This is a genomic window from Streptomyces sp. SAS_272 (assembly GCF_052543235.1).
The window spans coordinates 1-97,632 of the sequence record NZ_JBMNDR010000020.1 but is presented as its reverse complement, the minus strand read 5'-3'; the positions used below and the strand labels follow the sequence as shown (position 1 = coordinate 97,632).

The window sequence follows — 97,632 nt, the reverse complement described above, 5'->3', positions numbered from 1 at the left end:
GCCGCCCCCGCGACATCGGCGGCGGCGTCGCCCACCGGTGCGGAGCCGCCCGCAGGCGGGATGCCGGACGCGGAACCCGAGCCGGCCTCGGAGCGCGGACCGGCCTCGGAGCGCGGACCGGCCTCGGCGCGCGGTCCGGCCGTCGGACCGGGGGCGGCCTCGGGGCGGGCGCCGGGCGCGCGCCCCGGTCCGGCCACCGACTCGGCGGACGGACGGGTACCGGTCACCGGACCGGTCGCGGTCACCGGACCGGTGCCGGTCGCGGAACCCGAGGCGTCGACGGGGTCGGCGGCGGCCTCGGAACCCGGGTCGGCCGTGGTGGGAGCGGGCTGCGGGGTCCGGCGCAGGGCGGCACGGGCGGCGTCGGCCGGCCGGGGCGCGGCAGGGGCCGCGGGACGGTCGGGCCGGTCCGTGCGTGGCTCGGCGGGCTGCTCCGGCGCGGGCTGCCGCGCGGTCTGCTCCTGTTGCCGCTCCCGGGCCGCCCGCAGCGCTCGGCGCGCCTCGTCGGCCGGCCCGGTGCTCTTGCGCGGTTCGCTCATCACGCCTGTCTCCGCAGCCTGACCAGGTCGGTGAGTTCACGGTCCGTGAGTTCGGTCAGGGCCGACTCTCCGGAGCCGAGGATCGCGTCGGCCAGAGCACGCTTGACCTGGAGCATCTCGGCGATGCGGTCCTCGACCGTGCCCTCGGTGATGAGACGGTGCACCTGGACCGGCTGGGTCTGGCCGATGCGGTAGGCGCGGTCGGTGGCCTGTTCCTCCACCGCCGGGTTCCACCAGCGGTCGAAGTGCACGACGTGCCCCGCGCGCGTCAGGTTGAGGCCGGTGCCGGCGGCCTTCAGGGACAGCACGAGGACCGGGGTCGCGCCGCTCTGGAAGCGGTCCACCATCCGTTCCCGCTCCGGCACCGGAGTCCCGCCGTGCAGCAGGTCGACGGGTACGGCGCGGGCGGTGAGGTGGGCGGTGATCAGACGGGCCATGCCGACGTACTGGGTGAAGACGAGGGCCGAGCCGTCCTCCGCGAGGAGGGTGTCCAACAGCTCGTCCAGCAGGGCGAGTTTGCCGGAGCGGGCGGCCAGGGCGTCCCCGACGGAGGCGCCGTCCTCCTTGAGGTAGAGGGCGGGGTGGTCGCAGATCTGCTTCAGCGCGCCGAGGAGTTTCAGCACCAGACCGCGGCGGGCGATGCCGTCCGCCGTCTCGATGGCCAGCAGGGACTCGCGGACCACCGCCTCGTAGAGGGCGGCCTGTTCGCGGGTGAGCGGGACCGGGTGGTCGGTCTCCGTCTTGGGCGGCAGCTCGGGCACGATGCCGGGGTCGGACTTCTTGCGGCGCAGGAGGAACGGGCGGACCAGCCGGGCGAGGCGCTCCACCGCCTGGTCGTCCTCGCCGTTCTCCACTGCGCGCGCGTGCCGGGCGCGGAAGGACTTCAGGGGGCCGAGGAGCCCGGGTGTCGTCCAGTCGAGCAGCGCCCAGAGCTCGGACAGGTTGTTCTCCACGGGGGTGCCGGTCAGGGCCACGCGCGCGGACGTCGGGATCGTGCGCAGCGCCCTCGCCGTCGCCGAGTAGGGGTTCTTCACGTGCTGCGCCTCGTCCGCGACGACCATGCCCCAGGGCTGCCCGGCAAGCGCCGGGGCCGCCGACCGCATCGTGCCGTACGTGGTGAGGACGAAGCCGCCGGACAGCCCGTCCAGGCTGCGGTCGGGGCCGTGGAAGCGGCGGACGGGCACGCCGGGCGCGAAGCGGTTGATCTCGCGCTGCCAGTTGCCCAGCAGGGAGGCCGGGCACACCACCAGCGTGGGCTCGGTGCGGGCCCGCTTCAGATGCAGGGCGATGACGGTGATCGTCTTGCCGAGGCCCATGTCGTCGGCGAGACAGCCGCCGAGGCCGAGGGAGGTCATGAGGTCCAGCCAGGCCAGGCCGCGCAGCTGGTAGTCACGCAGGACGGCGTGCAGACCGGCGGGCGGCTCGGCGGGCCGCACCCCGGCGGTGAGACGGTCGCGCAGGGCTGCCAGGGCGCCGACCGGGACCGCCTCGACGGTCTCGCCGTCGACCTCGGCCACTCCGGAGAGGGCGACGGACAGGGCGTCGACCGGGTCCAGCAGGCCCAGTTCGCGTTTGCGGGCCTTGCGCACGAGCGCCGGATCGACCAGCACCCACTGGTCGCGCAGCCGCACCACCGGGCGGTGGGCCTCCGCCAGGGCGTCCATCTCCGCCTCGCTGAGCGGGTCGCCGCCGAGCGCCAGCTGCCAGCGGAACTGCAGCAGTTCCTCGCCCTCGAAGAAGCCCCCGCCGTCGGTCGCGGAGCCGGGCGCCGGGCGCACCACGGCGGCCGCGCTGAGGTCCTGTGCGAGGTCCCGGGGCCAGTGAACGGCGACCCCGGCCGCGGCGAGCCTGGTGGCGGCCACGCCGAGCAGGTCGCCCAGCTCGTCCTCGGAGAGGGCCAGGACGTCCGGCGCGTCCTGCTCGGCGAGCCGGGCGAGGGGAGGCCACACGCGGGCCGCGCGCCGCACGGCGAGGGCCGCGTCCACGCGTGCGCGTGCCCCGAAGGCCGCGTCGGCCTCGCCCGCCCACAGCGCGGCCGCGTCCGTCACCAGGGTCGGGTCCGCGAGGCTGTGCACCTGGACGATCGCCGCGCCGGCGCTGCGCACCCGCGCCCCGCCGTGGCCGTCGCCGCCGGGCGCGTCGAACATGGCGTACGCCGACAGGTCGAGGCGCAGCGAGATCCGCACGCCCGCGTCCATGCCGGCGGCGACTTCCGCGGCCCAGTCGTGGGCGCCGGGCAGCCGCTGGGGCCGGCGGTCCGCGAAGGGCCTGCCGCAGGCATGCGGCGCGGCCGGGGTGCGGGGCAGGGTGTCCGCCACCGCGTCGAGGAAGGAGCGCATCAGAGGCTCGGGCCGGGGCAGCAGGAGCGGGCCGGAGCCGGGAAGCGGCACGGCGTGACCCTCGTGCGGGAGGGCGGCGGCGACCGCGCGCAGGTGCGCGATGTCCTGCGGGTCCAGCGGACCCGCGCGCCAGGCGTCGTGCCCGGCGGGCGTCAGGCCGGGCAGGAGGCGGCCGCGGGCGGCGAGCCGCAGCGCGTGCAGCGCGGCCGCGCCCCAGCAGGCGGTCGCCGGGTGGGCGGCGGGGTCGTGTCGGGCGCGCACGAGCAGCGGGAGCGCAGCGTCGATCGGCAGGGACAGGGCGGGGGTCTGCCTGCGGCGGATCGTGGCGCCATGACGCCGGACGACGGTGAGCTCCGTGTGTTCCGCGTCCGCCGCGGCGGGCAGCGCGTCGCCTGCCGGGTCCCAGAAGGCGACGCGGCCCTCGCGCGGGAGGGGCGCGGGCAGGAAGACGGCGGCGAGCCGCACGGAGACGGAGACGGAACCGGGCTCGGCAGCCGCCGTCCCGTCGGCCATGACGCTCATGCCGGGTGTCCACCTCCCGCCCGCCTGTCGGATCAGTCGTCTTCGACTCTACGGGCGGGGTCTGACAATCGGCCCCGGGCGGCCGGCCGGTCACCCCGTCGGGTCCGGCCGGGGCGCCGGGCGGGCTCCGGGAGCCGGGTCAGGGGACCGTGCGGGAGACGACGTACACGAACGGGAAGACCGCGTTTCCGGTGTTCACGACGATGTCCAGCGTCGGCTGCGGGTTCTTCCGCTCGAGGACGATGCCGAAGTCGTCCCCCGGACGCGAGCCGGGGCCGCTGAACTTCCAGCCGGTGATCTGCTGGTCGCGGGCGCTGATGGCGATGTCGCCCTTCTTCAGGTCGTCCCGGCCGACGCCGATCTCCGCGAGGAACTGGTCGAGGCCGGCTTGCGTGGTCTGGAACTGCACATAGAGCCGGCTGGTCTTCCAGTTGTTCGTCTCGTAGTAGGCGACCTTGTTGGCGGGGTGCGGGACCGGCACCTGGTAGAGGCGGCGCTGCACCTTCGAGGGCCAGCCCTCGGTCAGGCCGGTCGCCGAGTACTTCGCCTCCTTGTCCTTGCCGCTGCTGCGGCTCTGATCGGCGGAGATCACCAGGTAGCCGGCCGGGACGCCGATGAGCAGCACGATGATCAGCAGGGTGAGCGCCCGGCGGCGGATCATGTGCCGGCGGTCCTCCGGCGGGCGGGGCGGCTCGCCCGAGGAAGCGGCCTGGCGGGGCAGCGGCGCTGTCATGCGGTGTCCGAGGTCGTGCGGGGCGGCGGCGGTACCGGGGTCATGCGATGTCCTGGGCGGAGGGTGACACAGCCGTCGGGCCGTGCCCCGGGCGGAAGGCGACACAGCCGTCAGGCCGTGCCCCGGGCGGAAGGCGACACAGCCGTCAGGCCGTGTCCTGGGTGCGGCGGGCCGCCTCAGTGAACCGTTCGAAGCGCTCGTAGCGCTCCACGCGGCGGCGCTTGGCGCGCCGGAAGCGGCGGGCCACCAGACGGGCCAGGTCCGCGGCGCCGACCATGCCGGCCTCGGGGCCGAGCTGGGCGCGCACGATGCGGGCCTCGGGGCGGTAGCCGCGGCCGGTGAGCTGGCGCTTGAACGCGTCCCGCGCGGGGCTGATCAGCAGGTCGTCGGCGGCCGAGACGCCGCCGCCGATCACGAAGCAGGACGGGTCCAGGGCGGCGGCGAGGTTGGCGATGCCGACGCCCAGCCACTGGCCGATGTCCTGGAGCAGCTCGATGCACATGGCGTCGCCCTCGCGGGCCAGCTCGGTGATCATGGGGCCGCTGATGTCCCCGATCTGCCCCTTGACGTGCTCGATGATCCCGTAGGCCACCGGCGAGTCGGCGGCGGCCAGCTCCTTGGCCTCCCTGACCAGGGCGTTGCCCGAGCTGTACTGCTCCCAGCAACCGCGGTTGCCGCACGGGCAGCGGTGGCCGCCGGGCACCACCTGCATATGGCCGAACTCGCCGGCCACGCCGTACTTGCCGCGCTTGACCTGGCCGTCCTCGAGGATCGCGCCGCCGATGCCGGTGCCGAGGGTGATCATGACGAGGTGGTCCTCGCCGCGGCCCGCGCCGAAGCGCCACTCCGCCCAGGCGGCGGTGTTGGCGTCGTTGTCGACGAGGACGGGCACCGCGAGGCGACCGGAGAGGCGGTCCCTGAGGGGTTCGTTGCGCCAGGACAGATGGGGCGCGAACAGCACACGGTTGCGGTCGGCGTCGACCCAGCCCGCCGCGCCCACGCCGACGGCGTGCACGTCGTGGCGGTCGGACAGGTCCAGGACCAGTTCGACGATCGTGTCCTCCACAACCTTCGGGCTCTTCGACTTGTCCGGCGTCTCGGTGCGGACCTTCTCCAGGATGTTGCCGTCGGCGTCGACGACGCCCGCCATCACCTTGGTGCCGCCGATGTCGATGCCCACGGTGGGCACCCGTGGCGCGGTGAGGTGCGAGCGGCGCTCCCTGGTGCCCACCGTGCGGAGTGCGGGGGCGCGGCGGGAGCCGATGGGGGCGCTGAAGTTGCCGTAGGTGCTCATCGTCGCCGATTCTGCCTCACCCTCACCTCGGCTGCCGAGCCGGGCGACGACGGCGTGTGGCCTTCGCCGACGGCGGCCGCCCGGCGGACGCGGGGGCGCGGCGACGGGCTCGCGCGCGACGCCCCAGCTCGTGGCGGGGGTCGTCGGGGCGGTCCTCGCCGTCGGCGAGCCGGGGTGACGGGGTTCACAGCGTCACGGACGTCAGACGTCGCGCGCTTCACCCGTGTCACCGCCGTCACGTCACGGCTGCACCGGCGGTCACGGCCGCGGTCCGTGTCCGGGGCGCGCGGGGCGCGCAGGGTCACTCAGGGGCGCACGAGCAGCTGGAACTCGAAGGAGTAGCGGGTCGGACGGTAGATGTGGTCGCCGAACTCCACCGCGCGCCCGGTGTCGTCGAAGGTGGTGCGCTGCATGGTCAGCAGCGGGGCGCCGCGGTCCTCGGCGAGCCGCTCGGCCTCGTCCGCGGTGGCGGCGCGGGCGCCGATGGACTGGCGGGCGCTGTGCAGGGTGATCCCGGCGGCCCGCATCAGGCGGTAGAGGCCGGTGGCCTGGAGCTGTGCGGTGTCGAGGTCGAGCAGGCCCGAGGGCAGGTGGTTGCACAGGTACGCCATCGGCTCGCCGTGCGCCAGCCGCAGCCGTTCCACGCGGTGGACGTCGCTGCCCTCGGCCACCCCGAGCGCTGCCGCCACCTCCGCGGACGCCGGCAGCACGGTGTTGGCCAGGACCGTCGTCGCCGGGCGCTGCCCTGCCGCCTCCAGGTCGTCGTAGAGGCTGCTGAGCTCCAGCGGGCGCTTGACCTGGCTGTGCACGACCTGCGTGCCGACGCCTCGGCGGCGCACCAGCAGCCCCTTGTCGACGAGCGACTGGATCGCCTGGCGGACGGTCGGCCGGGACAGGCCGAGCCGTGCGGCGAGCTCGATCTCGTTGCCCAGCAGGCTGCCGGGGGTGAGCGAGCCGTGCTCGATCGCGGCCTCCAGCTGCTGGGCGAGCTGGAAGTACAACGGCACCGGGGAACTGCGGTCCACACGTAGTTCCAGCTGCACGGTCGGGTCCACTCCTGGTTTCGGCACGGCCCGAGCGTAGCTCCGCGACCGGTTGACGGGAAGTTGTGCAGTTCGATTGTCCGGACATGCGCATTGACAGGGTGCTGCCTGCGACGTCACTTTGGTTCCATGCGCATCGGGGTCATCGGGACGGGCCGCATAGGCACCATTCATGCGAACACACTCAGCCGTCACCGCGAGGTCGGATCCCTCATCCTGACGGACGCCGACCACGGGCGGGCCCAGGAGCTCGCGCTGCGGCTGGGAGAGACGGCCGCCCCCGGGGTGGACGAGATCTTCCGCTGGGGCGTGGACGCCGTGGTCATCACGACGGCCACCTCGGCCCACGCCGAACTGATCGGTCGGGCAGCACGCTCCGGGCTCCCGGTCTTCTGCGAGAAGCCGATCGCGCTGGATCTGGCGGGGACCTTACAGGCGATAGCCGAGGTCGAGAACGCCGGAACGATCCTCCAGATGGGCTTCCAGCGCCGCTTCGACGCGGGGTACACGGGGGCCCGCGAGGCGGTGCGCTCGGGACGGCTCGGACGGCTGCACACGGTGCGGGCGCTGACCTCCGACGAGTCGGCGCCGCCGGCCGCCTGGCTGCCGGTGTCCGGCGGGATCTACCGGGACGCCCTCATCCACGACTTCGACTGCCTGCGCTGGGTGACCGGGCGCGAGGTGGCGGACGTGTACGCGGCCGGGTCCGACGCCGGTCCCGCGATGTTCCGCGAGGCGGGGGACGTGGACACGGCGGCCGCGGTCCTCACCCTCGACGACGGCACCCTCGCCACCGCGACGGCGACACGGCTGAACGGAGCGGGTTACGACGTCCGCATGGAGCTGGCCGGGGAGCTGGACCAGATCGTCGTGGGCCTGGACGACCGCACGCCGATCGCGTCCACCGAACCCACCGGTCCGCCGGCCGCGGACAAGCCGTGGACGGGTTTCCTGGAACGCTTCGAACCCGCTTACACGGCGGAGCTGAACGCCTTCGTGGACGTCGTCCGAGGCGGCCGCGCCAACCCGTGCGACGGCCGCGAGGCCCTGCAGGCCCTGCGCATCGCCGAGGCCTGCGAGGTGTCCCGGCGAGAACGCCGGGCGGTACGGCTCGCGGAGATCCCGGCGGCCCTCGGGACCGCCTGAGCTGCGACCGACCCCCTCGCGGCGGGCACCGGACGGAGGCCGCCGCGGCGAGAGAGCGCGGTTGTGGACCGTCGCCCGAATCCGTGGTGCGCCACCGCCGCCCGCGGCCTTCGCCCCGATCGTCTTCGCCCGTCCGGCCGTGTCAGGTCCGAGGTCTCCCGTCCGGCAGGTCCGCCTCGTGGGCGCGCCGGGTGTCGGCGTCGGCGTCGGCCGCGTGGTCCGGCAACATGGTCCGCGAATCTACGCACGGAGAGACCCGAACGCCTTCCCGCCGACGGCGATCCCCTACCGAAGGACGACGGCCGTCGACCGACGTCGCGCGGGCGCCGCCCCGGGTCAGCCGGCGTCCGTCGAGAACAGTCCGCCCGTCGGCCCCTGCTTGTCGCCGCCCTGGGCCTTGCGGAGGGCGTTCGCGAGGCTCTCGATGGTGAGGGACTGCAGGATGACCCGGCCGCTGCCCTCCAGCGTGGCCAGGGAGAGGCCCTCGCCGCCGAACACCGCGTTCATCATCCCCTGGCGGTCGAGGCCGCCGACGCGCTGGACGCCGTAGCGGATGCCGTCCTCGAAGGCGACCACGCAACCGGTGTCCACCTCGATGCGGCCCCCGAAGTCGGCCGGATCGAGGTCGATGAAGTTGCCGGCGCCCGCGATGATCACCGTTCCGTGGCCGGTGAACTTCTCCAGGACGAAGCCCTCGCCGCCCTTCATGCCGGTGCGGCCGCCCTGGAAGGCGATGCCGAAGTCGACGCTGGACTCGGCGGCCACGAAGGCGTCCTTCTCGGCGAACCACGCGCGCGTGCCGTCCAGCTCCAGGGCGCGCATCTCACCGGGGAGCACGCCGGCGAAGCCGACGGTGCCCTCGCCGCCCCTCACGCCGAAGTACTGGAAGGCCGGCGACTCGCCCGCGAGCGCGCGCTGGCCGACCTGCACGGCGGTGCCCATCGCCTGGCGCAGCATCCCGCCCATGCGGCCACCGCCACCGCCCCCGCCCTGCGGCTGCCGGGCGCCGCCGGACGGGCCGCCCAGGCGGGTCTCCATGGTCACGTTCGTCGTCTTGAAGAGGAACTTCCCGGCCTCGCAGTACACGCTCTGGCCGGGCTGCAGGGTGACGACCGCCATCTGCATGGCGCTGCCGACGATCTCTTGCTGAAGGGTCACACCGGGAGAACGCGAAAGGCGGAGGAAGTGTTCCGGTTTGTCCGGGAAAATCCGCTCAGGACGGGACCCGGTCAGCCGCCCAGCTCCTGGTGGCGGGCCGTGAGGCGGCTCGCGCCCTCCTCCGTCAGGGAGCCGAACAGGCGCAGGCGGGAGATGCCGCCGTCCGGATAGATGTCCACGCGCGCGTGCGTCCCGACCACGGGTTCCGGCAGGACGAAGCGGTGGTTGGCGTCGGGCTGCAGGCGGGTGCGCGGCAGGATCTCGGTCCATCCGCCGTCGTCGCCGTCCTTGACCGACACCGAGGCCCAGCCGGCGCTGTTGCCCTTCAGGTACGCGGTGTCGATCTCCAGCGCGCGGATCCGCGCCTGGGCGGCAAGCCGGTAGCGGATCCAGTCGTTGCCCCGGTCGCGGCGGCGGCGGGTCTCCCAGCCGTCGTCCATCTTGCGGGAGCGGCCCGGCTGGATGGTGTGGGAGGCCGGCGAGTAGAAGAGGTCGGAGGCGTCCTCGACCCGGCCGCCGTTCTCCAGGGCGACCACGTCGAAGGCGCCGAGCACCGCCAGCCACCCGGGGTCGGGGACGACCTCGCCGTACACGCGCAGGCGGGCGATGCCGCCGTCGGGGTGCTGGTTGACCCGCAGATGCGTGAAGCGCTGCTCGGTCGCCACGGAGAAACCGTTCGCCGCATGGCCGCCCACCGGCGTGCGCGGGACCAGCGTGGTCCACTTCACGTCGTCCCCGAGGAGCTCCTGCGGCGACGGCGAGCCCGCCACCGACGCGCCCTCGACCGACACCGCCTGCGGGTGGTTGCCGCGGAAGTGGGCCGTGTCGACGACGATGCCCCGGATCACGCCGGGCGCGCCGAGACGGACGAGCGCCCAGTCGTGGTCGTCGGCGGTCGGCCACGGGGAGTCGGCACAGGCGCCGCGGCGGCGGCGGGTCTCCCAGCCGTCCATGATCTTGCCCTTGTGCCCGAAGTGCTCCGGGTCGAACTCGGCCGGCCCGGGCAGCAGCAGGTTCTCGCGCTGGGCGAAGAACTCGTCGTTGGCGGCGACGACCGCGCCGCCGAGCCGCCGGTCCGCGAGGTCGACGTACCGGGTGAAGGGGAAGTCGGCGGTGCGGTAGTCCGCGTACGGGTCGCCGCCTCCGTAGGGGTTCGCGTCGCCGGTGAAACTCGTCGTCGCCGTCACGGTGATCAGATCTGCCTTTCGGGAGTCGGCCGCGGCGGGGTCGCGGTGCGGGTGCGGAGGTCGCGGTGCGGGTGCGGGCGTCCGGCGGCGCGCCGGCGTCAGGCGCCGCGGGTGAGCAGCCGGCCCTTCGGCGGGGTGAACTCGCCGTCGGCGACGATGCGTTCACCCCGCAGCCAGGTGGACTTCACGACGCCGTGGAGGGTTCTTCCGGCGTACGCCGTGACGCGGTTGCGGTGCTGGAGTGCCGCCGGGTCGACGGTGAAGGTCTCGTCGGGGGCGAGGACGGCGAAGTCGGCGTCCCGGCCCGCCTCGATCGCGCCCTTGCGGTCGAGGCCCACGAGGGCGGCCGTCCGCGTGGACATCCACCGCACGACGTCCTCGAGGCCGTGCCCCCGTCTGCGCGCCTCGGTCCAGACCGCCGAGAGGCTGAGCTGGAGGCCGGAGATGCCGCCCCACGCGGTCGCGAAGTCGCCGGTCTTCAGGTCGGCGGTGGACGGCGAGTGGTCGGTGACCACGCAGTCGATCGTGCCGTCGGCGAGGGCCTGCCACAGCAGGTCCTGGTTGGCGGCCTCGCGGATGGGCGGGCAGCACTTGAACTCGCTGGCCCCGTCGGGCACTTCCTCTGCCGTCAGGGTCAGATAGTGCGGGCAGGTCTCCACGGTGATCCGGACGCCGTCGGCCTTGGCGGCGGCGATCAGCGGGAGCGCGTCGCTCGAGGAGAGGTGCAGGACGTGCACGCGTGCGTGGAGCCGCCGGGCCTGGGCGACGAGGTGCGCGACGGCGGTGTCCTCGGCGCCGCGCGGGCGGCTGGCGAGGAAGTCCGCGTACCGGGGGCCGCCCCGCTGCGGGGCCGCGTCCAGGTGATGCGGGTCCTCCGCGTGCACGATCAGCAGGCCGTCGAAGCCGGCGATCTCGGCCAGGGATCGCGCCAGGCCGTCCCTGTCGAGGTGCGGGAACTCGTCCACGCCGGACGGGGAGAGGAACGCCTTGAAGCCGAAGACCCCGCTGTCGTGCAGGGGCCGCAGGTCCTTGACGTTGTCGGGCAGGGCGCCGCCCCAGAAGCCGACGTCGATGTGCGCCTTGTCCGCGGCGACCTCCCTCTTGACGCGGAGGTGCTCGACCGTCGTGGTCGGCGGCAGGGAGTTCAGGGGCATGTCGACGAGGGTGGTGATGCCGCCGGCCGCCGCCGCGCGGGTGGCGGTCCAAAAGCCCTCCCAGTGGGTGCGGCCGGGGTCGTTGACATGCACGTGCGTGTCGACCAGGCCGGGCAGCAGGACGTCGTCGCCGAAGTCCTCCAGGCGGGCGCCCTCGGGAACGGGGGCGTCGTACGGCAGGACGGCCGTGATGACGCCGTCCGCCACCGCGACGGCCGCGGAGCGCGTCCCCTCGCCAGTGATGACGCGCGTCGAGCGCAGCAACAGTTCGGCCTCGGACACCCGGACCCCTCTCTCCCGTGCACTCCGGTCATCTGTCAGAAACGTTCGGAAACTCTCACGTCACAGAATTCAACGTTCTGTTGAAGGAGTCTTCACTCCCGCCCTCGCGCCGTCAAGGGCGCACTCCCCCACAGTGCACCCGTCGCCGCCACTGTGGATGTTTCCACAAAGTGGAATGACAATTCCGTGCAGCAGAACGTAGCTACGCACAAGCCGGGAGTCAACCGACCGGCGGGTAGGCTTCAGCCCCGCCCGCCCGTTGCGAAAGGACGCGCCGTGCCGACGTCGAGCGCCAGCACCCCCGACTCCACCAAGTCCGCCGGCGGAGGGGTCCAGTCACTCGAGCGCGCCTTCGATCTGCTCGAGCGGATGGCGGACGCGGGAGGCGAGGTCGGCCTGAGCGAGCTGTCCGCGAGCAGCGGGCTGCCGCTGCCCACCATCCACCGCCTCATGCGCACCCTGGTGGCCTGCGGCTACGTCCGCCAGCAGTCCAACCGCCGCTACGCGCTGGGCCCCCGGCTGATCCGGCTGGGCGAGTCGGCCTCCCGGCTGCTGGGCACCTGGGCCCGCCCCTACCTGGCCCGCCTCGTCGAGGAGACCGGCGAGACGGCGAACATGGCGCTGCTCGACGGCGACGAGATCGTGTACGTGGCGCAGGTGCCGTCCAAGCACTCGATGCGGATGTTCACCGAGGTCGGACGCCGGGTCCTGCCGCACTCCACCGGCGTCGGCAAGGCCCTGCTGGCCGGCTTCCCCGACGACGAGGTGCGCGCCCTGCTGGCCCGCACCGGCATGCCCGCCGCCACGGACAAGACGATCACCACGCCGGAGGGCTTCCTTGCGGCGCTGGCGGACGTCCGGCGTACCGGGTTCGCCGTCGACGACAACGAGCAGGAGATCGGCGTCCGCTGCCTCGCGGTGTCCGTGCCCGACTCCCCCACCGCCGCGGCCGTCTCCATCTCCGGCCCGGCGGGCCGCGTCACGGAGGAGGCCACGGAGAAGATCGTGCCGGTGCTCCAGCAGGTGGCGGCCGAGCTGTCGCACGCCCTGACCAATCCGGGCGCCGGAACCGGCTGACCCGCGCCGGGCAGTGCGGGCCGCGGGTCAGCGGCGCGGGGTCTGCCCGAAGAGCTCCACCGCGCTGCGCACGTCGGACAGGCTGCGGGCCAGCGCGCTCACCGAGCCGATGGCGCCGGCGACCAGCAGCAGCGAGCGGCGTAACCGCGGCGCCTCCGGGGTGCCGTGGGCCGCCATCGCGGCGAGCGCGGCGAGTTCGTCCTCGGCGATGACCCGGTCCGGGAACTCCGCAGGGTGCGCGGCGAGTTCGCGGCGCAGCCGGGACACCGCGGTCCGCAGTTCCGCCACCCTCGGATCCTCGTCGCTGCCGGTCACTGCCCTCTGCCCCAAGCTCCGCAACACAGCTCTCCCCCCTCGCACCCCGCCGGGCACGAGTACGCGCCGTCCCGCCCCGCCTCCCCATGGCGCCGGTCGTGCGCCGGGGGACGCGCGGGTCAGTAAACGCCACCCCCTGGCGGGTGCGCCACAGCGCGGACCGAAATTCAGCCTCCGGAGACCATGTGTCCGACGCCGCGTCAGGTATGCAGGACACATGACGCACACGGAAGACGCAGGCGCGACCGGCGCCGAGTGCCAGGTGGCGGGCCTGATCCTCGCGGCGGGCGGGGGGCGAAGGCTCGGCGGGCGGCCCAAGGCGCTGCTCGAACACCGGGGACGCCCGCTCGTGGAGCACGCGGTGCGCACGCTGCGCACGGCGGGCTGCACCCGCGTGCACGTGGTGCTGGGGGCCGCCGCGGACACCGTGCGGGAGCGGGCCCGGCTCGAGGGGTGCGTGCTGGTGGACAACCCCGACTGGGCGCAGGGGATGGGCACGTCACTGCGCGCCGGGCTCGCCTCGCTGCCCCGCCCCGTCTCGCCCGCCGACCCGCCGGGCCCCGGCGCGCACGCCAGGGAGGGCCCCGCGAGGGCGGCGCTGGTCCTCCTCGTCGACCAGCCCGGCATCGGCCCGCAGGCGGTGGCGCGGGTGCTCGCGGCGTACGAGGGCGAGTCCTCGCTCGTGTCCGCGGCCTACGACGGCGAGCGCGGCCATCCGGTCCTGTTCGGCTCCCGTCACTGGGCGGGCGTCGCCGCGACCGCGACCGGCGACCGGGGGGCGCGCGCCTATCTGAGCGCGCACCGGGAGGCGCTCACGCTCGTCGAGTGCGGTGACGTGGCACGGCCGTTCGACATCGACACACCGGAGGATCTCGCTCACCTCGAGTGAGCCCCCTGGCACCGAGCGCCGCCTTGCCTCGACCCGGAGACTCTCGACATCAACAAACCATTGAACTTCCACGATGAGGAAACTAGTATCCACTGTTCAGAAGGGCTTGGCCCGTCCGGAGCCTCGCTCGCCGTACCCGGTACGACTGGCACCCGGTGCCACCGCTGAAGGAAGTGACCGCTCATGTCCGCACCAGCGCCGTCCCCGCTGGCCATCGTCGACGCCGAGCCCCTGCCGCGGCAGGGGGAGGTCCTCACCGAGCCGGCGCTCGCCTTCGTGGCCGAACTGCACCGGCGGTTCACACCGCGCCGCGACGAACTCCTCGCCCGCCGCGCGAAGCGCCGCGCCGAGATCGCCCGCACCTGCACGCTCGACTTCCTCCCGGAGACCGCCGCGATCCGCGCCGACGACTCCTGGCGGGTGGCGCCCTCCCCCGCGGCCCTGGACGACCGCCGGGTCGAGATCACCGGCCCCACCGACCGCAAGATGACGATCAACGCTCTCAACTCCGGGGCCCGGGTCTGGCTCGCCGACTTCGAGGACGCCTCCGCGCCGACGTGGGAGAACGTCGTCCTCGGCCAGGTCAACCTGGCCGACGCCTACACCCGCTCCATCGACTTCACCGACCCGGCGTCCGGCAAGTCGTACGCGCTGAAGGAGAACAGCGAGCTCGCCACCGTCGTGATGCGGCCGCGCGGCTGGCACCTCGACGAGCGTCACCTCGTCGACGCCGACGGCCGCGCCGTGCCCGGCGCCCTCGTCGACTTCGGCCTCTACTTCTTCCACAACGCCCACCGTCTCCTCGACCTCGGCAAGGGCCCGTACTTCTACCTCCCGAAGACGGAGTCGCACCTGGAGGCCCGCCTCTGGAACGACGTGTTCGTCTTCGCGCAGGACCACGTCGGCATCCCGCAGGGCACCGTGCGCGCCACCGTCCTCATCGAGACGATCACGGCCGCGTACGAGATGGAGGAGATCCTCTACGAACTCCGCGACCACGCCTCGGGGTTGAACGCGGGCCGCTGGGACTACCTGTTCTCCATCGTCAAGAACTTCCGTGACGGCGGCGCCAGGTTCGTCCTGCCGGACCGCAACGCCGTGACGATGACCGCCCCGTTCATGCGCGCCTACACCGAACTGCTCGTGCGCACCTGCCACCGGCGCGGCGCGCACGCCATCGGCGGCATGGCCGCGTTCATCCCCTCCCGTCGCGACGCCGAGGTGAACAAGGTCGCGTTCGAGAAGGTCAAGGCCGACAAGGACCGCGAGGCGAACGACGGGTTCGACGGCTCGTGGGTGGCTCACCCGGACCTGGTGCCGATCGCCATGGCGTCCTTCGACAGGGTCCTCGGCGACCGGCCCAACCAGAAGGACCGGCTGCGCGAGGACGTCCACGTCGAGGCCGCCGACCTCATCGCCGTCGACTCGCTCGAGGCGAGGCCCACCTACCCGGGGCTGGTCAACGCCGTGCAGGTGGGCATCCGTTACATCGAGGCGTGGCTGCGCGGACTGGGCGCGGTCGCCATCTTCAACCTCATGGAGGACGCCGCGACCGCCGAGATCTCCCGCTCGCAGATCTGGCAGTGGATCAACGCCGGGGTGGAGTTCGAGAACGGCGAGAAGGCCACCCCCGAGCTGGCCCGCAGGGTCGCCGCCGGGGAACTCGCCGCGATCCGCGACGAGATCGGCGAGGAGGCGTTCGCGGCCGGCCACTGGCAGCAGGCACACGACCTGCTGCTGACGGTCGCGCTCGACGAGGACTACGCGGACTTCCTCACCCTGCCGGCCTACGAGCAGCTCAGGGGCTGACCTCCGGACGGTCCGAGTGGCCCAGGGTCCGCCCCGGGGCCACTCGGTCGCGCACCAGCCGCTTCACCGCCGTGGGCTCCGGGAAGCCCTGCGCACGGCGGTCCCAGACGACCTCGCCGTCGACCCGGACGACGAACACGCCGCCCGTGCCGGGCTTCAGCGACAGTTGCGCGATCTCCGTCTCGAAGGTCGTCAGCAACTCCTGCGCCAGCCACGCCGCGCGGGGCAGCCAGCGGCACTGGGTGCAGTACTCGATCTGTACGGCATGGCTCATCCGAGGTGCACCGACCAATCCTGTTCCGCCGCCGGCTCGCCGTGCAGGTCCGGGACCTGTTTGAGCCAGCTCGGACGGCCCTGACGGGTCTTCGCCGCCCGCCGGGCCTCCTCGGCGGCGAGTTCCTCCCGGCTGGGGAAGCCGGTCGGCAGCCAGGCCGCGGAGGCCCTCACGCGCGCGTGGAGGTAGCGCACGTACGCCTCCCGGACGGCGTCCGCCGTCGCGAAGCCGTCCTCGCCGGCCAGCCAGGCGTCCGGGACCTCCGCCACGATCGCGCGCAGCAGCTCCTCGGTGACCCGGGGGGCCAGCTCGGCGTCGGCGGCGCGGGTGTCGGGGGCGTAGCGGCCCAGGGCGTGGTGGCGGAAGTCGTAGGCCCGCTCCGGAGCGGAGGCGTCCCAGCGGTGGTGGAAGACGAGGGCGGCCCCGTGGTCGATCAGCCACAGCCGCGGCGGCACGGTCCCGAACGTGGGCCAGAGCATCAGGTTGGAGCTGTGGACCGTCCGGTCGACGTTGACGGTCAGGGCGTCGAGCCAGACGATCCGTCCCGCCTCCAAAGGGTCCACGGCGAACGACTCGGCGGCCTGCGGGGTGAAGTCCCGCGCTCCCGGCAGCAGGTCCATGCCGAGGTTGACGCCGTGGCTGGCGTCGAGGAGGTCGCGCACCTCCTGGTGCGGCTCGTGCGCCGCGAGCGCCGGGTCGAAGTGGACGAGGACCAGTTCGGGGAAGCGCAGTCCGAGCGCGCGCGCCAGCTCGCCGACGATCACCTCGGCGACCAGCGCCTTGCGGCCCTGCGCGGAGCCGGTGAACTTCACGACGTAGGTGCCGAGGTCGTCGGCCTCCACGACGCCGGGGACGGAACCGCCGGAGCGCAGGGGTTCGATGTAGCGAGTTGCGGTGACCACTCTCAGCATTTTCTCAGGCCACCCGCCTTTTCAGTCTTGCAATCCACGGTCGACCTTGGGGTCTCAAACAGCGGATATTTCCCGTCAGCAGCCCTGAGGAGAATCGGGGGAGTTTCGAAGAGCATGCAAATCTCCCTGCCTCCCCAGCAGTCCGTCGATGGTCGTCCGCCCCTTGCTTCCGGCCTCCGGCATGAAGTGAGCATAGTAACCGAGGGTGATCGCAGGCGAGGAATGCCCGAGCCACCACGCCAGGGCCACGACGGATTCTCCAGACTCCAGCATGATGGAGGCGTAGGTGTCCCGCAGCGCGTGGAAGCCGTCCTTCGGCGCAGCCTCCCATTGCCAGTCCTTTGTCCCCTTGGCGCGCGGCGGGATGATTCCCGCCTGGGCCAATGCGGGTTTCCAGGTGTATGTGTTCCACGTGTTCACGGCGATGGCCTCGCCGAATCGCGTGGTGAGCAGCAGCGAGAACTTCCTTCGCGGTCCTTCCGGCTTCTCCCACGGGAGTTCTCTCTCGACCGGCGGGAACGCTTCGACGTGGCGCTTGAGCTCCTCGGCAACCGTGGAGGGCATGTCGACGACACGGGTCTTCTTCCCTTTCGGCAGGGCGAAGTACAGCCGCCCCTTGATCTCCTGGACCTGGCGACGAACGTGAAGCACGCCTCTCGCGTAGTCGATGTCCTCCGGGCCAACCCGAACACCTCGCCCTGGCGAAGTCCGCACCCCAGGCCGAGGACGACAGTGATCCGGTTGTGCGGCTGCTGGAGACCATTCGCCAGTACGGGCGCGAGCGTTTGACCGACGACGCCCGCGAGGACCGGCGGGTGCGGCGATGGCACCGTGACTTCTATCTCGCCCTGGCCAAGGACCTCCACGAGAACTGGTGCGACCCGCAGCCGCGTCAGCCGGAGATCCTGGCCCGGCTACGGGCCGAGCACGGCAATCTGCTGACAGCCTTGGCGTACCGAAACGTGCCGTCGGCGCTGAACCCGGCGATGCCGCACGACGCGTCCTGTTGCGATGACCCGCAGGCCACGCTGGCATTGGCCGCCGCCCTCCTCTATTACTGGGTCGCGGGTGGATTCCGCAGCGAGGGACGGCGGCAGCTGGAGCGCGCTCTCACGGAGGCGCCCGACCCCACTCCGGCGCGGGCTCACGCATTGGTGGCGGCCGCGCACGTGGCGCTGTTGCAGTCCGACCTGTCGGCAGCGGACGGGTGGCTGACGGAGGCCGGTGCACTTGCCGAGCGGCTGGGCGAACCAGCCCTCTCCGCCCGTGTGCGCGGCTACCGGGGCGTGTCGGCACTGTTCCAGGGCCGGGTGGCGGAGGCGTTCTCCCATGTGGAGCAGGCAGTGGCTGACCACACCGCACTCGGCGACCGGTTCGGCACGGTGACCTGGCTGTGCACACTGGCCACTGTCGGCAACGCGGCCAAGAACCCGCGCGCGCCCCAGATCGCGCGGGAGGCCCTCGCGGCCGCTGAGACCCACGGTGAGCAATGGGCCCGTGCTCATCTGCTCATGGCCATGGGCCGTCGTGCCTGGACACTGGGCGAACTGTCGGAGGCCGACAACTTGGCGCGGTCCGCACTGGAGGCGTTGCGGGGCTTCGACGACACCTTCGGCATCGCCAAGATGGTGGAGCAACTGGCCTGGATCACCGCTTCAGCCGGTGACCATCGGCGGGCCGGCCGCCTCCTGGGCCTGGCGCGGTCGCTGCGCCACGCCATCGACGTCACCATCGCCATGGGCGAGCCGCAGGACACGGAGTTCCACGACCGCTGCTCGACCGAGGTGCGCCGGGCCTTGGGCCATGACGGGTACGAACAGGCACTGCGGGACAGCGCCGCACTCGACGGCGCTGCCGCAGCCATCGACTACGCCCTGGAGAGCCAGACCGAGACCGGGACCCGTCCGGACGCGGCTACGGCATCCGAGAGCCCGCTGACCCGCAGGGAGGAGCAGGTAGCCGCACTGGTGGCCCTGGGCATGACCAACCGGCGGATCGCCGCCGAGCTCGTGCTGTCGCCACGCACCATCGACAGTCACGTCGACCGAATCCTGACCAAACTCGGTTTCTCCTCCCGGGCCCAGATCGCCGTGTGGTGGGCGGCACAATCGGTAGCCGGTCCGTAGAACCGTCAAGACCCGGACTCCCCTTGAGCACTTTCGACGCTCGGCTGTCGCTCAGGTCCAGAGCTCGACGGTCTGTCCCGCCTGACCAGGCGCATGAGGAACGCAGGCTACGCGCCGGCAACCGTCTGACGCAGCCAGCCGAAAGTGGGTGTCGCATCAGGTGACACGCGGCTGCACTCTCCGTGCGGCTCCTCCTCGACCCCCTACAGCCGGACTCTCCTCAAAGCCTCGTTCAGCAGCGTGACCAACTCGTTGACGATGGGGAGGCGGGCGCCTGGTCTGCTCACGGCGAGAACCTCGCGGTGGAGTGGCACGACTCCGGACGGAAGGACAACCTGTTCGACTCCGGACCAGTCCTTGTCTCCGCTGATGAGAGTGGCTGGGATCAGCCCCACCGCCAAACCGGCTCTGATCATGGCCAGCATGCTGTGCAGATCCTCGGTTTCCAGCGTGACGTCGGGAGAGATCCCCAGTTCTCCGGCCCAGCGATGCAGCAGACGCCGATCGGGACTGTGCGCATGGCCCGAGGTCCATTCCATCTCAAGACATTCCGCCAGTTCCATCGGGCGACGTTCCGGCCGGGTACCCGTGACAAGCACCAGCGGCTCGTGCCCCACAGAAGTGATGGTCCACTCACCAGAGGCGGTCGGTGGGTCCTCGGGCATGTACCGGTAGGCGATGAGCAGGTCCAGATCACCCGATCTGAGCATGGGCAGCCCTTTGTCCGTCTCCACGATGACCAGGCGGATGCGGGGGCCGAAGCCACGAGGCTTGAGAACGGACAGGATCCCGGGGAGCAGGTGGCTCATCGCGCTTGGGTAGGCGCCGACGCGCAGTTCGGCGATTTCACGGTTCGAGATGCCGTTGGCAGTGTCCTGGAACCGGGCGGTCGCGTCGAAGAGCGTCTCGGTCGCCTTTGCGAGGGAGCGGCCGGCCGCGGTGAGGATCAGCCGGCTGCCAGGGCGGCGGATGACCAGCTCGATGCCCATGTCGCGTTCCAGCGCGGCGATGTGCTGGGACACCGCGGAGGGTACGTAGCCGAGAGTTGCCGCAGCTTCGGCCATGGAGCCGCGGTTCACCACGGCCATGAAGGTGGACAGGAGCTTCAGATCCGGCTGAGACTTCACGAATCGTGAACTCTCCCTTCTCGATCCATCGCTTTACGTGTTCGTTCACCGGTGCCAGAGTCTAGGCAACGGGCCGCAAGAGCGCGCCCCACCCGCACTGTCGTCCTCGCCGTCGCCGACCGCCCGCAGCCGCCAGTCGTTGGCAGGACCGGTCCCCACTCCTGCAGAAAGCCGAGGCCATGGCCGTCGACCTGACCGCGCTCCGGGCCCACTTCCCCTCCCTCGACCACGGCCTCGCCTTCTTCGACGGCCCGGGCGGGACCCAGACCCCCCGCCCCGTCGCCGACGCCATCACCGCGACGCTGACCGGCCCCCTCTCCAACCGGGGTGTTGTCAGCCCGTCCGAGCTGAACGCCGAGCGCGCCGTCGCGGAGTTCCGCGCCGCCTACGCCGACCTGCTCAACATGCCCGCCGACGGCATCGTCCACGGGCGCAGCGCCACCCAGCTCACGTACGACTTCTCCCGTCACCTGGCCAAGGGCTGGAAGGCGGGTGACGAGATCGTCCTCAGCCGCCTGGACCACGACTGCAATGTCCGCCCCTGGGTCCAGGCGGCCGAGCGCGCCGGAGTGACGGTCCGCTGGATCGAGATCGACGCCAGGACGACGGAACTGGACCTCGATTCTTTCGAGCGGGCGCTGTCGCCCCGGACCCGGCTGGTCGCGGTCACGGCGGCCTCGAACGTGCTGGGCACCAAACCGCCCGTACGCCGGATCGCCGACCGGGCGCACGAGGTCGGCGCCCTGGTGTACGTGGACGGGGTGCACTACGCCGCCCATCACCTGGTGGACGTGCCCGCGATGGGTGCGGACCTGTTCGTCTGCTCGCCGTACAAGCTCCTCGGACCGCACTGCGGCGTGCTCGCGGGAGCGCCCGAACTCCTCGAAACCGTCCAGCCGGACAAGCTCCTGCCGTCCCCCGACACCGTGCCGGAACGCTTCGAGTTCGGCACGCTGCCTTACGAGATCCTGGCGGGCGCCACGGCCTCCGTGGAGTTCATCGCCGCGATCGACCCGGGCGTAGCAACCACGCGCAGGGAGCGGCTCGCACATTCTCTGGGCTCTCTGCACGAACACGAGCAGGCGCTGCGTACGAGGATGCAGGACGGTCTGCACACTCTGGATGATCTCGTCACCGTGCACTCGAAGGCGGCCGACCGCACTCCGACCCTCCTGATGACACTCGAAGGCCGCGATGCCCGCGAGGCCCAGGCGCACCTGGCCGCACGCGGCGTCCTGGCCCCCGCCGGGTCGTTCTACGCGTACGAGCCCTTCGCCGCCCTGAAGCTGGAGGACCCCGCCCTACGGGTGGGCCTGGCGCCGTACAACACCGCCGAGGACGTGGACAGGCTCCTCGACGGTCTCTCCTCCTTTCTCTGAAGTCTGTCCCTCATGTGACCGACCGAGTGCCGAGCCGCCGGTCGACAGCCGGATGCCCTCTCCGCCAGTCCCTTCGAAGCGTGAAGACGTCGCCGTGCCACTTCGGCTCGCACCCGGGCGGCGACCGGCGCACCGGCGGCCGTCGCGAGCACCGCCGGTGCGAACAAGGACGGCTCTGCCCAGGTGTCTTGCGCGGAGGACGCGAGTCGCCGCGACAGGGAAGTCAACGGCCCATCACCGCTGACTTCACAGCAACCTCTGAGCACTGACCGCGTTTTCGGTTCGTGGTCGGCTCTTCCGTGTACCGGAAGTTGGCGAGTCGGGATGTGTCCGGACGACCGGAATCCACTGTTCGCCAGGGCGAGGGTGCGCCGGTCCGCCATCCGAGATGGCTCGACAGGCGGCTGTGACCAGCCCTTTCGTTCTCTCCCGAGCCTGCCGCGTCATGGTTGTAGTGCCCCGCACGGTTACATCGGTCTGTCCGTATGCCCGCTTCGATACTCGATGCTCCGGGGCGTCTGCCTCCGCGGCACAGAATGCCCTTGCCCTCCGGCCGTGCGCGGCTGTCGCTCTCCCGTGGGAGGGATGCGCGGTGACCGGTCTCCTGGGGACGCCTGCCGGATCGCCCATCCTCGAGACGGCCCGCCGCGCGGCCGAGCATCGCGCGCAGGGTGGCCGGCAACAAGACCAGCGCGGGCCGCCGCGGCGGTCTGTCGCGCGAGACGTTCTACCAACGCCTGCGCACCATCGAGCGCCTGCTCGGCTGCGACCTCGAATCCGGCGAACGGCGCACCGCATTGCATGTGGCCCTGATGGCGCTGGACGTCTTGCGCACCGGTTGATCCCATGCCTCGCCTGCGGATGTTCCGTCGAGGAACCGCCGCGCCGTTGCCCCGCAGATACGCGAACAGCTCGGCTGGGACCGGACAGTCACCGGCCCACAGGACGCGAACACACGACGTACGTCCCGTGCCCGCCGCACGGGCGTAGGCGCAGCACAGGGCGAGGAAACGGCCGTTGCGCACAGGGCGCGCATCCCGCCCCGGTCCCGGATGCGGTGCCGGCCGGGGATGTGCTGGGGCATCAGCCGCGCGTGCCGGCCAGCACCAGGACGAAGACCGCGGTTTCGGCGAGGCAGGCGGCGCGGAGGCGTTCTTGCGGGTTGTTCGCTTGGCACAGCCAGCGGCTTCAGAGCGCGCCAGCCCCTTGGCAGTCACTCAGTGTTCGAACGACGGATACGGACTTTCGTCTCGTCGCCGCTGGTCACGTCGGCTTCCCCTGGGGAGAATCTGGGGAGTGTCCGCACCGCTGGGGAGCGCGTGGGGAGGACCGGCTGCATAACGCCGCACGAAACTGAAACGCTCCGAAAGACGCATCCGCGCAGGTCAGGAACGGGTTCAGCCGCATCACCACAGGTCAGCGCCACCCCGTGGACAACTTCACGACGTAGGTGCCGAGGTCGTCGGCCTCGACGACGCCGGGCACGGAGCCGCCCGACCTCAGCGGGTTCACGTATCGGACAGCGGTCACTTCGCGCAGCACACCGGTCAGCGTAATTCAGATCATGTGCGGCGGGCGTCGGTCCCGTCGGCGAGCGGGTTGGGCAGCGGCAGATAGCGGGCGTCCGCGCCGTCCGCGCCCGTCCAGCGCAGCAGCAGGTTCGTCTTGCCCGGCAGGGTGGGCGCCGTGAGCAGGGCCGCCGTCTCGGGCAGGTCGTGGCGGGCCAGTGCGCGGCGGGCCGCGGGCCACGGGTCGAACCCGCGGTGGTGTGCGGCGAGGGCCGCGGCGACCTCCCACAGGTGGTTCACGACCAGGCAGTACACCAGCCGCTCCCAGCCCGCCGACCGCTCCACGTCGGGCAGGAGTTTCACGCCCTCGGCGTCCCGGAACAGGGCCTGCACCGGAAGGCCGTCGGCGTCGACGGCGACGAGCGTGTTCTGCAGATGCGCCTCGAGGACGACGCCGTGACCGGCGAACGCCTCCAGGGCCGGCGGGACGACGGCCGACAGGTACGCCTCCCACCACCTCGCGGGGTCCTTCGTCGCCGCCAGCGGGCTGCCGTCGAAGCCCTCCACGAGGCCCGCGGCGAGCAGCGGGGTCGCGCCGGGCAGCACCGGAGCGGCCAGTCCGTCGCGGACCAGGACGGCGAGCGCCTCGAAGGCGAAGGCGGCGGTGCGGTGGCCGCGGTCGCTCAGCCAGACCGCCGGACCGTCCCAGGCCGCGAAGGCGCGGGCCGCCGCGGCGTCCGTCCGGCGCAGCTTCAGCAGGTCGTGTCGCCACAGCCGGCGGATGTCGTTGGTGATGCGCACGTCGAGGCTGAACTTCAGGCACAGGTCCCGCTCGGGCGCGTACACCGTGCGCACGGCGGCCGTCGGCCACACGTCGAAGGCGGTCGTGCCCAGCCGCACCAGCCGGCCGTCGGCGAAGGCGGGCGCGAGCTCCCGGGCCGCGAGGTCGAGCTGCCAGGGGTGAGCCGGCAGCAGCCGGTACCCGGGCGGGGCCTCGCCGAGGGCGTCCAGCGCGCCGGTGTCGCCCTCCTCGACGACGGCGTCCTCGCGCAGCCCCAGCAGGACGAGCGGGAAGCGGGCGTGCGCCTCGGGGGCGTACGGCAGCCAGCCGGCCGCGGGACCGCCGCCGCGCGCTTTGGGGGCCGGATGGTGGGGGTGGCCGGTGATCAGGGACTGTTCGGAGCGCAGGTAGCGGTCGGCCGGCGGGGTGGCACGCGCGCGTGCGGTCAGCAGCGCCGCCACCACGTCCCTGCTGTCGATCATCTCGGCGGGCAGGTCGGGGTTGTCCGCTCCGGTGCGCAGACGCAGCTCCTCGGCGGTCAGGGCGACGAGCCCGCAGTGGTCCAGCGGACGCCAGGCGCCCGCCTCGTAGACCTCCGGGCCGGCCGGCCGGCGGTCGCCGCGCACGCGCAGCAGGCGGCCGCCGGGCAGCCGGTGGACCGGCCGTCCGTCGTCGCCCGGCGCGCGGGGCAGCGGCTCGGCGAGCTCCCGCAGCAGACAGTTCAGCAGCGGGGCGGCGGCATACGCGTCGGCACGCTCGGCGACGCCGTCGCCGCGAGCCGGAGCCCCGGGGGGCGGCGTCGGCTCGGGGGGCGGGGGGATGAGGTCCACGCGATCCACTGGTTCCCTGGTTCCCTACGGTTCTGCTGGGCGGAGACGATCAAGTATCGCTGTCGTCACGAGCCGTCCGCGACGCCGTACCCGTACCCCCAGGAGCTCCCCCGTGCACCGTCCCCCCAGCGTCGAGACCGACCTGGCCGAAGAACTGGCCGCCGTACGTCCCGCCCTCGGCCCGCGGTTCACGGCCGCGCTGCCCGGGGCCCGGGCGGCCGTGCTGACCCGGCTGTGGCGGGCGCTCGCCCACGAGCCGCTGCCATGGGTGGCGCACCGTGAGGGGTGCGGTCCGCGGGGCCGGGAGGGGCTGCTGCTGCGGCTGCGGGACGGACGCCGTCTGCTCGGCCCGCCCGCGGACCCGTACACGACCGCCGCCGGTGTGACCGAGGTGCGCCTGGACGCGACGGCGTACGACGACCCCGCCCGGCTGCTGGCGGAGCTGGCGGTCCCGCACGGTGCGGACTTCGCCGCCGAACTCGGCCACAGCGTCGCGTCGTTGGCGTTGTCCCGGGCCGGCCAGGACCCGGACGACAGCGGCCTGGCGCATGCCGAGAAGTGGCCGGCGCAGGACTGGGAGTGGGAGCAGCAGGTCGTCGACGGGCATCCCTTCCACCCCAACTGCCGGGCGCGGCCCGGGTTCTCGGTGGCCGAGCAGCTGGCGTACGGTCCCGAGCACCGGCCGTCGGTGCGGCTGGAGCTGCTGCCGGCGCCCGCCGCCGACTGCCTGGTGTCGGGCGAGTGGCCGGACCGACTGCGGGACGGCGCACGGCTGTTGATCCCGGTGCATCCGTGGCAGGCGGCACATGTGCTCGGCCGGACCGGCCGGGAGGGGATGGCGGCCCGTCCGCTGATGTCGCTGCGCACGCTCGCCCTGGCGGACGGCCTGCACGTCAAGACCGCGTTGAGCACCCGGCTGACCTCCTCGGTGCGGGACATCTCCGTCAGCTCGGTGGCCGCCTCCGCGGTCCTCTCGGCGTTCGCGCAGACCCTGACGCCGCACGCGCACGGCCTGCTGCACATGACCCGGACGCTGGGCGCCGCCACCGCCTGTTCGCCGGACCTGGCGGCCGTGCTGCGCGAGTCGCCGCGGGAATACGGTGGGCCCGGCGAGCACGTCGTCCCGGTGGCCGCCCTCGCAGGCACCGGACTGCCTAGCGACAGCGCCTGGTTGGGCCGGCTGGCGCGGCTCGGGCTCACCGTCGGACTGCGCATGCTGGAGCTGGGCGTGGCGCTGGAGGCGCACGGCCAGAACCTGCTGGTGGTGCTGTCGCCGACGGGCGAGCCGCTGCGGCTGGTCTACCGCGACCTGGCCGACATCCGGGTCAGTCCGGCGCGGCTGGCCCGGCACGGCGTCCCGCTGCCCGACGGCCTGCCCGCACGGATCGTCACGGACGACGTGACGGTGCTGCGCCGCAAGCTGTTCGGCTCGCTGGTGGCGGGAGCGCTGGCGGGGACGGCCGGCAGCGGCCGGGCGCTGGGGGCGGCCCTGGAGGCCGCCGTACGGGATCTGCCCCGCTCCCCGGACCTCGTGGCGCTGTGCGAGGAGCCGCTGCCCGCGAAGGCGCTGACGCTGATGCGGCTGTCGCCGAGGACGTCCGGCGACCAGTGGGCCGGGCTGCCCAACCCGTTGCGGTGGCAGGCGGACTGACCCCGTTTTGTGGCGGGCCGCCTCTGATCAATAGGATCCGCCGATGATCAGAACACAACGGCTGGCGGCGGGCGTCTGCGCCCTGCTCGCCGCGCTCGCGGCCGGGATCGCGTTCCCGGCCGGGGCGACAGCCGACGAGACCACCGCCGCCGCACCCAAGGTCGACCTGGTCCTCGACGTCAGCGGTTCGATGCGGACGAAGGACATGGACGGCGGGACGCGGATGGCCGCGGCCAAGCAGGCGTTCAACGAGGTGCTGGACGCGACCCCGGAGAACGTCCTGCTCGGCATCCGCACCCTCGGCGCCAATTATCCGGGCGACGACCGCAAGACGGGCTGCAAGGACACCGCGCAGCTCTACCCGGTCGGCCCGCTGGACCGGACCGAGGCGAAGACGGCGGTGGCGACGCTGTCGCCGACCGGCTGGACGCCGATCGGTCCCGCCCTGCTGAAGGCGGCCGGCGACCTCGACGGCGGCACCGGCTCCAAGCGCATCGTGCTGATCAGCGACGGCGAGGACACCTGTCCTCCGCTCGACCCGTGCGAGGTCGCCCGCGAGATCGCGGCCAAGGGCATCGGCCTGACCATCGACACCCTCGGCCTGGTGCCCAACGTCAAGATGCGCCGGCAGCTCAGCTGCATCGCGGAGGCGACCGGCGGCACCTACACCTCGGTGGAGCACACCGACGAACTCACCGACCGGGTGAACCAGTTGGTCGACCGGGCCGCGGATCCCGTGGTCACTCCGGTGGCCGCCGAGGGCGCGGCCTCCTGCGCCAAGGCGCCCACGCTGAAGTCGGGTCTGTACACCGACCGCGAGGAGTTCGGCCAGGAGCGCTGGTACCGGGTCGACGTCGAGCCGGGCCAGGAACTGCGCGCCTCGGTGAGCGTGTCGGCGGACCGGGCCGTGAACCCCGACTACGGGGTGCTGCTGCGGGCGCTCACCGTGCACGGCCGGGAGATCGTGCGCGGCGAGGCCGCGGGCATCGGCCGGACCGACGTCATCTCGACGGGTCTGCGCTACCCGAAGGCGGAGAGCGACGACGACGACACGCCGGCCGAGACGGTGTGCGTCCAGGTCACCAACTCCTACTCGGCGGCGGCCGGCGTGAAGACCACGCCGGGCATGCCGCTGGAGCTGACGGTGGACGTCGTGGACGGCCCGTCGCAGGCGAGCGACGTGGCCGCCTTCGGCCTCGGCCGGGGCTGGTGGCTGCTGGGCGTCCTGGTGCTGGTCGGCTTCCTCGCGGGTGTGCTGTGGGGCTGGGCGTCTCGCTGGCGGGTAGCGGTCTGGAGGACCAACTGATGCGGATCACACGTGTGCTGAGCAGCGTCCTGCTGGTGCTCGGGCCGGTGGCGGGGCTGGCGCTCGGCCCCGCGGCCGCACCGGCCGCGGCCGACTCGACGCCGTCGGCGAGTCCGTCCGGCGACGGTTCCGCGCCGACCGAGGCGGGCACCTCGTTCCGTACGGCGACGGAGATCGAACAGGGGCAGAAGGCGACGGCGAACGGCTCCGCGGGCGACTACCTGTACTGGTCGTTCCCGGCGGACACCGGTCAGCGCCCCACCGTCGAGGCGACGGTGAAGCTGCCCGGGACCCATGCGGCGCAGACCTGGCAGGTCGACGTGTACGACGGTCTGCGGCGCCGTCAGGCCTGCCAGTACGGCGCGCAGACGCGGACCGCCGCGGCGGGCGCGAGCTCCGTCGAACTGGCCTGCGTGCTGCGCACGGTGCGCGCCTGGTCGGAGCCGTGGGCCGACGACCCGCTGCCGGGCACGTACTACGTCCGGCTGACGGTCCTCGGGCTGGCTGCGGCCGACCTGGGCCTGCCGGTCGGGGCGGAACTGCGGGTCGACTCCAAGGACATCGGCGGATCCGCGGCCGTAGACGGTTCGCTGGCGAAGCCGCTCGTTCCCGGCATCGCGGCGAGGTCCGAGACCGAGAAGGACGACTCCTCGGCCTCGGCCGTGCTGTCGAGCATCGAGCCGGACGACGGCTGGGCGTCCGGCTGGTGGTCCGACCGGTGGGTGTGGACCGCGGTCGGCGCGGTGCTCGCCGCCCTCGCCGGGATCGGCGGATACACGCTGACCCGCGGCTCGGGACGGCCGCGGCACGTGCCCCCGGGCGCCTGACGCCTCCTCACAGGGCCCACCGCGCGCCGCGGTGGGCCCTGTCTCATGCCCCGTGCGGCACGTACGGCGGGCCTGCCTCATGCCACCCGCAGCACGTCGGCCGACGGGCCCCGCCGCACACCGCCCGCAGCACGTCGGGCAGCGGCCCTGTCTCATGCCACCCGCAGCACGTGCGGCGGGCCTGTCTCATGCCACCCGCGGCACGTCGGGCAGCGGGCCCCGTCTCATGCTGCCCGCAGCGCCTTCGCCGGCGGGCCCTCGCCGGCCACTTCGATCCGGCCGACGCGCACGGCGTCCAGGACGCCCAGCTCCCCCCGGGCGACGGCCGCGGCGGCATCGGCGTCCAGGGTGAGCAGCGCGTCGGGCTCCCGGGGGGCGCGGCCGTCGCCGTAGACCGGCCCCGGCGCGTCCCCGACATAGAGGTGGAACGCGCCTTCCTCCAGCCGTACTTCGACCAGCCCCTCGTCCACCCCGCCGTGCCGCAGGCCGCGCAGCAGGGGCAGCGCGAACCAGTGGGCGCGCAGGGCGTCGGTGGGCCGCCGCTCACCGAGCTCGCCCTCCCCCCACGCCCCCAGGGCCTGCAGCACCGGCAGCAACTCCTCGCCGCGGAGGGTGAGTTCGTAGACGTATGCCGCTCCCGGCGGGGGCAGCCTGCGCCGGGTGGTCAGCCCGTCCCGCTCCATGTCCTTCAGCCGTGAGGCGAGTACGTCCGTGCTGACACCCGGCAGGTCGGCGTGCAGGTCGGTGTAGCGGCGCGGGCCGGCGAGCAGCTCCCGGACGATCAGCAGGGTCCAGCGGTCGCCGACGACGTCGAGGGCGCGCGCGGCGGAACAGTACTGGTCGTAGCTTCGGCGAGGTGACATGGCACGCAGTCTAGACATGTCGTTGGACTTTCCAAGCGGGAACTTGGTAAAACCAAGCAACACACCAACCGGAGGGGCGAGCGCGCATGGAGTTCCGGCAGTCGAACAAGTTGAGCGAGGTCTGCTACGAGATCCGCGGCCCGGTGATCGAGCACGCCGACGCGCTGGAGGCGGCGGGCCACAGCGTCCTGCGCCTGAACACCGGCAACCCCGCGCTCTTCGGGTTCGAGGCGCCGGAGGAGATCCTCCAGGACATGATCCGGATGCTCCCCCGGGCGCACGGCTATACCGACTCGCGCGGTGTCCTGTCGGCCCGCCGCGCGGTGGCGGGGCGCTACCAGACGCTGGGCCTGGAGGTCGGCGTCGACGACGTCTTCCTCGGCAACGGCATCTCCGAGCTGATCTCCATGGCCGTGCAGGCGCTGGTGGAGGACGGCGACGAGATCCTCATCCCGGCCCCCGACTTCCCCCTCTGGACGGCCGTCACCACCCTCGCCGGCGGCAAGGCCGTCCACTACCTCTGCGACGAACAGGCCGACTGGTACCCGGACCTGGACGACATGGCATCGAAGATCACCGCCCGCACCAAGGCCGTCGTCATCATCAACCCCAACAACCCCACCGGCGCGGTCTACCCGAAGGAGATCATCGAGGGCATCCTCGACCTCGCCCGCCGGCACGGCCTGATGGTCTTCGCCGACGAGATCTACGACCAGATCCTGTACGACGACGCCGTGCACCACTCGGTCGCGGCGCTCGCCCCCGACCTGGTCGTGCTGACCTTCTGCGGGCTGTCGAAGACCTACCGGGTGGCCGGCTTCCGGTCGGGCTGGCTGGTGGTCACCGGTCCGAAACAGCACGCCAGGAACTATCTGGAGGGCCTGACCATGCTGGCGTCCATGCGGCTGTGCGCCAACGCGCCCGCCCAGTACGCCATCCAGGCCGCGCTCGGCGGCCGCCAGTCCATCCACGAGCTGACGGCGCCCGGCGGCCGCCTGCACGAGCAGCGCACCGTGGCCTGGGAGAAGCTCAACGAGATCCCGGGCGTGTCCTGCGTGAAGCCCAAGGGGTCCCTGTACGCGTTCCCCCGCCTGGACCCCAAGGTGCACAAGATCCACGACGACGAGAAGTTCGTCCTGGACCTGCTGCTGCGGGAGAAGATCCAGGTCGTCCAGGGCACCGGCTTCAACTGGCCGGCCCCGGACCACTTCCGCATCCTCACCCTCCCCCACGCGGACGACCTGGAGGCGGCCATCGGCCGGATCGGCCGCTTCCTGAGCGGCTACCGCCAGTAGCGGCGCCGGGCGGCCGGCGATCGCCGCCGGGAATGTCAGACCCGCGTCGTAGCCTCGGACGCAGCAGGTGAGACGCGACGAGACGCACGGGAGACCTACGGGGACCTGCGGGGGGCCCGTGGCCCGTCGCCGGGAGGGAGCAGGCCGTGACACGACCGCCGACCGCGGCGCAGCGGCGGGTGATCGACGCCGCCGAGCCCGTCACCGGGCGGCTGCGGGGCACCCAGGCGCAGTTGGCGGCCCTGGTGCGGCACGGGCTGGCGTTCCGGCACCCGCGGCCGCCGCACGACTGCTTCCTCACCCCGGCGGGCCACCGCGTCCGGGAGGCCGTGCCCGAACCGCCGGCCGCCGTCCCGCCGAAGGCGGAGAGCGGCGCGGAGGTGTTCGCCGCGCGCGTCGGCGGCGAGGAGACGGCCCGGACGGCGGGACCGGCCAGGGTCCGCGAGGTGCACAGCGCCTGGCAGGGACTGCTGGAGCTGCGCCGGATGACCAACACGGACGGCGGCACGGACCGTCCCTGCGGCTGGGAGCGCGCGCATCTGGTGCGTGCGGCCGCGCTGGCCCTGGAGGCGGCCGGGCACCGCCCCGCCGGACCCGCAGGAGGGGACGGCTACCGGGTACGGGCCACCCCGCAGCCGGAGGCGGTCGCCGTGCACGGACCCGACGACGCGACGCTGCGAGCCTGCGCGGCGACATTGGAAGGGGCGGGCTGGCAGGTCGGCGAGCACACCGATCCCCGGACGAGAGCGCGCTATCTGCTGGCTTCCCCCCGCCGGATGTGAGGGACATGCCAAGATCGGTTCCCGGTGCATCGGTGGTCGGTGCACCGAGGCACACGGCACCGATGAACAGGGCATCGCGTGCTCGTCGACGAGAAGGGGAAGCAGTGAGCGAGCCGTTTTCCGTCAGGGTCACCGTCCGCGGATACGAGACCGACGTGCAGGGACACCTCAACCAGAGCGTGTACATCAACTACGCGGAACACGCTCGCTGGTCGTTGCTGCAGGCGGCGGGCATAAGCCAGGCCGGTCTGATCGGCAGAGGCGTGGGCCCGGTCGCCCTGGAGACCGCCATCCGCTACCGGCGCGAACTGCTCGCCGGGGACGAGGTCGACGTGTCCTGCGTCTTCGAGTGGGGCGGCGGCAAGACGTTCCGCATCCAGCAGACCATCACCCGGGCGGACGGCACGGTCGCCGCCGAACTGAGCTCGGTCGGCGGCCTGCTGGACCTGAAGAAGCGCCGGATGGTCGCGAACCCGCAGGACTACTTCAAGGAACTGGCCACCGAACCGGCCCTGTTCGGACTCTAGGGCCCGCGGCCCCCGCGGCCCCCGCGACCCTCGCCCGGCCCCCGAAGGGGGCGCCCGAAGCCCCGCCCCGTCACCCCGCCCCGAACGCCTCCCGGTGATCCCTTGCCCACGCGCGGTACGTCCGCGCCGGCCGACCCAGCAGCAGGGGCACGTCCTCGGTGACGACCGCGTTGCCTCCCCGCCGGACGTACGCGGAACCCGTCGCGACGCCGTCGGCGACGGCCTCGTCCCGCCAGCGGTCCAGGACGAACGCGCGCACCTCGTCCTGCGCGAGGTCACGGGTCGTCACCGGCCGCCCCAGCAGCCCGGCGAGCACGGCGGCCTGGCCGGGCACGCTGATCGTCTCGGGCCCGGTCAGCGTGTACGTCCGGCCCGCCCGGCGCTCGTCGAGGAGGGCGACGGCGGCCGCCTCGGCGACGTCGCGCGGATCGACGACCCCCTGGAGTCCGTCGCCGCTCATGTTCGGCACCGGCTCCCCCGCCCGTAGGGCCTCCGCCCAGCTCAGCGTGTTCGAGGCGAAGGAGGAGGGCCGCAGGACGACCCACTCGGCGCCGCTCTCCCGGACCGCCAGCTCGCCCTCGACGTGCCACTGCCCGGTGGGCCCCAGCCCGGGATCGCCGGTGCCGATCGCGGACAGCTTGACCAGCCGGCCCACGCCGGCCGCGCGGGCCGCCCCCACCAGCGGCCCGTCGTGCTGCGCGGACGGCCCGGGCAGCCCCACCAGGAAGGCGGCCCGCGCCCCGGACATCGCGGCCTCCAGGGAGGCGGGGTCGAGGTAGTCGCCGCGCACCACCTCGACGCCCGCGGGCATCCGGGCCTTCGCGGGATCGCGGGTCAGGGCGCGCACCTTCTCGCCGCGCGCCGCCAGGTGTCGTACGAGTGCGCCGCCGATGGTGCCCGTAGCACCGGTCACAAGAATCATGACCACCACGGTGGCGGCCGCCGCCCTCCCGGCTCTAGGAGATTCCGGCACGCTTCGGCCGCCCGCACACCGCTGCCGCGCGTCTACGGTGGAGGCGTGACGAACGCCCTGGCCGAGCAGCCCCTGCCCGCTCCCTCAGCGCTGCGCACCTGGATCGACGGCATCGGCGACGTCGTCGTCGACCGCGCGCCCGAGGACGCCTACACGCACGTGCCGGACACGGCGACCAAGGTCGTGGTCCGCGTCGCGGGGAACGGCCGGCGCGACGCGCTGGTCGTCGGACCGCGCACGCGCGCCACGTATCACGCCGATCCGGACGAGCGCCTGGTGTCGTGCACGCAACTGCGCCTGGCGCCGGGGGCGGTGGGGCCGCTGCTCGGGGTGCCGGCGGGGGATCTCGTGGGCCGGGCGGTGCCGGCCGACGATCTGCCGGCCCCGGCCGCTCGCCGCCTGGTCCGCGAACTGACCGTCGGGGAACCGCAGGACATCACCGCCCGCCTCGCCGACCTGCTGCCGCCGCCGGTGGACGGTCCGCGCGAACGCCTGTTGCGGGCCGCCGTCGACGCGCTGTCCACCCGCCCGGACCGCGCCCCCGCCGCCGTACGCGACGTCGCGCGCGAACTCGCCGTGAGCGAACGCCAGTTGCGCAACCTCTTCGCCGTAGGCGTCGGGGTCTCCCCCAAGCACTACGCCCGCATCGACCGCGTCCGTCACCTCCTCACGCACGCGGCCTCCGCCCCGTGGGCACAACTCGCCGCCGACGCCGGTTACTACGACCAATCGCACATGACCGCCGACTTCCGCAGCCTGATGGGCGTCCCGCCGACGGCGTTCTTCACCGGCCGGCTGCCCCGGGCCACGCCGTGCCGGGCGCCGCGGCGGCCCTGAATTCGGATGCCGGACACCCGATGGGCCTGCGAGGATCCGGCTCCATGACCGCACGAAGACAAGTGAGACCCAGCCTCTACATCTCGGTGGACGTCGAGGCGGACGGACCGATCCCGGGGCCGTACTCGCTGCTGAGCCTGGGCGCCGCGGTCGCGGGCCGGCAGGACGCCGACGGATTCACCGCGGCCGACCCCGCCCGACAGACCTTCTACCGTGAACTGCGGCCGATCAGCGACCGGTTCGTTCCCGAGGCGCTCGCCGTGAGCGGGCTCGACCGTGGCCGCCTGCTCCGGGAAGGGCGGGACCCCGCGTCGGCGCTCGCCGAGTTCAGCCGGTGGGTGCGGGAGGTCGGCGAAGGCGCGCAGCCGGTGATGTGCGGCTACCCGGCCTCGTACGACTGGACGTTCCTGTACTGGTACCTGATCCGCTTCACCGGGGAGAGTCCGTTCGGTCATTCCGGCTGCCTCGACATGAAGACGCTGTACGCCGTCAAGGCGGGGGTGCCGCTGCGGGCGGTGGCCAAGCGGACGATGCCGGCCGAGCTGCTGCCCCGGCGCCCCCACACGCACCACGCGCTGGACGACGCGGTCGAGCAGGCGGAGCTTCTCGCGAACCTCATGGCCTGGCAGGGGCCCGGGTCACCCCGGTGATCCCCCGCGCCCGGGAGACGGTGCGGACGGCCGCCCGGCGGCGAGGACGGCCCGGGACCGTTCCGGGGCGCGCGCGTCCCGCGCACGCCCCGGTCACGGCCGCCGTGCACCACGCGGGTGTACGGCATCCGGCCGAGGGCCGTCCCCCTCGGCCGGAGTCTTCGGCGGGTCAGCCCTGCGCGGCGATCCCTGCCAGCCGCCGGGCCTCTTCGCGGGTCGAGCGGGCGACGGCGTCCTCGTCGACGGTCGACAGCCGTCCGTTCTCGACGATCTGACGGCCGTTCACGAAGGAGGCGGTGACCGGGGCCGCCGCGCCGAAGACCAGCGCGGTCACCGGATCGGCGATGGAGGAGTGCGCGAGGGTGTCCAGCTTCCACAGGACCAGGTCGGCGAGCTTGCCAGGCTCCAGGGAGCCGATCTGCGTCGCACGGCCCAGCACCTGGGCTCCGCCGAAGGTGCCGAGGCGCAGCGCCTGACGGGCGTTCAGCGCGGCCTCGCGGTGCGCTCCGAGCCGGTTGATGAGCAGGGCGTTGCGCAGTTCGGTGTGCAGTTCGCCGGACTCGTTGGACGCGGTGCCGTCGACGCCCAGGCCCACCGGCACGCCGGCCGCCAGCATGTCGGGGACGCGGGCGATGCCGGCCGCCAGCCGGGCGTTGGACGACGGGCAGTGGGCGACGCCGGTCCCCGTGCGGGCGAAGGCGTCGATGTCGGAGTCGTTCATGTGGACGCAGTGCGCCATCCACACGTCCTCGCCGAGCCAGCCGGTGGACTCGAAGTAGTCGGTCGGGCCCATCCCGAACAGCTCGTGGCAGAACTTCTCCTCCTCGACCGTCTCCGAGCCGTGGGTGTGCAGGCGCACGCCGAGCCGGCGGGCCAACTCGGCTCCTCGGCGCATCAGTTCGGTGGAGACGGAGAAGGGCGAGCACGGGGCGACGGCGATCTGGGTCATCGCGTCGAAGGAGGCGTCGTGGTGCTCGGCGACGGTCTCCTCGGTGGCGGCCAGGGCGCCGTCCAGCGTCTCCACCGCGAAGTCCGGGGGCAGGCCGCCGTCCTTCTCGCTGCGGTCCATGGAGCCGCGGGCGAGGGTGAACCGGACGCCCATGTCCCGTGCGGCCCCGATGATCGCGCCGGAGAGGTCGCCGGAGCCCCGCGGGAAGACGTAGTGGTGGTCCATGGCGGTGGTGACGCCGCCGCGGGCCATCATCGCCAGGGAGCCCTGGGCGGCCGCGCGGACCATCCGCTCGTCGATGCGCGCCCACGTGGGGTAGAGCGCGACGAGCCAGTCGAAGAGGTTGTGGTCGGTGGCCAGTCCCCGGGTGATCCACTGGTAGAAGTGGTGGTGGGTGTTGACCAGGCCGGGCGTGACCAGGTGTCCGGCCGCGTCGATGCGGCGTACGACGTTCTCCAGGCCTTCGGGGGCCCTGCCCGCGCCGACCGACTCGATGCGGTTGCCGGCGAGGACGACATGGCCGTCCGCGTGCTCGGTGTCCTGGGCGTCTACGGTCGCGATCGCGGCGTTCTCGATGACGATGCGCTCGACTGCTGCCATGGTGCGTCCTTTTCGCTGAACGGACTGTGGGGAGGGGGCACGGCAGGACCCGGGAGCTTTGAGTGCCGCGGCCGGGCGAGGGCGGGTTCCCCCGGCCGCGGGTGCCGAAAAAGGTGGGGGCGGTCAGAGGTTGGTGAGGTCCACCGGGATCCTCGCCGCACAGCCGTCCCGCAGGACCGTGGCTTCGATCAGGCCGTAGGGCCGGTCGGCCGCGTAGTACACCTCGTTGTCGTTCTTCAGCCCGAACGGCTGCAGATCGACGAGGAAGTGGTGCTTGTTCGGGAGCGAGAAGCGGACCTCGTCGATCTCGTCGCACCGGTCGATGATCCGCGAGCCCATCTCGTACAGGGTCTGCTGGAGCGACAGCGAGTACGTCTCGGCGAAGGCCTGCAGCATGTGCTTCCTCACCTGCTCGTAGGACGTCTCCCAGTCCGGCGCCGGCTGCGCGTCGTCCGACCAGCGAAAGCGCCAGCGGGCGGAGACCTGGGTGGCCAGGATGCGGTCGTGGGCCTCGGGAAGCGTCGTGTACTTGTCCTTGACGTAACCCCAGAACTCGGAGTCCGTCGAGTTCATCACGACCAGGTCCTTGAGGCCGGAGACGACCTCCCACGACGACCCGTCGTAGGTGATCTGGGTGAGCCGGGTCTCCTGGCCCTTGCGGACGAACGAGTGCCTGGGGTCGTCCGCGCCGGGGAGTCCGGAGGCCGTGCCGGAGGTGTCGATCCGCTCCCAGGCGAACTCCTCGACGCGGATCCGGGCCTTCCTGATGGGTTCCTGCGAGGTCACGAAGTGCCGGGCGAGATGGATGCCGAACTGCTCGGCGGACTCGATGCCGTGCTCCTTGGCGAACGCGTACACCGTGTTCTTGGTGGTGTCGGTCGGCAGGACGTTGGCGTTCGAGCCGGAGTAGTGGACCTCGTCCATGTCGCCGCTCAGCGCCACGGAGACGCTGAGGTCCTTGATGTGGTGGGTGGCGCCGTCCCGCGTGATCTTCACGACCCGGTTCTCGGCCTTGCCGTACTGGTTCTGTCCCAGAAGCACGGGGCGGCCCGGGCGGGGGTGGTCTGCCATGTCTGCTAGCTCCCTCGGTATACGGAGTAGCCGAACGGGTTGAGCAGCAGCGGCACGTGGTAGTGCTCGCCCGGCACGACGGCGAACGTGATCGCCACCTCCGGGAAGAACACCGCCGGGGCGCCGCTGTCCCGATGCGCGGGGGCGTCCTGCTGCGGATCGGCTCGCTTGTTCTCGAAGTACGGCTCCACGGCGAAGTCGAGCCGTACGTGGGCGGTCCCCTCCGGCAGCGCCGGCAGGTCCTTGCACCGTCCGTCCGCGTCGGTCGCGGAGCCGCCGAGCGCCTGCCAGTCGGCGTCCCGGCCCGGGCGGGCGAGGAGTCGGACGGCGACGCCCTCGGCGGGGCGGCCTGCGGAGGTGTCCAGGATGTGGGTGGACACCGAGGCGGTGGTGCTGGTGCTCATGGCGGGTCTCAGTCCTCTTCGACGAGTCGGGCGAGGCGGATACGGTTGATCCTGCCCAGTTCGGTGCGGACGATCTCGCGCTCCCGCTCCGGCGCGTTGCCGAGGCGCTCCCTGACCGCGTCGCGCATCTGCTCCCCGGTGCGACCGGTGGCGCAGATCAGGAAGACATGGCCGAACTTCTCCTGGTAGGCCAGGTTGAGTTCGAGCATCTCCGCCCTGAGCTCCTCGGGCGCCGAGTCCATGCCGCGCTGTTCGCGGGCCGAGGTGGCATCGCCCGGCAGGGGGCGGCCGATCGGCGGGTGTCCGGCCATCGCCTCCGCCAGGTCGGCGTCGGTCAGATCGGCCGTGGCGGCGTCGCTCACCGCGTAGAGGCGGTCTGCGGCGGTGTAGGGGCGGGCCGCGAGCAGTCGGTTCGCCCAGGCCGTCGAGGCGCACGCCTCATGGAGCGCGGCGAGGGCCGCGGACTCCTCGAGGGCGTTGAACCGGGCCAGGCCCGGGGACGGGGAAGTCGACGTCACGGAAGCCTCCATGGCCGCGGACGGCGGCCTCGTGCTTGAGCGGGCTGTCGCCAGCTAACGCCCCCCGACGACGCTACGTCAACACTTTGTTGAAAATTCTGGGTGACGAACCGCTCCGCGTCCGCCTTCGCCCCCGCGTCCGCCTACGGGCCGCTCAGGCGCCCTTGTCCCGGTTGAGGTAGTTGTAGACGGTGAAGCGGCTCACCCCGAGCGCGCTCGCCACCGTCTCCACGCCGTGCCGCACGGAGAAGGCGCCGCGCGCCTCGAGTATCCGCACGACCTCCTGCTTGGCCTTGCGGTCCAGGTCGGCGAGGGGTTTGCCCTTCCTGCGCTCCATGGCGGCCAGGATGTGGTCGAGGGAGTCGGCGAGCTGCGGCAGACGCACGGCTACGGCCTCGACGCCCTGCCAGGTCAGCACGACGTCCTCGACCCCGGCCTCGTCCGGCGGGAGCATCTCGCCGCCCATCGCGTCGACCAGCGGCTTCACGGCCGCGATGAAGGCGTCGTCGCCGTCGGCGGCGGTCACCGGCCCGCCCCGACGGCGTCGCCGGTCGCGTCCGGAGCGTCCCCGATGACGTTGACCTGCAGCGAGATCCGGGTGGCGCCGGCTCCGAGGGACGCGCGCAGCAGGTCGCCCACGGCAGCGAGCACGGCCTCGGCGGCGCCCTCCGCGGTGTTGCCGAAGGGGCCGACGTCCACCGCGTCCAGGGCAGCCGCCTCGATCACCGCGCGGGCGGCCAGCGCGTGCGCCGGCGCCTCCTCGAGATCGAAGGGCTCGGTGGTGAACTCCACTTTCAGTCGCATCGCGCCCCCACACCTCTCCGAACGGGACCGGGCCGACGACGCCCGGACCCCGACCCTAACGGACCCGGCCGACACTCACCCGGGAGTCCGGCAGGCGCACGGCGCCCGACCGCCGACGGGAACGCCGCCACCCGACGGCAGGTCGGGCCCCCGCACTCCCCACCCCCTTGACAATCCCCGCCACCCGACGGCAATCTTCCGGTAGACAGAAACTAACTTCCGCATTACGGAAATACTCGACACGGAAGGGAGCGCGGAACCCCATGGGCTTCGAAGAGCAGCGCTTCAACGTCAACCTGTCGATCCTCTTCACGGAACTCCCGCTCCTGGAGCGCCCCGCGGCCGCCGCCGCGGCCGGCTTCACCGCGGTCGAGCTGTGGTGGCCCTGGATCGACTCCCCCACCCCCGACCGGTCCGAGCTCGACGCGCTCGGGAAGGCGATCGAGGACGCGGGCGTCCGGCTCACGGGCCTCAACTTCTACGCCGGGCGGCTCCCGGGCCCGGACCGCGGCGCGCTGTCGGTCCCCGGCGCGGAATCGGACCGGTTCCGCGCCAACGTCGACGTGGCCGCCGACTTCGCCGGCTCGCTCGGCTGCACGGCGCTCAACGCGCTCTACGGCAACCGGGTCGACGGCGTGGACCCGGCCGAACAGGACGCGCTCGCGCTGGAGAACCTGGTGCTCGCGGCCCGGGCGGCCCACCGGATCGGCGCGATCCTGCTGATCGAGGCGCTGAACAGGCCCGAGTCGCCGCGCTATCCGCTGGTGAGCGCGTCGGCCGCGGTCGGCGTCGTCGACCGGGTCAACGAGGCGAGCGGGCTGGCCAACGCGAAGTTCCTGATGGACCTCTACCACCTGTCCATGAACGGCGAGGACCTGCCGGCGGTGATCGAACGGTACGCCTCGGCGACCGGACATGTGCAGATCGCCGACGCTCCGGGCCGCGGCGCGCCCGGCACGGGTGCGCTCCCGCTGGAGGAGCTCCTCGGCCGGCTGCGCAAGGCCGGTTACGACGGCTGGACCGGCCTCGAGTACAAGCCGGGCGACAGGCCGAGTTCCGAGGCCTTCGAGTGGCTCCCGCGCGCAGCGCGCTGAACGTCCCGCCATCGCATCGCAGTCAGAGAGGCACCCGCATGACCACCCTCCCCAAGATCGCCTGGATCGGCCTCGGCATCATGGGCTCCCCCATGTCCGAGAACCTGCTCAAGGCGGGTTACGACGTCACGGGCTTCACACTGGAACAGGACAAGCTGGACCGTCTGGCGGCCGCCGGCGGCACCGCGGCCGGGTCCCTCGCCGAGGCCGTACGGGACGCCGACGTGATCATCACGATGGTGCCCGCCTCGCCGCAGGTCGAGGCCATCGCCTACGGCCCGGACGGCATCCTCGAGAACGCACGGTCCGGCGCGCTCCTGATCGACATGTCCTCGATCACCCCGCAGACCTCCGTCGACCTGGCGAAGGCCGCCGCCGGCAAGGGCATCCGGGTGCTCGACGCCCCGGTGTCCGGCGGCGAGGCAGGCGCGATCGAGGCGGTGCTGTCCATCATGGTCGGCGGCGAGCAGGCCGACTTCGACGAGGCCGGGCCGGTCTTCGAGGCGCTCGGCAGGACCGTCGTGCTGTGCGGCCCGCACGGCTCGGGCCAGACCGTGAAGGCCGCCAACCAGCTGATCGTCGCCGTCAACATCCAGGCGTGCGCGGAGGCCGTGGTCTTCCTGGAGAAGTCGGGCGTGGACCTCGCGGCGGCCCTCGACGTCCTGGGCGGCGGCCTGGCCGGCTCGACCGTCCTGACGCGCAAGAAGGACAACTTCCTCCGCCGGGACTTCGAGCCGGGCTTCCGGATCGACCTGCACCACAAGGACATGGGCATCGTCACCGACGCCGCCCGCAACGTGGGCGCCGCCCTGCCCGTGGGCGCCGTGGTCGCCCAGCTGGTCGCGAGCCTGCGGGCACAGGGCGACGGCGGGCTGGACCACTCCGCCCTGCTGCGGACGGTGGAGCGCCTGTCCGGCGCACGGGTCTGATCCTCTCCGCCCCTCTCCGCCCCCTCTGCTTCCGGGCGGCGCCGCCGCCGACATCTGTCCTGTCGCGCCCAGGCGGCGGCGCCGCCCGGAAACCACCGAACCACTGTCGACACCGGCTCACCGGCGGCGGACATCGCCGCAGGCGAGCACTCGAGCGGCCCGCACCGGCCCGACCGGCCCCGACGAGGGGTGACCGGCCGGCATCGTGCGGGCAAGCCAGGACCGCGGCGGCGTGTGAGCCAGTGCGGTGGTCGAGGACCCGCTCCGCCCTTCCCGACCTGAGGGAAGGCCGACCGGATCCGTCACACCCGCCGCGGTCCCGGATCGTCGCCGAGCCCCGTCCGGCGGCGCGAACGTCTCGTCGCGCCCGGCCTCGCGCCGCCGGGCGGCCGAGCCCGGCCCAGGGCTCCCCGCCGGCCCCACGCTGGACGGGGAGCGCCGCACGTCGTGAGCCTGGCCGCCCCTTGCCGTGTCGTGCGCCGACATGCGGACGGGCCGCCGACGCAGGACGCTGGGAGCATGGGCGATCCGACGCGACATCCGCACATCGTGGTTCATCCGCCGGCGCTGGACGGGTCGCGCCGGGTCACCTCGGACGATGCCGCGCTCGGGGTCGCCTCGCACTTCGACGACGTCGTCGAACTCCTGCGCCTGGCCGACCTCGACCGGACCGCGGTGGAGCGCAGCGACCTCGTCGAATGGCAGGGCGGCGGCCCCGACGACTGGCCGGGACTGTCGCAGGAGCAGCACGAGGAGTAGTGCCGGGCGATGGTCCGAAGGGCGGTCGCAGAGGCGGTCGGGGCGGGGCCGTCGAGGGCCGGCCCGGCCCCGCAACCTCAAATCAACCTCTGAACGTTGGTCCGCAGGCTTCAACCTCCCCCCGGACAGGGCACATTGTGGGCACGCGGGATCCGCCGACACGGGGGCGGCGGACCCCGCGCGTCCGAGGGGGACGGACGCGGAAGGGGCGGGGCGTCCTCAGGACGGCCCGCCCCTTCCCACACCGTGCGTCCGGTCGCACCTTCAGACGTTCAGGCCCTACGGCCCCCAGACCCCCAGACCTTCAGGCCCCCAGGCCATCAGGCCTTCAGCGTCCTGATCGCGGTCGGCGCGTGCCCGGGCTCGGTGGCGAGTTCCTCGAACTCCACGACGGCGCCGATGTCGTTGGTGACGCTCATCGCGATGTCGGTGACGCGCTCCAGGATCGCCTCGACGACGACCGGCACCCGGAACTCGGCCGCGAGCTTCTTGGCCTGCTCGAAGGCGGCTCCCAGCTCGGCCGGGTCCGTCACCCGGATCGCCTTGCAGCCCAGCCCCTCGGCGACCTTCACATGGTCGACGCCGTAGACGCCCAGTTCCGGCGCGTTGACGTTCTCGAACTCCAGCTTGACCTGGAAGTCGATGTCGAACGCCCGCTGCGCCTGCCGGATCAGCCCCAGGTAGGCGTTGTTGACCAGCACATGGACGTACGGGATCCGGTGCTGGGCGCCGACCGCCAACTCCTCGATCATGAACTGGAAGTCGTAGTCCCCGGACAGGGCGACGACCTGCGCCTGCGGGTCGGCCCTGGCGACGCCGAGCGCCGCCGGGATCGTCCAGCCGAGGGGCCCCGCCTGGCCGCAGTTGATCCAGTGCCGCGGCCGGTGGACGTGCAGCATCTGGGCGCCCGCGATCTGTGACAGACCGATCGTGCTGACGTACCGCGTCTCGGGCCCGAAGGCCTTGTTCATCTCCTCGTAGACACGCTGCGGCTTGATCGGGATGTCGTCGAAGTGCGTACGCCGCTGGAGGGTCGCCCGCTTGTGCTGCGCGGCGGCCGCCCACGCGGAGCGGTCGGGCAGCGCGCCCGCCGCACTCGACTCCCGCGCCGCCTCGACGAAGAGCCCGAGCGCCGCCTTCGCGTCCGAGGCGATGCCGTAGTCCGGGGCGAAGATCCTGCCGATCTGGGTGGGCTCCACGTCGACGTGGACGAAGGTGCGGCCGGCCGTGTAGACGTCGATACGGCCGGTGTGGCGGTTGGCCCAGCGGTTGCCGATGCCGAGGACGAAGTCGGACTCCAGGAACGTCGCGTTGCCGAAACGGTGCGAGGTCTGCAGACCGACCATGCCGGCGTTCAGCTCGTGGTCGTCCGGGATCGCACCCCAGCCCATCAGGGTCGGGACGACCGGAATGCCCGTCAACTCGGCGAATTCCAGCAGGAGTTCGGTGGCGTCGGCCGTGATGACGCCACCGCCCGCGATGATCAGCGGCCGCTCGGACGCGTTCAGCATCCGCAGGGCCTTCTCGATCTGCGGGCGGGTCGCGGCCGGCTTGTACACGGGCAGCGGCGCGTACGTGTCCGGGTCGAACTCGATCTCCGTCCGCTGGACGTCGATGGGCAGATCGATCAGGACAGGGCCCGGCCGGCCGGAGCGCATGAGGTGGAACGCCTGCTGGAAGACGCCCGGAACCTGAGCGGCCTCCAGGACGGTGACCGCCATCTTGGTCACCGGGGCGGCGATGGCGGCGATGTCGACGGCCTGGAAGTCCTCCTTGTGGAGCACGGCGGTCGGCGCCTGGCCCGTGATGCACAGGATCGGGATCGAGTCGCCGATGGCGGAGTACAGCCCAGTGATCATGTCGGTGCCGGCCGGGCCCGACGTGCCGACGCAGACCCCGATGTTGCCCGGGTGGGTGCGGGTGTAGCCCTCGGCCATGTGCGAAGCGCCCTCGACATGACGGGCCAGCGTGTGCTCGACGCCCCCGGCGGCCCTGAGCGCCGCGTAGAAGGGATTGATCGCCGCGCCGGGGACGCCGAACGCGCTGGTGACGCCCTCGAGCTTGAGGATCTCGACTGCCGCACGGGCAGCGGTCATACGAGCCATGGAGTACTCCTGCTTCGACTGCTTCAGATGGTTCAGCTGTCGGATTCGCTCTCCCGTCGCGCCCCGCGGTGAGCCCTTCCCTGTGTTTCCGCTTGTTTTTGCCTGTTTCTGCCGCTTCCCGCAGACCCCCTCGTCATTTATTCCATGATGCGGAAACTCTTTTCTGCTATCTGGAAGAAATGTAAATGGAGGCGCGAAGGTCGTCAAGAGACGGACAGGCGGGGGCCGAAGGAGGACGATGGGGGCCATGTCCGAGAGCGTGCCGGTGCGCTGCCCGGCCTGTCGGCGGGAGCACCACTTCACCGCGCCGTCCTATCCGTGCGCGTGCGGCGCCCCCGTCACGCCGGTGCTCGACCGGGGGACGGCCCCGAGCGTCGTCGCGCACCGGTCGTGGGACGACGAGTGGATCGCCCTGCGATGCCCCGCGTGCGGGCGCCGGGACCAGTGGCCGCACCCCGAACTGGGGTGCGCATGCGGAACGGCGGTGCGCCTCCCCGTGACCGGCCCACCCGCGGACGCGCACGCCGACCCGTCCGCAGCCCCCTCCGGGGGCCACTCCGCGGGCCACTCCAGCGCGGACCCCGCCGTCGAACCGAGCCCGGATCCGGCGTCCTCGTCGGCATCCTCGTCGTCGACGCCCGCACCGCCCGGCCGCGAACCGACGCCGAGAACGCGTTCCGGGACCTCGCGGACGCCGACACCGCAAGCCCGGCCGCAGACCTCGCAGCCGCAGACGCCGGCCACGACGACGCCGGGCGCGCAGCGAAGCGCCTTCCGTCCCGTCGCCATCCGCACCGCGCGCGACGCGGTCACCGCGGCGGCGCTCTATCTGAACTGGCTCGGCCACGAGGACGTCCGGCGGGCCGACCAGCGCCCCACCTCCGGCATCGGCCTCGCCTCCCGCGGGTTCCTGGCCCAGGTGGACCCGAGCGTGCGGCCCGCCTCGCTGCGGGACGTGGAGTGCCTGTGGCTGACGGCCATGACGGAGTCCGCGGAGTGCGTCTACTTCTCGCTCGCCGGATACGCGGACGACGCCCGCGCCCGCGCCGACCAGCTGCGCGTTCCGCTGTTCGTGCTGGACCTCACCGGCACCCCGCAGCCGGTCAACGCGACGGCCGACGCCCTCGACGCCCGAGGCGGCTGACGCGGCGTGCGCGGCATCCGCGGCGTCCGCTGCCGTGCGCGGCATCCGCTGCGTGGGCGGCATCCGCTGCCGTGCGCGGCATCCGCTGCGTGGGCGGCGTGCGCGGCGGCGGCCCTAGAGGGCGTACTTCTCGCGCAGCTCTATCTTGCGCACCTTCCCCGACACGGTCATGGGAAAGGCGTCCAGGATCTGCAGCCTGCTCGGGATCTTGTAGTGCGCCAACCGGCCCTCGCAGTACGCGCGCAGCTCGTCGAGCGTCAGGGGGTCCGCCGGGTCCGCCGGGATCACACAGGCGAGGACCTCCTCGCCGTACCTCTCGTGCGGGACGCCGACGACCTGGACGTCCCTGATCCCGGGGTGGCCGTACAGGAACTCCTCGATCTCGCGCGGGTAGATGTTCTCCCCACCTCGAATGATCATGTCCTTGATGCGGCCGACGATCTCCACGTAACCGTCTTCCCGCATCACTGCCAGGTCCCCGGTGTGCATCCAGCGTCCCGCGTCGATCACCTCGGCGGTCTTCTCGGGCTCGTTCCAGTAACCGAGCATCACGCTGTATCCGCGGGTGCAGAGTTCGCCGGGGACGCCGCGCGGCCGGGTCACACCGTCCACCGGGTCGACGACCTTCACCTCGATGTGCGGCAGGGCACGGCCGACGGTGCCGGTGCGGTGTTCCAGATCGTCGTCCCGGTGGGTCTGGGTGGAGACGGGCGAGGTCTCGGTCATGCCGTAACAGATCGACACCTGCGCCATGTTCATCTCGGCGACCACCCTCTTCATCACCTCCGCCGGGCACGGCGAGCCCGCCATGATGCCGGTGCGCAGCGTCGACAGGTCGTACGCCGCGAAGTCGGGCAGGTTCAGCTCCGCGATGAACATGGTCGGCACCCCGTACAGGGAGGTGCACCGCTCCTGCTGGACCGCCTCCAGGGTGGCCTTCGGATCGAAGGCCGCCGCCGGGACGACGATGCACGCGCCGTGCGAGGTGGCCGCGAGGTTGCCCATCACCATGCCGAAGCAGTGGTAGAAGGGCACCGGAACGCAGATCCGGTCCTGCTCGCTGTAGGCGATCGCCTCCCCCACGGAGTAACCGTTGTTGAGAATGTTGTGGTGGGAGAGGGTGGCTCCCTTGGGGAAGCCCGTCGTGCCCGAGGTGTACTGGATGTTGACGGGGTCGTCGCAGGACAGCTCGCCCGCCCGGACCGCCAGTTCCCCGCGCCGCTCCTGGGCGCCGCGCCCGAGGAACGCCGCCCAGCTCGGATCACCGATGTACACCGTCTCCCGCAGCTGCGGGCATCGGCCGCGCACCTGCTCGACCATCGCCCGGTAGTCGCTCGTCCGGTGGCTGAGGGAGGCGAACAGCAGGGAGATCCCGGCCTGCTGCAGGACGTACTCGACCTCGTGCGTGCGATAGGCCGGGTTGACGTTCACCATGATCGCGCCGACCCGGGCCGTGGCGTACTGGACCAGCACCCACTCCGCGCAGTTGACCGCCCAGATGCCCACCCGGTCGCCCTTGGCGACCCCGCTCGCGAGCAGCGCGTACGCCAGCCGGTCGACGTCCGCGCCGAACCGTGCGTAGGTCCAGCGCCGGCCGGACGGCACGTCGACCAGTGCCTCGCGGTCCGGCCAGGCCGCCACGGCCCGGTCCAGGTTCTGCCCGATGGTGTCCCCGAGCAGCGCGGTCGTGCTCGTCCCGTGGGCGTACGAGGGGGCGGTCCCGGGGCCGGCCTGCGGCGTGGACGGCGAGGCGGGCGCGGAAGCGGTCCCGGACCCGCTCTGCGGCGTGGACGGCGGGCCGCTCATCCCGCTCACCCCGCTCACCGGAAGTCCTCCTCGCGGTACTCGTCCGCGGAGCCCGCAGCCGTCGCCTCGCGCAGCTCGATGCGGCGGATCTTGCCGCTGACGGTCTTGGGCAGCGGGGCGAACTCCAGACGGCGGATCCGCTTGTAGGCGGCGAGCACATCGCGGGAGTGCTCGAAGAGCACCTTCGCGGTGTCGGGGCCCGGCTCCCAGCCCTCGGCGAGGACGACGTACGCCTTGGGGACCGCGAGGCGCAGCTCGTCCGGGGCGGGGACCACGGCCGCCTCCGCCACCGCCGCGTGCTCCAGCAGGGCGCTCTCCAGCTCGAAGGGGCTGATCTTGTAGTCGGACGCCTTGAAGACGTCGTCGGAGCGTCCCACGTAGGTGAGGTAACCGTTCTCGTCACGGCTTCCGACGTCTCCGGTGCGGTAGTAGCCGCCGGCCATCGCCTCGGCGGTGCGGTCGGCGTCACCGTGGTAGCCGGTCATCAGGCCCACCGGCCGTTCGGACAGGTCGAGGGCGATCTCACCCTCCGTCGCGCCGGGCGCGCCCGACACCGGGTCGAGCAGCTCCACCCGGTATCCGGGGGCGGGCCTGCCCATCGAGCCGGTCTTCAGTTCCTGGCCGGGGCCGTTGGCGATCTGCACGGCGGTCTCGGTCTGGCCGAAGCCGTCCCGTACGGTCACTCCCCAGGCGCGGCGGACCTGCTCGACGACCTCGGGGTTGAGCGGCTCGCCCGCGGCCACCGCCTCGCGGGGCGGAGTGCGCAGCTGGGTGAGGTCGGCCTGGATGAGCATGCGCCAGACGGTGGGCGGGGCGCAGAACGTGGTCACCCCCGCCCGGTCCATCTCCGCCATCAGCCGGACCGGGTCGAAACGGGTGTAATTGTGGATGAAAACGGTTGCTTCCGCGTTCCACGGGGCGAAGAGGTTGGACCAGGCGTGCTTGGCCCAGCCGGGCGAGGAGATGTTGAGGTGGACGTCGCCGGGCCGCAGCCCGATCCAGTACATCGTCGACAGGTGGCCGACCGGGTACGAGGTGTGGGTGTGCTCCACCAGCTTGGGCCGGGCGGTCGTGCCGGAGGTGAAGTAGAGCATCAGGGGGTCGTCGGCGAGGGTCGGGCCGTCCGGCGTGAATCCGGCCGGGGCGTCGTACCCCTCCTCGTACCGCTGCCAGCCCTCGGGCGCGCCGCCGACCGCGATGCGGGTGCAGGCCCCGGGGATCTCGTCGAACTTGGCGGCGTCAGCGGACCGGGCGACGACGTGCCTGACCCGGCCGCGTTCCACGCGGTCGGCCAGGTCGGCGGGGCCGAGCAGCGGCGTCGCCGGGATGACGACGGCGCGCAGTTTCATCGCGGCCAGCGCCGTCTCCCAGAGTTCGGCCTGGTTGCCGAGCATGACGAGGATGCGGTCCTCGGCGACCACCCCGCGGCCGCGCAGCCAGTTCGCGATCCGGTCGGAGCGCTCCGACAGCTCGGCGAAGGTGCGACGCGTTTCGGAACCGTCTTCCTCCACGATGTGCAGGGCGGTGCGCTCGTTGGCGTCGGCGATGACGTCGAACCACTCGAGGGCCCAGTTGAACCGTTCGGGTCGGGGCCACTCGAAACGCTCGTAAGCGGTTGCGTAGTCCTCGCGGTGTTCCAGCAGGAAGTCGCGGGCTCTGCGGAAGAGCTCCGTCGCCGTCATCTGTGTCCTCCTCGGTGCCGGACCATTGCCGGGCGGCTCTCCGACATCGTGTAATCCGTGATGCAGGTCTCACTACCCCCGAACGGGGGTGTGCGGCACCACGCCGCGCGGAAAGGGCGAGAACGTGGCAGCAGACGCGACCGGAACGGTGGAGATTCGCGGCGCGCTGATGCGGCTGCGCCGGGAGACCGGGCTGCCGGTCGCCTTCGGCGGTCTGGTGGAACCCGGGCGGCAGCGCATGCGGATCAGCGAGTTCAGCGGCGCGACCGGTCTCGCGCTGCGCGGGCTGGCCGTGACAGCGGGCAACGGACTCGGCGGCAAGGCGGTCGCGCTGGCCCGTCCGTGCGCGGTGACCGACTACTCGCTCTCCCGGCAGATCAGCCACGAGTACGACGCGGCCGTCGCCGAGGAGGGGCTGCGTTCGGTGCTGGCGATCCCGGTGGTCGTCCGGCGCCGGGTGCGCGGGGTGCTGTACGGGGCCCTGCGCACGGCGCAGCCGCTCGGCGACCGCACGCTGACCGCGGCGGCGCAGGCGGCACGGGACGTGGAGCAGGCGCTGGCGGTCGCGGACGAGGTGCGCGGGCTGCTGACGGCGGCCGGGCCGGGCGTCGTCCCGGGCGAGGGGGGCGCGGCGGGCCCGGACGGGGCGGCCGGCTGGGAGCAGGTGCGCGAGGCGCACGCGGCCCTGCGGGCCCTGGCCCCGCGGATCACCGACCCCGCGCTGCGCGCCGACCTCCTCGACGCCTGCGGGCTGCTGACCCCGGGGCCGCCGCGGGAGCCTGCGGGACAGCCGGTCGTCCTGGCCCCGCGTGAGCTGGACGTGCTGGCGTGCGTGGCCGCGGGGGCGACGAACGGGGCGGCCGCCGAGCGGCTCGGGCTGCGGGTGGAGACGGTCAAGGGTTATCTGAGGTCGGCGATGCGCAGACTGGGCGCGCACACCCGGGGAGAGGCGGTGGTCGCGGCCCGCAGGGCGGGTCTGCTGCCGTAGCGCGAGCGGCCGCCGCGCCCCTCGACCGGGGTGCGGGAGACGTCCGGGCGCGGCGGTCGGAGCACGGCGGAGGCAGCGATCACATCCGGCCAAGGAGGCCCCTCACGACACAGAACCATTCACTCACCGTTGCCATGAATTTCCGTATGCGTCACGTTGTTATATCCCTCACCACGATCCGCCTCCGAATTTCAAAGAGTCATTGCCTAGAATTTGGCCCGGACACGACACTCGGAGGGGAGCGGTGACCGTGCGACGGGACTTCAAGGAGCCTGCCAGATGCCGCCCCGACCTGGTCATCGGCAGAGAGGAGCTGGTCACGGCCGCCCGTGACCAGCTGACGCGCGGCGGCAGTGTGCTGCTGCACGGCCCTGCCGGAATAGGAAAGTCGACCGTGCTGCGGGCATTGGCCGCGGATTACGGCGAGGCGGCGCGCACCGTGCTGCGCTGCTCGGCGACCGAGTCCGAATCCCACCTCCCCTTCCTGGCCCTCGCGGACCTCTTCGGCCTCGTCCTGGACGAGATCTCGGACAAGTTGCCCGCAGCGCAGCGCACCGCCCTGGAGTCGGCGCTGACCGGCCGCGGCGAGTCGACGCTGCAGCGCGACGGACTCGCCCTGCGGCTGGCCGTCCTGTCCGCGCTGCGCATCCTGGCCGCCGCGGGCCCCGTGCTGCTCGTCGCCGACGACCTGCAGTGGCTGGACTCGGCCAGCGCCGAACTCCTCGGCTTCGCCGCCCGCCGGCTCGGCGACACCCCGGTCCAGCTGCTGTGCGCGGTGCGCACGGAGGGACAGGAGTACGACCGGCATCTACGCGCGTCCCCGCCCGACACCCTCGCCGTCCGCCTCAACCCGCTCTCCCGCAACCAGGTCTCCGCGCTGCTCGACCACCGCGGCTACACCGACCTGCCCCGCTCCACGGTCCGGGAGATCCACCGCACCAGCGGCGGCAACCCCCTGTTCGCGCTGGAACTCGGCCGCGCCCTCGGCGAGAACCCCACGCCGCCCCGCCCGGGCGAGCCGCTGCCGGTGCCCACCTCACTGCGCGCCCTGGTCCTCAGCCGCCTGGACATGCTCTCCGACGAGGCCCGGCGCACCCTGCTGGTGGCCAGCGCCGGCGCCCGCCCCACGCTGGCCCTGCTGCACGCGGCCGGCCGGGAGAACGCCGAGGCGGAGACCGCGCAGGCGGCGGCCCTCGGACTGCTGGCGACCGAGCCGGAGGGCCCGGCCGTCCGGTTCGCGCATCCGCTGATCTCCGCCGCGCTGTACGCGGAGGCGCCCGCGCAGGAGCGCAGGGCCGCGCACGCCGCGCTGTCCACCGCCGCCTCCGACCCGATCGAGCGCGCCCGCAACCTCGCGATGGCCACCACCGGCACCGACCCGGAGGTCGCCGCCCGGCTGGCCGAGGCCGCTGCCCTGGCCCGCGACCGGGGCGCGCCGTCGGTGGCCGCCTCGCTCGGGCTGCTCGCCGCCCGGCACACCCCGCCGGACGGCACGCCCGGCCCGGACGAACACCGGCTGCGCGCCGCCGAGGACGCCATCACCGCCGGCGAGGTGGACCTGGCGCGGGACATCGCGCGCGAGGTGCTGACCCGGGCGACCGTGCCCGCCGACCGGATCCGTGCCTGGGAGGTGGTCATCGAGGCCGCCGGGCAGGCCCTCGGCGACGTCGACGCCGTCTTCCCGCAGGCCCTCGCCGACGCCGGCGACGACCCCCGGCTGCTCGCCCTGGTCCACTACCACCTCGCCTGGCGCAAGCTGATCGTCGAGGGCGACTTCTCCGAGGCCCGGCAGGAGGCCGCGCACGCGGCGGAGCTGGCGGCGCGCGGCGGCGACCGGCGCACCGAGCTGATGGCGCTGTCGTTCCAGTCGTCCACCGAGACCCTGATGGGCCATCCGAACGCCCCCGCGACGATCAAGCAGGCCATGAGGGAGCCTCAGGACCCCTACGTGGCCTGCCACCACAACGGCGTCGGCGCGGCGAGGTTCCGCTGGCTGATGATGAGCGACCAGCTGCCCGAGGCCCGGTCGACCATCACCGCGCTGCTGCGCGAGGTCCGGCGGCGCGGCATGGTCGAGAGCGAGGTGCACTTCCAGCGTTTCCTCGCCGAGACCGAACTGCGCTCCGGACACTGCGGGCGCGCCCTAGACCTGGCCCGCGAAAGCCTCAGGCTGGCCCGTGACTCGGGCATCGGCCTCGGCGCCTCCGCGATGCTTGCCTCCCTCGCGGAGGCCTCGGGCGGCGACGTCGGACAGGCGCTCGCGCTGGCCCGGGAGGCTGCGGGGCGGGCGGAGGAGGACGGCGACCAGATGTACCTCTCGCGCGCGCTGGCCGCGCTGGGCCACGCCCAGTTCGTGGCCGGCGACGCGGCGGGCGCGGTCGGCTCGCTGCGCCGGGTGCGCGAGCTGGAGCAGGGCCTCGGCATCACCGACCCGGCGCGCGGCCGCTGGCAGGGCGACCTGGCCGAGGCGCTGGTCCGGGTCGGGGAGCCGGGCGAGGCGCAGGACGTCATCGCCGTGACGCGCGAACACGCGCTCAGGCTCGACCGGGAGAGCGTGCTGGCCGTGCTGGACCGGGCGGAAGCCCTGGTACGGGCGGCGCTCGGCGACCACGAGGGAGCCCTGTCCCGGCTGACGTCCGTTCAGGACCGGCTCGCCAAGCTCGGCTACGGGCTGGAGGAGGCGCGGGCGGCGTTCGCGCTGGCCAGGCTGCGCACCGGACGGCCCGGGCCGACGTCGTACGACGAGGCGGCGCGGCTGTTCCGGCGGTGCCGGGCGCTGCCCTGGCTGCGCCAGGTGGAGGAGGCCGCCGCCCAGGGCGCGGGCGAGCCGTCCGCCGTCACCGCGCAGACCCCGCCGTCCGACGCGCTGGCGGGACTGGCCGCGATGGAGCGTCAGGTCGCGGCGCTCGTCATGGAGGGGGCGACCAACCGGGAGATCGCCGCGCGGCTGTTCATCAGCGTGAAGACGGTCGAGGCGACCCTGACCCGGGTGTACCGCAAGCTGGGGATCCGCTCGCGGGTGGACATCGTCCGGTTGGCGGCGGGGCGTCACGCGAAGTGAGGATCGCGCGGGTTAACTGCCCCTCGGGGGCGACCCGCGCGCAGGACGTCCCCCGGAGCGAGGGTGCTGCGGCGGCGCTGCCGGACCGAGGGTTTTCCCTGCCCCAACTCCCTTAGGGGGTTCCCTCATTGGGGACGCCGGGCACCGGGTCCTAGCGTAAGGGACGTGCCGCTCGCCCGGGCACACGGGGGTCGGTCCCGCGACCCCCGTGCACACCCCCCACACCCGCGCGACCCCCCACCGGCAACCCCTCGAGGAGTTCCATGTTCGGGCTCAACCGCGTGAAGAGAACCGCCGCCGTCGTCGCGGCGACCGCTGCCACGGCGGCGACCGTGCTGCTCGGCGCCCCCACCGCCGTCGCAGCCCCGCAGCCGATCGTCGGCGGCACGACGACCACGACCACGGCCTATCCGTTCATGATGCAGATCACGGACGCCTCGCAGAACCAGTTCTGCGGCGGCACCCTCGTCTCGGCGACCAAGGTGGTCACCGCCGCGCACTGCATGGTCGGCGAGACCACGAGCAGCGTGCGCGTCGTCGGCGGCCGCACCTACCTCAACGGCACCAACGGCACGGTCAGCCGGGTGAGCAAGATTTGGATCAACCCGGGATACACGGACGCCACCAACGGCGACGACGTGGCCGTCCTGACCCTGTCGACGTCGATGCCGTACACCAAGGCGTCGTACGTCTCCTCGTCCCAGACCGGCGTGTACGCGGCCGGCACCACCGCCCGCATCATCGGCTGGGGCACCACCTCGGAGAACGGCAGCTCCTCCAACCAGCTGCGGACCGCGACCGTCCCGATCGTGTCCGACTCCAGCTGCAAGAGCTCCTACGGTTCGGACTTCGTCCAGACCGACATGGTTTGCGCCGGATACACCACCGGCGGCACAGACACCTGCCAGGGCGACAGCGGCGGTCCCCTGCTCATCGGGGGCGTCCTGGCAGGCATCACTTCTTGGGGCGAGGGCTGCGCGGAAGCCGGTTACCCGGGTGTGTACACCCGGCTGACCACCTTCTCCAGCCTGGTGACCGCACAGGTCAACTCGTAGTCACCGGGTAGCCCCCGAGAAACTCCTGAGCATCCCTCAGGGAACGACCAGGGGGCGCTGCGAGCCTCCACGAGCGGCCCGCAGCGCCCCCTGTCCAACCGTCCACGCCCCCACCGGTCACCGGTGGGGGCGTTCCGCGTCCCGCTGCGCTGGCCCGCCCGCGCACAGCCTGGCCGGTCCTGGTCGTCACGGCTGCTCCGGCTGCTTCCGCGGTTGCTTTCAGTTTCCGCGGTTGCCTTCTATCGCCGCAGTTGCTGCCTGTTTCCGCGGTTGCCGTCTATCGCCGCGGTTGCTGCTCGCTTCCGCAGTTTCTGCTGTTTCTGCCATTTCCGCCGTTACCGCTGTTTCTGCTGTTTCTGCTGTTTCTGCCGCTACCGGCGGCCGGCGTCAGGGTCGGAGGACCGTCCCGAACCGGATGTCGTAAGCCTCTTCCGGGTGCATCACGGCCAGCATGCGCTCACCCTCGGCGAGCACGTCCCGCTTCTGCGCGCCGGTGAGACGACCGAACGGCTCGACGACCAGGGCGTCCCGCTCCAGTCTCCACACTCCCGCCAGGAAGCCGTCGACCAGGAGAGTGCAGTACGCCTGGTTGCCCTGCCAGGAACGCCCCCAGTACTCGGGCGGGACGACGCGGCCGCGGTCGGCGTGGGAGAGGAGGAGGTTGTCGAACTCGGGAAGGAAGCGCGGCGGGGCCGGGGTCTCGGGGTCGGGGCGCGGGGCCTCGGGCAGGTCGAACAGTTCGACGCCGCGTTCGTCCCGGAAGGCGGACAGTTGCGGGCGCAGGCGTTCGAAGGCCTCGCGCAGCCGGGTCAGACCGGCCCAGGTCTGCATGTCCTTGACGGAGGCCGGGCCGAAGGCCGCCAGATAGCGCAGGACGACGGCGTCCACGGCGGGCGCCGCCTGTGCGGGGCGGCCCAGCCAGTGCTCGGCGGTGGTGAGGGCGACCTGTCCGCTGCGGCCCCACAGCCCGCGCGGAGTGACCTGGACCAGGGGCAGTCGGCAGCGGGCGGCCACGGCGAGGGACTGCGGGTCGGCGTCCGGCCACTCCTCGGTGAGCGCCTCGCGCAGTTGCCCCATGGTGCGCGGCTCGTCCTCGACCAGGTCGCGCGCGAGGACCGCGAGCCGGTCGAGGTCGACCCCGACGAGCCCCTTGCGGAAGGTCGTCAACTCCCGTTCGCGGGCGGGCTGGACGAGCGGCCGGAGGGTCAGACAGTCGTCCGCGGTGTGGGTGTGGATGGTGGAGCGCATGCTGACGATGCGGACGACCTCGCGGTCGGCCATCAGCCCCGACAGGTGCTCCGCGGCGAAACCGTCGAGGCGGGCGGCGAGCGCGTAGTACGGCGGCTTGACGTTCTGCGCCTGCAGTCCGAGCAGATGCTCCACCGCGGCCTTGGCGGACAACTCGGCCGGGCGCAGCAGCAGTTGCCGGGCGAGGGTGGCGCGGTTGAGAGACCGGGCGTCGAGCACGGGGCCTGCCGGGGACGTCGTCTTCGTCATACCGGCAAGCTAGCCGGACTTGCGGACAGGTCCTGTCCGCAACGCGGGCGAGCGGCCCGGGTGACGACGCGGGCGGGCGACGCGAGGTGGCCACGCGAGCGGCGGCGGGGGGTGGCGCGGGTGGGCGACGCGGGTGATCTACGCGGGTCGCCTCGGCCTCCGGTTCGTCCTGGGTTCAGCGCGATCCCGAGGCCCGGCGGTCGGGGGCCCGGCATGACGGGCGCCCGACCATGCCGGGTTCGCGAGGCCGTCGGCGTTCGTCCGTCCGTGACGGCCGAACCCGGCTACGGGTGGGTTCGAGAGGTCGCGCCGGGTTCAGGCGCCGGGTGAAGCCGAGCGGTCGGGTCGGTGTGACGGGCGGGTTGCGGAGACGGCGGCCCGGCGAGACCCAGTTCCCGGGTGCCGAGCGGGGTGAAGAAACGCTCCACGTCGGCGGCGGCGACCTCGGCGAGAGTGGCGGGCGACCAGCGCGGGCTGCGGTCCTTGTCGACGATCTGGGCACGGACGCCCTCGACGAGGTCGGGGCAGGCCAGGGCGGCGCAGGAGACGCGGTACTCCTGATTCAGCGCATCCTCCAGCGAGCCGAGACGCCGGGCACGGTGCAGAGCGGCCAGGGTGACCTTCAGCGCCGTGGGCGACCGCGTGAGCAGGGTCTCCGCGGTCTCCACAGCGGCCGGGTCGCCGTGGGCGCGCAGGCGCCGGACGATCTCCTCGACGGTGCCGGCGGCGTAACACGCGTCGATCCATCCGCGCGCCGCGGCCAACTCCCCTTGGGGCGGCGGCTGCTCGTGCCGGGCGAGGGCCTCACGCACCGGCAGGTCGGCGAGTTCGGCGAGAAACGTCGGGAGCGAGGAGGACGGCACATAGTGGTCGGCGAGTCCGCACAGCACGGCGTCCCCCGCACCGATCTGCGCGCCCGTCAGGGCGAGGTGGACGCCGAGCTCACCCGGCGCGCGGCCGAGCAGGTGTGTGCCGCCGACGTCGGGCACGAATCCGATGCCGGTCTCGGGCATGGCGATCCGGGAGCGCTCGGTGACGATCCGCACGCCGCCGTGCGCCGAGACGCCGACGCCGCCGCCCATGACGATGCCGTCCATGACGGCGACGTAGGGCTTGGGGTAGCGGGCGATACGGGCGTTGAGCCGGTACTCGTCCCGCCAGAAGGCCGCCGAGGCCCTCCCGTCACCGTCGCGGGCGTCGTCGTGGACGGCGCGGATGTCGCCGCCCGCACACAGGCCACGCTCCCCCGCGCCGGTGAGCACGACGGTCTCGACGGCCGGGTCGTGCTCCCACGCGGTCAGCGCGTCGTCGATGCGGCGCACCATCGCATGGTTCAGGGCGTTGAGGGCGCGTGGGCGGTTGAGGACGAGGCGGGCGGCCCGGCCCACGGTCTGCACCAGAACGGGGTCCTCGGCGCCGGTCATCCGCGGACCCCCACCCTGGAACAGGCTTCTTTGCTGGAACGGGTTTCCCTGCAGCAACGGGTTTCCGTGCAGCAACCGGTTTCCGTGCGGGAACGGGACTCTGCCCGGGAACCGGTTTCCGTCCGGGAACCGGTTGCCGTCCGAGCGCAGGCTTCCGTCCAGGAACGGGTTCCCCTCGGGACACAGGCTTCTGTTCGGGAACGGGTTTCCGCCCTGGGAGGGGAATCCGTCAGGCCGCTGGACGCGGTGACACTCATGATCTCGTCGATCCCCTTCCGGGGTCCGGTGGACGCGGTTCACGAACGATCTTCTCAGGTGGGTGCGCCGGCCCGGTCGTGCCCCGGGGTGGGCCCTCGCCGGGCCGTCCGTTCGGGTCCGCCGGCCTCCCGGCGCGACCGCGATCGTGGCCCGTCCCGCCGGCCCGCCCCGGTCCGGCCCGTCCGCTTAGCCCGCCCGCCCGGCCACGCCACGCCACGCCACGCCACGCCACGCCCACGATGCCGACCGCGCCCTGCGGCGGCTTTCCGCTCCCCCGCGACGGCCCGCGACGGATACTCGGCGGAGCCGAACCGCCGAGGCCGAGCAGGAGACCGCCATGGCCATGGACTTCACCGCCGAGACCGCGACGAACGCGGTGGTGGACAGTTTCGCCCACACCCCCGACCCCCGGTTGCGGGAGCTGCTGAGCGGCCTCGTGCGGCATCTGCACGACTTCGTGCGGGAAGCCGAGCCGACCCGGGCCGAATGGGAGCGGGCGATCGCTTTCCTCACCGACGCCGGGCACCGGTGCGACGACACCCGGCAGGAGTTCATCCTGCTCTCGGACGTCCTGGGCGTGTCGATGCTCGTCGAGGCGATCAACGACCGCAAGGAACCGGCAGTCACCGACTCCACCGTCCTCGGGCCGTTCCACATGGTCGAGTCCCCCGCGCGGGTGCTCGGGGACACCATCGACCTGGTCGGCGCCGGTGAGCCCTGCCTCGTCAGCGGCCGGGTCTTGTCCGTCGACGGCAGCGCGCTGCCCGGCGCGACGCTGGACGTGTGGCAGGCCGACGACCACGGCTTCTACGACGTCCAGCAGCCCGGAGAACAGCCGCCGGGCAACGGCCGCGGCCTGTTCACCGCGGACGCCGAGGGCCGCTTCCGGTTCCGCTCGTGCGTGCCGAGCCCGTATCCGATCCCGACGGACGGGCCGGTCGGGACGCTGCTCGAGGCGACCAACCGCCACCCATACCGGCCCGCCCACATCCACTTCATCGCGAGCGCCGCCGGCCACCTGCCTGTGACGACGCACATCTTCGTGGCGGGCAGCGACTATCTGGAGTCGGACGCCGTCTTCGCCGTCAGGAAGAGCCTCGTACAGGAGTTCACCGAGGTGGACGACCCGGCGCAGGCGGCGGCGTCCGGTCTGGCCAACCCCTTTCGCCGGGCCCTCTTCGACATCGTGCTGCAGCCGGTGGTGGAATGACCGGGCAGGCCCTGGACTTCGCCCACCGGTCCCAGCCGATGCGGGTCGTGTTGCGGCCGGGCGCCGTGCCGCACGCGGTGGCCGCGGAGACCGGGCGGCTCGGCCTGCGCCCTGTCCTCGTCGTGTAGGGCGAGCGGGCCAGGACACGGCCCGCGCCGTCGCCGCCCCCGTGACGGACCGGCGTCGCCGTCGCGCCTACGCCGCACGGGTCGCCGTCGCCGTCGCCACCGCTGACGCCCCGGCTCGGCCCCGGCTCGGCCGCACCCGCCGGAGGGCCGGGACGCAGCTCCCCCGCCCGCGCCGCCGCCCCCGCCGCCCGTGCCCTGTTCCGCGCCCCCCACCCGATGCCGCCGGCTCCTCCCGATCCGGTGGTGGCGGCCCGCGCCGGCTGCCAGAGTCGCGGCATGACTCTGGACGTCGCCGCGCTGCGCACCCGTTTTCCGGCCCTCGCACAGGGCTTCGCCTTCTTCGACGGCCCCGGCGGGACCCAGACCCCCGTACAGGTCGCCGAGGCCGTCGCCCGGACGATGACCGGCCCGCTGTCCAACCGGGGGCTCGTCAGCGTCTCCGAGCGCAACGCCGAGCAGGCCGTCGCCGACTTCCGCGCCGCCTACGCCGACCTCCTGGCCGTGCCCCCGAACGGCATCGTGCACGGGCGCAGCGCCACCCAGCTCACCTACGACTTCTCGCGGCACCTGGCCAAGGACTGGCGGGCCGGCGACGAGATCGTCCTCAGCAGGCTGGACCACGACGCGAACGTGCGCCCCTGGATCCAGGCCGCCCGGCGCGCCGGCGTCGCCGTCCGCTGGATCGGGATCGACCCGGCCACCACGGAACTCGACCTCGGCTCCTACGAGCGCGCGCTGTCGCCCCGCACACGGCTGGTGGCGGTGACGGCGGCCTCGAACGTGCTGGGCACCGTGCCGCCGGTGCGCCGCATCGCCGACATGGCCCACGCAGTGGGCGCCCTGGTGTATGTGGACGGTGTGCACTACGCCGCACACCACCTGGTGGACGTGCCCGCACTCGGCGCCGACCTGTTCGTCTGCTCGCCGTACAAGTTCCTCGGGCCGCACTGCGCGGTGCTCGCCGCCGGGCCGGAGACCCTCGAAGCTCTCGCGCCGGACAAGCTGCTGCCGTCCACGAACGCCGTGCCCGAGCGGTTCGAGTTCGGGACGCTGCCCTACGAGCTTCTCGCGGGCGCCACCGCCGCCGTGGACTTCCTCGCCCGGATGGACGACACGGCGGGTCCCGCGGGCGAGTCGCGCAGGCAGCGGCTGGCGCGTTCACTGCGGTCCCTGCACGAGCACGAGAACGCGCTGCGCTCTCGGATGGCGGCCGGACTGGGCGCGCTGGGCGACGCCGTCACCGTCCACGCGAAGGCCGCTCAGCGCACGCCGACCGTCCTCATGACCCTCCGGGGCCGGGACGCGCGCGAGGCGCAGGCGCACCTGGCGGCGCGGGGAGTGGTGGCCCCGGCGGGCTCCTTCTACGCCCATGAGGCCTTCGCCGCGCTGCAGCTCGACGATCCCGCGCTGCGGGTGGGGCTCGCTCCCTACAACGACGAGGAGGACGTCGACCGGCTGCTCGACGGGCTCGCGCACTTCCTCTGAGCCACCCGCGACTTTCAGACTTGTACAGCTCGTTTTCTTGAATCGTTCGTGTTTATGCCGTAGGTTCGCACGCATGACAGCACCCGGTACACCGACCACCGCCGAGGAGCTGCGCGGTGCCGGCCTGCGGGTGACGGCCGCCCGGGTCGCGCTGCTCCAGACCGTCCGGGCGGGCGACCACCTCGGCGTCGAGGCCATCGCCTCCGGGGTGCGCGACCGCGTCGGGCACATCTCGCTGCAGGCCGTCTACGACGCCCTGCACGCGCTGACCACGGCCGGGCTGGTGCGCCGCATCGAGCCGCCGGGCAGTCCCGCCCGGTTCGAGGGACGCGTCGGCGACAACCACCACCACCTGGTGTGCCGGTCGTGCGGCGCCGTCGTCGACGTCGACTGCGCCGTGGGCCATGCCCCCTGTCTGACCGCCTCGGACGACCGCGGCTTCTCCATAGACGAGGCCGAGGTCATCTACTGGGGCCTGTGCCCCGACTGTTCGACCGTTCGCAGCACCTGAGCATCCGCTGCACCCGCACCACCCGCACCACCGATCATCAGCAGGACCCCCGCGCCTCCGCAGGACCCGAGACCCGAGCACCCGAACCCCTGCGGCACCTGAGCATGTGATCCGACCAGCCCAGAAGGATTCCCCCATGACCGAGAACCATGACGCGATCGTGACCGACTCGAAGGCGGCGGAGGCAGGTGGCTGCCCGGTCGCGCACGGCCGTGCAGCGCACCCGACCCAGGGCGGCGGCAACCGCCAGTGGTGGCCGGAGCGGCTCAACGTGCGGATCCTCGCGAAGAACCCCGCCGTGGCGAACCCGCTCGGCGAGGGCTTCGACTACGCCGAGGCGTTCCAGGCGCTCGACCTCGCGGCCGTCAAGCAGGACATCGCCGAGGTGCTCACCACCTCGCAGGACTGGTGGCCGGCCGACTTCGGCAACTACGGGCCGCTGATGATCCGCATGGCCTGGCACAGCGCGGGCACCTACCGCATCAGCGACGGCCGCGGCGGCGCCGGCGCCGGTCAGCAGCGGTTCGCCCCGCTCAACAGCTGGCCGGACAACGCCAACCTGGACAAGGCCCGCCGGCTGCTGTGGCCGGTCAAGAAGAAGTACGGCCAGTCCATCTCCTGGGCCGACCTGATGATCCTCACCGGAAACGTCGCGCTCGAGCAGATGGGCTTCACGACGTTCGGCTTCGCGGGCGGCCGCGAGGACGTCTGGGAGGCCGAGGAGGACGTCTACTGGGGTCCCGAGACCACCTGGCTGGACGACCAGCGCTACACCGGCGACCGCGAGCTGGAGAACCCGCTCGGCGCTGTCCAGATGGGCCTCATCTACGTCAACCCCGAGGGCCCGAACGGCAACCCGGACCCGCTGGCCGCGGCCCGCGACATCCGTGAGACGTTCCGCCGGATGGCGATGAACGACGAGGAGACGGTCGCCCTGATCGCGGGCGGTCACACCTTCGGCAAGACCCACGGCGCGGGCCCGGCGGACAACGTCGGCGCCGACCCCGAGGCCGCCTCGCTGGCCGAGCAGGGCCTCGGCTGGAAGAGCAGCTACGGCACCGGCAAGGGCGGCGACACCATCACCAGCGGCCTGGAGGTCACCTGGACCTCCACGCCGACGCAGTGGAGCAACGGCTTCTTCGACAACCTGTTCGGCTTCGAGTGGGAGCTGACGGAGAGCCCGGCCGGCGCGAAGCAGTGGGTGGCCAAGGACGGCGCGGGCGCGGGCACCGTCCCGGACGCGCACGACGCGTCCAAGCGGCACGCCCCGACGATGCTGACGACCGACCTGTCGCTGCGCTTCGACCCGATCTACGGGCCGATCTCGCGCCGCTTCCACGAGAACCCCGACCAGTTCGCGGACGCCTTCGCCCGCGCCTGGTACAAGCTCACCCACCGCGACCTGGGCCCGAAGTCCCTGTACCTCGGCCCGGAGGTCCCGGCGGAGACCCTGCTGTGGCAGGACCCGCTGCCGGCGGCCGACGGCGAGGTCATCGGCGCCGAGGACATCGCGGCCCTCAAGGCCAAGCTCCTCGCCTCCGGCCTGACCGTCTCGCAGCTGGTGTCCACCGCGTGGGCCTCCGCCTCCACCTTCCGCGGCAGCGACAAGCGCGGCGGCGCCAACGGCGCCCGCATCCGCCTCGAGCCGCAGCGCGGCTGGGAGGTCAACGAGCCCGACGAGCTGGCGCAGGTGCTGCGCGTCCTCGAGGGCGTCCAGGCGGAGTTCAACTCCGGTGCGAAGAAGGTCTCGCTGGCCGACCTGATCGTCCTCGGCGGCGCCGCCGCCGTGGAGAAGGCCGCCAAGGACGCCGGACACGACGTGCAGGTGCCGTTCACGCCGGGCCGGGTGGACGCCTCGCAGGAGCAGACGGACGCCGAGTCCTTCGCCGCGCTGGAGCCGACCGCCGACGGGTTCCGCAACTACCTCGGCAAGGGCAACCGCCTGCCGGCCGAGTACCTGCTCCTCGACCGGGCGAACCTGCTCAACCTGAGCGCTCCGGAGCTGACCGTCCTCGTCGGCGGTCTGCGCGTCCTGGGCGCGAACCACGGGCAGTCCTCGCACGGCGTCCTCACCGACGCCCCCGGCACGCTGACGAACGACTTCTTCGTCAACCTCCTCGACCTGGGCACGACCTGGTCGTCGACGTCCTCGGACCAGTCCCTCTTCGAGGGCCGCGACGCCGCCACCGGCCAGGTGAAGTGGACCGGCACCCGTGCCGACCTGGTGTTCGGCTCGAACTCCGAGCTGCGCGCGGTCGCCGAGGTCTATGCGAGCGACGACGCGAAGGAGAAGTTCGTGACGGACTTCGTCGCGGCGTGGGCCAAGGTCTCCGACCTCGACCGGTTCGACCTGGTCTGACGGAGCCGGCTCTCCGGAAGAACGGCACCAGCAGGGCGTCCGGCCCGGTCCTCAGCGACCGGGCCGGGCGCCCTGGCGCGTTCCGCCGCGGACCGGCGGTGCGGTGACAGGTGAGGCATCGGCGGCTCCGGTCGACGCACGAGCGCGGTGGGGCTGTCGAAACCATTGACGCGGACATGTGCGACCCATATCTTCTGGCCGAAGTTACGAACTTTGTTCGATATGACGAACAGTCCGCTTCATGGACAAGGGACGGTCCCGTATGCCCCGGATGTACCGCCGCAGCCCCCTGCTCGTCTGCGTGTTGGCGCTCCTCGTCGCCCTGGTGGCGGCGACCCAACCGGTGTCCGCGGCCGACGGCCGCCCGTACACCAACCCGCTGAAGTCGGCCAAGGGCGCCGACCCCTGGCTGGAGTACCACGACGGCAACTACTACCTGGTCACGACGACGTTCACGGGCGTCCTCGGCATCCGCAAGTCGCCGACGCTGGCCGGGCTCGCCACCGCGCCCACCGTGCAGGTGTGGTCCGACACCACCTCGACCCGCAACACCAACATCTGGGCTCCCGAACTCCACCAGTTCAACGGCCACTGGTATCTGTACTACTCGGCCGGCCAGGGCGGCGTCGCCTGCTGCGACTCGCAGCGCACCCACGTGCTGGAGAGCGCGGGCGCCGACCCGCTGGGCCCGTACACCTACAAGGGCTCCCTCACCGGCTCCAACCTCACTCCGGGGGGCTGGCTGATCGACGCGAGCGTGCTGCAGGTGAGCGGAAACCTGTTTCTCGTGGGAAGCGGTTTCGTGAACGGCAGCAAGCAGAGCCTCGTCATCGCACCGATGAGCAACCCGTACACACTGTCCAGCAACACGTTCACCGTCATTTCCAGCCCGACCCTGAGCTGGGAGACCTCGGGCGCTCCGGTCAACGAGGGACCGGAACCGCTGTATCACGACGGCCGAACGTTTCTGACGTTTTCCGCGAGTTACTGCCAGACCCCGGACTACAAACTGGGCCTGCTGGAGCTGACCGGCTCCGACCCGCTCAGCCCGGCGTCGTGGACGAAGAAGCAGACTCCGGTGTTCCAGCGCAGCGACGCGAACGGCGTGTACGGGCCCGGGCACAACGGCTTCTTCAGCTCTCCGGACGGCACCGAGAACTGGATCGTCTACCACGCCAACAGCGCCTCCACCGGAGGCTGCGGAAACGGCCGGACGACCCGCGCCCAGAAGTTCACCTGGAACGCCGACGGCACGCCGAACTTCGGCACGCCGGTCTCGCTCGGCACATCGCTGCCCGGCCCGTCCGGCGAGACGGCGACGACGCCGACGGCGTACACCCTCGTCAACCGCAACAGCGGCAAGTGCCTGGACCTCGACGGCGGTTCCGCCGCCGACGGCACGAACATCTTCCAGTGGACCTGCAACGGCGGGGCCAACCAGAAGTGGCGCTTCGAGGACCAGGGAGACGACACCAGCCGGCTGGTCAGCGCCGCCACCGGCGGGGTGATGGACACCGCCGACTGCTCCGCCGCCGACGGCGCGGACCTGCGTCAGTGGTCCTGGCTCAACAACAAGTGCCAGCGCTTCCGGCTCGTCTTCACCGCGACCGGTGACTACGTCCGGATCGTCAACGAGAACAGCGGCAAGGTCGCCGACGTCGCGAACTGCCAGACCACGAACGGCGCCGACGTACGGCAGTGGACCTGGCTGAACAACAACTGCCAGCAGTGGCGCCTCGTGCCCGCCTCCTGACTCCCGGCCCGCGCCCTCGCCCTCGCCCTCGCCCACCTCAGTCAACCCCCCATTTGGAGAACTCCCTTGAGACGCAACGCCGTTCGGCTGCTCCTGGCCGTACTCGTCGCCCTCGCGACCGCCCTCACCGGCCTGGGGGCCCCCGCCCAGGCCGCCGCGCCGGACTCCCCCGCCGTGACATACACCAACCCGATCGCCGAGAAGCGCGCCGACCCGCACATCTTCAAGCACACCGACGGCTACTATTACTTCACCGCCACGGTCCCCGAGTACGACCGCATCGTGCTGCGCCGGGCGACGACCATCCAGGGCCTGTCGACGGCCCAGGAGGTCACCATCTGGACCAAGCACGCCAGCGGGGTCATGGGCGCGCACATCTGGGCGCCGGAGATCCACTTCATCGACGGCAAGTGGTACGTGTACTTCGCGGCCGGGGCGACGTCCGACATCTGGGCGATCCGGATGTACGTCCTGGAGGGCGCCGGCGCCAATCCGCTGACCGCGACCTGGACCGAGAAGGGCCAGATCAAGACCACGTGGGAGAGCTTCTCGCTCGATTCGACGACCTTCGTCGTGAACGGCGTCCGCTATCTCGCCTGGGCGCAGCGCAACCCGGCGGAGAACAACAACACCAGCCTGTTCATCGCGAAGATGGCCAACCCCTGGACGATCACGGGCACGCCGACGGAGATCTCCCAGCCGACGTTGTCCTGGGAGACGGTCGGCTTCAAGGTCAACGAGGGGCCGGCGCTCATCCCGCACGGCGGCAAGGTCTTCATGACCTACTCGGCGAGCGCCACCGACGCGAACTACTGCCTCGGCATGCTGACCGCCTCCGCGACGGCCGACCTCACCGACCCGGCGTCCTGGAGCAAGGGGTCGCAGCCCGTCTTCACCACCAACGCGGCGACCTCGCAGTACGGCCCGGGCCACAACTCGTTCACGGTCTCCGAGGACGGGAAGTCCGACGTCCTCGTCTACCACGACCGCAGCTACAAGGACATCTCCGGTGACCCCCTGAACGACCCCAACCGCCGCACCCGGGTGCAGAAGGTGTACTGGAAGGCCGACGGAACGCCCGACTTCGGCATCCCGGTGGCGGACGGCGTCACCCCGCAGCGCTTCTCCTCGTACAACTACGCCGACCGGTTCATCCGCCACTGGGAGTACCGCGCCAAGATCGAGGCGAACGTCAGCCCGCTCGCGGACTCGCAGTTCCGCGTGGTGCCCGGACTGGCGGGAACCGGCACGGTCTCGCTGGAGGCCGCGAACTTCCCCGGCTACTACCTGCGGCACAAGAACTTCGAGGTGTGGCTGGAGAAGAACGACGGCTCGTCGACGTTCGCCTCCGACGCCGCCTTCTACCGCAGGGCCGGCCTCGCCGACTCGGCGGGCGTGAGCTACGAGTCGTACAACAACGCCGGTCGCTACATCCGCCACTACAACTACCTGCTGTACGTGCAGACGCCGAGCACGGCGACCGACCGGGGAGACGCGACGTTCTACGCCCAGTGACACTCCCGTCGACCGCCCCGTGACACTCGCTTCGAGATGACGACGGCGCTCCGACAGCCCGCGGAAGCGGTGCCGTCGGAGCGCCGCCCCGTTTCGGCGGCAGGCCGACCGTGTGCAGCGTCCAGCGACGCAGTTCCGAAGCCGGATACGACAGAGCTCACAGACGCCAGAGCTCACAGAGCCAGAGCTCGGGGACGCCAGAGCTCCAAGACGGCTGACGACGGAACTGCGACACCGCGCGGGCCGGAGTTTCGACAATTTCGACACCGCTCAAGCCGGAGTTTCTACGCCGCTCTCGACGCGCGAACCGGCATCAACCCTCACTCGTCGCCACTGATGCAGGGCACACAATGCGCAGGTGGGAGACTATACGTTGCGTGTATACGCTTTATGTATAGTCTCGACATGCGTTCACTGACGAGGAAGACGAAGAACAATCGGGCCTGGTTGCGCGGTGCCGCCATCTCGGTGGCGGCCGCCTGCCTGACGGTCACGCTCACCGGCTGCAGCGGCATGGACACCACCCGTCCGAGCGCCGTCCGGGCGCTGCCCTCGGCCACCGCGCAGGCCGCCCGCTTCGGTCCCGTGGACTGCCGAGTGGCGAAGTGCATCGCCCTCACCTTCGACGCGGGACCGAGTGAGAACTCCGCCCGGCTGCTCGACGTACTCAAGGAGAGACAGGTCCCGGCGACGTTCTTCCTGTTGGGCAAGGGACACATCGACCAGCACCCCGAACTCGTCAGACGCATGGCCGCCGAGGGGCACGAGGTGGCCAGCCACACCTGGGACCACAAGATCCTGACGCGGATCGAGCCGGAGAAGATACGCGAGGAACTCCAGCGCCCCAACGACGAGATAGAGCGCCTCACCGGCCGGCGCCCCACTCTGATGCGTCCGCCGCAGGGCCGCACCGACGAGACGGTGCACGAGATCTGCCGCGAGCTGGGACTCTCCGAGGTGCTGTGGACGGTGACCGCCAAGGACTACACGACGACCGACCCCGCGCTGATCCGGCGCCGGGTCCTCGCGCAGGCCGACCGGGACGGCATCATCCTGCTGCACGACATCTACGACGGGACGGTACCGGCGGTACCGGGGATCATCGACGCGCTGAAAGAGCGCGGATTCGTTTTCGTGACCGTTCCTCAACTGCTGGCGCCCGGCAAGGCCGAGCCGGGGAAGGTCTACCGCTGACCCGAAGCACCGCCACCCGTCCCACCCCCGCCCCCCGTGCCACGGACCGCGAAGCGGCGAAGCGGCGGGTGATGCCCCGCGGAACGGGCCGGTGTCCCTACGATCGAGAACGTGGTCATCTTCCAGGTGGAACGCACGGTCCCGCTCTCCACGGAGGACGCCTGGCGGCGTCTGACGCAGTGGTCCCGACACGGCGACGTGGTGCCCTTCACGCGCGTCCTCGTACTCACTCCCCCGCCGACCCGCGAGGGCACGGTCTTCGTGGCACGTTCGGGGTGCGGCCCGCTCGCCTTCGACGACCGGATGGAGGTCACCGGGTGGCAGCCGCCCGCCGCCGGAGAGCCGGGCCGGTGCCGGCTGGAGAAGCGTGGCCGGGTCGTCCTCGGCTGGGCCGAGATCGAGGTGCGGCCGCGCCCCGGCGGCCGGACGCAGGTGATCTGGCGCGAAGAGTTGCGGGTGCGTTTTCTCCCGTCCGTCTTCGACCGCCTGGTGAAAGCCTCGGCGGGCTCGGTCTTCGGACGCGCCGCCGACCGCCTCCTGCGCACACCCTGAGGGCGAGCGCCCACCAAGGCGGGCCAGGCTGCGCCGGGCCGCCCCGCAGGTGTGACGCTTGACCGCTGTCGGGCGTGCCCCGCGGCACCTCTCAGGCGTCACTCGAAGCAGTCCCGCGGACGCGACTCGAAGCACACCGGCGTGCCCGACTCGAAGCGCCCCGGCGTGCGTGCTCCGTGGCAGCTCTGCCGGCGGGACCCATGGCCGGCGTGGTCCGGGATGCGGGTGCGGGATGCGGGTGCGGGATGCGGGATGCGGGTGCGGGATGCGGGGTCGGCGCGTCTCGACGACTCGCGTCCGCGCGGCGACCGGTGGCCGCCGGGCCGGGGGACGACGGGCCGGGGGACGACGGGCCGGGGGACGACGGGCCGGGGACGACGGCTCAGGCCACCGAACCTATCCGACCGGTCGGTGGCGACGTCACGTCGTGATGGATCGGCGTGTGCGCCCCGGTGAGCGAGAGCCCGCTGCCGCCGCGCCGCGCGGCGACGATCTCCGCCGCGATCGACAGCGCCGTCTCCTCGGGCGTCCGGGCCCCGAGGTCGAGACCGATGGGCGACCGCAGTCGCGCCAACTCCAGTTCCGTGACGCCTACTTCGCGCAGCCGGGTGTTGCGGTCGAGGTGGGTGCGGCGGGATCCCATCGCGCCGACGTAGGCGACCGGCAGCCGCAACGCCAGCCGGAGCAGCGGGACATCGAACTTGGCGTCGTGGGTGAGGACGCACAGGACGGTCCGCGCGTCCACCTGCGTGCGCTCGAGGTACCGGTGCGGCCACTCGACCACGATCTCGTCGGCCTCGGGGAAACGGGCCGCGGTCGCGAAGACGGGGCGGGCGTCGCAGACCGTCACGTGATAGTTCAGGAACTTGCCGACCCGGACCAGCGCCGACGCGAAGTCGATCGCCCCGAACACGATCATCCGGGGCGGCGGCACCGACGACTCCACGAGGACCGTGAGCGGCGCCCCGCAGCGTGCGCCCTGCTCGCCGATCTCCACCGTGCCGGTGCGCCCGGCGTCCAACAACGCGGCGGCCTCGGCCGCGACGGTGCGGTCGAGCTCGGGGTGAGCGCCGAATCCGCCTTGGTGGGCGGTGGCGGTGCGGGCGGAGTCGGTGTCGCCGTCGCGACCGCCCTGCGCGTGCACCAGCAGCGCGCGGCCGACGAGGTCGGCGGGTCCGTTCACGATCCTCGCCAGCGCCGCCGCCTCCCCGGCGGCCGCGGCCCGGAGGCCGGCGGCGATCACCGGGCGGACCGGATCGCCGACCCGCACCGGGGTGACCAGCACGTCGATGGTTCCCCCGCAGGTGAGCCCCACGGCGAAGGCGTCGTCGTCGCTGTAGCCGAAGCGTTCGCGGACCGGCTGCCCGTCCTCCAGCGACTGGCGGCAGAGCTCGTACACCGCGCCCTCCACACAGCCGCCGGAGACCGAGCCGACCGCCGTGCCGTCGGCGTCCACCGCGAGGGCGGCGCCGGGCCGGCGGGGCGCGCTGCCGCCGACGGCCACCACGGTGGCGACGGCGAAGTCACGTCCCTGCTCGACCCACCGGTTGAGCTCTTCGGCGATGTCCAGCATCTCTCGGTCTCCTTGACTGCGGTGATGTGACGGACGGTGTGCCCGGCGAGGGGCGGTCACGACGCGGCTAGTGCACGCCCAGCCAGCTCTCGATCGGGTTGAGGGAGAAGTAGAGGAGGAAGATCGCCGTCAGCCCCCACATGAAGGCGCCGATCTCTCGTGCTCTGCCCTGCGCGGCCTTGATGGCGACCCAGGAGATGACGCCCGCGGCGACACCGGCGGTGATGGTGTACGTGAACGGCATCAGCACGACGGTCAGAAACACCGGGACAGCGGTTGCCCGGTCCGCCCAGTCGACGTGCCGGGCGTTCATCAGCATCATCGCGCCGATGACCACCAGGGCCGCGGACGCCACCTCCTGCGGAACGATCGCGGTGAGCGGGGTGAAGAACAGGCAGGCGGTGAAGAACAGGCCGGTGACGACCGAGGCGAGACCCGTGCGCGCGCCCTCGCCGACGCCCGTCGCCGACTCGATGAACACGGTCTGGCCCGAGCCGCCCGCCACTCCGCCGATCGCCCCGCCGGCCCCGTCGATGAACAGCGCCTTGGACAGGCCCGGCATTCTGCCCTTGTCGTCGGCGAGGCCCGCCTCGGTGCCGACGCCGATGATGGTGGCCATCGCGTCGAAGAACCCGGCGAGGACCAGCGTGAAGACGATCATGCCGACGGTCATCGCGCCGACCTCGCCCCAGCCGCCGAACTCCACGTCCCCGAAGAGCGAGAAGTCGGGCATCGAGACGGCGCTGCCGTGCAGCTCGGGAGCGCCGGCCGCCCACTGCTTCGGGTCGACGACCCCGGCGGCGTTGAGGATCGCGGCGACGGCCGTGCCGCCGACGATGCCGACAAGGATGGCGCCGGGGACGTTCCGGGCCTGGAGCATGAAGATCAGCAGCAGGGTGCCGGCGAACAACAGCACCGGCCAGCCCGCCAGTTCGCCCGCCGGTCCGAGGGTCACCGGGGTCGCTCGGCCCTGGTGCACGAAGCCGGACTTGTAGAACCCGATGAGTGCGATGAACAGGCCGATGCCCATGGTGATGGCGTGCTTGAGGGCGAGCGGAATGGCGTTCATGATCATCTCGCGGAGGCCGGTGACGACCAGCAGCATGATGACGACGCCGTACATCACGCACATGCCCATCGCCTGCGGCCAGGTCATCTGCGGCGCCACCTGGGAGGACAGCACGCCGGAGACGGACAGTCCGGCGGCGAGCGCGAGGGGCACCTTGCCGAAGAATCCCATCAGCAACGTGGTGAAAGCGGCTGCGAAAGCGGTTGCGGTGATCAGGGCCTGCTGGCCGAGGGTGCCCCCGGCAGCGTCCTTGCCGGACAGGATCAGCGGGTTGAGCAGAAGGATGTACGCCATCGCCATGAACGTGGTGACGCCGCCGCGCACCTCGCGCGCGACCGTGGATCCTCGCCGGGATATGTGGAAGTACCGGTCGAGCCGGGAGCGTCCGGCGGGGACGCGGGTTTCCGTGTCCGCGTCGTCCGGGACGGTCTTCGGTTCAAGTGACTGGGTCATGTGGGCCTGCTCCCAAGGTTCAAAGGGGCACCCGCGCGCCGCGCTCCGCGGCGCTCACTGCGTTTGCGGGATTTGGGAAGGTGCGTCGGCCGCACGACCCGGGGGACGGCCCGAGACGAACGATCTGCCGGCTCCGGGCGGCGCGGAGGGTGTGACGTTCCGTGCGCCGCCCGGAGGGACTGTCACGCCGTGCCGGTCAGATGCTCCGGACGGACCGGCGTGCGGTTGAGCTCCAGCCCGGTCGCGTTCCGGATCGCCGCGAGGACGGCCGGGGTCGACGACAGGGTCGGCGCCTCGCCGATGCCGCGCAGCCCGTACGGCGCGTGGTCGTCGGCGAGTTCGAGCACATCGACGGGGATGGTCGGCGTGTCGAGGATCGTGGGGATCAGATAGTCCGTGAAGGAGGGGTTCCTGACCTTCGCGGTCTTCGGGTCGACGATGATCTCCTCCATGACCGCGACGCCCAGACCCTGGACGGTGCCGCCCTGGATCTGACCGATGACGGAAAGCGGATTCAGCGCCTTTCCGACGTCCTGGGCGCAGGCCAGCTCGATCACCTTCACCAGGCCGAGCTCGGTGTCGACCTCGACGACGGCGCGGTGCGCGGCGAAGGAGTACTGGACGTGCCCGAAGCCCTGTCCGGTGCGCAGGTCGAAGGGCTCGGTCGGCCGGTGCCGCCACTCCGCCTCGACCTCGACTGCCTCGTCCTCGAGCACGTCGACCAGGTCGGCGAGGACCTCGCCGCCGTCGGTGACGACCTTGCCGCCCTCCAGGAGCAGCTCGGCGGTGGCCCAGGCGGGATGGTAGGAGCCGAACCTGCGGCGCCCGATCTCCAGGACCTTCTCCCGGACGAGCTCACAGGAGTTCTTGACGGCGCCGCCGGTGACGTACGTCTGCCGGGAGGCCGAGGTGGAGCCGGCGCTGCCCACCCGGGTGTCGGCCGGCTGGATGGTCACCTGAGCGACGCCCAGCTCGGTGCGGGCGATCTGGGCGTGGACGGTGACACCGCCCTGGCCGACCTCCGCCATCGCCGTGTGGACGGTCGCGACGGGCTCGCCGGCGATCACCTCCATGCGGACCCTGGCGGTCGAGTAGTCGTCGAAGCCCTCGGAGAAGCCGACGTTCTTGATGCCGACCGCGTAACCGATTCCTCGTACGACGCTCTCGCCGTGCGTGGTGTTGGACAGACCGCCGGGCAGCTGCCGTACGTCCGCGCCCTCGCTGCTCTCCCACTGGCGCTCCGGCGGCAGCGGCATCGCCTTGACGCGGCGCAGGAGTTCGGCGACCGGAGCCGGGGAGTCGACCGGCTGGCCGGTGGGCATGATCGTGCCCTGCTCCATGGCGTTGAGCCGGCGGAACTCCACCCGGTCCATGCCCACCGCGTCGGCGAGCTTGTCCATCTGCGCCTCGTAGGCGAAGCACGCCTGGACCGCTCCGAAGCCGCGCATGGCGCCGCAGGGCGGGTTGTTGGTGTAAAGGGCGACGGCCTCGATGTCGACGTCGTCGACCACGTAGGGGCCGATCGACAGCGAGGCTGCGTTGCCGACGACCGCGGGGGACGCGGAGGCGTACGCGCCGCCGTCCAGGACGATGCGGCACTTCACATGCGTGAGCTTGCCGTCCTTGGTGGCGCCGTGTTCGTAGGTGAGCCTGGCGGGGTGACGGTGGACGTGTCCGAAGAAGGACTCGAAACGGTTGTAAACGATTTTGACGGGTTTTCCGGTGCGCAGGGCCAGCAGGCAGGCGTGGATCTGCATGGACAGGTCCTCGCGGCCGCCGAACGCGCCGCCGACGCCCGACAGCGTCATCCGCACCTTGCTCTCGGGCAGGCCGAGGACGGGGGCGATCTGGCGCAGGTCGGAGTGGAGCCACTGGGTGGCGATGTAGAGGTGGACGCCGCCGTCCTCTTCCGGCACGGCGAGTCCCGACTCGGGGCCGAGGAAGGCCTGGTCCTGCATACCGAAGGTGTACTCGCCCTTGACGACGAAGTCGGCCCGCGCGGCGGCCCCTTCGGCGTCGCCGCGGACGATCGGCTGACGGTGGACGATGTTGGGGTGCGCGACGTGAGGGCTGTGGTGGTCGTCGCGGCCCTCGTGGAGCAGCAGCGCGTCCGGAGCGGTCGCGGACGCCTCGTCGGTGATGACGGGCAGCTCGCGGTACTCGACCTTGATCTTGGCGGCCGCGCGGCGGGCGGTCTCGGGGTGGTCGGCGGCCACGATCGCGACCGGCTCGCCGTGGTGGCGGACCCTGCCGTGGGCGAGGACCGGGGTGTCCTGGATCTCCAGGCCGTAGTTGCGCACGCCGGTCGGCAGATCGTCGTAGGTCATGACGGCGTGGACGCCCGCGGTCGCGAGGGCCTCGGAGACGTCGATGGAGACGATCTCGGCGTGGGCGACCGGGGAGCGCAGGATCTGGCCCCACAGCATGTCCTCGTGCCACATGTCGGACGAGTAGGCGAACTCGCCGGTGACCTTGAGGGTGCCGTCGGGACGCAGCGTGGACTCGCCGATGCCGCCCCTGGTCCGGGAACCCTGGGTGATCTTGGTGGGGGTGCCGACGGGGGCGCCCTCCGCTCGGGCTGAGCCGTGGGTGGGGAAGGGCATGTCAGACCGCCTCTCCCTGTCGGGCGGCCGCCAGGCGGACCGCGTCCATGATTTTCTCGTAACCGGTACAGCGGCACAGATTGCCCGACAGGGCCTCGCGGATGTCCGCGTCGGTCGGGTTCGGGTTGCGCTCGAGCATCTCGTCGGCGGCGACCAGCAGACCCGGGGTGCAGAAGCCGCACTGCACGGCGCCGGCGTCGATGAACGCCTGCTGGATGGGGGCGAGTTCGGTGCCCTCGCCGGTGTGTGAGTCGCCCGGCCCGGCCTCACTCCCCCGGGTGCCGTCCCGGGGCGCCGCCTGCTGCGTGCTCTGCGGTGACGTGCCGCAGGAACCGGTTCCGCAACCGTCGTGGGCCGCGCGCTGTCTGGCGTGGTCGGCGAGTCCCTCGACGGTGACGACGTCGCGGCCTTCCACCTGACCGGCGGCGACCAGGCACGAGCAGACCGGCACGCCGTCCAGACGGACTGTGCACGAGCCGCACTCGCCCTGCTCGCAGGCGTTCTTGGAGCCGGGCAGTCCGAGCCGCTCGCGCAGCACGTACAGCAGGCTCTCGCCCTCCCACACGTCGTCGGCTTCCTGGGGGCGTCCGTTGACCGTGAAGTTGACGCGCATTACGCAGCTCCCTCCGAGAGGCGGCGGGCGCCGCGGTACGACTCCCAGGTCCAGGTGAGTGTCCGGCGGGCCATGACGCCGACCGCGTGGCGGCGGTAGCTCGCGGTGCCCCGGACGTCGTCGATGGGGTTGCAGGAGGCCGCGCACAGCTGGGCGAACTGCTTGGCCACGGACGGCGCGATGATTTTTCCGTTGTCCCAGAAACCGCCTTCTTCGAGCGCGGCGTTCAGGAAGTCCTCGGCGGTCTTCGCGCGGACGGGGGTCGGTGCGGCGGAGCCGATGCCGGTGCGCACGGTCCGGGTCCCGGGGTGCAGCGCGAGACCGAACGCGCAGACGGCGATGACCATGGCGTTGCGGGTGCCGACTTTGGAGTACTGCTGGGGGCCGTCGGCCTTCTTGACGTGGACGGCACGGATCAGTTCGTCGGGGGCGAGCGCGTTGCGCTTCACGCCGGTGTAGAACGCGTCGATCGGGATCCGGCGCACGCCGCGCACCGACTCGGCCTCGACCTCGGCGCCCGCGGCGAGCAGTGCGGGGTGGGCGTCGCCGGCCGGGGACGCGGTGCCGAGGTTGCCGCCGACGCCGCCGCGGTTGCGGATCTGCGGGGAGGCCACGGTGTGCGAGGCGAGCGCGAGACCTGGCAGCTCGGCGCGCAGGCTCTCCATGATCCTGGCGTACGGTACGGAGGCGCCGAGCCGCACGCTGTCCTCGCCGGTCTCCCACTCGTAGAGGTCGCTGACACGGTTGAGGTCGAGCAGGTACTCCGGCCTCCGGTGGTCGAAGTTGATCTCGACCATCACGTCGGTGCCACCCGCAATCGGCACAGCGGTGGGGTGCTCGGCCTTGGCGGCGAGCGCCTCCTCCCAGCTGGCGGGGCGAAGGAAGTCCATGACCGGCTCTCTTCTTCGTCTGTCTCGTGAGTCGTTCGGTTCGAGCCAGAATCGGGTGCGGCGGGCCCGGCTCGTTCAGGTGCTGTTCACGCGGAATGAGCCCAGTACACAGGGCCTTGCTCCGACCGGGTCAGTCACGGAAACCATGAAGGAGTTGGCTGGTCGGTAGGGGCATCTTGTAGATTCGTATGAACGCAGGCCCTCGGTAACCTCCTCGTTTTCCTGTGGAAACGTGGGAAACAGCCTGGCGATCGAAGAATGCGGCTGGTGACCGGACGTCGTGGCGTCCGGCCCGCAAGGCGGAGGCGAGGCGGGCAGCCACCCGCCGCACCCTTCAGGATTCATCGTAGATTTCGAGACAGAGAACGGCGGCGACGAGATGCGGCTGCGCGCACTTCTGGACACCGATGCGCTGGGCCTCAGGCTCCTCGGCGGCGTGGACGAACTGGACCGCTCGGTGCGGGGCGTCATGACCACCGACCTGAGGGACCCCAGCCGGTACCTCTCCGGCGGCGAGCTGGTGCTGACGGGTCTGGCCTGGCGCCGGGACGCGGCGGACTCCGAGCCGTTCGTGCGGCTCCTGGTACAGGCCGGCGTGGCGGCCCTGGCGGCCGGCGAGGCGGAGCTCGGCGACGTCCCGGAAGACCTGGCCGCGGCCTGTGCCCGGCACCGGCTGCCGCTCTTCGCGGTGCACGAGTCGGTGGCCTTCGCGACGATCACCGAGCACGTCGTGCGGCAGGTGTCCGGCGAGCGCGCGGGCGACCTGGCGGCCGTCGTCGACCGGCACCGCCGGATGATGACCTCGGGACCGGCCGGCGGCGGCCCGGACGTCGTCCTGGACCTGCTCGGCTCCGACCTGGACCTGCGCGCATGGGTCCTGTCGCCCACCGGCCGGCTCGTCGCGGGTCCGAAGGCGGCGGGCCCGGGCCTGCCGGCCGAGGTGTGCGCGAAGCTGGCGGCGGAGCATCTGGCGGCCGTCCGTACCGCCCGGCGCGGACCGCACCGGGTGAACGTGGGCCCGGTGTCGTACTCGCTGTTCCCGATCCGCGGCGGCGGGCGCGCGCCACAGGTCCCTCAAGCGTCCCAGGCCGTGCGGGACGTGCGGGACGTGCGGGAGAGCGTCCTGTCGGACTGGCTGCTGGCCGTCGAGGCGGACGCCGGGGAATGGGCGGACGAGCGCCTCGACCTGCTCCAGGGCGTCACCCAGCTGATCGCCGTCGAGCGGGAGCGCCGGGACGCGGCGCGCACGGTCCGCCGGCGGCTCGCACAGGAGGTGCTGGAGCTGGTGCAGACGGGCGCGGCCCCCGCGGAGATCGCGGCCCGCCTGCGGGTGGCCGCGCCGGTGCTGCTGCCGGGTCTGGGGGCCGCCCCGCACTGGCAGGTGGTCGTGGCCCGAGTCGAGTGGGCCGACAGCGGCCTGGAGGCCGGCCCGGTGGCCCAGTCCCTTCTCGAGGAGATCCTGGTCGACCCGCAGGCCGGCGGCTCCGAGCCCTCCGACCGCATCGCCGTCGCCCACACGGGGGACGAGGCCGTCGCCCTGGTCCCGCTGCCGGCGGTGTCGAGCGAGCACGACGGCTCCGAGACCGGCGTCCTCGCCGACGCGCTGCTGGCGGCCGTGCGCGAGCCCCTGTCGGCCGGCCTCGACGGCGACGGACGGCTCACGCTGGGGGTCAGCGCGGCCGTGCACTCGGCGGAGGGGCTGCGCGGGGCGCTGGAGGAGGCCCGGCACGCCCGGCGGGTGGCAGCCGCCCGGCCCGGCCGGGTCTGCGCCGCGGGACATCAGGAGCTGGCCTCGCACGTGCTTCTGCTGCCGTTCGTCCCCGACGACGTGCGCCGGGCGTTCACCGCCCGCCTGCTGGACCCCTTGCGCGACTACGACCGGCGGCACCGCGCCGAGCTGATCCCGACGCTGGAAGCGTTTCTCGACTGCGACGGCTCGTGGACCCGGTGCGCCTCCCGTCTGCACCTGCACGTCAACACACTGCGCTACCGGGTCGGGCGTATCGAGCAGTTGACGGGTCGTGACCTGTCGCGCCTGGAGGACAAACTGGACTTCTTCCTGGCCCTGCGCATGAGCTGAGCCCGGACCGGCGTCGGCGGCCGGCCGTCGACCGCCGCCGGGCGAAACCCGGGAGGCGGAAACGTCCCACGACTTTGTGAAATCTTTCACCCGCCCCCTTGGCCCGGTGCCTCCATTCGTGCTGAGATGCGCCCACCACTCACAGCTCGACGGCGCGCTCGGGGAGGGCAACGTGGCGCATTCCGCCATGTCTGGTACCGGAACGACCTCAGGTGACGATCCTGTCCAGATTGCGGTATGGCGGCTGCGTTCACGCGCCTGTTGGGCGGACGCGGCGTCCCTGCTGCCACCCGACACGGCCACGGGCGCGATCCAGCGGGCCTCCCTGATGGTGGAACGGTGCCTGTACACCGAGCAGGGCTGGCAGGACGCCGAGGACGCGCTGCGCACGGCGGAGGCACTGGCCCACGACGACGAGGAGCGGGGCGCGGCCGCTTGTGAACGCGGGCACCTTGCCTATGCGGCCACGGTGCACAAGGTGCGCGACCGGGTGGACGAGGCCCGGGCCGCGCTCGGGCGGGCGGCGGCGCTGATCCCGCCGGACGCCCCCGCACGGGCGCTGCTGGACTTCCGCAGGGGCCTGCTCGCGGAGAACATCACCCGTTCCCCACAGGCCGCGAGGGCCGCGTACCGACGCGCCCACACCGCCGCCGCCGCACAGTCGGACTCGCTGCTGCTGTCCTTCACCTGGCGCCACCTCGCCGGACTGGCCCTGCGTGAAGGCGAGTTGGCCGAGGCCCGGCACGGGTTCGCGGAATCCCTGCGCATCCGCGAGGAGTTGGGCTATCTCGTGGGCACCGCCCCGGCACTCGCCTCACTCGCCGACGCGGAGACCGAGCCCGAGGCCGCCCGCCTGCGGGAGGAGGCCCGCCGCCTGTTCCGGCTCCTGGGAGGCGTGCCGACCTGGCTGGCACGCCAGTTGACCCCTCCGGCGTCCCCGGCGGCACCCAGCCCGTCCGGCGCCTGAGTCAGGACCCGGCCCGGAGCGGAGGGAAACACCGCGAGAGGCAGCTGCTCCGGTCGGGCCATGTCCGCCCGTCCGGCGTTTCATGCCAGCTCCGTCCGGCGCTCATGTCAGCCGTCCGGCGATGCATGTCAGCCCGTCCGACGCTTCAGAGCGTGCCGGGCGGGCGTCGATCAGCACAACTCCGGTCAGGGGCATGCCAGCCCGTCCGGCGTTTGAGAACGGGGCACCGTCAGGGCCGAAGCGGGGGCTGAGGGCGGCAGCCCTCGAAGGGCGCGGGCCGGAAACAGAGAAAGCGGTCACACAACGAGCCGCTTCTCACCCACCCGCACCGACGAAGTGCCCTCGCATCAGCGCCTGCACCACATCCGGATCCCCCGCCGTCAGAGCCTCGAGCAACGACACGTGCTCGGCCGCGTCGGCGACGAGGGCAGCCCGGATCCGCCCCGCCGGACCACCGGCCAACGGCCACTGCGACCGCCGATGCAGGTCCTCGGCGATGCCGACCAGCTGCTCGTTGCCCGACAGCGCGAGCACCGCGCGGTGGAAGACGCGGTCGGCCTCCGCGTACGTCGCCCGGCAACCGGTGGCCGCCGCCCGCACGCCCGCCTCCGCGAGGGGCCGCAGCTCGGCCCAGCGCTCGGCGGGCACGGTCCGGGCGAGCCGCATCAGCACGGGCACCTCGAGCAGCGCCCGCACCTCCGCCAACTCGGCCAGTTCACGGACTCCCCGCACGATGACCCGGAAGCCCCTGTTCGGCACCACCTCGACGGCGCCCTCCAGCGCCAGCTGCTGCATCGCCTCACGCACCGGCGTCGCGGACACCCCGAAGCGTTCGCCGAGCACCGGCGCCGAGTAGACCTCGCCCGGCAGCAGCTCCCCCGTGACGAGCGCGGTGCGCAGCGCATCGAGGATCTGGCCGCGCACCGAGGCACGCTGGACGACCGGTCGGGGCTGCTGCGCCGAAGGTCCTTGCTCCCGACCGCAACCGAGCGCGGAGGCAGGCGCCGTTCCCGAGACGGGGGCCGGCCCGGGAACGGGCGCCGCGGCCGGCACGGGGGCTGCAGCCGAGCCGGGGGCAGAGGTCTCGCCGTGCGTGTGCTCCCCGCGGGCGGCGCCCGCCGGACCGCACCGCTCGCGCTCGCCCCCCGCGCCGTACTCGGCAGATCCGACGGGCCCGGCAGACCTGGCGGCCCCGGCAGACCTGACGGGGTCCGCCGGCCCGGCAGACCCGGCCCGCGACTGCACCGGCACCCGGGCACGGCCCTCGCCCTGTGGTGAAACCGGTATGCCCGTTTCCGTGGAGCCCTGCGCACTGTGCTCCACGGGGCCTCCTCCGGCGTTGTCGGTACTTGCGGTCATTACGGGTGGTTGTTACTCGTCCGTCAAGCACCTTAGGCGCACTGGCCGTCAGTTCAAATCCCAACGACGGTGATTTAGGTTAGGCTTACCTGAAATCGCTTACGAAACGGCGGTCTGCCATGCCCCCAGCTTCGTCGGTCACGGCCGCGGCCTACGCCGTCCTCGCGCAGGCGCTGCCGGAGCTGAGCGTCACGGAGCTCGGGCAGTCGGAACCGTTTCCCGACGGTGCCGGCTGGGTGCGCGCGGCGCAGCTGGCAGCGGGCGGACCGGCGCTGGAAACATTTCTCTCCTGGGACGACGAGCAGGTCGTCCGTGACTACGGTCACCGGGCCCGTCCGGACGTGATCGCCAGTTTCGGACTTCGCCGGTACTCCTGGCCCGCCTGCCTGCTGATCACCGTCCCCTGGTTCCTGCACCGCCGGGTGCCCCGTTTCCCCGTGACGCACGTCTCGTACGACCGCACCGACGGCGGCATGCGGATGGCGGTCCGCCCGCCGACCTCCTTCGCCTGCCTGCCGGGCGACCCTGCGGCGCTGCTGCCGGGCGCCCGGGTCGTACGGGACGAGGAGGCGCTGCGGACCGAGGTGCGGGCGGCGATAGCCGAGCACCACGAGCCCGTGCTCGCCGGCTTCGGACCCCGCGCGCGACGCCGCGGCCGGGCCCTGTGGGGCATGGTGACGGACGAGATCGTCGAGGGCCTCTGGCACGTCGCCGGGCTGCTCGGCCCCGACGAGCACGAGCGGGCGAGACGGGAACTGGAACTCCTGCTCCCTGGCGCCACCCGCCCCTACGTCGGCACGGCGGCCTTCCGCGACCTGATCGGCCCGGACGGCGCGTCCCTGCCGACCCGCGACCGGGCGAGCTGCTGCCTGTTCTACACGGTGCGCCCCGAGGACGCCTGCGCCACCTGTCCGCGCACCTGCGACGCGGACCGCGTCACCAAGCTCACTGCTGCCGCCGCCGGTTGACCACCCCTCAGACGCCGGCGAGGACGCGCCCCGCCGACGAGCCGCCGCGGGACGTCCCGTAAGATCACCCGGACGAGACCGCCCTACGGTTACGAGCGATTCACAACTTTCTCACTCGCCACGGGAACTTTCCGTTGAACCACCCGTACGGGTAGTCTTATTCGAACTCAACTCCCGCCCCTCAAGCGGCAGTTCGAGCAGAACGTCGCCCTGGGCATTCCCTTGCACCTCCTTGGCGGCCTCTTGCCCCGAAACCCCCTGAGGGACGGCGGGATTGGGCCACTATGGCGGGCGTTACGCCCTATCCCAATGCAAGGGACCCCAGATGAGACTGACCGACATATCGCTGAACTGGTTGCTTCCGGGCGCCGTACTGCTCCTGGGCATGCTGGCGGCGGTTGCGGTACTCGCGCGCGGCAAGCGCTCCTCGGGGGCAAGCGCGAGCGCGGACGATTCGTGGGAGCGTACCGAGGAGCGCCGCAGGCGCAAGGAAGCCATATACGGCACCGCCTCCTACGTCCTTCTGTTCTGCTGTGCGGCCGTCGCCGCGGCGCTCTCCTTCCACGGACTGGTCGGCTTCGGCCAGCAGAACCTCGGCCTCACCAACGGCTGGGAATACCTGGTTCCGTTCGGCCTGGACGGCGCCGCCATGTTCTGCTCCGTGCTCGCAGTGCGCGAGGCCAGCCACGGTGACGCGGCGCTCGGCTCCCGGATACTCGTGTGGACGTTCGCCGGCGCCGCGGCCTGGTTCAACTGGGTGCACGCGCCCCGGGGCCTGGGTCACGACGGAGCCCCGCAGTTCTTCTCCGGCATGTCCCTGTCGGCGGCCGTGCTCTTCGACCGTGCGCTGAAGCAGACCCGCCGGGCCGCGCTGCGCGAGCAGGGTCTGGTGCCCCGCCCGCTGCCGCAGATCCGCGTCGTGCGCTGGGTGCGCGCTCCCCGTGAGACGTACAGGGCCTGGTCGCTGATGCTCCTCGAGGGCGTGCGCAGCCTGGACGAGGCCGTCGAGGAGGTCCGCGAGGACAAGGCCCGCAAGGAGGAGACCAAGCTGCGCCGTCGTGAGCAGCAGCGGGTCGAGCGGGCGCAGCTCAAGGCGATCAGCCGGGGTCACGGCCGCTTCCCCGGCCGCGGCGGCGGTGGCGGCGGCCGTCAGGTCGAGGCGCAGGCGGCTCTGGAGCGGGCAACGGCCGAGCGGGTCGCCGCGGAGCCTGCCATAGCGAACTCGGCGGAGCAGCTGCCCGTGCGCTCACGTCCCTCTCTGCAGCCCGTCCGTCACAGTTCTGAGGCGTCGGCCACCGTCGACCTCACCGCGGAGGACGACACGATGGCCCTCCCGCGTCTGGACTCCCTGGAGCGCAAGCTCAAGGACCTGGAGCAGCAGTTCGGCTGACAGCAGCAGTTCGGCTGACGGAAAGTCAGAATCATGGGAAGGGGGCGCGACCGCCGCGGTCGCGCCCCCTTCCCATGACGTACGGTCTGCGACTCGCCGCCGCCGGCGCCTCGCCGGTCCCTGCATCCCGGTCACCGTGCTGGTCGGCTCCGCGCCCGGCACTCCGTCTTCTGGACCCCGGCCGTTCCGCTCGACGTCGTTCGTCTTCTCGACGCGGGTACGTCTTTTCGAAGCGGGTACGCCTCTTCGGCTCCCGCTCCGCATCCCGCCGAGGCTCCCCCGCTGTTTCCCGCCGTTTTCCGCTGTTTCGGCCGTTACCGGCGTTACCGCTGTTCCCGCCGTTTCGACGCCGTCCTCTTCCCGAGGCTCGACACCCCGCTCTGAGACTCGGCGTCTCAGGCGGCTCCGGCTGCCAGCTCGAACCAGACGACCTTGCCACCGCCCTGCGCCCGGACGCCCCAGGTGTCCGCGAGGGACTCCACCAGGATCAGTCCACGCCCGTGCGTCCCCTCGTCGGGCGTCGGCGCACTCGGACGGGGCCGGCCGGCCGCGCCGTCCCGGACCTCCACACGCAGGCCGGACGGCGACACAGTGGCCGTCAGGACCGCGTCGTCGTCGGTGTGCACGAGCGCATTGGTGACGAGTTCGCTGGTGAGCAGTTCCGCGGTCTCGGAACGGCCGGGCTTCCCCCAGCCCCGCAGCAGTTCCCGCACCGCCCGGCGCGCCTCGGGCACCGCCCGCAGGTCGGCCCGTCCGAGTCGACGCCTGAGCTGCGAGCCCCGGCCCGGTTCCGCCGTGGTCTCGGCGGGGTCCTGTCCGGCCTCCACGGCGTTCTCCGCCTCCCCCGTCCCTCTCGCCCCTCTCGTCCTTCTCGTCGTCGAGGTGCCCGCGATCGTCGCCGGACCGCTACCCCGTGCCTGCCTTTCCATGGCCCCCGCCCGCGTGTCGATGTCGGTTCCCCTCCTGCTCGAACACGTTCACGGGGATCCATGCCCGATCGACACCAGGCCAGTCATGTCGAATTGTCAACGCCCGGGTGTTCGGCCATGTTCGGGCGGCGGAACGGGGGTTCCGGCGAGATCCCGGGCACCGCGGCCGGAACGGCGGGGCGGCTTGAGTCGCCGGGGCGCCTGCCGGGCATGCCACCCGTCCCCCGGGGCGGACATCTCGTGGCCGTGCGCCACGCGACGCCGCAGCGGCGCGCTCCAAGAGGCCCCCTGGTTGCGCGGCACTCCACGCGGGGACGCCGGCCGTCGCCGGACCCGCACGCGCCGGACGAACGCGCGCCGTCCGACCGGTGCGGCCGCTCGCGCCCCGCCCCCGGGTCCGAACGGCTGTCGGCGGACGCACCGTTCGAAAGCGGCGTCGTAAGCCAAAGCACCTGGTCCACGCGCCGGTTCCGGTGGACGCGACGGCGGTTCCGGTTGACCCGAAGACGGCTCCGGGCTTGTATGCGGTGCCGGGTCGACCGTGCCCGTCGTCCTCGGAACGGGCGACGGACGGCTGCGAGCTGCGGCCGAGGAACGCCAGACGACAGTGCGGGTGCGTTCCCTCGAGGGAGCGCACCCGCGCGAGCGGCGTTCCGCCGGCCCGTCTGCCCTTCCGGACGACCACCCGCCGACCGCCCTCCCCCGCATCAGGCCTACGCGCCTCGGGGACGGCTGACCGCCGGCCCTCGGCACGCAGGCCCACACACCTCTGCCGACCTGGGCGTAGTCGGGGAAGGGGAGTGGCAGTTGGGACCGGACACGAGGTTGGCCTGAACCAGGTGGGTCCCGAAGTGCCCGCGGGTGCTCCGGTGGGTTGCGGCGGGCCGGACCTGGCCGACCTCAAAGCCGGACCTAGCCGACCTCGGCACCCGCTGTGCCGATGTGGAAGATCTTGTGACTGTCGCGGGTCATGTCGACGATGAGCTTGGTGGTGTGGCTGCCGCCCCAGGTGAGCGTGACGACGGCCTCCGTGTGGTTCGCCGTGCCGGTGTCGGTGACCTTCCACGCGAGGGGGACGTTCTGCGCCTGGAGGACGCCGTTGGCATGGTTGCTCTCCTCCCAGGCCTCCAACTCCTTCTGGAATGCGGGAGTGAGGTAGTGCTTGCGGAGATCGTCCGCGAGCTTGCCGTCCTCGTCGATCACCGCGTCGATGTAGGTGCCGTAGAAGTTCGCGATGCGGGTGATGTTGTCGGACGGCTTCCCGCTGACGCTGCGCGGGCCGCCGGCGGACGCCTGTGCCGTCACCCCGAGCCCGAGGGCCAGGGCGAGCCCGGCGGCAACGGCCGTCCGGCGGGTGGTGCGCAGCCGGGTCGAGCTCTTGACCCCTGCGGTGGCGTCGACGGACTGAACGGTCTTGTCGGTCTCGGTGCTCATGTTCGTTTTCCCCGTATGTCTCGTGTGTGTCGTGTGTGGCCTGTGTGGCCTGTGTCTCGGGTGCGCAGACCGGAAGGTCTGTCCGGTGGCTCCCTGCGGTGCGCCTGACGGCTGAATGGTGCGCGGGGCCACCGCCGCTCCCGACCCCCGTGGCGGGAGGGCGGCGGCCCCGGCGTTCTCAGTGGTCAGTGGTCACCTGTTCAGCGGTGACGGCCATGCGGTCGGGCGGTCGGGCGGTCGGGCGGTCGGGCGGCACTGTCGCCCGTCGGACGGCCGTCCCGGCAGTGCGACCTGGACAGGTCGTGCCGGGTGTGCGAGCCGTGCGGTGCGGCGGTCAGCGCAGCTTGTTGACGGCCGTGACGGTCGTCTTTTTGAAGGCCTTCACCGGGGCGTCGTCGAAGTCGCCCATCTGGCCCCAGTCGACGACCGTGACCGTGGCGCCGTCTCGGCCCACGGAGATGAGCCGGATGTCGGTCGCGCCCCAGGACGTCTCGGTGTGCAGGCCGTAGACGTGTGCGCCCTCTTCGACGTCGAGCTTCCCGTAGTCCCTGAGGGCGGCCTCGACCTCCGGGTCGGCCCGCTCGATACGGACGGGGCAGGACTTGATGTCCTTGTTGATGCGCGTGTACCGGCCCTTGGCCGCGCTGACAGTGGCGTGCTTGACGCTGATCTGACGGGCGCTCGCGTCGAGGTCGGTCCGGAAGTCCCGGTACCAGGAGTTCCGGCCGTCGCCCAGCGCCGCGCTCAAGCAGCGGTCCAGCTCGCCTTCCGGCGACACGCCGGCGGTGATCCTGCCCGCCGTCCACGTGGAGCTGGGGTGCGGCGGAAGGTTCGCGGCGGAGAGGAAGCCGGGCGGCTTCGGGGCGGCTGCGCTCGCCGGTGCGGCGAGCACGCCGCCGAGGGCGAGGCCGGCTGCGGACAGTGCGGCGAAACCGGTGAGCGTCTTCGCTCGGGTGCGCTTGGCCATGGATGTCCCCCGTGGGTGAGTGCCTGTGTCGATGAATGCCGTGACTCGGCGAGTACGCGATCGACGAGTACATGGATCGGTGTACGCGTCGAGTTGTGAATGCGTGGGTGGTGACTGGGTGGTGCGGTGTCGCTGCGAGACCGATCGGTCGGTTCGGCCCTGCTCGGTGCGACACCAAGAGCATCGGCCGTCTCCCCGGCCGACTGCAACGGTCTTCGCCCGATCGGTCGCGATGGAACCATCCCAGCCCATCTGACGTGCAGGTATACGGGTGCCTGGGATGACCGCCCGGGCCGGACGAGCACGGGGGAACAGTGTCGACCGACGACAGTGCAGGCGAAGTGACCGAGTTCGCGGCGCTCCTGACCGAGTTGAAGGGGCGCACGGAACGCAGCTACGGCTCCCTCGCCCGCAGGTTGGGCATGAACACGTCGACTCTGCACCGCTACTGCGCGGGGGAAGCGGTTCCACAGGATTTCGCTCCCGTCGAGCGACTCGCGGAGTTCTGCGGGGCGACGCCGGAGGAGCGCCTCGAACTGCACCGCCGGTGGCTGCAAGCGGTAGCGGCGCGACAGCGACCCCGGGGCGCAGTGGCGGAAACAAGGGAAACGCCGGAAACCCTGGACGCCCAGGCAACCGAGGTATCACCGGGAACCGGAGCAGCCCGGCCCCTCCGGGAAACAGAAGAAACCTCTGGCACAGCCGAGGCGCCGAAAAATTCGGAAGCAGCTTTCACGGAGGGAAGCGCGGAAACCCGATCACAAGCGCTCACCCCTGCCTCACCGGTGGTGCAGATCCAGAAACCGGACGAGCAACGCAAGCAACAGGCGTCTTCCCGCCCCTGGTATCGCGACCGGCGCGCCTCGGTCCTCGTCGGCGCCGCCTGTGCGCTTCTCGCCGCTTTGGGCACGCTCTCCGCGTTGCCGGACGGCGGCCGCCACCCGGCTTCCGTCGACGCCTCGCGCTCCGCCGCGCCGGTCTCCGGCGCGCCGACTGGGACGGCCGGTCCACACCGCTCCCCCGCTTCCAGCGCCCCGGCCCCGACCCCCGTCTCGCCCACGCCCGGCGCGATCTCACCCGTCTCCGGATCCGGCAGCGCCCGTCCCTCGCGCGGCGCCGCTCCGACCGGTGGCGGGAACGCGGCCGCGGACACCGGCGTGCCGCTCGCCTGGACAGCAGACTCCCAGGTCTGGGCGCTCGGCTGCGGTCACGACTACGTCATCGACAAGCCTCCCGCGCAGGTTCCCCCGCCTCCTACGGAACAGGACGCCGGACCCTGGGCGACGGCACAGAGCGCAGTGCACGGGCGGGAGACCAACGTGGAGATCTCGGTGCAGGGCCGCAGCTCCACGGCCGTCGTGCTGACGGCGCTGCGCGTCCGGATGGCCGGCCGTGCCACACCCACGCCGGGCACTGTGTACGCCATGGACCGGGGCTGCGGCGGCTCGCTCAGCAAGCGTTACTTCGCGGTCGACCTGGACAAGGACCGCCCCGTGGCGCGCTCGGTCGCCGGCAACGACGCGGGCACGCCGATCCCCGCGGTGAGCCTGCCCTACCGCGTGTCGAGCAAGGATCCGGAGGTGCTGCTCGTCACGGCTCAGACCGAGAACTGCGACTGCAACTGGTACCTCGAGCTGGACTGGTCTTCGCAGGGCCGTACCGGCACCGTGCGCATCGACGACCACGGCCGCCCGTTCCGCACGAGCGGCATCAAGGGGCTGCCGCGTTACTGGTACGGCTCGGACGAAGGCGAGCGGAAATGGGTCCCGGCAGTCGAATGACCCCTGCCGACGACGCCGGCGCTCGCCGCGACGGCCCACCAAGCCGACAGCCCGTCCGACCGACACCCCGTGTGGCCCAAGGCCGGTGTGACCGAAGCCGTTGTGGTCGAAGGGCCGTGTGACCGACGGCCCACCGTACCGGCGGCTCGCCTGCCCGAGCGCGCCGTCAAAGACGCGGCACGTTGCGCAGGTTGGAGCGGGCCATCTGCAGCATCCGGCCCACTCCGCCATCGAGGACGATCTTCGAGGCGGACAGGGCGAACCCGGTCACCATGTCGGCGCTGATCTTCGGCGGGATGGACAGGGCGTTGGGGTCGGTGACGACGTCGACGAGAGCCGGGCCCTTGTGCCGGAATGCGTCCCGCAGGGCTCCGGCCAACTGTTTGGGCTTCTCGACCCGCACGCCGTGAGCCCCGCAGGCGCGCGCCACGGCCGCGAAGTCGGGGTTCTTGTTGGCGGTGCCGTACGAGGGCAGACCGGCGACCAGCATCTCCAACTCCACCATTCCCAGTGAGGAGTTGTTGAAGAGTACGACCTTCACGGGCAGGTCGTACTGGACGAGGGTCAGGAAGTCGCCCATGAGCATGGAGAAACCGCCGTCCCCGGACATCGCGACCACCTGGCGGCGGCGGTCGGTGAACTGTGCGCCGATCGCCATCGGCAGGGCGTTCGCCATCGAGCCGTGGGTGAAGGAGCCGATGACCCTTCGGCGGCCGTTGGGCGTGAGGTAACGCGCCGCCCAGACGTTGCACATGCCCGTGTCGACCGTGAACACGGCGTCTTCGTCAGCGACTTCGTCGAGGACGGCTGCAACGTATTCGGGGTGGATGGGAACGTGTTTCTCCACTTTCCGTGTGTACGCCTTCACCACCCCCTCCAGCGCATCGGCATGCTTCTTCAGCATCCGGTCGAGGAAGCGCCTGCTCTCTTTTGCCCGTACGCGCGGAATGAGGCAGCGCAGCGTCTCGCGTATGTCACCCCACACCGCGAGGTCCAGTTTGGAGCGGCGGCCGAGATGCTCGGGCCGTACGTCGACCTGCGCGATCTGCACGTCGTCGGGGAGGAAGGCGTTGTACGGGAAATCCGTTCCGAGGAGGATCAGGAGGTCGCACTCGTGCGTGGCCTCGTACGCGGCTCCGTAGCCGAGGAGGCCGCTCATTCCGACGTCGTAAGGGTTGTCGTACTGGATCCATTCCTTGCCGCGCAGGGCGTGTCCCACCGGGGACTTGACCTTTCCGGCGAACTCCATGACCTCGGCGTGCGCGCCGGCTGTGCCGCTTCCGCAGAAGAGGGTCACCTTGTCGGCTGCGTCGATCATCTCGACGAGCGCGTCGATCTCGGCGTCGCCCGGCCGTACCGTGGGACGGGAGGTGACGAGAGCGGTTTCGACTGCTTTCTCCGGGGCGGGCTGATCGGCGATGTCACCGGGAAGCGACACCACGCTGACGCCGCTGCGGCCGACCGCGTTCTGAATGGCGGTGTGCAACAGCCGGGGCATCTGTTTCGGACTGGAGATCAGCTCGCAGTAGTGGCTGCATTCGCGGAACAACTGGTCCGGATGGGTTTCCTGGAAGTAGCCGAGTCCGATCTCGCTGGAGGGGATGTGCGAGGCGAGGGCGAGGACGGGTGCCATCGAGCGGTGGGCGTCGTAGAGACCGTTGATGAGGTGGAGGTTGCCGGGCCCGCAGGAGCCCGCGCACGCGGCCAGCCTCCCGGTGATCTGCGCTTCCGCGCCGGCGGCGAAGGCGGCCGTCTCCTCGTGGCGGACGTGGACCCAGTCCATGGCGGGGTTGCGGCGCACGGCGTCCACCACGGGGTTGAGGCTGTCGCCCACCACGCCGTAGAGGCGCCGCACTCCCGCGCGGGCGAGGATGTCCACGAACTGCTCGGCGACGTTCTGCTTGGCCATGGGTCGACGCACCTTTCGGTCGCTGCCGGGTTCTCCCCTCCACAGTGGCCGCGACCGGCCGCTCACGCCTCCCAGACGGCGGCCGCGGTCCGGTCGTCGGCGTAGCCCTTCACCCTCACCTGGGTGTCGGCGAGGAAGGCCGCCAGGCCGGGCGGAGTGGGACCCGACCAGCGCCCCGTCAGATAGGCGGACAGGTCCGGCTCGCCGCGCAGGGGGTCGGCGAAGCCCGCGGTGCACATCAGGAGCGTGTCCCCCGGGCGGGCGACCGAGGCACGGAAGCGGAACGGTTCACGGGGCCGCTCGGGGGCAGGGTCGTAGGGGTTCGGGGGCGTCGGGACGCCCAGGTCCATGGTGAGCCGGTCTCCCTCGGGCGTCTCGGCGGGCAGCGAACCGAACCCGACCACGGGCGCGCCGGCGATCTCGCCGACCCGTGGCTCGATGTCCCGCCACACGCCGCCGCGCAGCCGGAACAGTCCGCCGCCTCCGACGCCGAAGAACACGCGCGTGCGGCAGTCGGGGTCGGCGGGCAGGAGGAGGCAGCGCAGCGTGGCCGCGTACTCCTCCGGTTCGAGGCCCTGCTCTGCGGCGCCGGCGCGGAGCCGGCCGAGGCTGCGGTCGGTGAGGCGGTGCAGGCCCGACTTCAGGTCGCCGCGCCGGGCCGCGCGGATGTCCTCCGCCAGTCGGACGTGACTGCGGCCCACGGCGCGACCGATCCACTGGCAGACCTCGGCGGCCGCCCGGTGCGCTCCCGGCGTCGCCCTGGCGCCGGTCGCCATCGCGACGAGGATCAGCGCATGCTCCCCTGTGCCGAAGCGGGCGGTGAGAAGCGAGTCGCGGCGCGGCTCGCCCCGGTAGCGCGCGGAATCCCCCCGCACGGACACGGCCCGCAACGCGCACGCCCCGTACCGTGCCCCGTCCAGGACGGTGTCGGCGACCAGATCGTCCAGCTCGTCCGGATCGGCGGGAGGCAGAGCGGTGGGCTCGGAGTCGTATGTGGGCGGCCCGGAGCCGACGTAGTCCTTGAGGGCGAGGCCGGGGGTGGGGTCGGGAGGCAGGGCAGGGAACGCGGGAACCGTGGGCGGATGACCGGACTCCGGCACGGAATCGCTCCGGGGATCGGGAGGGCCGCCGACGCCGGGCGCGCGCTCGGGTGTCGGAAGCCCCTGCGAGGAGGCGGCGGCCCGAGCGCTCGGAGCGGCCACGGCGTCGGGGGCGGCCGGGGAGTCTGCGGCGGCCGGGGAGCCGGTGACCGTCAGGGGTGCTGCTGTGCCGTCGGCATGGACAGTGGGGGCGGTCGGAGGCGGCGGGACGTGTGTCGGACGGGGCGGCACACTGGGCGGCGGTGGGGCTCCGAGGGCGCCGCGAGCGCTGAGCGGTTCGGCGGCGGAGGCGGCCGGTGTCGGGGGCGGGCCGGCCGGCGCGGGCGGCAGGACCGGCGTCGGCGGTCCTGCGGCGGCGGACGCCGTCTCCGCCGACGCGGGGGCGCTGGCCACGGACGGCCCGGGATCCGGGGACGTACCGGGATCCGGGGACGTACCGGGATCCGGGGACGTACCGGGGTCTGGGGACGACCGCTCGGCGAACCCCGGTGGCAGGGGGCCTGAGGGGACGTTCGAGGGACTGGGCGGGGTGTCGGACGGCGGTTCCCAGGGAGCGCGGTGCCGGCCCTGCCAAGCGGCTCCCGCGGCGACACCGGCTGCGTCCCCGGCAGGAGCCGCACCTGCGTCGGCAACCGTTTCCGCACGGATTGTTTCCGCGCCGGGCACTGCACGCGCGTCCAAAGGCCTTTCTTCGTCGTCGCCGTGCGAACCCGTTTCGACAGCGCTTCCCTGCACCGGCAGGTTTCGCGGATTCCGGCCTGCAGCGCTCCCGCCGCCGCCTTCGGCAGCGCCACGCCCGGCCGCAGGCCCCGAAACAGCTGGGGCATCGTGCCCGGAATCGGTCTCGGCACCGGATTCGCCGCCTGGCTCGGCACCCGACGGGAAATCCGGTTCGCAACCGGGCGCAGGAACGGGATTCCCATCCGGCTGAGAAACGGGCTGAGAAACAGGTTGTCGACTTGGATCAGGAACGGTGTCAGAAAGCGATCCCGCAACGGGTCGGGCGGCGGGTCGACCTCGCGGCGGCGGCACCGGGGAACCGGTTGCCGACGGCGTTCCCGCCCTCGCGCCGTCGTCCGGCGAAGTCCACCAGTCGACGCCCCCACCAGGACCGCTGCGCCCGTCGCGCGGGTCCGACACAGAGCTCATGCCGCGGGAGCCGGAAGAGAAGCCGCCCCCGGGCTCGGACGCGGGCTGGTACGCGTTCTCGGACCCGATGCCGAGCACATTCCCGTACTCGGCGCCGGCGGCCGCGTCCAAGCCCTGCGTCGTACCGTCCGGACCACCGGTGCCGCCCGCGCGGCGCCCCTCGCCCATGCGTCCCGTATCGCCCGCACGACCCGAACGACCCGCACCGCGCACAGCACCCGCACCGCCCGCGGGACCGCCGCCGCCCGTGCCGCCCTCCTCCCCCCTGTCCGCTCTCTCGGCCGCGCCCTCGGAGCGCACCGCTCCCGCGGCCGAGGCGAAGCGGTCGTCCAGGGAGTCGGCGGCGGGTGCGGGTCCCGTGTCCTCGATGGCGTCGTCGTACAACTGCCCCCACCAGTCGTCCTCGTGACCGGTGGGCCTTCCCCCCTGCTGACTCATGCCCCTGATTGTCCACCGCACGGGCCGTATGAAAACGGGGCATCCGCAAAATCCGTCCCGGCTGATCACATCGGACAGCACGCCGAGCGAAGTTCTGCACACCAGTGCGACCAGAGGGGACAAAAGAGTCGCCGGACGGTTCCACCCCCCACGGGAGAACCGTCCGGCGACATGGGTGATCCGGTCTCATATCCCCTGTGCGCCCCTGCGCGCGTCAAGAGTCCGGATCACGTTCGTCGGGGACCTCGGAGCACGGCATGGCGACCGATCGTTCCGGGCCCGCACGGCGTTCCCGGAGATCCTCTGTGGATTTCAGTGGATGATCACGGGTTTCCGCCGTCGCCCACACCTTGGCAGAGTGACCGGCGGTACGGCGATGATGTACGGCGGCGGGTTTACGCCGTGGCTGTTTCCCGCCAGTTACGGGGACGTCACACCACAGGGCCGCCAGAAACACTCATGAAACGTGGGAAACGAAAGGGAGGGCCGGCGCCTGATGCTGAGAGCGATAGGGCTCGACGAGACGCACGAGTCGGCATACCGGGAGCTGGTGTCCGTAGGGGCGGCAGACGTGCCCCACCTCGCACGCCGGCTGACCCTCGGCGAGCACGACACCGAGTGCGCCCTGCGCCGACTGGAGCGGCACGGCCTGGCCGCTCAGTCCTCGGGCCGTCCCGGACGCTGGGTCGCCGCTCCTCCGGGCGTCGCCCTGGGCGCCCTGCTCACCCAGCAGCGTCACGAACTGGAGAAGGCCGAGCTGACGGCGGCGCAGCTCGCGGAGGAGTACCGGGCGACGTCGACCGAGCCGGCGGTGCACGATCTGGTCGAGGTCGTGACGGGCGCCGCCGCCGTCGCCCAGCGCTTCCTCCAGATCCAGCTCGGGGCGAGCCACGAGGTGTGCGCCCTGGTCACCGGCACCACGGTGGCCGTGACCGGCAGCGAGAACGATGCGGAGAAACAGGCGACTGCCCGTGGGGTGCGCTACCGCGTCGTCGTGGAACGGGCCGTACTCGACCAGCCCAACGGCATGACGGAGGTGACTGCCGCGTTGGGCCGGGACGAGCAGGTGCGGGTGGTGGACGAGGTGCCGACGAAGCTGGTGGTCGCCGACCGCTCGCTCGCGCTCGTGCCGTTGAACGCCGGCTCGGCCGAGCCTGCCGCCCTGGTGGTCCACGCCAGCGGGCTGCTGGAGCTGCTGTCCAGCCTGTTCGAGTCGGTGTGGCAGGTCGCGTTGCCGCTGCGCTGCGGCGCGGTCGGTGTCGCCGAGCAGGGGCCGGACGGTCCCGACACCGCCGACCTGGAGATTCTCTCCCTGCTGCTCGCCGGGATGACGGACGCCAGCGTGGCCAAGCAGCTCGATCTCGGACTGCGGACCGTGCAACGCCGGGTGAAGCGGCTGATGGAACTGACAGGGGCGTCGACGCGGCTGCAGCTGGGCTGGCACGCGTACGAGCGCGGCTGGGTGACCCGCGAGCGCTGACCGCGGCAACGCTCCCGGCACCACCTCTTGACCTGCGCGTTCTTTCCAGCTCGGGCACGCTGGGCAGATGGGAGTGTGGGAACTCCTGCTGGTCGGACTGGTTGTCCTGCTCGGCCTGTGCGGAGTGCTGGTGCCCGGCGTGCCGGGGTCGTGGCTCGTGTGGGCCGCGATCCTGTGGTGGGCGCTGGAGGATCCGCAGCCGGTGGCCTGGGCCGTGCTGGTGGGCGCCACGGTGGCCCTGCTCGTGTCGCAGGTCGTGCGCTGGTCCCTGCCGCCCCGGCGGCTGCGCGCGAGCGGCGCGACCCCCCGAATGGCGGTGTACGCCGGACTCGGCGCGTTCCTCGGCTTCTTCCTGGTCCCCGTGTTCGGCGCCATCCCCGGGTTCATGGGTGGCGTCTATCTCTCCGAACGCCTTCGCCTGGGCCGCCACGGCGAAGCGCGGGCCGCCCTGCGCAGAGCGATGCGCTCGGGCGGCTCCAGCGTCCTCGCGGAATTGTTCACCTGTCTGCTGATCATGGGCGCATGGCTGGGTGCGGTGCTGTGGGGTTGACGTCCCGCCACGATGCCCGCCAGGGCGTACGGCCACAGCGTGGGGAGTACGGCCACGCGGTAGGGAGGTACGGCTTCACGCGATGCAGAGGTACGGCCGCGCGGTGCGGAGGTATGGCCGCGCCGTCCGACAGCGGAGCCCTCGGACAGTCTCGAGCTTCGACGCCCCCGATCTCTGCGAACAGCACAGTGGGCACCGCCTCACATTGCCGACACAGTGGGCACGGCTTGGCGCCTCCGGCATTGGTGGGCACGGCCCGGGCGCCCCCGGCGGCGACGCCGACCCGGCAGGGCAAGGCAGGGCAAGGCAAGGCAAGGCAAGATGGGACTGCACAGGACGGGACCGGCCGGTCAGAGCTGCGCCCGGACGGATCCCTCCAGCGTCAGCAGGCGCACCTTGCGGTCGAGGCCTGCGGCGTACCCGGTCAGGGAGCCGTCGGCGCCTATGATCCGGTGACAGGGGCGCACGATGAGCAGCGGGTTCGCCCCCACTGCCCCTCCGACGGCCCGTACGGCCATCCGCGACGCCCCGAGCCGGGCGGCGACCTCGCCGTACGTCGTGGTCGCGCCGTACGGGACGGAGTCCAGGGCGGCCCACACGCGCTCGCGGAACGCGGTGCCCTCACTGCGCAGCGGCAGCCGGAACTCCTTCAGCTCCGCAGCGAAGTAGGCGGCAAGCTGCTCCTCGGCCGGGCGGAAGGGCCCGCGATCGTGCCGCCAGTCCTCCTGGACGGTTCGTCCACCCTTTTGTCCGGGCATGGAGAGGCTGGTCAGCGCTCCGTCGGGGTCCGCGGTGAGCAGCAGCAGGCCGAGCGGGCTCTCCACGTGAGCCCAGTACGTAGGGCCGTTCGGCGTCGGACCTACCGGACCCGTCAGGCCTGCCAGGGCTGCCGGGCGTGCCGGCCGCACGGTTTCTGTGTTTTCTGCGGTTCCTGTGTTTTCTGCACTTTCCGCGTTTTCTACACTTTCCGTGTTTTCTACGTCTTCTACGTCTACGTCTTCTGCGGTTTCCATGGCGCATCCGAATTGTGGCGGAGGCATCGAGGGCGACGAGTTCATCGGGTGGGTCGGCTCCATCGGGTACGTCGGCTTCGTCGAGTGTGTCAGTTCGGTCAGGACGGCCGGTTCGGTCATCGTTCCTCCGCAATGCGCAGGTGGTGCGCGGCGTACGTGCGCCACGGACGCCAGGTGTCGAGCGCGTCCACGCCGGGTGGCGCGACGTCGGGGTCGCCGAGAGCACGGGCACGGATCTCCGCGACGGTGCCGACGTCCAGGCCGGGCAGGGCGAGCAGCGCCTCCTGGGCGTCGTCCCGGTCGACGCCGGCGTCCAGGCGCACGGCGCCGTCGGCGAGTGCCGCGGCAAGCGGGCCCGCAGGGCTCTCGGGCTCGGCCTCCGCCACAACCGCGGGGTCGGGAAAGAGGCGGGTGAGGGACCCGCAGGGTGCGTCGAGAACCGTGCCGTAAGCGCGTACGAGTCTTTCGGCCTCCGCTCGTCCCACGAGCGCCCGGATCGCGTACTCCTCCGGGTCGGCCGCCCCCGGCGCGCGCAGCCCGGGTCGCGCGGTGACCAACGGCGCGAGTTGTGGATCCGCACCCAGCCGCTCGTCGACGGCATAGGGGTCGGCGTCCAGATCGAACAGCCGCCGCAGCCGCTGGACGGCGGTGGTGAGATCGCGGGGGTCGCTGAGGTGCAGCCGGGCGTCGAGCCAGCCGCCGGGGTGCACGGCCGGCGACCGGCCAGGGCGTCCCGCGCGCCCGCCCGCACACTCGCTCACGGCGGCGATCCCGGTGCCGTACGGCAGCCGCAGCGTACGGCGGTAGATGCGACGGCCGGCCGGCCCGCTCACCTCCTCCACTCCCGCCACCGCCTGCCGGTCCAGCAGGTCGAACACGGCGGCGCAGTGGTAGGGGCCGCGGTGGGCGAGCCGCAGCAAAATCCCGGCGGAAGGAGTGGCGGCGGGTGCGGTTGCGGTACGGCCGGTCGTGCGCCCCGCGGTCCGCAGTTCGGTCGGAGTGGACGCGTACACGGCACGAACGGTGTCGTTGAACTGGCGCACGCTGGCGAAGCCGGCCGCGAAGGCGATCTCCGTGACGGGCAGGCCGGTCGTCTGGAGCAGGAGCCGCGCGGTGTGCGCGCGCTGCGCCCGGGCGAGGGCGACCGGTCCCGCGCCCAGTTCGGCGGTGAGCTGACGCTGGATCTGACGTGCGCTGTAGCCGAGCCGTACGGCGAGCCCGGGGACGCCTTCCCGGTCGACGACACCGTCACCGATCAGCCGCATGGCCCGGCCGACGACGTCGGCACGCGCGTTCCAGTCCGCCGAACCCGGGACAGCGTCCGGCCGGCACCGCCGGCAGGCCCGGAATCCGGAGCCCTGCGCGGCGGCGGCCGTCGCGAAGAAACGCACGTTACGGCGTTTCGGTGTCACGGCGGGACAGCTGGGCCGGCAGTAGATGCCGGTGGTCTCGACGGCGAAGAAGAACTCGCCGTCGAACCGGGCGTCCCTGCTGCGAACCGCCTCGTAACGGTTTTCCTGGTCCGTCATGTGTCCCAGTCTTCGCCCGCGACGGCGGCACTGCTAGCGGAAATCGGACGTGACGCTGATGGACGGAAATCGAGGGAAACAGTTACCAGCCGACCGGTCGGCCGACGCGGAGCAACGTCTCGTTACGAGACGGGCAACCTGTTCCGGCCTTCGGAAACCCGTTACCACCGTTTCACGTCCGGCGTCCGCCATGGTCCTCGCCCGCCATGCCGTCGACGCCGACTCCGATCGCCCGGCTCCGAGCCATGCCGTCTGACGTAGTTCTCGGCCCCGACCGCCCGGACCGAGCCACGCCGTCGGGCATGAGCCCGGACACCCGGCTCGACGCCACCACCGTCCACCGTGAGCCTCGACAGCCCGGGTTGGCTCGGAGCCTGCCGCCGGACGTGAGCCCAAGCCGCCCGGCCGAAGCCCGCGCCGCCGCATGTCAGGCCCAGCGACCGGCGCCCGGCTACCGGCTACCGGCAGCCGGCGACCGACGTCCGCCGACCGACGTCACCGCGGGGGAGCGGGCCGCCATGGGCCGCGGCCGCGCTTGGCCTCGCCGGCCGCGCGGCCCTCGGCCTGCCTGCGCTTCCAGTCCTGTCGGACGTCGGCGCGCAGCCGGGCGTCGGACTTGGCGACGATCCACTGATTCTCACGGACGAGTTTGCGGTAACTCTCCAGCCGCCGGTGGGACAGCTCCCCCTCGTCGACGGCCGCCCGCACCGCACATCCCGGCTCGGACTCGTGCGCGCAGTCGTGGAAGCGGCAGCCCCGCGCGAATTCCTCGATCTCCGAGAAGACCCGTCCGACCCCGGCGCCGGCGTCGAAGAGGCCGACCCCGCGCAGACCGGGCGTGTCGATGAGGACGCCCCCGCCGGGCAGCGGCAGCAGATTGCGGGTCGTGGTGGTGTGACGTCCCTTGCCGTCCTGGTCGCGGATGGCCTGGACGCCCATCACGTCGGCGCCCACCAGGGCGTTCGCGAGCGTCGACTTGCCCGCGCCGGACGCTCCGAGCAGCACGGAGGTGCCGCGCCCCAGGATGTCGGCCAGTTCCCCGACGCCCTCGCCGGCGCGAGCGCAGACGGTGAGGACGGGCACTCCGGGCGCGCCGGCCACGACGTCCTCGACGAGGTGGGACAACGCGACCGGGTCGGGCACCAGGTCCGACTTGGTGAGTACGACGACGGGCTGAGCGCCCGACTCCCAGGCCAGCGCCAGGAATCGTTCGATCCGGCCGAGGTCGAGCTCAACGGCGAGTGACATGGCGACGACGGCGTGGTCGACGTTGGCGGCGAGGATCTGCCCCTCGGACCGCTTGGAGGAGGTTGAGCGCACGAAGGCGGTCCGACGTGGGAGGAGCGTCCGCACGTAACGCGGATCCCTGCCTTCGGGATCGACGGCCGCCCAGTCCCCCGTGCAGACGACCTTCATCGGGTCGTGAGGGACGACGAACTCTGTGTCGGCCCGGACGACACCGGTTTCGGTGACGACGTCGCACATGCCGCGGTCGACCCGTACGACACGGCCCGGCAGGAGCCCCTGTGCGGCGTGAGGAGCGAAAGCAGCCGCCCAGTCCTCGTCCCAGCCGTACGGGGTGAGCGGATGCGGCGAAACCGCTTGCGGAACGGAAGCCGCCTGGACAGCAACAGCTTCCGAGGAACCGGAAGCCGAACAACGCGAAACCGAAGAACCGGAAACCGAGGAACCGGTTACCGCAGTACCGGCGGCGGAGGGTGTGGAACCCGGAGACGCGGGACCCAGAGACGCGGGACCCGGAGACGCGGGCCCCAGAGACGCAGAACCCGGAGATCCGGAAACAGAAGTACGGGACACCGCGGAGCCGGCGGCCGACGCGGAGGAAGCCGAAGAAACGGGGAAAGACAAGGAAAACCCTTCACAGGGCGATCCCGGCAGTGTTCGGCGGCGCGAAAACGCTTACCCGCGCGAAGCGAAGAGGAAGGATGTCAGCCGGAGACCGCGGAGGTGGTGTGAACGATCGTCTGGTCGCTGCGGACAGCGCCCTTCGAGGCGACAGTCATGGGTCACACCTCCGTTTCGTTTCCGAGGAGCAGCGGCGGCCGTCGGCCCCGCGCAAGGCTCACTCAGGATAGGGACACCCACCAGCCGAACGCCACTGGATTTCCCGCAGCATGCGACGTGTGCGTCCCCCCGACGCCACTCCGGTCACCCGGCTCCCGTCTCACCGCCCGGGCCGGGGCACCGAGTTCAGCCGTCGCCCCCCGACCGGGCGACCTCAGCGGCTGCACACGTCCCGGTCGCCTCCGGTCACCCGGCAGCCCCCCCCCGTTATGTTTTTCGCGGTCCTGCAATGGGGCCGCTGGCCTCCGGGCCCGGTATGACTGTGTCCCCTCTGTCGATCGGATGACCTGGGGGGTGGTGTCGCCGGGTCCGTG

General features: G+C 72.2%; 77 protein-coding genes and 3 pseudogenes. 38 read left to right on the top strand and 42 right to left on the bottom strand.

The window, feature by feature from the left end:
- From ACN6LD_RS14815 to ACN6LD_RS14795, 5 genes and pseudogenes are all read right to left on the bottom strand, one after another.
- A pseudogene (locus ACN6LD_RS14815) lies at nt 1-539 on the bottom strand (hypothetical protein); the annotation flags it as partial.
- Entirely contained in the window at nt 539-3,391 is a 2,853-nt protein-coding gene (locus ACN6LD_RS14810) for an SNF2-related protein (RefSeq protein WP_445043392.1), read from the bottom strand. The gene ACN6LD_RS14810 and the pseudogene ACN6LD_RS14815, both read right to left, overlap by 1 nt.
- A gap of 148 nt (nt 3,392-3,539) precedes the next feature.
- Nucleotides 3,540-4,133 carry a sugar kinase gene (locus tag ACN6LD_RS14805; protein WP_319189854.1) on the bottom strand — a complete coding sequence of 198 codons (594 nt, stop codon included), beginning with the start codon at nt 4,131-4,133 and terminating at the stop codon, nt 3,540-3,542.
- Between the two features lie 145 nt (nt 4,134-4,278).
- Nucleotides 4,279-5,427, bottom strand: coding sequence for an ROK family glucokinase (locus tag ACN6LD_RS14800; protein ID WP_057576113.1), 1,149 nt, complete (start codon nt 5,425-5,427; stop codon nt 4,279-4,281).
- A gap of 305 nt (nt 5,428-5,732) precedes the next feature.
- Entirely contained in the window at nt 5,733-6,470 is a 738-nt protein-coding gene (locus ACN6LD_RS14795; protein ID WP_319189896.1) for a GntR family transcriptional regulator, read from the bottom strand.
- A 129-nt stretch (nt 6,471-6,599) separates the two neighbouring features.
- On the opposite strand from ACN6LD_RS14795, the gene ACN6LD_RS14790 reads away from it, so the two are divergent.
- Nucleotides 6,600-7,616 carry a Gfo/Idh/MocA family protein gene (locus ACN6LD_RS14790; protein WP_319189856.1) on the top strand — a complete coding sequence of 339 codons (1,017 nt, stop codon included), beginning with the start codon at nt 6,600-6,602 and terminating at the stop codon, nt 7,614-7,616.
- Nucleotides 7,617-7,952: 336 nt separating this feature from the next.
- On the opposite strand, the gene ACN6LD_RS14785 is transcribed toward ACN6LD_RS14790, so the two are convergent.
- The 3 genes from ACN6LD_RS14785 to allB all read right to left on the bottom strand — a co-directional run bounded on the left by ACN6LD_RS14785 (nt 7,953) and on the right by allB (nt 11,397).
- Nucleotides 7,953-8,774 carry an AIM24 family protein gene (locus tag ACN6LD_RS14785; protein ID WP_445043389.1) on the bottom strand — a complete coding sequence of 274 codons (822 nt, stop codon included), beginning with the start codon at nt 8,772-8,774 and terminating at the stop codon, nt 7,953-7,955.
- Nucleotides 8,775-8,845: 71 nt separating this feature from the next.
- Nucleotides 8,846-9,961, bottom strand: a complete 1,116-nt coding sequence (gene alc / locus ACN6LD_RS14780) for an allantoicase (RefSeq protein ID WP_319189859.1) — start codon at nt 9,959-9,961, stop codon at nt 8,846-8,848.
- Between the two features lie 98 nt (nt 9,962-10,059).
- Nucleotides 10,060-11,397, bottom strand: coding sequence for an allantoinase AllB (gene allB / locus ACN6LD_RS14775; protein ID WP_445043388.1), 1,338 nt, complete (start codon nt 11,395-11,397; stop codon nt 10,060-10,062).
- 276 nt (nt 11,398-11,673) lie between these two features.
- Between allB and ACN6LD_RS14770 the strand changes: the two genes are divergently transcribed.
- Nucleotides 11,674-12,474 carry an IclR family transcriptional regulator gene (locus tag ACN6LD_RS14770; RefSeq protein ID WP_445043387.1) on the top strand — a complete coding sequence of 267 codons (801 nt, stop codon included), beginning with the start codon at nt 11,674-11,676 and terminating at the stop codon, nt 12,472-12,474.
- A gap of 27 nt (nt 12,475-12,501) precedes the next feature.
- Here the strand turns inward: ACN6LD_RS14770 and ACN6LD_RS14765 are convergent, their stop codons facing one another.
- Nucleotides 12,502-12,789: a DUF5955 family protein gene (locus tag ACN6LD_RS14765; protein WP_319189898.1), complete on the bottom strand. Its 288-nt coding sequence runs from the start codon at nt 12,787-12,789 to the stop codon at nt 12,502-12,504.
- 217 nt (nt 12,790-13,006) lie between these two features.
- Between ACN6LD_RS14765 and ACN6LD_RS14760 the strand changes: the two genes are divergently transcribed.
- Both ACN6LD_RS14760 and aceB read left to right on the top strand, forming a co-directional pair.
- Complete coding sequence (locus ACN6LD_RS14760; RefSeq protein ID WP_445043386.1) at nt 13,007-13,678, top strand: nucleotidyltransferase family protein; 672 nt, start codon at nt 13,007-13,009, stop codon at nt 13,676-13,678.
- Between the two features lie 183 nt (nt 13,679-13,861).
- Nucleotides 13,862-15,487 carry a malate synthase A gene (gene aceB / locus ACN6LD_RS14755; protein ID WP_445043385.1) on the top strand — a complete coding sequence of 542 codons (1,626 nt, stop codon included), beginning with the start codon at nt 13,862-13,864 and terminating at the stop codon, nt 15,485-15,487.
- On the opposite strand, the gene ACN6LD_RS14750 is transcribed toward aceB, so the two are convergent.
- From ACN6LD_RS14750 to ACN6LD_RS14740, 3 genes are all read right to left on the bottom strand, one after another.
- Nucleotides 15,477-15,761, bottom strand: a complete 285-nt coding sequence (locus ACN6LD_RS14750) for an Rdx family protein (protein ID WP_319189866.1) — start codon at nt 15,759-15,761, stop codon at nt 15,477-15,479. The genes aceB and ACN6LD_RS14750 overlap by 11 nt on opposite strands.
- On the bottom strand, nt 15,758-16,672 hold the full coding sequence (locus tag ACN6LD_RS14745) for a HipA family kinase (RefSeq protein ID WP_319189868.1): 915 nt from the start codon (nt 16,670-16,672) through the stop codon (nt 15,758-15,760). The genes ACN6LD_RS14750 and ACN6LD_RS14745 overlap by 4 nt, the downstream gene beginning before the upstream one ends.
- 75 nt (nt 16,673-16,747) lie before the next feature.
- Nucleotides 16,748-17,323, bottom strand: coding sequence for a hypothetical protein (locus tag ACN6LD_RS14740; protein WP_445043384.1), 576 nt, complete (start codon nt 17,321-17,323; stop codon nt 16,748-16,750).
- Nucleotides 17,324-17,415: 92 nt separating this feature from the next.
- Between ACN6LD_RS14740 and ACN6LD_RS14735 the strand changes: the two genes are divergently transcribed.
- Nucleotides 17,416-18,798, top strand: a complete 1,383-nt coding sequence (locus ACN6LD_RS14735) for a helix-turn-helix domain-containing protein (protein ID WP_445043383.1) — start codon at nt 17,416-17,418, stop codon at nt 18,796-18,798.
- A gap of 203 nt (nt 18,799-19,001) precedes the next feature.
- On the opposite strand, the gene ACN6LD_RS14730 is transcribed toward ACN6LD_RS14735, so the two are convergent.
- The gene (locus tag ACN6LD_RS14730; protein ID WP_319189872.1) at nt 19,002-19,925 is read right to left on the bottom strand and encodes a LysR family transcriptional regulator; all 924 of its coding nucleotides are present in this window, start codon (nt 19,923-19,925) and stop codon (nt 19,002-19,004) included.
- 179 nt (nt 19,926-20,104) lie between these two features.
- On the opposite strand from ACN6LD_RS14730, the gene ACN6LD_RS14725 reads away from it, so the two are divergent.
- Both ACN6LD_RS14725 and ACN6LD_RS14720 read left to right on the top strand, forming a co-directional pair.
- Nucleotides 20,105-21,304, top strand: coding sequence for a cysteine desulfurase-like protein (locus ACN6LD_RS14725; RefSeq protein WP_445043382.1), 1,200 nt, complete (start codon nt 20,105-20,107; stop codon nt 21,302-21,304).
- Nucleotides 21,305-21,978: 674 nt separating this feature from the next.
- A pseudogene (locus ACN6LD_RS14720) lies at nt 21,979-22,146 on the top strand (helix-turn-helix domain-containing protein); the annotation flags it as partial.
- Nucleotides 22,147-22,735: 589 nt separating this feature from the next.
- On the opposite strand, the pseudogene ACN6LD_RS14715 reads toward ACN6LD_RS14720, so the two are convergent.
- Together ACN6LD_RS14715 and ACN6LD_RS14710 are read right to left on the bottom strand one after the other, a co-directional pair.
- Nucleotides 22,736-22,846, bottom strand: a pseudogene (locus ACN6LD_RS14715) (HipA family kinase); the annotation flags it as partial.
- 20 nt (nt 22,847-22,866) lie between these two features.
- Nucleotides 22,867-24,432 (bottom strand): IucA/IucC family protein, encoded by a 1,566-nt coding sequence (locus ACN6LD_RS14710; RefSeq protein ID WP_319189876.1) that lies wholly within the window; start codon nt 24,430-24,432, stop codon nt 22,867-22,869.
- Nucleotides 24,433-24,535: 103 nt separating this feature from the next.
- On the opposite strand from ACN6LD_RS14710, the gene ACN6LD_RS14705 reads away from it, so the two are divergent.
- Genes ACN6LD_RS14705 through ACN6LD_RS14695 form a run of 3 tightly spaced genes read left to right on the top strand, consistent with a single transcriptional unit; the run spans nt 24,536 to nt 28,207 of the window.
- On the top strand, nt 24,536-26,074 hold the full coding sequence (locus ACN6LD_RS14705) for an IucA/IucC family protein (protein WP_445043381.1): 1,539 nt from the start codon (nt 24,536-24,538) through the stop codon (nt 26,072-26,074).
- A 43-nt stretch (nt 26,075-26,117) separates the two neighbouring features.
- Nucleotides 26,118-27,380, top strand: a complete 1,263-nt coding sequence (locus ACN6LD_RS14700; RefSeq protein ID WP_445043380.1) for a VWA domain-containing protein — start codon at nt 26,118-26,120, stop codon at nt 27,378-27,380.
- Complete coding sequence (locus ACN6LD_RS14695) at nt 27,380-28,207, top strand: hypothetical protein (protein WP_445043379.1); 828 nt, start codon at nt 27,380-27,382, stop codon at nt 28,205-28,207. Before ACN6LD_RS14700 ends, ACN6LD_RS14695 begins: the two co-directional genes overlap by 1 nt.
- A 224-nt stretch (nt 28,208-28,431) precedes the next feature.
- On the opposite strand, the gene ACN6LD_RS14690 is transcribed toward ACN6LD_RS14695, so the two are convergent.
- Complete coding sequence (locus tag ACN6LD_RS14690) at nt 28,432-29,070, bottom strand: winged helix-turn-helix transcriptional regulator (RefSeq protein ID WP_319189884.1); 639 nt, start codon at nt 29,068-29,070, stop codon at nt 28,432-28,434.
- A gap of 86 nt (nt 29,071-29,156) precedes the next feature.
- Between ACN6LD_RS14690 and ACN6LD_RS14685 the strand changes: the two genes are divergently transcribed.
- The 3 genes from ACN6LD_RS14685 to ACN6LD_RS14675 all read left to right on the top strand — a co-directional run bounded on the left by ACN6LD_RS14685 (nt 29,157) and on the right by ACN6LD_RS14675 (nt 31,674).
- Complete coding sequence (locus tag ACN6LD_RS14685) at nt 29,157-30,365, top strand: pyridoxal phosphate-dependent aminotransferase (protein ID WP_319189886.1); 1,209 nt, start codon at nt 29,157-29,159, stop codon at nt 30,363-30,365.
- A 146-nt stretch (nt 30,366-30,511) separates the two neighbouring features.
- Nucleotides 30,512-31,147, top strand: a complete 636-nt coding sequence (locus ACN6LD_RS14680) for a hypothetical protein (protein ID WP_319189888.1) — start codon at nt 30,512-30,514, stop codon at nt 31,145-31,147.
- Nucleotides 31,148-31,251: 104 nt separating this feature from the next.
- On the top strand, nt 31,252-31,674 hold the full coding sequence (locus ACN6LD_RS14675; RefSeq protein ID WP_445043378.1) for an acyl-CoA thioesterase: 423 nt from the start codon (nt 31,252-31,254) through the stop codon (nt 31,672-31,674).
- Between the two features lie 70 nt (nt 31,675-31,744).
- Here the strand turns inward: ACN6LD_RS14675 and ACN6LD_RS14670 are convergent, their stop codons facing one another.
- Complete coding sequence (locus tag ACN6LD_RS14670; RefSeq protein ID WP_445043377.1) at nt 31,745-32,596, bottom strand: NAD(P)H-binding protein; 852 nt, start codon at nt 32,594-32,596, stop codon at nt 31,745-31,747.
- A 96-nt stretch (nt 32,597-32,692) separates the two neighbouring features.
- Here ACN6LD_RS14670 and ACN6LD_RS14665 point away from each other — a divergent pair, with 96 nt between their 5' ends.
- Together ACN6LD_RS14665 and ACN6LD_RS14660 are read left to right on the top strand one after the other, a co-directional pair.
- Nucleotides 32,693-33,484 carry a helix-turn-helix domain-containing protein gene (locus ACN6LD_RS14665; protein ID WP_445043376.1) on the top strand — a complete coding sequence of 264 codons (792 nt, stop codon included), beginning with the start codon at nt 32,693-32,695 and terminating at the stop codon, nt 33,482-33,484.
- A gap of 44 nt (nt 33,485-33,528) precedes the next feature.
- Nucleotides 33,529-34,134, top strand: coding sequence for a 3'-5' exonuclease (locus ACN6LD_RS14660; RefSeq protein ID WP_319197614.1), 606 nt, complete (start codon nt 33,529-33,531; stop codon nt 34,132-34,134).
- Nucleotides 34,135-34,303: 169 nt separating this feature from the next.
- Here the strand turns inward: ACN6LD_RS14660 and ACN6LD_RS14655 are convergent, their stop codons facing one another.
- The 6 genes from ACN6LD_RS14655 to ACN6LD_RS14630 form a co-directional block, all read right to left on the bottom strand.
- Nucleotides 34,304-35,683 carry an 8-oxoguanine deaminase gene (locus ACN6LD_RS14655; protein WP_445043375.1) on the bottom strand — a complete coding sequence of 460 codons (1,380 nt, stop codon included), beginning with the start codon at nt 35,681-35,683 and terminating at the stop codon, nt 34,304-34,306.
- A 123-nt stretch (nt 35,684-35,806) separates the two neighbouring features.
- Nucleotides 35,807-36,754 carry a factor-independent urate hydroxylase gene (gene pucL, locus ACN6LD_RS14650; RefSeq protein ID WP_445043374.1) on the bottom strand — a complete coding sequence of 316 codons (948 nt, stop codon included), beginning with the start codon at nt 36,752-36,754 and terminating at the stop codon, nt 35,807-35,809.
- A 5-nt stretch (nt 36,755-36,759) separates the two neighbouring features.
- Nucleotides 36,760-37,158, bottom strand: coding sequence for a hydroxyisourate hydrolase (gene uraH, locus ACN6LD_RS14645; protein ID WP_266726168.1), 399 nt, complete (start codon nt 37,156-37,158; stop codon nt 36,760-36,762).
- Between the two features lie 8 nt (nt 37,159-37,166).
- Entirely contained in the window at nt 37,167-37,676 is a 510-nt protein-coding gene (gene uraD / locus ACN6LD_RS14640) for a 2-oxo-4-hydroxy-4-carboxy-5-ureidoimidazoline decarboxylase (protein WP_319197609.1), read from the bottom strand.
- 154 nt (nt 37,677-37,830) lie between these two features.
- Complete coding sequence (locus ACN6LD_RS14635) at nt 37,831-38,142, bottom strand: helix-turn-helix domain-containing protein (protein ID WP_319197617.1); 312 nt, start codon at nt 38,140-38,142, stop codon at nt 37,831-37,833.
- A gap of 56 nt (nt 38,143-38,198) precedes the next feature.
- On the bottom strand, nt 38,199-38,480 hold the full coding sequence (locus ACN6LD_RS14630; RefSeq protein ID WP_445043373.1) for a hypothetical protein: 282 nt from the start codon (nt 38,478-38,480) through the stop codon (nt 38,199-38,201).
- Between the two features lie 263 nt (nt 38,481-38,743).
- Here ACN6LD_RS14630 and ACN6LD_RS14625 point away from each other — a divergent pair, with 263 nt between their 5' ends.
- The 3 genes from ACN6LD_RS14625 to ACN6LD_RS14615 all read left to right on the top strand — a co-directional run bounded on the left by ACN6LD_RS14625 (nt 38,744) and on the right by ACN6LD_RS14615 (nt 41,262).
- Complete coding sequence (locus tag ACN6LD_RS14625) at nt 38,744-39,574, top strand: TIM barrel protein (RefSeq protein ID WP_445043372.1); 831 nt, start codon at nt 38,744-38,746, stop codon at nt 39,572-39,574.
- 38 nt (nt 39,575-39,612) lie between these two features.
- Entirely contained in the window at nt 39,613-40,503 is an 891-nt protein-coding gene (locus ACN6LD_RS14620; RefSeq protein ID WP_445043371.1) for a 2-hydroxy-3-oxopropionate reductase, read from the top strand.
- 519 nt (nt 40,504-41,022) lie between these two features.
- Entirely contained in the window at nt 41,023-41,262 is a 240-nt protein-coding gene (locus ACN6LD_RS14615; protein ID WP_319195501.1) for a hypothetical protein, read from the top strand.
- Between the two features lie 320 nt (nt 41,263-41,582).
- On the opposite strand, the gene gcl is transcribed toward ACN6LD_RS14615, so the two are convergent.
- Nucleotides 41,583-43,367: a glyoxylate carboligase gene (gcl, locus tag ACN6LD_RS14610; protein ID WP_319195503.1), complete on the bottom strand. Its 1,785-nt coding sequence runs from the start codon at nt 43,365-43,367 to the stop codon at nt 41,583-41,585.
- Nucleotides 43,368-43,614: 247 nt separating this feature from the next.
- Here gcl and ACN6LD_RS14605 point away from each other — a divergent pair, with 247 nt between their 5' ends.
- The gene (locus ACN6LD_RS14605) at nt 43,615-44,511 is read left to right on the top strand and encodes a hypothetical protein (protein ID WP_445043370.1); all 897 of its coding nucleotides are present in this window, start codon (nt 43,615-43,617) and stop codon (nt 44,509-44,511) included.
- A gap of 114 nt (nt 44,512-44,625) precedes the next feature.
- On the opposite strand, the gene ACN6LD_RS14600 is transcribed toward ACN6LD_RS14605, so the two are convergent.
- On the bottom strand, nt 44,626-46,335 hold the full coding sequence (locus tag ACN6LD_RS14600; protein WP_445043369.1) for an AMP-binding protein: 1,710 nt from the start codon (nt 46,333-46,335) through the stop codon (nt 44,626-44,628).
- Complete coding sequence (locus ACN6LD_RS14595) at nt 46,332-47,999, bottom strand: AMP-binding protein (protein WP_445043368.1); 1,668 nt, start codon at nt 47,997-47,999, stop codon at nt 46,332-46,334. Before ACN6LD_RS14595 ends, ACN6LD_RS14600 begins: the two co-directional genes overlap by 4 nt.
- Before the next feature lie 124 nt (nt 48,000-48,123).
- Here ACN6LD_RS14595 and ACN6LD_RS14590 point away from each other — a divergent pair, with 124 nt between their 5' ends.
- The 3 genes from ACN6LD_RS14590 to ACN6LD_RS14580 all read left to right on the top strand — a co-directional run bounded on the left by ACN6LD_RS14590 (nt 48,124) and on the right by ACN6LD_RS14580 (nt 53,103).
- Nucleotides 48,124-48,987, top strand: coding sequence for a response regulator transcription factor (locus ACN6LD_RS14590; RefSeq protein WP_445043367.1), 864 nt, complete (start codon nt 48,124-48,126; stop codon nt 48,985-48,987).
- A gap of 244 nt (nt 48,988-49,231) precedes the next feature.
- Nucleotides 49,232-52,048: a helix-turn-helix transcriptional regulator gene (locus ACN6LD_RS14585; protein WP_319195509.1), complete on the top strand. Its 2,817-nt coding sequence runs from the start codon at nt 49,232-49,234 to the stop codon at nt 52,046-52,048.
- Nucleotides 52,049-52,311: 263 nt separating this feature from the next.
- Entirely contained in the window at nt 52,312-53,103 is a 792-nt protein-coding gene (locus ACN6LD_RS14580) for a S1 family peptidase (RefSeq protein ID WP_057576033.1), read from the top strand.
- Between the two features lie 387 nt (nt 53,104-53,490).
- Here ACN6LD_RS14580 and ACN6LD_RS14575 read toward each other — a convergent pair whose 3' ends face one another.
- Both ACN6LD_RS14575 and ACN6LD_RS14570 read right to left on the bottom strand, forming a co-directional pair.
- On the bottom strand, nt 53,491-54,600 hold the full coding sequence (locus ACN6LD_RS14575; protein WP_445043366.1) for a winged helix DNA-binding domain-containing protein: 1,110 nt from the start codon (nt 54,598-54,600) through the stop codon (nt 53,491-53,493).
- A gap of 284 nt (nt 54,601-54,884) precedes the next feature.
- Nucleotides 54,885-56,024 (bottom strand): enoyl-CoA hydratase/isomerase family protein, encoded by a 1,140-nt coding sequence (locus tag ACN6LD_RS14570; protein ID WP_445043365.1) that lies wholly within the window; start codon nt 56,022-56,024, stop codon nt 54,885-54,887.
- Between the two features lie 595 nt (nt 56,025-56,619).
- Here ACN6LD_RS14570 and ACN6LD_RS14565 point away from each other — a divergent pair.
- The 9 genes from ACN6LD_RS14565 (at nt 56,620) to ACN6LD_RS14525 (ending at nt 66,989) form a co-directional block, all read left to right on the top strand.
- A complete protein-coding gene (locus tag ACN6LD_RS14565; RefSeq protein WP_445043364.1) occupies nt 56,620-57,492 on the top strand; it encodes a dioxygenase family protein in 873 nt (290 codons plus the stop codon).
- On the top strand, nt 57,489-57,620 hold the full coding sequence (locus tag ACN6LD_RS14560) for a hypothetical protein (RefSeq protein WP_445043363.1): 132 nt from the start codon (nt 57,489-57,491) through the stop codon (nt 57,618-57,620). Before ACN6LD_RS14565 ends, ACN6LD_RS14560 begins: the two co-directional genes overlap by 4 nt.
- 276 nt (nt 57,621-57,896) lie before the next feature.
- The gene (locus ACN6LD_RS14555) at nt 57,897-59,105 is read left to right on the top strand and encodes a cysteine desulfurase-like protein (RefSeq protein ID WP_445043362.1); all 1,209 of its coding nucleotides are present in this window, start codon (nt 57,897-57,899) and stop codon (nt 59,103-59,105) included.
- A gap of 73 nt (nt 59,106-59,178) precedes the next feature.
- A complete protein-coding gene (locus ACN6LD_RS14550) occupies nt 59,179-59,616 on the top strand; it encodes a Fur family transcriptional regulator (protein WP_057576024.1) in 438 nt (145 codons plus the stop codon).
- A gap of 136 nt (nt 59,617-59,752) precedes the next feature.
- The gene (gene katG, locus ACN6LD_RS14545) at nt 59,753-61,975 is read left to right on the top strand and encodes a catalase/peroxidase HPI (protein ID WP_445043361.1); all 2,223 of its coding nucleotides are present in this window, start codon (nt 59,753-59,755) and stop codon (nt 61,973-61,975) included.
- 241 nt (nt 61,976-62,216) lie between these two features.
- Nucleotides 62,217-63,728, top strand: coding sequence for a family 43 glycosylhydrolase (locus ACN6LD_RS14540; protein ID WP_445043360.1), 1,512 nt, complete (start codon nt 62,217-62,219; stop codon nt 63,726-63,728).
- A 66-nt stretch (nt 63,729-63,794) separates the two neighbouring features.
- Nucleotides 63,795-65,243 (top strand): family 43 glycosylhydrolase, encoded by a 1,449-nt coding sequence (locus ACN6LD_RS14535; protein WP_445043359.1) that lies wholly within the window; start codon nt 63,795-63,797, stop codon nt 65,241-65,243.
- A 405-nt stretch (nt 65,244-65,648) separates the two neighbouring features.
- The gene (locus tag ACN6LD_RS14530) at nt 65,649-66,437 is read left to right on the top strand and encodes a polysaccharide deacetylase family protein (RefSeq protein WP_445043358.1); all 789 of its coding nucleotides are present in this window, start codon (nt 65,649-65,651) and stop codon (nt 66,435-66,437) included.
- Nucleotides 66,438-66,548: 111 nt separating this feature from the next.
- The gene (locus ACN6LD_RS14525) at nt 66,549-66,989 is read left to right on the top strand and encodes an SRPBCC family protein (protein ID WP_319193433.1); all 441 of its coding nucleotides are present in this window, start codon (nt 66,549-66,551) and stop codon (nt 66,987-66,989) included.
- A gap of 382 nt (nt 66,990-67,371) precedes the next feature.
- Here the strand turns inward: ACN6LD_RS14525 and ACN6LD_RS14520 are convergent, their stop codons facing one another.
- The 5 genes from ACN6LD_RS14520 to ACN6LD_RS14500 form a co-directional block, all read right to left on the bottom strand.
- Nucleotides 67,372-68,562, bottom strand: coding sequence for an XdhC family protein (locus ACN6LD_RS14520; protein ID WP_319193432.1), 1,191 nt, complete (start codon nt 68,560-68,562; stop codon nt 67,372-67,374).
- A gap of 67 nt (nt 68,563-68,629) precedes the next feature.
- Nucleotides 68,630-70,084: an NCS2 family permease gene (locus tag ACN6LD_RS14515; protein ID WP_445043357.1), complete on the bottom strand. Its 1,455-nt coding sequence runs from the start codon at nt 70,082-70,084 to the stop codon at nt 68,630-68,632.
- Nucleotides 70,085-70,266: 182 nt separating this feature from the next.
- Nucleotides 70,267-72,687 (bottom strand): xanthine dehydrogenase family protein molybdopterin-binding subunit, encoded by a 2,421-nt coding sequence (locus ACN6LD_RS14510; protein ID WP_319193429.1) that lies wholly within the window; start codon nt 72,685-72,687, stop codon nt 70,267-70,269.
- A 1-nt stretch (nt 72,688) separates the two neighbouring features.
- The gene (locus tag ACN6LD_RS14505) at nt 72,689-73,300 is read right to left on the bottom strand and encodes a (2Fe-2S)-binding protein (RefSeq protein ID WP_319193428.1); all 612 of its coding nucleotides are present in this window, start codon (nt 73,298-73,300) and stop codon (nt 72,689-72,691) included.
- Nucleotides 73,300-74,190: an FAD binding domain-containing protein gene (locus ACN6LD_RS14500; RefSeq protein WP_319193426.1), complete on the bottom strand. Its 891-nt coding sequence runs from the start codon at nt 74,188-74,190 to the stop codon at nt 73,300-73,302. Before ACN6LD_RS14500 ends, ACN6LD_RS14505 begins: the two co-directional genes overlap by 1 nt.
- A 379-nt stretch (nt 74,191-74,569) precedes the next feature.
- On the opposite strand from ACN6LD_RS14500, the gene ACN6LD_RS14495 reads away from it, so the two are divergent.
- Both ACN6LD_RS14495 and ACN6LD_RS14490 read left to right on the top strand, forming a co-directional pair.
- Nucleotides 74,570-76,270, top strand: coding sequence for a PucR family transcriptional regulator (locus ACN6LD_RS14495; RefSeq protein ID WP_445043356.1), 1,701 nt, complete (start codon nt 74,570-74,572; stop codon nt 76,268-76,270).
- Between the two features lie 172 nt (nt 76,271-76,442).
- Nucleotides 76,443-77,237 (top strand): hypothetical protein, encoded by a 795-nt coding sequence (locus ACN6LD_RS14490; RefSeq protein WP_319193424.1) that lies wholly within the window; start codon nt 76,443-76,445, stop codon nt 77,235-77,237.
- Between the two features lie 315 nt (nt 77,238-77,552).
- On the opposite strand, the gene ACN6LD_RS14485 is transcribed toward ACN6LD_RS14490, so the two are convergent.
- Nucleotides 77,553-78,596, bottom strand: a complete 1,044-nt coding sequence (locus tag ACN6LD_RS14485) for a GntR family transcriptional regulator (RefSeq protein WP_445043355.1) — start codon at nt 78,594-78,596, stop codon at nt 77,553-77,555.
- A gap of 119 nt (nt 78,597-78,715) precedes the next feature.
- On the opposite strand from ACN6LD_RS14485, the gene ACN6LD_RS14480 reads away from it, so the two are divergent.
- Both ACN6LD_RS14480 and ACN6LD_RS14475 read left to right on the top strand, forming a co-directional pair.
- Nucleotides 78,716-79,564 (top strand): (2Fe-2S)-binding protein, encoded by an 849-nt coding sequence (locus ACN6LD_RS14480; protein ID WP_445043354.1) that lies wholly within the window; start codon nt 78,716-78,718, stop codon nt 79,562-79,564.
- Nucleotides 79,565-79,889: 325 nt separating this feature from the next.
- Nucleotides 79,890-80,954, top strand: coding sequence for a DUF2637 domain-containing protein (locus ACN6LD_RS14475; RefSeq protein ID WP_445043353.1), 1,065 nt, complete (start codon nt 79,890-79,892; stop codon nt 80,952-80,954).
- A 395-nt stretch (nt 80,955-81,349) separates the two neighbouring features.
- On the opposite strand, the gene ACN6LD_RS14470 is transcribed toward ACN6LD_RS14475, so the two are convergent.
- From ACN6LD_RS14470 to ACN6LD_RS14460, 3 genes are all read right to left on the bottom strand, one after another.
- The gene (locus ACN6LD_RS14470) at nt 81,350-81,883 is read right to left on the bottom strand and encodes an ATP-binding protein (RefSeq protein ID WP_445043352.1); all 534 of its coding nucleotides are present in this window, start codon (nt 81,881-81,883) and stop codon (nt 81,350-81,352) included.
- Nucleotides 81,884-82,795: 912 nt separating this feature from the next.
- Nucleotides 82,796-83,317, bottom strand: coding sequence for a hypothetical protein (locus tag ACN6LD_RS14465; protein ID WP_319193417.1), 522 nt, complete (start codon nt 83,315-83,317; stop codon nt 82,796-82,798).
- Between the two features lie 334 nt (nt 83,318-83,651).
- Nucleotides 83,652-84,284 carry a hypothetical protein gene (locus tag ACN6LD_RS14460; protein WP_319193415.1) on the bottom strand — a complete coding sequence of 211 codons (633 nt, stop codon included), beginning with the start codon at nt 84,282-84,284 and terminating at the stop codon, nt 83,652-83,654.
- Between the two features lie 314 nt (nt 84,285-84,598).
- Here ACN6LD_RS14460 and ACN6LD_RS14455 point away from each other — a divergent pair, with 314 nt between their 5' ends.
- Nucleotides 84,599-86,065, top strand: coding sequence for a helix-turn-helix domain-containing protein (locus ACN6LD_RS14455; protein ID WP_445043351.1), 1,467 nt, complete (start codon nt 84,599-84,601; stop codon nt 86,063-86,065).
- A gap of 166 nt (nt 86,066-86,231) precedes the next feature.
- Here ACN6LD_RS14455 and ACN6LD_RS14450 read toward each other — a convergent pair whose 3' ends face one another.
- Both ACN6LD_RS14450 and ACN6LD_RS14445 read right to left on the bottom strand, forming a co-directional pair.
- Nucleotides 86,232-87,974, bottom strand: a complete 1,743-nt coding sequence (locus ACN6LD_RS14450) for a pyruvate dehydrogenase (RefSeq protein ID WP_445043350.1) — start codon at nt 87,972-87,974, stop codon at nt 86,232-86,234.
- 62 nt (nt 87,975-88,036) lie between these two features.
- Nucleotides 88,037-89,230, bottom strand: a complete 1,194-nt coding sequence (locus ACN6LD_RS14445; RefSeq protein ID WP_445043391.1) for a protein phosphatase 2C domain-containing protein — start codon at nt 89,228-89,230, stop codon at nt 88,037-88,039.
- Nucleotides 89,231-91,157: 1,927 nt separating this feature from the next.
- Between ACN6LD_RS14445 and ACN6LD_RS14440 the strand changes: the two genes are divergently transcribed.
- Together ACN6LD_RS14440 and ACN6LD_RS14435 are read left to right on the top strand one after the other, a co-directional pair.
- Nucleotides 91,158-92,141, top strand: a complete 984-nt coding sequence (locus ACN6LD_RS14440) for a helix-turn-helix transcriptional regulator (RefSeq protein ID WP_319196057.1) — start codon at nt 91,158-91,160, stop codon at nt 92,139-92,141.
- A 67-nt stretch (nt 92,142-92,208) separates the two neighbouring features.
- Nucleotides 92,209-92,691: a DUF456 domain-containing protein gene (locus tag ACN6LD_RS14435; RefSeq protein WP_319196056.1), complete on the top strand. Its 483-nt coding sequence runs from the start codon at nt 92,209-92,211 to the stop codon at nt 92,689-92,691.
- 350 nt (nt 92,692-93,041) lie between these two features.
- On the opposite strand, the gene ACN6LD_RS14430 is transcribed toward ACN6LD_RS14435, so the two are convergent.
- The 3 genes from ACN6LD_RS14430 to rsgA all read right to left on the bottom strand — a co-directional run bounded on the left by ACN6LD_RS14430 (nt 93,042) and on the right by rsgA (nt 96,718).
- On the bottom strand, nt 93,042-93,566 hold the full coding sequence (locus tag ACN6LD_RS14430) for a methylated-DNA--[protein]-cysteine S-methyltransferase (RefSeq protein ID WP_445043390.1): 525 nt from the start codon (nt 93,564-93,566) through the stop codon (nt 93,042-93,044).
- 254 nt (nt 93,567-93,820) lie between these two features.
- Nucleotides 93,821-95,233: a DNA-3-methyladenine glycosylase 2 family protein gene (locus ACN6LD_RS14425; RefSeq protein WP_445043349.1), complete on the bottom strand. Its 1,413-nt coding sequence runs from the start codon at nt 95,231-95,233 to the stop codon at nt 93,821-93,823.
- Between the two features lie 495 nt (nt 95,234-95,728).
- Nucleotides 95,729-96,718, bottom strand: a complete 990-nt coding sequence (gene rsgA, locus ACN6LD_RS14420) for a ribosome small subunit-dependent GTPase A (protein WP_319196052.1) — start codon at nt 96,716-96,718, stop codon at nt 95,729-95,731.
- Nucleotides 96,719-97,632: the final 914 nt, after the last annotated feature.

Coding starts and splice junctions, on each gene's coding strand:
- ACN6LD_RS14700 (WP_445043380.1), top strand. CDS start 26,118: ATGATCAGAACACAACGGCTGGCGGCGGGCGTCTGCGCCCTGCTCGCC.
- ACN6LD_RS14570 (WP_445043365.1), bottom strand. CDS start 56,024: ATGACCGGCGCCGAGGACCCCGTTCTGGTGCAGACCGTGGGCCGGGCC.
- ACN6LD_RS14660 (WP_319197614.1), top strand. CDS start 33,529: ATGACCGCACGAAGACAAGTGAGACCCAGCCTCTACATCTCGGTGGAC.
- ACN6LD_RS14605 (WP_445043370.1), top strand. CDS start 43,615: ATGTCCGAGAGCGTGCCGGTGCGCTGCCCGGCCTGTCGGCGGGAGCAC.
- ACN6LD_RS14805 (WP_319189854.1), bottom strand. CDS start 4,133: ATGACAGCGCCGCTGCCCCGCCAGGCCGCTTCCTCGGGCGAGCCGCCC.
- ACN6LD_RS14630 (WP_445043373.1), bottom strand. CDS start 38,480: ATGCGACTGAAAGTGGAGTTCACCACCGAGCCCTTCGATCTCGAGGAG.
- pucL (WP_445043374.1), bottom strand. CDS start 36,754: ATGGCAGACCACCCCCGCCCGGGCCGCCCCGTGCTTCTGGGACAGAAC.
- ACN6LD_RS14500 (WP_319193426.1), bottom strand. CDS start 74,190: ATGGACTTCCTTCGCCCCGCCAGCTGGGAGGAGGCGCTCGCCGCCAAG.
- aceB (WP_445043385.1), top strand. CDS start 13,862: ATGTCCGCACCAGCGCCGTCCCCGCTGGCCATCGTCGACGCCGAGCCC.
- ACN6LD_RS14550 (WP_057576024.1), top strand. CDS start 59,179: ATGACAGCACCCGGTACACCGACCACCGCCGAGGAGCTGCGCGGTGCC.
- ACN6LD_RS14505 (WP_319193428.1), bottom strand. CDS start 73,300: ATGCGCGTCAACTTCACGGTCAACGGACGCCCCCAGGAAGCCGACGAC.
- ACN6LD_RS14725 (WP_445043382.1), top strand. CDS start 20,105: ATGGCCGTCGACCTGACCGCGCTCCGGGCCCACTTCCCCTCCCTCGAC.
- ACN6LD_RS14495 (WP_445043356.1), top strand. CDS start 74,570: ATGCGGCTGCGCGCACTTCTGGACACCGATGCGCTGGGCCTCAGGCTC.
- ACN6LD_RS14485 (WP_445043355.1), bottom strand. CDS start 78,596: ATGACCGCAAGTACCGACAACGCCGGAGGAGGCCCCGTGGAGCACAGT.
- ACN6LD_RS14625 (WP_445043372.1), top strand. CDS start 38,744: ATGGGCTTCGAAGAGCAGCGCTTCAACGTCAACCTGTCGATCCTCTTC.
- ACN6LD_RS14540 (WP_445043360.1), top strand. CDS start 62,217: ATGGACAAGGGACGGTCCCGTATGCCCCGGATGTACCGCCGCAGCCCC.
- ACN6LD_RS14465 (WP_319193417.1), bottom strand. CDS start 83,317: ATGAGCACCGAGACCGACAAGACCGTTCAGTCCGTCGACGCCACCGCA.
- ACN6LD_RS14790 (WP_319189856.1), top strand. CDS start 6,600: ATGCGCATCGGGGTCATCGGGACGGGCCGCATAGGCACCATTCATGCG.
- ACN6LD_RS14635 (WP_319197617.1), bottom strand. CDS start 38,142: ATGGGCGGCGAGATGCTCCCGCCGGACGAGGCCGGGGTCGAGGACGTC.
- rsgA (WP_319196052.1), bottom strand. CDS start 96,718: ATGTGCGACGTCGTCACCGAAACCGGTGTCGTCCGGGCCGACACAGAG.
- ACN6LD_RS14460 (WP_319193415.1), bottom strand. CDS start 84,284: ATGGCCAAGCGCACCCGAGCGAAGACGCTCACCGGTTTCGCCGCACTG.
- ACN6LD_RS14435 (WP_319196056.1), top strand. CDS start 92,209: ATGGGAGTGTGGGAACTCCTGCTGGTCGGACTGGTTGTCCTGCTCGGC.
- ACN6LD_RS14595 (WP_445043368.1), bottom strand. CDS start 47,999: ATGACGGCGACGGAGCTCTTCCGCAGAGCCCGCGACTTCCTGCTGGAA.
- ACN6LD_RS14425 (WP_445043349.1), bottom strand. CDS start 95,233: ATGACGGACCAGGAAAACCGTTACGAGGCGGTTCGCAGCAGGGACGCC.
- ACN6LD_RS14800 (WP_057576113.1), bottom strand. CDS start 5,427: ATGAGCACCTACGGCAACTTCAGCGCCCCCATCGGCTCCCGCCGCGCC.
- uraH (WP_266726168.1), bottom strand. CDS start 37,158: ATGAGCACCAGCACCACCGCCTCGGTGTCCACCCACATCCTGGACACC.
- ACN6LD_RS14450 (WP_445043350.1), bottom strand. CDS start 87,974: ATGGCCAAGCAGAACGTCGCCGAGCAGTTCGTGGACATCCTCGCCCGC.
- ACN6LD_RS14555 (WP_445043362.1), top strand. CDS start 57,897: ATGACTCTGGACGTCGCCGCGCTGCGCACCCGTTTTCCGGCCCTCGCA.
- ACN6LD_RS14470 (WP_445043352.1), bottom strand. CDS start 81,883: ATGGAAAGGCAGGCACGGGGTAGCGGTCCGGCGACGATCGCGGGCACC.
- ACN6LD_RS14760 (WP_445043386.1), top strand. CDS start 13,007: ATGACGCACACGGAAGACGCAGGCGCGACCGGCGCCGAGTGCCAGGTG.
- ACN6LD_RS14440 (WP_319196057.1), top strand. CDS start 91,158: ATGCTGAGAGCGATAGGGCTCGACGAGACGCACGAGTCGGCATACCGG.
- ACN6LD_RS14515 (WP_445043357.1), bottom strand. CDS start 70,084: ATGACCCAGTCACTTGAACCGAAGACCGTCCCGGACGACGCGGACACG.
- ACN6LD_RS14565 (WP_445043364.1), top strand. CDS start 56,620: ATGGCCATGGACTTCACCGCCGAGACCGCGACGAACGCGGTGGTGGAC.
- katG (WP_445043361.1), top strand. CDS start 59,753: ATGACCGAGAACCATGACGCGATCGTGACCGACTCGAAGGCGGCGGAG.
- ACN6LD_RS14580 (WP_057576033.1), top strand. CDS start 52,312: ATGTTCGGGCTCAACCGCGTGAAGAGAACCGCCGCCGTCGTCGCGGCG.
- ACN6LD_RS14745 (WP_319189868.1), bottom strand. CDS start 16,672: ATGCTGAGAGTGGTCACCGCAACTCGCTACATCGAACCCCTGCGCTCC.
- ACN6LD_RS14615 (WP_319195501.1), top strand. CDS start 41,023: ATGGGCGATCCGACGCGACATCCGCACATCGTGGTTCATCCGCCGGCG.
- ACN6LD_RS14670 (WP_445043377.1), bottom strand. CDS start 32,596: ATGATTCTTGTGACCGGTGCTACGGGCACCATCGGCGGCGCACTCGTA.
- ACN6LD_RS14750 (WP_319189866.1), bottom strand. CDS start 15,761: ATGAGCCATGCCGTACAGATCGAGTACTGCACCCAGTGCCGCTGGCTG.
- ACN6LD_RS14475 (WP_445043353.1), top strand. CDS start 79,890: ATGAGACTGACCGACATATCGCTGAACTGGTTGCTTCCGGGCGCCGTA.
- ACN6LD_RS14810 (WP_445043392.1), bottom strand. CDS start 3,391: ATGGCCGACGGGACGGCGGCTGCCGAGCCCGGTTCCGTCTCCGTCTCC.
- ACN6LD_RS14685 (WP_319189886.1), top strand. CDS start 29,157: ATGGAGTTCCGGCAGTCGAACAAGTTGAGCGAGGTCTGCTACGAGATC.
- ACN6LD_RS14480 (WP_445043354.1), top strand. CDS start 78,716: ATGCCCCCAGCTTCGTCGGTCACGGCCGCGGCCTACGCCGTCCTCGCG.
- gcl (WP_319195503.1), bottom strand. CDS start 43,367: ATGGCTCGTATGACCGCTGCCCGTGCGGCAGTCGAGATCCTCAAGCTC.
- ACN6LD_RS14520 (WP_319193432.1), bottom strand. CDS start 68,562: ATGCTGGACATCGCCGAAGAGCTCAACCGGTGGGTCGAGCAGGGACGT.
- ACN6LD_RS14560 (WP_445043363.1), top strand. CDS start 57,489: ATGACCGGGCAGGCCCTGGACTTCGCCCACCGGTCCCAGCCGATGCGG.
- ACN6LD_RS14530 (WP_445043358.1), top strand. CDS start 65,649: ATGCGTTCACTGACGAGGAAGACGAAGAACAATCGGGCCTGGTTGCGC.
- ACN6LD_RS14510 (WP_319193429.1), bottom strand. CDS start 72,687: ATGCCCTTCCCCACCCACGGCTCAGCCCGAGCGGAGGGCGCCCCCGTC.
- ACN6LD_RS14695 (WP_445043379.1), top strand. CDS start 27,380: ATGCGGATCACACGTGTGCTGAGCAGCGTCCTGCTGGTGCTCGGGCCG.
- ACN6LD_RS14655 (WP_445043375.1), bottom strand. CDS start 35,683: ATGGCAGCAGTCGAGCGCATCGTCATCGAGAACGCCGCGATCGCGACC.
- ACN6LD_RS14620 (WP_445043371.1), top strand. CDS start 39,613: ATGACCACCCTCCCCAAGATCGCCTGGATCGGCCTCGGCATCATGGGC.
- ACN6LD_RS14690 (WP_319189884.1), bottom strand. CDS start 29,070: ATGTCACCTCGCCGAAGCTACGACCAGTACTGTTCCGCCGCGCGCGCC.
- ACN6LD_RS14575 (WP_445043366.1), bottom strand. CDS start 54,600: ATGACGAAGACGACGTCCCCGGCAGGCCCCGTGCTCGACGCCCGGTCT.